The following is a 115343-nucleotide window of genomic DNA, read 5'->3' on the forward strand; positions in this document are numbered from 1 at the left end:
TGACTGTTTTGTGCTGCTTGTCCCGGGTGGCGCTAACCACGCCAGACGGTTTGTGAAGCATAACGTAACGTGCCTTATTGGCCTGCAAAACACGCGCATCGAGAGTCACCCGGGTAAAAGGGCCAACAGCCTGGTTGATTGAGTCAGCGGGTCGACCATCAATATGTATTCGTCCCTGCGCCAACAGCAAACGCACCTCTTTCCGATGCACTCCCCCACGTTCACTCACCAAACGATCCAATCTGGTCCGTTGAAGTTTCATCTTAATTTAAAGATGAGCACAGTCATCCCCTTTAGACATCAAACGCGCTACTGCGGCCGCGACAGAACGCAACAGTCGAGTTAATATTGTCTCATCTTTATCAGGCACAAACAGTATGAATACTATAAACGCAGACTTTCGCAGCGACACAGTCAGTCGGCCCTCCCCTGCCATGCGCGAGGTCATGGTAAAAGCCCCGGTCGGCGACGACGTTTTTGGCGACGATCCTACTGTTAATGCGCTGGAGACCTGGACCGCAGAGTTTGCGGGCAAGGAAGCAGCACTTTTTTGTACCTCTGGCACCCAGAGCAACCTGGTGGCCCTGCTGGCCCATTGCCAGAGGGGCGATGAGTACATCGTGGGTCAGGAAGCCCATACCTATAAATACGAAGGCGGTGGCGCTGCTGTATTCGGCGGCATCCAGCCTCAGCCCATAGAATACTCAAATGACTCAACACTGGACCTGAATAAGGTGCGCAGCAAAGTCAAACCAGATGACTTTCATTTTGCACGCTCGCGCCTCTTATGCCTGGAAAACACGCGTTCTGGCGATGTGCTACCGATGGACTATCACTCGCAGGCCGCGAGTCTCTGCAGCGAAACCGGCCTGGCACTGCACCTGGATGGCGCTCGCCTGTTCAACGCCTGCGTCAAGCAGCAGGTGAGCTTACAGGACATCGCACAGCACTATGACTCCATTTCCTTATGCATATCCAAGGGCCTTGGCGCGCCCGCAGGGTCAATTTTGGTGGGCAATGCTGAACTGATCGACCAGGCGCGCCGTTGGCGCAAAATGCTAGGCGGTGGTATGCGCCAAGCCGGCATCATGGCGGCTGCCTGCCAGTATGCGCTGGAGAACAATATTCCGCGGCTGGCGGAGGATCATAAAAACGCCCTGCATCTTGCCAAAGGCCTGGCGTCACTACCCGGAGTGAACTGCGATATTGCAAGAGCGCAAACCAACATGGTGTTCATGACACTTAATGATGCAGCCATCACTGATGGCCTTGTTGCTCGTTTGGCTGACGAAGGTATTGCCGTGCTGGGCGGCGACGTTATGCGACTTGTTACCCACATGGATATTGATCGCAGTGCCGTAGATCGACTAATTAGTGTCTGTGATGCATACCTGCAGGGCATCGGGCAACATTGAAGACCGCTGTGACCAAACATTATTTTGCATCACAGGGCTAGTGGATAAAATCGCCGATTAGCACCTGGTCATGTCCTCAGGAATAACGGTATTCGGATAACCCAAGATCACGTAACACAGCTTCAAGGTGCGCCTTGGCCTCAGGTGTCGGACCGGGATAATCCCCCTCGATTGGTGTATTGCCGATATAGCCCAGATCGTCCGTGCCCTCTGCAGAAGCAAAAAAGGCAATCGTTACCAGTGTTCGCAGGCCGTCAAACACCTTGGCAATGTAGATGTAGCGCAAATCGCTCTCTGCCTCTTCGTAGGCAATCACATCGATAATTTCTAACTGCTGTGCCGATGAGGCCTGGACAAATTTTTTGTCAAAGCGGCGCTGAGACTCCTCGTCTAGCCAGGCTAGACCCGACAGTATCTCTTTGCGGTCTGCCTGGTGGCTAGGATAGGGAGCGCTAACCCACTCATCGATTGCGTCAGGCACGCCCACCTCGGAAGCCGATGGCACGCTCCCCTCTCTGGGAATTAAAATATCGCAGAGCGTTGCGGTCAGGTTGCGCTGGTCCTGAGTCATGGTGAGCGGCCAGGGCGATTGTGGAGGCGATATCAGATTGGGATCTGTGCCATAGCCCTCACCGGTGACAGGCGCAAGTTCGAGGTCGGGCCAACGCCCAGCCACTTTTGCGGCGGAAATCGCCGCCGAATCGCAGCCGCTAATGACGGGTAAGGTAATACCAGCGGACATCACGCCCAGCCATTTCAGGGTTTGACGACGACTTAGCGCGCTTTTATAGGCTGGGGTTGGCTCGTTGATGTCAGGCACCTAAATAATCCCCTGATCGAGTTGGGTGGCCAGCCAGGTCGAATTGCGCATCGCCAGGGTCATGATAGTCAGCGTGCAATTTTTATGAGGATTGGACGCAAACACACCGCCGTCCATCACGAACAGGTTGTCACAATCCCAGGTCTGGCCCCATTGGTTAGTCACCGAGTCCTTTGCCGAATTGCCCATACGTGTCGCACCTACTTCATGGATAATTTCTCCCCCCTTTTTGATGGCGTCTTCGGGAGCAGGTAGCGCGGCGGAAACATCTGCACCCATAGCCTGAAAAATTGCCTGTGCCGTTTTTAAACCATGTGATATTTGGTTCAGTTCATGCTGCGACCATTTCCAGTGAAACTTGGCGACGGGTATGCCCCATTTATCCTTCAGCTGATTGTCTATTTCCATGTAGCAGTGTTCGTTGGGCAACATTTCACCACGCAGAGCCAGACCGATCTTGGCGCCGTAATCGTATTTGGCCTGGCGCTTTAACGCCGCACCGTAACCTTGCAATTTTTCCGGATAAAAAGCCCCCGGAGCCTGAAAACCAGTGCCCATTTCAAAGTGGTAACCGCGCGGAAAATTCAAGTCGCCTCTCGCCTGAGCGCTGTGCCCCCACCAGGGAATAAACAGGTGATTAGCAGTATGCCCGTCTTCGTTATAAATGGGGCGCCCCTTCAAAGCAGGAACCGAAGCACTGAAGCTCATACCCGTGGAATCCATGATATTACGCCCTAACTGCCCACTGGAATTAGCCAGACCGCGCGGGTGATGCTCACTCTTTGAATTCAACATGATGCGCGCCGATTCACAGGCACTGGCAGCTAAAATCGTGACCGGCGCTGGCAGTTCGTTCAGTTCACCTGTTTTCTTGTCAACATAACTAATGGCGTTAACCCGTCCCTTGTCGTCAACGTTTACCGATTTAACCATGGCGTCAGTAACAATCTTCAGCTTGCCTGTTGCGCGGGCCATGGGTAGCAATGACGTCGTGGTCTGGAAAGCGGCACCAATGGAACAACCACGGCCACAGGAGGTAGCATAAAAGCAGGCCGCACGGTCGTCCTTGGGACGCGTAAGCACCGCTCGACGCATGGGGGCTGCAGCGATACCCAGTTTTTTTGCTGCTGCCGCCACCAGTAACTCAGGCACCCTGGGTGTAGGCGGCGGTTGCAACACGCCGGGAGCTGAATCGGGCATATCGTCTAACCCGGTATTGGTTCCACAAACACCTACCAGTTCTTCTGTTTTGTCATACCAGGGAGCGATATCAGCGTATTCAAAAGGCCAGTCTGCGCCCAGACCATCGCGGCTGTAACCCTTAAAATCATGTTCACTAAATCGCAGCGAGTAACGTCCCCAATGGTTGGTTCTTCCTCCCAACATGCGCGCGCGCCACCATTTGAATTCTGAACCTTCACCCGTGGAATAGGGTTCGCCAGGCACCGACCAACCCCCGTCAACAGTGGCATCGTAGTAACCAAAATTTTTGTCGGGAGTGGGAGCACCCATCAGCGGCGCCTCCCTTGGGGTCTGGAACATCGGTGTTTCCTTCACCGGGTCATAGTCGCGACCTGCCTCCAGCATCAGCACTTTCTTGCCTGCCTTGGTCAGCGTATAAGCGGCCATTGCACCACCGGCACCGGAACCAACGACGACGACGTCATAGTCAAAATCAGTCGTCATTGCAGCTCCAGAATCTTGATATTCTTGAATGCGACCGGATCGCTATGATCCTGAAGACCAATATGACCTGACCTGGCTTCAGCAAAACCCTCGAAGTCTCCGAACATCGTACCAATGCTGCTGCTGAACTTGCTAGCCTCAAACAGCGTATTCCAGGTACTGTCAGCGATCGTGACATTCACTGTCTTTACGCCGTTTTGCCAAACTTGCAAAAAGCCATCACGAAACAAAATGCGCACCTGATTCCACTGCCCGGCGGGTTTATGTGAGGACGGATGAGATGCCACCATGTCGTAAAGAGAACCGGACCGATGCGAATCAACTTTTCTGTCAGAGTGTCTTTCATTATCGAGTATCTGTATTTCAGGAGCGTGTGAAAAAATAAACTTGCCCTCTTCATCTACCAGAATAAATATTCCGCTATTGCCACCCTCTGAAATCAGCCACTCAAGTCGCAAGTCGAAGTTACGATACGACTTGTGGGTAAGAATGTCGCCACCCCCGCTTCCCACTAGCTTCATTGTGCCGTTATCAACGACCCACTTTTCGTTCAAGCCATCTTTCTTGAAGTTACGCCAATGACGAATTTCATTGCCATCAAATAGCAGTTCCCAGCCCTCCTCAATCTCAGCTTGGCTAAGTTTGTTGTCGACCCCAAAAGCCCCCGCGCTCGACACTATCAGTAGCAGGGCTGCCAGCTGTGGCAGCAGATCCGAGACTGCGGTTCTCTTTATCCAACACATAGACATCTAACTGCTTCCCATTCTCGCTGGCGGCAATCGAGTCGCCAAGGTCTTTTATCTATTTAGCGGTGAGTCATTCACCTTATGTTATTGGCGGCTTAATGAATACTCTTAATAGTATGGTTAGCAGTGAGCCTGAATTCATCAACCTAGGCAGTTATAGTGCGACCTCAGGGTTACCGCTGACAGCAGTAATGAAAAGCATGCGTTGCTCAGAATTTTAGGTATCTATCGTGGACAAGGTTGGCTCAGAGCGACTCCTGACTAGAGTGCATATCCTCAAAGTAAGCGCGTAAGGTCATGGCTCCATGGGGCGGGCCAACGCCATCAATCTCTCCGGCAGTCACAATAAATTCAGCGAGGTCGCCAAACTGGGCAGACATCAGCGCAATGACTTTAACCAGCCACCTCGCAAGCCACATGGGAATAATGGTTAGCTTAACTGGCTTGCCAGCGACATCAAAAGCCAGCTCTGCGGCTTCCCGCTGGGTCATTGTTTCTGGACCACCGACTTCAACCTCCAACTCAGAACCTTCTGAGATTTGAACGCAGGCCTCGGCGAGATCCTGACCGTGAACGGGGCTCATTTGGTTAAGCCCATCACCGACAAGGTAGACGCGTCCTTTCCGAGCCATGTCGTAAAGCACACCCATATCTGAAAAATAGCCGCAGGGGCGCACCACACGGTACTCCATACTGGCGTGCTGTAGCGCTGCTACTACTTTTTCATGGGCCTGAACGATGGCCAGATCCATAATATTTTCCGCCCCCTGCATAGAAACGTAGGTAAAGCAGCTAACGCCCGCGGACTCACCCAGTTCGATCAGATTTTTATTACATTGATAGTCGACCTGCTCAAAAGTGAGACCATCCCGTTGGCGGGATATACCGACACAGGAAAAGACCAGATCGACCCCATCCATAAGCCCCGCGAGCGTCTCTGGTTGGGTGATCTCGCCAACGAATACTTCGTCCATATCGTCATCGGTAAGGGCGGGGGCAGTAAATGGCCCAACATCGTAGAGACGTTCTTTGCTGCGGGTTAAAACGCGTACCTGGTAACCGGCTTGTTTGAACGCCTTAACAGCGAACTTGCCCAGGTAGCCGGTTGCGCCAGCTACCATCACTCTTTTGCCCATGGTTTCACTCCTTGCTCTTGCCCGCTCCATCGCCGACCGATTAAGTTCATCTGTCATTAAGGTATTTTGCAGCCAGGACACTTCAATGTTATTTTAAACAGTATGTACGGTTTTTTATGTTGGGATTACACTCCAATGTCGCCTGCTTGGCAAGCCGAGCGCAAACTTGGGACAAGTCGGTTAACAAAGCATGACCTCCAAAGGGGCTATGGCCATGAAGAACTACCCTAACAGTCTATCGAACCCCGTCTCGGACTCCGGGTGCCCTTCGACTTTAGGGGAGGTAAACCTATTTGGAAACGGCTGCCAGGAACACTGGTACCAGGCCTACCCTATTCTCCATGAACAAGCTCCAGTAATGACACTGCCCGGAGAGGGCATGGGCGGTATCGGCGATGCTTTTGTGCTTAGCTGCTATGAAGATATCGAGCGGGTAGTCAAAAACCCGGAGCGCTTTACCCCGGTGATGAGCCTGATGGTAGAGGAAATGCAGGCTGCCGTGGACAAAGGCGATACCCCGCAGCAAGACACTTCTCGCTTCGATCTCGCCCTTGACTCTGTGCGCACCCTGCGACCGAACCAGAAGCTGTGGAGAGCACATCGGCAAGAACTCACCGACCCATGGGTCGGGCCCGGAGCCAGACGCCATCGACAGATGATTACCCAGATCGTAGATGAGCTCATCGATGACTGGATAAGCCGGAAGGACGGCGATGGCAAGGGTACGGTCGAATTCATTCAAGAATTCGCACGTCTCTTACCACAAAGGGTCACCGCGCGTATTCTGGGACTGCCGTTCACCGATATCACTCGCCTCGCTAACTGGGGCAGCGCCCAGGTCATGCAATACGTTTATGGTCAGGGCCATCTCAATATTCTTAACGACAGCCAAATGTCGCAGCAGGCAGAAGATTTAAGCGGCTTCGCAGATTATCTGTCTGATCAAGTCGCAAGCAAGCGAGCCAACCCACAAGACGATATGATCAGTGACCTCACCCGAATTCACTATAAAGCACTGGATCGGAAACTAACTGACGGTGAAGTCTATGGGATCGTGTATTTCATGGTGCTGGGCGGTCTTGAAACTACTCAATACGCGCTGGAACAGCAAGCGCAGTTGCTGTGTGACCAACCCGGGCTCTTTGCCACCCTGAAGGCCAATCCAGAAAAAATCAGAGCCTTTACCGAAGAAGCCATGCGACTGCGCGCACCTACCCAGGGCCTCTCTACAAGATTAACGACACAACAAGAGATATTCCAGGGCGTAGAAGTACCAGCAGGCTCAGTTCTTCATTTGCGCTTTGCGGCTGGTAATGTAGACCCGAAACATTACGAATGTCCCTATGAACTGAACCTCGAGCGCAAGTCCCTGGGTAATCACCTCACTTTCTCGCAGGGACCGCGGACCTGTCCCGGCGCCGGAATTTCAAGACAGGAACAGCTGATCGCCTGGGAACGACTGCTCGAACGACTGTCCAGTCTGGAATACGGCGAGGGTAATACTTTCGAGCACCAGCCGGGAATCATGCTGGGAACCCTGACACTCAATCTCAAGTTCCGTGCCGAACCGCGGTAGTCCGGCATCGGCCTCCAGTCCTTCACCCGTTAACCATTCGGAGCAACAATACAATGAGCACTTTGCTGGCAAAAATAAAAATCCACCCAGGCAAAGAGAACACATTTGAAGCTGTAATGCAGACAATGTATCAGGCAACTCATAGCACCGAGGACCAGGTGATTCGCTATGAATACTGGCGCGGTTGCGAACCTGGCTTTTATTACTGCCTACTTTCTTTTGCCACCACGGTCGATTTCTGGCGACACCAGGCCAGCGATCACCACGAAGGTGAGATGCAGCGATTTGTCGATTGTATCGCCGAGCTCGACCTGGAGACCGTCGATCCGGTGCAGGGGGCGTCTCCTCTCCCGGCAACCCAAGTGGGAACACTGGACCGTGGGGCATCGCTGCAACTCGCAGATCAAGCCGAGCAGTTTCCCGTCTCACTAGCCCAATGGTGGCTGGCCCATCGCAGTTAAATCGCAAGGCCAGCACAGACTCTGACTCTGACTCTGCAATGGCTTGTAATTACGCTGACAGGTAGTCACTATGCCTGAGAGGCATATTTTCAAATAATAAAAGACAAGGACCTAACCACGGTGCCAGAAAACACAAGTTCACTGCTGCATCATCGCACTGTCTTTGATGACTGGCGTTCCATAACAGTTGCGATATACATGGCCCTGGTAGGTTATGGTGTGATGGTTGGTATCCCTGTCATTAGCACTGCCTGGGTGTCACTACTTGGGTACTCAGAAGTTCAGGTTGGCCGCATAGCAGGCGCGGATCTTGGAGGGTTTTCACTGGGCGCAATTCTGGTGTCACTGGTCGTCGCGCGGGTAAACCGGCGCTTGATTGTTCTGGCCGCCGGGACCGTAGCTGTAGGCGCAAACGCATTTTGCATGGTGACGACCAGCTACGAAGATACCCTGTGGCTAAGAGCGATGGCGGGCATCGGCAGCGGAGCTTGCACCGCGGTGGCAATCGCAACCCTGGCGGGAACATCTAAACCCGCCCGGGCCTTCAACATTCTGCTGTTTGCCTTCGCTTTTTCACAGGGCGGAGAGCTCTACTTACTGCCCAAACTCAGTATGAATCAAATTTACCTGTTCTTTATTGGCACCACGGTGCTGAGTCTACTGCTACTGCCCTGGTTACCTCCGCGGCCGGTAGCAACAAGCCTCGATATCGAAATTGACGAACAAGCGCAAAGCGGCGCGCATTACACCGCTTACCTGCATGTTCCTTCTTACATACCCTGGCTAGTATTAGCGGCTGTGTTGTTTACCTATCTAAATATTGGCGCCTACTGGACTTACATTGAACTGGCCAGTCTAAACTCTGAGGCATCCCCGCAATGGGTGAGCCAGCTACTCGTTTACACCTCTGTATTCTCGGTCATTGGCTGCGCCTGCGCGACCGTCATCAGCAACCGTTTCGGCCTGGCAAAACCATTGCTGGTGACCCTGATTGTGCAGGCCATTATTGTCTTAATGTTGGCAAACGGAATTAATAACACCAATGTAATGATCAGCATGTTCACTTTTAATTTTTGCTGGATTTTCGTTGATGTTTACCAGCTTGCGACCATTGCAAATATCGATCACTCAGGACGATTTGCGGCCCTTATGCCCGGCGCTCAGGGCCTTGGCCAGATCATCGGCCCCAACATGGCGGCTTCCATCCTCGCCCTGGGACTGGGTTACGGGGGGATATTCGTTATGTGCGCCTGCGCATCCATTATCGCTTTCGCAATATACCTGCTCATGTATCTGAGATTGCGGAAACTTACTCCGGCGCTGGCGGATGCGTCCTGAGGCGCTAAGTTGCTTCGGTTAGGCTCAAGGCTCAAGGCTCCAGAGCTCGTTTTATCTTCAACAGCAGCACGGAGGTATGGCTACGCGTAGTCGGATCAACCGCAGAGCGACCTTTGAGCATTTCCTGAATATTAACAACCTGTCCCAGCGCTGAAGCCTGCGCCATATTGGAATGGCCAGTCTCACTAGACTCAGAAATAATAGCCAATAACTGATTGAGATACTCGCCCTGTAACTGCTGACGCAGTGAGTTGACCGATGTAGCGAGATCTGCATCAAAGATCGCCGCCGTTAAGTCACGCAGCATGTCAGCAAGGCCATACTCGTTACCATACATCTGAGAGTCGACAATACGGAGCATCACTTTAGGGTGCAAAAGATGATCCAAAGCCAGTTTTTGCTGCTGCAGGACCCGGCTGTGAAGTTGAGCCTCCTGAGGTTTTTTATAAAAGCCGCTACCGCGCCTCGTCTGTAACAGATGCTGATAGAACTCAGGACTGAACGAAAATGCTGTAGGCGAGAAAATGTCATCCTCTAGCAATGCCATCGCCTCCCTTTGACGCATCAGCGGCACCGGCCGAAGTGGCAGTTCAGACCCTATTTGACCTTGAAAAGACTTATCGACGAATATGCCGCCTATCCAACGCGAAGCGATCATGCCCTGATTTCCAATTTCTGCCGTCAGCCGGCCATAGGCGTCATACACCTCTTGCCAACTGGTATCTTCTTGAGCGAGTCGACCCATCAATTTGGCTTCAGTCGCATAGGCGAGCGCAATCATACCCCTACCTGCGGCCACTGGATCAGCACTGGAATCGTACCTGAGCACTCGCGGATCAATGCCCAGTGCCGAATCATTCATCGTTTCGGCATCCATTGAAAATGCATGACCAGGAAGCGTCGATCTCGATAAAATCGTAGCAAGACGGTTTGCTTCTTGTTCTGGGTTATCAAGAGGCTCACTGTAGCCGAACTCGATAGCCCAGCGATCATAGATACCAACATTATCAGAAAAATACCGACCCTGAGCTCGTCCGGGTGGTGCCAGGTTAGCCGGCGTATAGTCCATTACCGAGCTCGACACACCTCTCTCAGTAGTGAGTTGCTCATCTTGAAGTTGCTCCGGCGTCAAATAGGTGCTGGCGATAAAGTTGTGATTCAGCCCCAAGGTATGTCCGACTTCATGCATTACCAGGTCTACAACAGATTGCCGAATGAATTCAGAATCTTCATTGAACGTGTCATTGCTGGCTAGCGCGGCGAACGCCCCGTTTTGACCTCGCAGGGCACCCAAGTCGCAATGGTGCGATGTGTTTTTAGGCCGGCTTTCTCTATCGATATATATACGATCGCGCCGGTTGTATGCGTTCAACCAACCAAACTCGAGCATAATATCGCTTCCCAGCACTTCACCTGTGCGTGGGTTGGTAAATGCAGGGCCGTAACCTCCCCAAGGCGATTCACTAGAGGCAGTCCAGCGAAGCACGTTATAGCGAATGTCTTCGGCATCCCATTCGGCATCATCAGGTTGCACCTTTACTGCTATAGCATCTATGAAACCTGCAATTTCAAAGGCTTGATTCCAGGCCAGAACACCGGCGGCTACGGCGTCACGAAACGCTTTAGGCGTAGTGTTTTCAAGCCAGAATACGATGGGTTCTTCTGGCTCTGATAGCGCCGACCCGGCGTCTTTCTTGACCAAACGCCAACGCTGAATCGGATCGCGCCAGGGCGTAGCACTAAAGCTGGTCATGTCTGTAACCTGACTAGTAAAAAAGCCAACTCTCGGGTCAGCCAACCGAGGGGTGAAGTCGTCGTCCGGCATCGCCAGAAAATTGTGCTGAAGAACGAACGTTACGATTCGGGGATCGACCGAGCTTGAACCGGGAGCAACCAGTGGAGCGGGATCCTCAAATACGTAACTTGCAGTTACCAGACTGTTTTGCGGATAGGAACGGATGTCACGTATGCTACTTTTTTCAACTTTAAATTCACCAAGGACAAAGCCCGCTCCTGGTTGGTCCGTAGGGTTAAGCGCTGGTTTGATGGGCGTTAAGGCTTCACTGATAATGACCGGATCAATTTTGGCGAGAAGTCGCCCACTCTCTGCATCCTCTGCAACAATTTCCGCGACCGCCAACAGCGCCGGCTGAATATTTGCATTTGCCGACCTGAATAATTCAGAGTCGGGGTCATGATAGTAATTCACATTGACCTTTAAAAACTCGATATTTTTGAACTGCCTACGCAGCTTGAGTACGACCGCATCGAGATGAACCCCACGCGAGGCCCAGTTACTTGAAATACCGTCTAAAAACTTCGCTGCATAGATAAACTCGGTACCTAATTGATCAGGTTCCAACGCAAGATACGTTTCCCCGGTCGCACGATCGCGGTAAAAGTCGAAGAAGCCCTCGATATGTTCACTGCGCTCAATAATTTGGTCATAGGACAGCACTGCATCTGCACTGACCGGAGGACTCTTGCCACTACACGCGCTTAGCAGACACGCCAACAGCAGTAATATTGAAAATTTTCTGTTTAGTCCGTCCATGGTGTCCTCTGATGGGTGCCTGATATTGACATCGCCTAAGTCTTTGGGTTCTGGTCACTCTTTGCGACTGCTTTTCTAGGCAATCCTATTCATATTTGCAGAGATATGCGCTTTCTCGGGCCACTCGCAGTTCAAAGCGTTCGCCTGACTCGACCGTAAATGTCTCACCGTTCGTAACAACAAGCCAGTCCATCGATCCGGGGAGTTTGACCCGCAGTTTCCCTTCTACTACGGTCATGTACTCTCTTTGACTGGTCTCGAAAGTGTATTCACCCGGGGCCATCACGCCAATGGTGGCAGGTAGATCGCCGCCGTTTACCGCGATCGACTTCACTTTGCCATCAAAATACTCATTGACCATTAACACGCTGGCGCACCTCCGTTGAAAAACCGGGATTTTACACCAATCGAACGCCCAAAACCGCGATTGGAGGCAGATCACAAAGCTTTTTCAGCGCCCGCTAAAAAAACAACGGCAAGATAGAGCGGCATCGTCACAATTACTGTGGTAGAATCGCGCGCCCGCTGAGAAACCCTTTAGTTTTTAGCCTGTTACGAACTATCAACCCGCCTTCTTGCGCGCCCTTTCGGGACGTAAGGTTGGACACTCTCGTCTCAGGCAGGCCATTTCGAATGCGCTCTACAAAGATGTAGCCAGGTCTAGCCACCGACAGGGTCGGGGCTGCGGGTATTGAATATTACCGCCAACAGCGGATTAAGACAAAACACAGGAGAAACTGAATGCTCACCACCAAAAATCTTGAAAAACTGATCGAACTGGAAGACAAGCTCAGAACTGAGTACCAGAGCCAGCTGGACGCAAAAACAGCGGAAATCGATACGCTGACCAAAGAAAAAGAACAGCAAAAAGAACGTTTAGACACTCAGCTGAAAGAGATTTCCACGTTGTCGACAAGTGCCACAGCGAATAAGCACACCGAACAACTGAATCGCGAGCTAACCAGCCGTGGTGAAAACCTTCAGGAAGAAGTGACAACCCTAAAGAAGCGCGTCAAGTCACTGCAAAAGGATCTTGCTCAAGAGCGCGACGAGCTCAAGGCCCTGAAGCAGTTCGACCCGAAGAAAATGAAGAAGAACCTGGACGCAAACAAGAAAAAGCTGGCCGAGAAGACCAAGTCGGCAGACGCATTGCAGAAATCGCTCGCCAAAAGCAAATCTGAATGTGCCGAACAGAAGCGCGCCATCGAGGAACTCGAAGCCAAACTGGCTGAGCTGGAAACCGATCTGGATGACGACGAAAACAGCGAAGCCGAGGCAGCATAGGCTCAAAATGCGCGATGTCCTGATAAACCACGAACCGGTTGAACTCTACAAGATTCTCAAGTTTGAGGGTCTTGTAGCCAGTGGCGGTGCTGCCAAATCCGCCATTGACGGTCGCGAGGTCACGGTCAACGGCACAACTGAAACTCGCAGGCGAAGAAAAATATTGGCCGGTGATACGATTAGCTTCAATGGCGAATCTTTGCGGGTCTCACTCGCCTAGGCTGGACTTACAATAGGCCTGCAACGCCTATCAATCCGCTCTATACTGCGTCCTGTCTCTCATCAGGATGCCAGCATAATGAGCAACCCCCTTCTCATTCCAACACCGTCGCATGGCGTACCCAACTTTCCCGCAATCAAACCAGGGGACTTCGCCAGCGCCTTCGACGCCGCTTTTACGGCACATGACCTTGAAATAACTGCCATCATCGACCACCCGGAACCGGCGGACTTTAGCAATACCATTGAAGCCCTGGAACGAGCGGGCGCATTGCTCGACAGCGTCAGTTCGATATTTTTCAACCTTATTTCTGCGCATACCAATGATGCCCTGCAGGCCCTGGACCTCGATATCGCTCCACGCTGTGCTTTGCACGATAGCCGAATTTTCGCCAATCCCGTCCTCTTCGCAAAAGTCGAGAAAGTCAATTCGAGCGAACTGCAACTGACCGGTGAGCAAAGCCTGTTGCTGGAAAACACTTATCGACACTTCATACGCGCAGGTGCAGCCTTGGAAGAGGACGGGCGTCAACGCATGGAACAGATCAGCGAACATCTCGCGCTATTGACCACTCAGTTCAGCCAGAACGTATTGGCCGATACCAACGATTACCAGCTACTGCTGGAGGAGGAGCAACTGGACGGACTCCCACAATTTGTGCGATCAGCCGCTCGCAAAGAAGCTGAGTCCCGCGACTATCCAGGGCAATATCTGTTCACGCTGTCCCGGTCTTCGATTACGCCTTTCTTACAATATTGCGAGCGCCGCGAACTGCGCGAAGCAATCTATAAAGCCTATACAGAGTGTGGACAGAGTAAGACTGATAACCACGCTATCATCCAGAAAATTATTGCCCTGCGGTCAGAGCGTGCAAAGTTGCTTGGCTATGCCAGCCACGCGGATTTTATGCTGGATGACCGCATGGCAAAAACACCCTCGAACGTAATGGCGCTGTTGAATCAGGTATGGGAACCCTGTCACCGTAAGGTTGACGAGGAGTCTCAAGACCTGCAAACGCTTATCGACAAAGAAGATACCCCTTTCACGCTGGCGGGTTGGGACTGGTTCTATTACACCGAAAAACTCAGACAACAGCGTTACGACCTTGATGACAATGAACTCATGCCCTACTTTCAGCTGGAGAGAGTGCGCGATGGAGCGTTCGAGGTAGCGCGAAAACTCTACGGCATCAGCTTCCAGCCGCGCACCGACCTCCCTCTCTATCACCCGGATATGCAAGCCTTTGAAGCTCACGAAGCTGATGGTTCCAGCATTGGCATTTTCCTGTTTGACTTTTATATGCGCCCTTCCAAACGCAGCGGAGCCTGGATGTCCACCTACCGCAATCAGTCGAACCTGGATGCCCATGTAGCACCCGTTATCGTTAATTGCTGCAACTTCCCTCACGCTGATCCCTGTTTGTTAAGCCTGGATGAAGTCCGCACCTTGTTTCACGAGTTTGGGCACGGGCTGCATGGCTTACTTTCCAATGTGCGCTATGAGAGCCTCAGCGGTACTGAAGTGAAGCAGGATTTTGTTGAACTCCCATCACAAATCATGGAGCACTGGGCGATAGAACCAGACGTCTTACGCAGCTACGCGAGACACTTTGAAACGGACGAAGTTATCCCTGAAGAGCTCATCACGCGGCTGCGGGCTGCTTCGAAGTTCAATACCGGTTTCGCAACCACAGAATATCTAGCAGCCTGTTTCCTGGATATGGCGTGGCACGGAGAGAATGCGACAGACATTGAAGACGTTCCTGCTTTTGAGGAAGCGATTGCCCATCAAATTGGCAACACAACGGTGGTCGATCCTCGTTACAAGTCTTCCTATTTTCAGCACATTTTCTCGGACGACCACTACTCTGCAGGCTACTACGTTTACATATGGGCCGAAGTATTGGATGCGGATGCGTTTGAGGCATTTAAAGAAAATGGACTGTTCGATCCAGCAACAGCAAAGGCCTTTCGGCAAAATATTCTCGAGCGAGGCGGTTCTGCGGACCCCATGGCGCTTTACCGTGCATTTCGCGGCCGTGATCCTGAGGTGCAGGCACTATTGCGTAACAGAGGGCTTAACTGACACCGGCCCAGCTGCCCTTATCGGGCAACATCAGCCGTAATTGAGCACCCCGTCATCCAGGTCGCCTTCCTCAAAAAATGATTTTTCTACGCTCAGAATCTGAGGATTTGTCCAGGGAGCTTCAGGGCCCTGCTTCGGAAACAGGTGCTCGCTCCTGGTGATATAGCCCGCTGGGAAACCATCTATCCATGGGCGAGGCTCCATCCCAGAATCTTCAGGGCGCAGCGTAGGCGTTACGCTCTCTCTATGTTTGCTATCCATGTGGTTTAACAGGCGGCACACAAAACCAGCGATCAAGTCGGCGCGCAGTGTCCACGAGGCGTTAATATAGCCAAAGGTACTCACCAAATTGGGCACCCCGGAATACATTAGCCCACGGTAATACCAGGTATTGCTAAAGTCGACTGGTATTCCATCAACACTGAAGTCAACCTTGCCCAAGCGAGTCAGATTAAGGCCTGTTGCGGTCACAATAATGTCAGCTGGCAATTCCTCACCTGACTTCAGCACAATTCCACGGGGTGTAAAGTGGTCAATCTCATCGGTGGCAATACTTGCCTTACCTTCGCGCAAGGCAACGAAGAGATCACTATCAGGCACCAGGCAAACTCGCTGATCCCAAGGGTTGTAATTGGGGGTGAGATGAGTATCGACATCATAATCGGGCCCCACCTCCTTGCGGATCATCTTCAATAACTTTTTCTTGGTAAATTCGGGACGAGTTCTAGTCAGATGGTACAAACGCTGCTGGAATTGAACATTTTTCCAACGGGCAAACCGGTAAGCCCAGGCGGCAGGCAGGAATTTGCGAAGCGTTAGCGCGAGCCTGTCTTTAGCAGGCTTGGAGACTATCCAGGTAGGAGAGCGCTGCAGCATGGTCACCGATTTGGCCTTGTCCACCATGGCTGGCACCAGGGTTACTGCGGTTGCGCCAGAGCCAATAATTACGACTTGTTTACCGGTGTAGTCCAGATTCTCGGGCCAGTGCTGGGGGTGGACAATTTCACCATCGAAAGAAGATTCTTCAGTAAATTCCGGACGAAAACCGCGATCGTAGTCATAATATCCAGAGCACATATAGAGAAATTTGGCATGGCATTGAACCGTTTCTCCATCGTTCAATTGGGCGATCACCGTCCAGTGCGACTGCTCTTTGCACCAGTTCGCACTCAGTACCTTGTGGCCAAACTGAATGTGTTTATCGATGCCGTGCTCGGTGGCTGTTTCAGTGACGTAGGATCGAATAGCCGTCCCATCCGCCAAACTCTTGCCCCCTTCCCATGGCTTGAATTCATAGCCAAGAGTGTACATATCGCTATCAGAACGAATACCCGGGTAACGAAATAAATCCCAGGTACCGCCTATTGCATCACGCCCCTCAAAAATCGAGTAAGACTTTTCCGGACAACGCTCTTGCAAAAATACCGCGGCTCCGATGCCAGACAAACCAGCCCCGACTATGAGTACATCTACACTTTTAATTGGCATACATCAGTCACTTAGATATCAGTAGTTAGTCAGCAAGGCGCGCATTACGCTCGAACAGTTCTCCGCCATGGCTTATCTGCGCATCTGGTTTTGCTTGAATTCGCGCCGGATCGCCCTAAGCAGATAGTTTGGTCTGTTTCACTTGCGGGACCGGATTCGCTATATTTTCACCCAGGACAATAGCATATAGGTTACCGATTCGAGCTTCAATTGTGGCCCTGTTAGCGCCTGTAAGCTCAGCTGTTCTGTGCTCATTGGTACACCTCGCTAGCCTATTTGCTGCGCATTGCATCGGCATGGCAAACTGGCTGGACTCCTGAAACTGACAAACGAACATAAATAATGCAAAAAACAGCCTGTTTGATCGGTCTTTTTTCAACACTGATGCTCGCTTGCTCCAATGAACTGCGGTCCAACGAATCTGCCAACACAACCGAAGAGGCGCTGCTCATTCACTGTGGCAGCCTGATCAACGGACTGGACGAGCAAGTCAGAACAAGGCAGATAGTCACTATTAAAAGCGGTCGAATTACTGGCATCGAGCCGGCGAGCGACACCACGGGAACTGCGACGCTCGATCTGCAGGAATATACCTGTCTACCTGGAATGATCGACACCCACGTCCATTTGGACATGTACCCTGAGGACGCAGAAGACTACCGCATTTATCTGAAGCGCACGCCCGAAGACACTCGAGCAATTGCCCTGGACAACGCCCGTATTACGCTTGAAGCGGGCTTCACCAGCGTCCGTCACATTGGCAGTTACCTGGCCTGGGTAGATCGGGACACCAAGGCGAGCATTGAGTCCGGGCAAGCCATAGGTCCGCGAATACAGGTGGCGGGCTTTTATCTCACCATCCCCCACGGCGGTGGCGACCTCACCATACCGGGTGTTGATGATGATGACATACCAGACTATTACCGCATGGGAGTCGCCCGCGGCCCCGAGGCTTACCGTGAGAAGACCCAGGAGTTAATAGATGGTGGAGCAGAGGTCATTAAAGTCATAGCCTCCGGCGCTGTATTCGGGTTCGGTGGCAAGGTGACAGAACCAGAGATGAGCGAAGAAGAAATCCGGGCAGTAGTTGAAATAGCGCACGCAGCTGGACGCAGGGTGACAGCTCATGCCCACGGTGCGCGCTCCATTAAGCAAGCGATACGCGCCGGCGTCGATAGCATCGAGCATGCTTCTCTGGCAGACCCGGAAGCAATCGCTATGGCGGTGCAAGAGCAAGTGGCATTCTCAATGGATGTTTACAATGGTGATTATACGGCGGAGGTCGGTGCTATCAACAATTGGCCCCAGGAGTTCATGGAAAAGAACGAACAGACCACGGAAGCTCAGCGCCTGGTATTCGAAAAGGCGGTCATTGCAGGCGTATCTATTCTTTACGGCACTGATGCTGGTGTTGCACCTCACGGGGGTAACGGCCGACAGTTTCGCATCATGGTGGAGCGTGGCATGAATGCCATGCAAGCTATTCAATCAGCGACCTCCCTGGCCGCTGTCCACATGGGTTGGCAAGACGATATCGGAGCCCTGGAAGCTGGCCGCTACGGCGACCTGGTCGCGGTAAAGGGAAACCCCTTAAAGGATATCACCCTACTTGAATCCATTGACGTCGTGGTCAAAGGAGGAAAAATCATTCTTCCAAAGTGCGCTGCCCTGCTCCCACAGGAGTGCCTCGCTGCTCCAGGGCGCTAACCCCTGAATCTGGGCTGCTTGCGCTGTTCAAGGGCGCAGGGAGTGCTCGCAACCACATCGCACCCCATTGATGCTGGGGCATGGGCGTTAACAAATCACTAACGTCCACCACATCGATAAATCCAAGTGAGGGTTGCACGGCAGTGCCACCACCGGCACTTTCATCCCAGCGCGTAAAACTATAATCAGTGGCTTGATGCGATCGATCAAACCGCAACATCAAGAACTCGCCTGCCATGCGCGCTCCACCCCAATCAATAGAGAACAAGTCCACCCCCAGAGGGCCCAGGCTAACACCCAGACTTTTCTCAGAAATTCGCCAGTGCTCCCACGCCATTACATAACCATCGACGATACCGGCAACGCGCTGCGGTGGCCCGAGTTCATCAAGAACCTGCGCCAGTTCTACCTTGCCTGAGACGCGCTCAAGTTGCTGATCGCTCAACGGCGAGCCAAGCTGATAAGACATGCGACTGCAGCCCGCCAGAAGACAACACAGCAGAATTGCACAGCACCGCATATCAGGGATTGCCAGCGGTAACGAATTCGCTGGAGAAATCAGTCAGGCGGTCGTCAGCATCGAAGAAAAAGATCGCTCGATCGTACCGTGTATCAGTCTTGAACTCATTGTAAACAATCAAGATCAAGCCCTTTCCTTCAGTGCGCTCAAACAAGTAATACAAAACAGTTTCGTCCCCTAGGGCGATGACCTGCGATGGAGGACCCAGCGCCTCCAAAATATCCTGGCGACTCGACTCACCGCGCACGAATTCCTGCTGGCTGCCGCCCTGCCACTGCTCCAGCACGCCGCGCTTGTTCTCATATTGCGCGCAGCCACTGGCCAAGACTGTTAACGCTGCAAGTGCGCAACCCACAAAATATTTATTCATAATCGCTCCACACAAGCGTCATAGAAGATTGAAGAGCCGGTAGGCTAACAGGAACCCTGGCGAATTACCCGCCCAGCAGACGAAAAGCGTTATCCGACTCCCAGGGTAAGATCCTGTCAATCTCTGCAGGATATAGACCTGCTGGATTTACTCTCGTCAGCTTGTTTGATTCAGCCGTGGCCGCGGCCCAAAAGTTCATCAGAAAAAACTTCACCCGCAGGATCAACTGCCACCCATGGAAGCCCCAACCTGCTCAACCATTGCAGCGATTCTTCCTGAGGTTTCAGCATCGCCACAGTCGCTGCACTCCCTGCCACCAGACACTGGGGGGCACTCACGCTGACCGCAGCAAATCCCTGCACAGGCCAACCGGTGCGCGGGTTGAGTATATGTCCGTAGCGATTACCCTCAAACTCAATAGCACGCTCGTAATCCCCACTGCTGGCAAGCGCTTGTCCTGACAACTCCAGCGTGGCAGCCGCATGCGCAGGACTGTTGGGGTGGCGAATACCAATCACCCAGGGTTCGCCGTCACCGCGTCCGCCGACACTCGCCATATCTCCCGCGAGATCTACCAGTGCATGATCGATACCCCTATTTCGGAGAATGCCTGCCGCGCTGTCTGTGGCGTATTCCTTTACGCAACCACCGAAGTCCAACTCCATTCCAGCCTCCTGCAGAAAAGCGCTGGTTTTAGTCCACCGTAGTCTCTTCCAGCCAACCTTACGCAAGAGTGATTTAACCAGTTCTGGGTCAGGAATTTTCCCGGAACGGAAGTCCCAGGCTTGTCGTAGTAACCCAGAGGTCAGGTCGAACAGACCAGCACTCTCTCGCCATGCCGTATCAGCGTATGCAAGCAGACCTGCCGTTTCTTTGTCGATCTCCACTGCCTCAACGCCGGCCGCACTGTTAATTGCCGTAGTGACGGAGCCCTCGCGATAACGGCTGTACTTTGACTCCAACCGCCGTACCTCGGCCTCGCAGGCAGCGAGCGCGGCCACAGCAGTTTTCTCATGGGAGGAAATGACATGTATTTTGCAGGGGCCACCCATGGCCTTGAAACTGTGTTCAAAGCTCTGCACTACCCCGAACACCTAGCGGAATCGATAATCCAGGCCAATACTGGTTCGCCAGAAGTCCACTAATGCTGGCGATTCCTCACCACCGTAAATGCCCCACTCATTGTTAGATTGATAACGCTCGGCAGCAAGGTTCAGCCGCCAGTTGCCAATATCGTGACGCAACTTCAGACCCAGGCTGACGGCACCGTAAGCTGAAAGGCGGTAGTCATCTGCGTAGTAGCGCTCGCTGAAATCGACACTATTGGCAAAAAAATCCGCCTCGTCCTGTGTGTGGTAGCGCAAGAAAGGAATAATAGCCGTTCGCCCGCCCACATTTTGGTGCCAGGCGATATCGACAGTGTGGGCGTCTATGCCCCAGTCATCGTTGAAGTAACGATAGTCCACATGCAGCGCCGCATTAGGGGCCACCAGAAACTGGCGGTATCCACCCTGTATAACCCATTCGTTGCGACGGTCGGGGCGTTCATCATTCAGTTTATAGGGATCCGTCAAAAAGCCATCCCGGTAGGTATAGCTCAGGCCAAAGCGAAGTATCGCCCGCTTGCTCACTATTCTACTGACACCTACCCAGGCAGAGCGAATATCTTTTTCGTCTTTTAGGGTACCAGTAGGTGTTACACCCTGGGTTGGCTCAATCTCGTCTGCAGAAGCACTCACTGATGCGCTATAGGTGGACATGCCATCGTCGCTGTCATAAGAGGCATCCACAGCGACCGCATCAGATTCGTAATCGTCTTCATCAGAGCGAGAATAGTTAAACCCCGCGCTGCCTCGGTCGTAGTAGTAGCGGGTGGTCACACTGACTTCAGTGCGGGTATCTTCGATACTCGCTCCGCTCATGACAACCTTGGAATCTCCTTCGGCACTCTCACCAACAAACCAGGGAGAAGCGCCGCTCATATCCTCCCAGGAAACATCAAGTGCAACGGACCAATCGTCAGCCACCGGCGCCAACAGGTGAAACTGGGCAACGTCCACTTCCATGCGTTCGCTACTACCGCCAAAGGTTTTACTGCTTGCAGTGTCGTCTTCATCATAATTACTGTAGCGCAATCCAACCTCAGTAAACTCCGGCGGAGCTTCAGCATTTGCCGCCTGATAAGCCGGAAGCAATAAGGCGCTGGAAGTCAGTGCCAGCAGGGTACTGTTACTCTCGTTCTTATCGCCCGACATTAATTACACCCACATCCGCCACCAGCAGCGCCACCACCGCCACTCGCAGCTTCCTTGCTGTTGTAAAGCTGACCTTTGAGCCGGGCTTCCATCGTATCGGTTTGCCACTGCATCTCCGGTTTTGCCAGAGTGCCGCGCTCCCACGGTGCTACGGTTTCACATCCGCCAAGCATCAGTGCAAGGACTAACAAGCCTAAGAGTTTCATCACTCGGTACTCTCCAGCAGTTGCACAATTTCTTTCCTGAGTTTCTCGCCATCACTGCGCCGGTAACCCTGATGTACGCGTTTCACCACGCCTTCGCGATCCAACAAAAAGCCGGTTGGCATACCAAGAATGCCATAGCGCGCAGGACTGTCGGCATCCGCATCTCTAACCACCGGGTAAGTCACGGGAACTGCGTCGAGGAACGCCAGCGCATCGTCTTCAAACTCATCAACATTAACGGCCAGGACTTCGAAGCCCCGTGGCCCAAGTTCCTGTCGCAATCCCTCCAGTTGGGGGAAAGACAATCTGCAAGGCCCGCACCAGGATGCCCAAAAATCCAGGTAAACCACTTTTCCGCGCAGCGCCTCAAGACTCATGGATTCGTCCGCTTGCGCTCCCAGCAGCGGCAGATTCAGGGCGGGAGCCAACTGGCCCTCCTTCACCGATTCCGCCTGCACTGAAAAGCCCAGCAGTGATAACAGCAATGCTAGCCAATGGCGTTTAAAACTCATCGCTCTACCTCCACCCTGAGCAGCGGCCAGGTAATATAGTCATGATCGTGAAAATACCTCCTAACAGCGTTCGCTGCTGGCACGAAGTCCTGCTGGGGTAACTTCACAACAAAGATTTCAACCTCGGAAGAAATGTCGATTTTCCGCTTCCAGATCACCATGAGAAGTGTCAGCCCGCTGGCTTGACAAAAACCAGTGTCATGCGATCGCTTTCGCCGATTGCTCGATAAGGAGCCTTCTCTTCTTCGGACTCCAACTGATCCAGAGACGGAGGAAGACGCCACACACCAACATCATAGCGCTTATTGTCCAGCGGATTGCGGTTGAAGAAGCCTTCTGCCTCCAGCACAAAGCCGGCTTTCATCGCAGCCGACACGATAGCGTCACGCCCGACGTAACCAATATTTCCAGACGTCCAGTCCTGCTCTGGATCGGCACGATGCTGAACCAGCCCCAGCTTGCCTCCGGGCTTAAGAATATCGAAAAAGTGACTGAGAGCGGCGTCTGTTGTGCCTTTTGCATACCAGCCGTGTGCATTGCGGAAAGTCACAACCCGATCCACCGAATTGGATTTTGCCGCACCTTTGGCCAGGGTCCCCTCAGTTTCATCAAACATAAGCGAGGCAACCTGCACCTGTCCATACGCAGTACTATTAGCCGCCATTTTTTTCTCAAAGCTTGCGCGAGAACGCGGACGATAGCTCGCTTGCGTGTCTTCACTGTCATAGTGCGCTGCGATCAGTTGGCCGTTTTCCGCCAAATAGGGGGCGAGAATTTCGGTGTACCAACCACCGCCTGGCCATACTTCCACAACCGTGTGATTGGGCTGCACATCAAACAAGTTCAAGGTTTGTAGAGGGTGTCGATAAACATCGCGGTCGACATAAGCCGGCGTACGATGATCGCCGGCAATTGCGGTCGACAATTGTTCGACATCTGCCTGCACGAGTCCGGGGGCAGCTAAAGCCAGTAACAGGGCCATTCTTCCAAGCATAACGCTATCCTTTTTACACAGATTAATTGGCACGACAATCAGTTAGCCAAAGGCGCTACGCCTCTGGAGTTTTTGATTTTCCATCGGGACTACGATACCAGATCGGAGACGACCAGGCGCGTTCTTGTATTGTTCTGGGCAAGTCACTGCGGGGCGCTGCTCCTGCGCGAAGGGCGTCCCAGGTAGACCAGCGACAGCTGGGGTCTTCCAGCGCGCGGGAGTAGTAAAATGCCTCCTGATTGACATCGAATTGAGGGTCCTCCCACACTACCTTCAGCTCTGCTGCTCCGGTGCCTTCCTTCAAACTGCAGTCTTCGGCATAAACTTCTGCTCCATTGTCGGGACATCGATGCGTTGACGGATCAACTTCGGCACCGCCTGCGCAGGCGACGTCGAAGATTTGTTCATAAGTTTTACCGCCCTGCTCCCAGCCTTTGATCACCTGCAGACGCTGCAACGGAGCACTACTATCGTCAGCCATTGCCCATACCAGAAATGCAGGAGTGGCAGCAGGGTCGCCCTCAAGGTCCCCGCCCATGGCAACACCTCCCGCATATGCCTTGCTTACCGCCATCGGGTCGTTGACCAAGTCTGGCGAATAGTCCAGGCCGGCAAAAAACCGCATACGAATACGCGGCCCACTGGTAGCAAAGGTCTCCTTGCGCCGAAACGCCTCATAAATCGACTCTCTAGTGTTGTCCTCGGCCCACACCGCCGCCACCCCAGACGCACCCCAATATTCGAAGACATTGGCGGCCATATAGGCCTTGCCATCGACTTCCTTGACCAGATCAGGAACCAACCATTTAGCCGCGGTACCAATCACAAAACTGGCCGGCACCGACCCCCTGCTTTCTGCTGTCCCGTCCATCAATCCTGCTTTGGAGAAAAACTTTTCCTCGCGCAGTGCGCCCCCTCCTACGTGAGTATCAGTAGAGCCTATCAAACCGAATTTATAAGGATTACCTGCTCTCTTGCTCGCCAACTCAAGACCAACACGCAGAGCCTGACGCACATAGGAACCGTTGGCTTCACTGGGCAATTTGCTTGCCACCCGGTAGTCCATAATCTCAAATCCGGCCCACTCATCATTGTCTGACAGCAGAGGATGTGTTTCAGACGTACCTTTTATCTGGGTCACTTCCACCAGTGGCTCGTTGCGCAGTCGTTGATCACTGTAGCGAACGTCGACAGGATTTTCGGCCCAGTCCACCAGTTTAAACATTTGTCCATTAGAGCCATTGGAGTTGTGAGGTATAGCGAGGCTTTCCATGCCCTGGTCGCGGAGTTGATCCATCCAGTCCCAGAGACCCTCCGGGCTGCGAGAATTCAGCCTGGAAAACGGGACTGCTGGCAATTTATCTGAACGTTTAAATATGACGTTGCGATGGAGATTGCCACGGGTGGTGGTGGAGGACGTGTATTCATAGGCTGGAAAGGTTGTGAACTCACCAGGGCGATAAGCCTCATCGGCAGCATCGACACTGTCCTCCCAGGCTGAGCGGGTGATATCCATCACCATTTCAGTATCTATCTCGCCATCAGTAATCAACTGCACCATGGCAGGCGCAAATTGCCCGAATGCCTGACTTCTGGCCAACAAACTCAATACACCCCTGTTTTCGGGGACGTTCATATTATGCATGGGGTCCGATATTGGCTCCCTGGAGAGCACTGAAGACGTATCGGCTGCTTCGCGAGCCACACCCAGAAACATCGCATGATCCGTTACCGCGTAAAAATCCAGAGGGCGATCCAACTGAATAGAGAAACCTGACGGGTGAGGAATTGCCTCTCCCAACGCATAGCGATAAGCATCGCGAGGGGTAGCGAGAGAACCAAAGGCATAGGCGTCAAAGGAATATTCTGTGTGGACGTGCAAATCACCAAAATAGGCGTTTCGATCCGGGTTTCCGACCGAAGTTGAAATCGGTAAATATACCTCACGCTCGAGCACACCTGAATCCGTCTCCAGCACTTGATTGGATGTATCCTTGCCAGTCAGGGATGACTTCTCATCGGTGCTCACTGAAGAAATAGCATCCAGATCTACACCACAGGAAACCAACATCGGCATTACCACTGCCAGAAAGCCAAGCACCGACATCATTGGAGTTGAGTGGGTCATCGATTATTCACCTGTGTTTGATTTCACTGACATTTACCGTTGTTAATTATTCTCGGTTTGGGCGAAAAGCGCCAGCATTCGCCGTTATAGAGCCGTCGTTTCAACGTGGTCGACTGCTCCGGACTGTTGACCGAGCGCCAGCAAGCACCCCGCTACAATCAAAGCTGTTCCCAGCAAAGTCAGCACGGTCACCTCTTCAGCGTAAATCAACCAACCCAGCAAAGCGGCCCATACGAAGGCAGTGTACTCCACTGGAATCAATAGCCGCGCCTCCGCTCTCCCGTAAGCCCAGGAAACCAGCATTATAGAAACGATTGCCAGAATAGACGCGAACACCAGGTTCGGTAGTGCCGTCATGGGCGGCGGTACAGCAAGCAGCGGCGCTAACAGCAGATAAGTTACAAAGATGGCAATCGTTTGAAAAAAAACAACCTCTACTGGCTTCGCAATTAAAGCCTGGCGTCGCTGCAGAATAAGGTTATAGGCGTACAATATGGCAGAGACAAGAATGGCACCGATACCCTTCCCCACATCCTCATCATATTCGCCCGATAGTTTACCCGCTACCACAACCACCGCCCCACACAGGCCAATAATAGAGGCCAAGATGGCCTTGCCATCAACCCGCTCGCCCAGCAGAACCGCGGCGAGATACAGCGCTACCAAAGGAGCGATAAAGGTCAAACTGATAGCCTCAGCCAGCGGCACATAAATTAGCCCCCAAAAAAACAGGAACGCAGTAGCGGAAATCACCACTCCCCGCCAAAAGTGCAGCCTGATGGTTGCCCAGGGCGGCCACGCGGGACGCTTTAGAAGGTATAGAAAGGTCACGATCAAGACACCGCAGCTGGTGCGCCAGAGCATGGCATTATAGGCACCCAATTCAATAGCCAGCCCCTTCATCACCGCGTCCATGACGGCGAAACAAGCAATGCCCAAAGTGGCGACAAAGAAGGGAGCGGCAGTAGTATGAGTCGTCATGTAAAAATTCAGCCGAATCGGAACACCGATACTACGAAATTCATGCTCCGCATGCACCGGTCTTTTCTTATTTACTTCCTTCACTCCACTATCGCTAAACAGCACACTGGCCGCGCAACCCGATGGGCAAGCAAGCTGCTCCTGTGCGCTCGGGCGGTTTCAGCGCCGGACAAATGCAGGGTGTATATGCAGACCGGGTTGGCGGCGGTAGTATACGCAGCTGACCCACCCCCAAGTGACTCCAGGAAGTAACATGTCCGAAAAGCAAAGTTCCTCCGATGGAAAACTACCCGCCAGTGCCCGTGTCGTTGTCATCGGCGGTGGCATTATCGGCACTTCTATTGCGTATCACCTGGCCCACATGGGCTGCGATGAAGTGGTGTTACTGGAACGTGACGAAATCACGTCGGGGACCACCTGGCATGCAGCGGGACTCATGGTCACCTATGGCAGCCTTTCTGAGACAGCTACTGAGATACGCAAGTACTCGAAATCACTCTACAGCAGGCTCGAAACAGAGACTGGACAAGCCACCGGCATCAACAACTGTGGATTCATAGAGCTGGCAACCAGCAGTGACCGTCTGGAAGAGTATCGACGGGTATCGGCCTTTAACCGCTATTGCGGGGTAGACGTGCAGGAAATTTCTGCAAAGGAAGTTCAAGATCTTTTTCCTATCGCCAGAGTGGACGACGTACTCGCAGGCTTTTATGTCGAAGATGATGGCCGCGTGAACCCCGTTGACGTCACCATGGCTTTAGCCAAAGGGGCGAAAATGCAGGGCGCAAAGCTAATAACCGGGGTGACGGCTACCGGGGTGACTCGGCAACGCGGCAAAGTGACGGGGGTGACTACAGATCAGGGAACCATCGCCTGCGAGTTCGTTGTCAATTGTGCCGGCATGTGGGCCAGACAGTTTGGTGAAAATCACGGCATAGTCATTCCTAATCAGGCGGCCGAGCATTACTACCTTATTACCGAGGATGTCGACGGAATCAGCCGGGATTGGCCGGTCCTGGAAGACCCTTCAAATTACGGCTACTACCGCGAGGAAGTTGGCGGCCTGATGGTAGGTCTCTTCGAGCCTGTATCTGCTCCCTGGCGAGTGGAGGGCATACCTCACAATTTCTCATTTGGCGAACTGGAGCCCGATTGGGAGCGCATGACGCCGTTCCTGGAAAATGCGATGAGCCGCATACCAATCAGCATGGACAGCGGAATCAAAAAGTTCTTCTGTGGACCGGAGAGCTTTACCCCTGACCTTGCCCCAATTGTTGGTGAATCACCTGAACTGAAAAACTATTTCGTTGCCGCAGGACTCAATTCCATCGGCATTCTTTCTGCCGGCGGCCTGGGCAGAATAATGGCGCACTGGATACTCAAGGGCAGCCCTGACGTAGACGTGACTGGCTTCAATGTGGACCGCTTCCATGCCTACCAGTGCAACCCGGACTATCGGCGTGACAGGGCTGTGGAGTCACTGGGCACGGTTTACAAGTGTCATTACCCGACCAAGACTACGGAAACGGCTCGCAACGTTCGCCGCTCAGCCCTCCATGATCGACTGAAAGCTGCAGGCGCTTACTTCAGTGAAGTCAGCGGTTGGGAAGCACCCAATTGGTACGCCCCGGCTGGAGAAAAAGCCGAAGTGGAGCAGTACTCCTTCGGGCGAATGAACTGGTGGCCATATTGGGCAGAGGAGCATCGGGCCTGCCGCGAAGATGTGATTTTGATGGACATGAGCATCATGTCAAAGTTCCTGGTACAGGGTCGCGATGCGGGTGCTGTCCTGGAGCGCATTAGCGCTAACCGGGTCAACGGAGCAACCGGCGTTATCACCTACACCCAGTGGCTCAACAACGACGGCATGCTTGAAGCCGACCTCACCGTAACAAAACTCGCTGATGATAAGTTTCTGGTCGTAGTTACCGATACCATGCATCGCCACGCCGAAACCTGGATGCAACGCCATATCCAGGAAAATGAATTTGCTGTAGTTACCGACGTTACCGCCGGGATGACGCAAATTAATATACAGGGTCCTAAAAGTCGCGCGTTACTGCAGGCGGTAAGTTGTGCCGATCTCAGCAATGCAGCCTTTCCCTTTCGCGCTGCACGCGAGATCGACATAGGCTATGGCCGGGCCCTGTGCATTCGCATCACTTACGCCGGCGAACTGGGCTATGAACTTTATATCTCCAGTGACCAGGCCGTAAACGTTTATGACCGACTGGTTGAGGAAGGCCATCAGCACGGTTTAGTTCACGCCGGACTGAGAGCTCTGGGCAGCCTGCGTCTGGAAAAAGCCTATCGCGACTACGGGCATGATATAGACAATACTGATAACGCCTTTGAGACTGGTCTGGGTTTTGCTGTCGCGTTGGACAAACCGGAAGGGTTTATCGGTCGGGACGCCGCAATCGCCCAGAAAGCCGACGCACCCTATGACAGGCGGCTGGTGCAGGTGCTGGTGGAAGACCCCGAACCCATGTTGTGGCACGCTGAGGTCATTTATCGCAACGACAAAGCGGTGGGCTATGTCAGGGCAGGCAGCTACGGACACACTCTGGGTGGTGCCGTCGGCCTTGCAATGATTGAACCTGGCGAAACAGTTAACCCGGGGTACCTCAATGAAGGCACTTGGGAAATTGATATCGCCGGCACGCGCTATCCCTGCCGCTGTTCTTTACAGCCGCTTTATGACCCAGGCATGGAACGCATTAAATCCTAAGCGCCGATAAAGGTACCCAGCCGCTCCCCGTATCGAGCAGCTTGTAGACAAGCTTGCCAGTTCCGCCCTTGGGCGCGGCGTTAACGTCGCCCGATTGATAAAGCGGGAATCGCCTGATCAGGGAATTTCCTACGATAGAAAATTCTTCATGTCCCATGTAGCTAGCACTGATTACGGCATCGCTACCCAAAGCTTGTAATAAAATCGGGATCAATTGGAGATTGTCAGCAATCGCATAAGCAAACGCTTCCGGCCTACCATACCTATTCAGGTCGGCTATGAATAAATTGCTGCCAAAACTCGTCCTGTGATGGCAACAAGGCCAGCTCTTCTTCCAGAACGGCTCTTCTACTAGGGGGAGAGCAGGCCGAATGCAGCGTGATGAAAAGGGTCGCTACAAGCAATGCCACTTTCATTAAGCGCCCGCAGTGGACGACAAAAGAAGAAAAATGGATTCTTAAAAGGAGCCCTCACCAGCAATGGATTCGAGCTTTAATGTAACCGATGACCCACCGGGGCGCACACACTAAGGGCCTATTTTTAGTGAAGGCGCTCAGGCAGGAGGAGTGGACAAATCAAAGCAACTAGAAATGCGTATGCACAGCGATGGCCACACAAATCGCACAGAACGCGATCGCAACAGTGACTTCATCAATCTTAACGTGAAAGCTTTCAAACCTGGCCATTCGCACTCTCCATTGCACTTCGCCGAGCGTTAATAATAGCAAAATGTGACTAATGCCCTCAATTACAGTGAATTACACCAAGTTTCAGCGAGCCTGATTCGCGTAACCCAGGGTCTGAAGAGCACTACTAATTTCATCGAGAATGATCGGATCATCAATAGTGGCCGGCATTTTCCAACGCTCACCATCGGCAATGTTGCGCATGGTACCTCGCAGTATTTTGCCTGAGCGAGTCTTGGGCAAACGCTCCACTACCGCACATAGCTTAAACGCAGCCACTGGTCCGATTTTATCGCGCATAAGCTGAATACTTTCGGCCACTATGTCTTCCAAAGGCCGGTCAACGTCGGCATTCAGCACCAGCAGTCCCAGCGGCAACTGGCCCTTCATCGGATCGGCCACACCAACCACGGCACATTCCGCCACGTCAGGATGATCCGCCAACACTTCTTCCATTGCCCCAGTAGAAAAACGATGTCCCGCCACATTGATAACGTCATCCGTGCGTGCCATCACAAAAATATAGCCATTTTCGTCGATATAACCGGCATCACCGGTTTCGTAATAGCCCGGGTAGCGGCTGAAATATGCGCTGATGTACCTGTCTTCAGCATTCCATAAGGTGGTAAATGTACCGGGCGGCAGTGGCTGCTTAATCACCAGCGCGCCAATATCACCCGCAGCGACCTGCTCTCCCTGCTCATTGAGCACTTGCACGTCATAACCAGGGACCGCCCTCGCTGGAGATCCGGGCACGATAGGCAGCAACTCAATGCCCAGACAGTTTGAACATATAGGCCAGCCGGTCTCCGTTTGCCACCAGTGGTCAATTACCGGTACGCCCAGTTTATCCTCGGCCCACGCCAGGGTATTTGGGTCACAACGCTCCCCGGCAAGGAACAATGACTCCAGACAGGACGTATCGTATTGCTGCAGCAACTTTCCCTGAGGATCCTCTTTCTTGATCGCCCTGAACGCGGTGGGCGCAGTGAACATCACGTTTACCTTATGTTCAGCGATGACTCGCCAAAAAGCACCGGGGTCGGGCGTTCCCACCGGTTTGCCCTCATAGATAACCGTGGTACAGCCAGCGAACAATGGCCCATAAACAATATAGGAGTGGCCAACCACCCAGCCCACATCAGAAGCCGCCCAGTAGACGTCACCCGGCGCCACGTTATAGATATTTTTCATGCTCCACTTAAGCGCTACAATACTGCCTCCGGTGTCACGCACGACCCCTTTAGGTTGTCCAGTGGTACCGGAGGTATAAAGAATGTAAAGCGGGTCATTGGCCGCGACAGGAACACAGGGAACGGGTTGCGCATCAGCCATGGCCTCAGCCCAGTCCAGGTCCCTGCCAGAGATCATGCTGGCATCCTGCATGGGACGACGGAGGATAATGCAGGCACAGGGCTTGTGCTTCGCCAGGTCAATAGCGGCATCAAGCAGCGGCTTATAAGGAACTACTCGAGCAGGCTCGACACCACAAGTTGCCGACACAATCACTTTGGGTGAAGCATCATCAATGCGCACAGCCAGTTCGTTGCTGGCAAACCCGCCAAACACCACTGAGTGCACTGCGCCCAACCTGGCACAGGCGAGCATGGCGATAAGCGCTTCAGGCACCATGGGCATGTAAACGATGACACGATCACCCTTCTCAACCCCTTGCGCGGCCAATACACCAGCAAACTGCGAGACTTCGTCGAGTAATTCGTTGTAACTATACTGGCGTTTGGTCGCTGTAATGGGGCTATCGTAAATCAGCGCAGCCTGATCACCCCTTCCCTGCTCCACGTGCAGGTCCAGGGCGTTATAACAGGCGTTGGTTGAGCCATCCGAAAACCAGCGATAGAACGGCGGGTTCTCCTCATCCAGCACGGTGTCTGGCGCCTGGTACCAGTGAATATTTGCCGCGGCGTGTCGCCAGAATTCCCGATTATTCATTGAGCTATCCGATTAAAGCTGAGGCGAGAAATCAGCTCTTCAATTTGACTAACAGGTTATACATCCGAGTCGCAAAACTGCCATAGGGCGGACGCAGAAACTGCAGCGATGAGAAGCCCGCCTGATAGAACACCGGACGCAGTTTAGAGAACGTAATAAACCCCTCTTTGCCGTGATAGTGCCCCATGCCACTGGGGCCCACTCCTCCAAAGGGTATGTCGTGCTGGGCGACATGAAGCAAGGCATCATTCACTGTCACGCCGCCGGACATAATTCTTTCGATGTAGAGATCAGCCAGCTTGCGATCATTGGTGAACGGATACAGAGCAAGGGGTCTGTCCTTGCTGTTCACGTAGTCGATCACTTCCTGCGGTTCCTTATAACTTTGTACCATCAACAAGGGGCCAAACGTCTCCCGGTTGCGGATTGTCATCTCTTCGGTGGTGTCCAGGACCAGGTGCATAGGGAACTTGCGGGACTCATAATTAATCGGCTGATCACCGCACAGATTGACGATAGTCGCGCCTTTTTCCTGCGCGTCGGCAAGGGTATCGGCGAGGCGTTTCATGGAGCGATCATCGATAACTGAGGTGTAATCAGTGTGCTCAATATTCGGACAATGCTTAGCCACGTAAGCCCTGGTGTGCTCTATAAATTCCTCTCGCTGGCTCTCGTGGACGAACACGTAATCAACGTTGGTGCATATTTGGCCGGCGTTGAACTGCTTCACGAACATAATGCGTTCAGTCGCCTTCTTCAAATTGTAGTTGGGGTCTATTACTGCTGGGGCTTTACCGCCGAGTTCAAGTACGACAGGTGTCAGGTTTTGGGCGGCGGACGCCATAACGGACTTGCCGGTTTGGCCAGAGCCTGTGAACACAATCAGGTCGAAAGGTATTTTGGAAAATTCAACGCCTACGCCACCGGTTTCTTCGAAAAAGCGTAGCTTGTCCACCGGGAAGTATTTGGGCGAGAGTTCCATCAGCAGGCGAGTCAAATTAATAGAATTTTCCGACATTTTAACCATGGCGCGATTACCCGCAGCAAAGGCTGAAGCCAAAGGCATAAAGCTCAAATTGATCGGGAAATTCCACGGTACTATCATGCCTACCACGCCCAGCGGCTGGGGGATCACTCGGTTTTTAGCACCGGGAAACATCATGATATCGACATGGCGTTTCTGCACCTTCATCCAACCCTTGAGGTGCTTGATAGCGTCGTTAATGCCATCTGTGACCGCAATGATTTCCGCAAACTGGGTCTCATGCCGGGAGCGGTTACCATAGTCTGCGCTGATAGCATCGATGATTGCATCCATGTTTTCCGACAGCATTCTTTTGAGGTTTTGCAAATCCTGCTTACGCTGCTGGTAATCGGGATTAGGAGCCGCCAGGTATTTAGTGCGTTGCAGCTGAAAGTGGCTGTTTAGCATCGCAGCGTTATCAAGGGTTGGGGTTTCCTGTGCAACAGTCATGGCGATCTCACTTAGGTTGTTGTCGAAAATTCAGTGCCATCTAGTTTACTCTCCTTCATCGCTATTACCTGCACTTTATCTTCCGATGATCGGTCATATATGGCCAAACTTAAGGTGAGCCATAGCGACCGATGATGCGTACCTACAAACACCTGAATTCAACTGTTAAAAGAGATCGCCAATGACCATCCTGCGGGAAGTAATAACCGTCAAACGCCCTGTCGACGAGGCTTTTGCCTATGTGGCGGACTTCACTACGACTATCGAGTGGGATGCAACAGCGTTGAAGGCGGTTAAGGTAACCCCTGGCGCCATCGCAGTGGGTACCCGTTTCCTGGTGACCTGTGCCATGCCGGTGGGCTCAATAGACATTGAATACACCGTTGCAGAGTTGGAAATTCCAAACCGCATCGTGTTAAGCGGGAAAAGCAAACTGTTCGATATTGAGGACACTATTACCTTCGCCACGGTCTCTGGGGGAACCAAGATTAACTACCAGGCGGAATTTAAATTTGGCCCGCTTGTCGGCTCTCTCTCCGGCATGATGCAGTCGGGACTGGACAAGATGGGCCGAGAGTCACTGGCAGGGCTTAAAAAAGCCCTGAATAACCGTTTTCCGGCTCCCAAGTACGACGGCGCCGCGAATGTCGCAGATCGACTTATTATTCCGAAGCTGGCGCGATTTACCCGCCATGGCTACACCCGAGGTCGCAAGCACTGGAACCCAATTTCGGCTGACCTGCGTGGCAAGCACATGCTTATCACTGGTGCATCGACCGGACTTGGCCACGCATCTGCCTTGGAACTGGCAAGGCGCGGAGCCGAGCTAACCCTGGTAATGCGTAACCCGATCAAAGCTAAAGCAGTGAAGGCAGAGATTTTGCGCGAGACTGGTAATGAAAACGTCGCTATTGAAATCGCTGACCTCAGCTTATTAGCACACGTTGATGCCCTCGCGGAACGCTTGTTATCCGCAGGAAGACCGATAGACGTGCTAGTAAACAATGCGGGCGCGCTCTATAACGAGCGTCTGGAGACCAGCGAGGGACTGGAGGCCAGCTTTGCGCTGCTTCTGGCTAGCCCGTATCGCCTGACATTGGCGCTCAAACCACTACTGCAAGCGGCGGGCAGGGCGAGAGTGATTAACGTTGTTTCCGGCGGCATGTACAGCCAGAAACTATCAGTGAAAAATCTGGTGTCAGATACCTCTGACGGCTATTCCGGCTCTGTTGCCTATGCTAAAGCGAAGCGTGCACTCATGGTGGTGACCCGCCACTGGGCGAGCGCATGGCGAGGCGATGGTATTGCGGTTAATGCGATGCACCCTGGCTGGGCAGATACCCCGGGGGTACAGACATCACTCCCGTTGTTCCATGCCATTACCCGGTTTGCGCTGCGCAGCCCCGCTGAGGGCGCAGATACTATCGTCTGGATGGCAGCTGCCACTGAGGCCAGTAAATTAAGCGGTCAGCTGTTGCTGGATAGAGAGCCACAGACGCTGTATTTGCTGAGGGGAACGCAGGAGGCGCCCGCAGAGCGCAAAAAGCTGCTGCAGTTCATGGAAGATTTTGCACCCGTGGACGCGCCTAATGATGCAGCACAAAAGCAGGCACACGCAGGGTGAGCCTAACTGACCCGGTTATTTATTGGTTCCGCCGGGACCTGCGCCTTACCGACCTGCCTGGATTGCAAGCAGCACTCGCTTCCGGCAAACCCGTTATCCCCTGCTTTATTCTCGATGATGAGAGCACGGAGGAATGGGCGATGGGCGGGGCCAGTCGCTGGTGGCTACACCACAGTCTGCAAGCGCTCACCAAAAGCGTCGCTGAGCAAGGCGGCAACTTGCTTGTCCGTCGCGGAGATACTCAGGCCCAGTTAAACGCTTTAGTCAACGAAACGGGCGCCGCTGCCGTCTATTGCAGCGAATTATATGAGCCCGACGCTCGCGATTTGGAGAAAACGTTAGGCGAGGAATTGGCAAAGAGCGGCGCCGCTATCCACTGCCTCCCGGGAACGCTGTTTTTCAGACCTCATGAGGTGCGTAACGGTTCCGGTTTGCCATTCAAGGTGTTCACACCTTTCTGGCGACACTGCATGCAACGACTCCCTTCAATGCCGCTGCCGCAGAAGACGATATTTACGCCCAATAGCTTCTTACAACACTCTTTGACCGGACTGAGCTGTGAGCAGTGGCAACTGTTACCCGACTCTCCCAACTGGGCCGCAGACTGGCACAACTACTGGACTCCCGGGGAAGCGGGTGCAACCGAAACATTAAAGCAGTTCGTCACCAACACCCTGGCAGATTATGCTCAGGGGAGAGACTTTCCCGCAAGAGATGCCTCGTCGCGACTTTCAGCGCACTTTCACTGGGGTGAAATTTCTCCTCGGCAAGCGTGGGCGGCCGTCAACAAGGCGCCAGGCAGCAACGACAAAGATCAGCATAAGTTTTTATCTGAGCTTGGGTGGCGTGACTTCAATCACCACTTGCTGTTTCATTTCCCGCATATTGCCGACCGCCCTTTCAAGCCCAGCTTCTCGCAGATGCCGTGGCAAGGGTCTGATGAGACATTTAAGGCATGGTGCGAGGGTCGCACCGGTTACCCCATTGTCGATGCAGGTATGCGGGAACTCTGGCAAACCGGTTTTATGCACAACCGGGTGAGGATGATTTGTGCTTCCTTCTTGACCAAGCACTTACTGCTACCGTGGCAGTGGGGTGCTCGCTGGTTTTGGGATACTCTGGTTGACGCCGACCTGGCCAACAACAGTGGCGGCTGGCAATGGGTCGCCGGTTGTGGAGCGGATGCCTCCCCCTGGTTCCGCATTTTCAATCCTATGCTTCAGGGCAAAAAGTTTGATGGCGACGGAGAATACGTGCGTCGCTGGCTGCCCGAATTAGCCGGACTCAGTGATCGCGATTTACAGATTCCCTGGGAGGCACCTCCCCTGGTACTGGCAGACGCAGGTGTTACATTGGGAAGCGACTACCCGTTTCCGATTGTCGACCATAAGGACGCCCGCGCTGCTGCGCTAGCTGCTTATGACGCAGTGTCCAAAGCGTCTTCCTGATAACGGTACTGTATTGTCACCTGCTGCGATTTGCCATCATCGTCGCGAAGGTTACTAACGCCCCTAAACTGCAATAATCGTCTGCTGTCTTGGTCATACTGCAGTCGAATAGGGTCAATAAGGGCAGCAAATAACCAATTGTCCAGCGTGACCGACAAGCAGAGCCTACTCTCGGGGCACGCCATCGCTGATTCCATTTGCGCGCGCATATTCAGTGGTTTGTCGCGGCCGACAACCAGGAACGGAAATTGCACTGCGGCGCCGCTAGACAGTTCGTCCCAACGCATACGGACATAGTGGTCAAAACCGGCGTCTACCACCACGTCTTCACCAAACTCACTGTCGATGACCACTGTCTCACCGGCTCGCAAGTCCTCTATCTGCAGACCTGGAGCCTGCATAGACCCGCGATAGTCAATTCGCTTACGGGCAAACACATCGCCCTCGGGATATCGGTATTCCACCAGGCATTCTTCGCCGTTCGTGGCGCACTTGTGCACTTCCAGATAGCGCAAAGCGCCTCCGTCTTCAGCATAGGCTTCGCCTATTACTGATTGTGCGTGCGCTGAAGACACTCCCAGAATAAAGACCACCGTCAAGGAACTAGTAGCTCGCATGGCCGACCCCTATCTTGCGCAAATCGGTAAACTTTCGCGCAACCAACAGCAGTGTTGGAAACATCAAAGCCCAAAATAGTGCCAGGACCACCCCGCTCTGCTGCAATGTTCCGAACTCGATACTAGATAAAGACACTCCGAGTCGGTAACTGCCATAGCCGCCAAATGCACCTAATACAGCGGCTAGCCAGGGGCGATCTCCCAGTGTTGAAAACGCATGCATGGAGGTTGTTGCCAGAACAGGCCAAAGTGCAGAAAGCCAAAGCGGCGCGACCGGCGCCGCGCCAGGCGATTGCAGAACGCCGCTGACAAACAGTAGCTGATCAACCACGAGGCCTATTGCGGTAATGGTAAATACGAAATACCACTCCTCTCTGCCCCTGCCTAGCAGGGCCATATGAAGACCCACATGAACTGAGGCCACCAGCCAGGCGAGAGCAGCGTCCTGACTGAGTACAATAAGTAACCAGCTGACGTTAAACAGCACACCATTGAATAATTTCGCTTTCACACTAATGCTCCGGGAAGCGATATCCGGGTTTGGCGAAAGTCATTTGCACAGTGCCAATAATGCGTTCCCGGAACCCTCCCTCGCAGTAACAAAGGTAGAATTCCCACATGCGTTCAAAGATATCGTCAAAGCCCTGCGCCCTGACCTCCTCCCTGGCAGCCATGAAACGCCTGCGCCATTCCTCCAGCGTTCGCGCATAATCCAGGGTGATATCCTTGAGATGCACTATCTGCATATCGGTGTCCTTCGCAATATGCTTTGAGATGACTTCCACAGAAGGCAAACAACCGCCGGGGAAGATGTAACGCTTAATAAAATCGACAGAATCGCGAGCAGCTGCGTAGCGCTGGTCCTGCACAGTAATCGCTTGCAACGCAAACTTCCCGCCGGGGGCCAACAGATCACTGCAGCGCCGGAAGTACTCGGCATAGTATTCGTGGCCCACTGCTTCAATCATTTCGATCGATACGATCTTGTCGTATTGGCCCTCCAGTTTCCGGTAGTCTTCACACAGCAAGGTAATCTGGTCCTCTAACCCCAACTCCCGCACCTGATCGCTGGCGTGCCTGTATTGTTCCTGGGAAATCGTAGTTGTGGTGACCCTGCAGCCATACTTCTGCGCAGCGAAAATTGCCATACCGCCCCAACCTGTGCCGATTTCCAGCAAATGGTCCTCCGCTTTCAGCTCTAATTGTTGGCACAGCAAGTCGAGTTTGTGAATAGAAGCCTGCTCCAGACTGGCGTCCGCTGAGGGATATACCGCTGCGGAGTACATCATAGTTGGATCCAGGAACAGGTTGAAAAATTCGTTACCCAGGTCGTAATGGGCGCTGATATTCCGGCGCGAGCCACTCAAGCTATTGATATTGACGCGCTGGAAAATACGCAGCAACCACTGGCGAACACGAGAAGAGCCCGCATCCATGCTGTCCATAGTCGCCATATTGGCGGAGAAGAGGCGAATGACATCAACCAAATCCGGTGAGGTCCAGTAGCCCTGCATATAAGCTTCTCCTGACCCGATCACACCGCCGGTTAAGACAGCTTGGTAAATAGCGGCGTCATGAACACTGACGACCGCGTGAATTCCCTCTGAGCTATCGGGTTGGCCGAAATGCTCTGTGTGCTCACCCTCATGGATCGTAAGAGACCCAAACTGCAGCCCTGAAAGGACTCGGACCAACATTGAACGAGCGAACCCCTGCCCGCGCCAGTGGCTGCGAATACCAGGAAGACTAACTGCGCTTACACTTGCATCACTCATACGGAGTTCTCACTATTTATCGTTTTTGGATGGGGGACAAAAGGAATACGCTTGAGCCACAGTTTCAGTGCTTGCCAGTAAATTCCTATCACGACCTGCAAGGTCATCATGGGATACAGCGCAAGGTGGCGGGTGAAGCAGCCGGTCGATTCGCCCTGTTTTTCCAAGGTCAGAGTGGCATCGAATTGCTTAATCCCGCCATGGGAGTTGGCGAGGTGAACCACCAGCTTTTCATCTGGGGTGTTGCTGCGCCAGTGGTAGCGCATGTCCATAGGCATGAAGGGAGACACGTGCATGGCTTTTTGGAAGTCCGCGTCCACCCAGTCATTGCGAACATCACCACCTTTGGCAGGCAGCACGTAGGTACACCGCTGATTCCACGGAGTGTTAGTCACCTCCGCCACCACGTGAGTCACTTCGTCGTCAGCAGAGCAGCAGTAGTAGCAGGTGATCGGGTTAATGATAAAGCCGAAATAACGCAGATTCGCCAGCATTAGCACAGGCCCTTGAGGGCGAACGCCAGTTTCCAGTTCCACTTTGTCCAGAACCGCTTGTTTTAACGGTATCTCCGGGTTTCCCAGGAAATCGCTGCGGCGGTATCTCGCCAATGCAGGGTAACGTGCAGACCAGCCCCATGTTTTATCCAACAAAGCGGGCATGTCATCAAGATTAAATAAGGGCATGAACACCTTGTAGCGAAAGCTATGCCCCTTAGGCACCAACCTCCGGTGTTTTACCCAACCGCTGTAAACCGCACTTTTCAAGCAGCTGACCCTACCAGACTCAGGGGCACACCATTACTGCGCCTGCCGCCCACACCGATGCCATTAGCCACTTTGAGGGCTGAGTAGACACCGTCCTCGTGGAAGCCGTTGCGCCAGTAGGCGCCGCAAAACCAGGTGCTGCCTCCGTTTATCTCTCCCCAACGTTCCTGCGCTGCTATGCCAGGCAGCGTAAACACCGGGTGGGAATATTCAAATTGTCCCAGTATTTTGTGCGGATTTATCGATTCGCGATCATTAAGCGTGACGCAAAATGTTTCAGGGGCTGTTATGCCCTGGAGGATATTCATGTTGTAGGTAAGCGTGGCTCGCTGCGTGTCAGGCCTGCGCTGATAATTCCAGCTTGACCAGGCCAGCTCCCTATCAGGCAACAATTGCGTGTCGGTATGCAGCACTATGTCGTTGTTCTGGTAAGGGATAGCGCCAAGAATTTCCTGCTCCTTAGGCTTGGCATCATCCAGCATGGCCAGTGCCTGGTCGCTGTGGCAGGCGAAGACCACTGTGTCAAAATGCTCGACCGAGCCATCAATCATTCGTAACTCGGCGCCCTGCTCGCGGCGTTTCACCCCCGCGATGCAAGAATCGGTGTGTATATTGTGAGAGAAAGGATCGGATAGAGGCTTCAAATACTCCCGTGACCCCCCCTCTATTACGCGCCACTGCGGTCGGTTGCGGACACTGAGCAGGCCATGGTTGCGGAAAAATCGTACAAAGAACTGCAAGGGAAATTCCAGCATCACCGGGACGTCAGCAGACCAAATCGCAGATCCCATCGGCAGCAAATAGTAGTCGATGAAAGCCGCGCCGTATCGGCCGCGCTGCAGATACTCTCCAAGGCTCATGCCTGGGTCTAATCGGCCTGCCTCCAGGTCCTCGACCGATTCGCGATTAAATCTCATGATATCTCGCAGCATCCCCAAAAACTTGGGGGACACTATGTTTTTACGTTGCGCAAACAGTGTGTTGAGGTTAGAGCCCGCGTATTCAAGGCCGGATCCGACGTCAGAAAGGCTAAAACTCATCTCCGATGGCTTGCTGGCAACACCTAGCTCATCCATTAACGCAATGAAATTAGGATACGTCCAATCGTTGAATACAATAAACCCCGTGTCGATAGCAAATCGGCGGCCTCCCATCGCCACATCAACCGTGGCGGTGTGGCCCCCAATACGGCTCTCTCGCTCGAACACATGCACCTCGTGCTCCGGGTGCAAGTAGTGGGCGCAGGCCAAGCCGGAGATACCGGACCCTATTATTGCAATTTTCAATGTTGCGATACCCCCAAATGTGTGATTTCTCCGATAATTACGCCCCTCATGAAGGGCCGGATCAGTAGTCTCTCAAATATGAACAAAGTGTGATCTATTAAGTACATTACATCGTAATTATCCACAAGATGCTAAACTCTGGGCGACAAGAAGTGAATAAGATGGCAGCGAGGATGCAAATGGCGGATTCCGCAGGGCAAAATACCGGTGGTAGACGAGACGATGAGTGGAGTGTCTGTTTACAAACTGTGGCCCAAACACAAGACAAACAAGAGTTTGCGAAATTGTTCAAGCATTTCGCGCCTCTGATCAAAGCCTTCGCCCTTAACGGCTCCGCACTTGCCGCGGCGCATGCCGAGGAGCTCGTCCAGGAGGTCATGATCAAGGTGTGGCAGAAGGCCACTGCGTACAACCCTCACAAAGCAGCGGCCAGCACCTGGATCTACACAATAGCCCGAAACTGTCGCACGGACATGTACCGACGTCTACAAAAGTTCGACACACCCATCAGTGCGGACGATATCTGGCCTGAGGGGGAATCCGATGAGATGTTTGTTGCCGTACAACAAAAGAGAGATGCAACCCGAATTCGGGAAATGCTGCAGGATCTGCCCCACGAACAGTGCCAGATCTTGATGAAAGTATATATGGAAGGCAAGTCGCACAGCGAAGTAGCCGAGGAGCTCGATCTGCCACTGGGGACCGTTAAGTCTCGAGTGAGATTGGCAATGAAGAAATTACAACTTACCGCGGAAAGATAGGATTATGACTAAATATCATCCCGATACCAGATTACTCAACGAGTACTCGTCCGGCACTTTGGCCCTGGCGCAGTCAGTTTGCGTTTCACTACACTTGAATTACTGCGAGCAGTGTCGCCGAGCGCATCAGCAGCTGCAACAGCTCGGCTCGGTGCTATTTGAAGAACTAGCGCCACAGCAGGTAGATGACTCTTTGCTGCGCACCGTGATGGGGCGACTGGACGATGAACCAGAACCGTTAAGTTACAGCAGTACTGCTGTAGAAGACGATGATTGCCCGCCTTTGATTCAGCGCCTCATGAAAGGCGACTACCGGAACCTGGAGTGGAAAAAGCTAAGTTCACAGGTACGCGTCAGCCGACTTCGAACCGGTGACGCAGTCAACGAAGTTGCGTTGTACCACATCAACGCTGGGGCGAGCATTCCAAAGCATACTCACAACGGTACCGAGTTGACGCTCGTCCTTGAAGGCGCATTCTCTGACGAAGAAGGTCGTTATGAGGCAGGAGACTTTTTGATGCGCGATGCAAGCCAGCAACATACGCCCACCGCTACGCAGGAGCGCGATTGTATTTGCATCGGTGTGCTTGACGCTCCAATCAAGTTTACCGATTGGAAATACCGGATGGTCAACCCATTTTTGAAGCTCCAAGCTAGCTGATCTCAGCTACCGGAAAGTAATAGGGCCACTTACGTGGCCTTTTTTTTTGCCCGTAGACATTTATTCGACAACATCTCTCATCCAAATTTCTCAGCGCTCCGTAACAACTTTAAACCGCTTCGAACTAAAGGAAATCTCATGAATGCAATCGTTCCAGAGCACGCCCTAATAGCTTATTCTATTTCTCCGGAAGCCGAGAAGGTTCGCCGCGCACTCATCGCGGCTGGCCTGGAAACTCCGATGGTACCCAACGGTTTAGATGCTGAGGAGAAATATGATCGTCTGCGTCAATCGTTTACTGACGTGTTGAGCACGCTTGGGCTGGACCTTAGTGATGACAGCCTGTGTGAAACTCCGCACCGGATCGCCAAGATGTACCTCAACGAGATATTTTCTGGCCTGGATTACGAGGGCTTCCCGCGCATTTCCACCATCGACAATAAGATGCAGGTTGACGAGATGGTATGCATTGACGAAATCGAGTTGGTAAGCACCTGCGAACACCACTTCGTTACCATTGACGGCTTCGCCAGAGTCGCTTATGTGCCCGGTGAAAAGGTTATTGGTTTGTCAAAAATCAATCGTATCGTGCGTTTCTTCGCCCAACGCCCCCAGGTGCAAGAGCGGTTAAACCGACAGATACTTGTAGCATTGCAGACGCTGTTGGAAACCGACGATGTTGCGGTGGCGATCGAAGCAACACACTTTTGCGTGAAATCACGCGGCGTGATGGACGGCAATTCCAGCACCAGCACGCTTGCCCTCGGGGGTTGTTTCAAACACGATCCTCAGCAGCGCAGAGAATTCCTGAAGGCGTAAGATTGCTTTGCCACATACGGAGCCCTTGCCTCAGGTAAGGGCCCCAAAACCCCGCTGATTTATCACCGCTAACATCCCTCGCGAGCAGTTTCACGGCCTGAACCCCTGTAGTACCCTACTTAAAAAGACCGAGCCTTTGTTGATCTGGCTCAAGCACCAGACAGACACAACGCACATACTTGTAGCCGGTAACGAACTGTTCAGGGGTTTAATGCACAAGCAATCCCGAAAGTTGCAGCGCGAGTCACTCAGGCAATGCGAGCTCTGCCTCGCGACCATTTTATCGAAATGAGCAATCCCTCTTTGGTTCTGGGACGCAGTATCCCGCCAACCAATGCCGTCTCTGAAATATTGAACCACGCCAACATCCAGCCTGATCACAAAATGTCGCTGGTTGGCACGGGGGCCGGTTATGTGGCTGCCCTGGCCAGCAAACTTGCTGCCAAAGTTGTCGCACTGGAAATCAGTGACGCTATGGCATAGCAAGCGCAAACAAGATTCAACGGACCGCCGACGGTAGTGCTGGCGCACCGGAGTTAGGTCCTTATGATCGCATTTTTGTAGCCACCCCAAAGAGTAACCGACAAAGCCCCGATGATCGCCCAACTCGCGGATGGGGGCAACTGTTGGCCATTGAACAAGGCGAGAACGAAACTCTGATCCTTACACGCCACGAGGTCAATGAACCGGGCGCCGCTTTGCGTAAAGAATTGGCCATGGTAGATTTTTACCGCGATACCGGCCTGACCCTGCTGGACATGGGCATGACGGCGCCACTGATGAAGAGTTACCGCCGCCTGCTACAAAACCCATCGGGTCTGGTGCTGGTGGTAGGCCCAACCGGGTCCGGCAAATCCACCACCTTGTATGCCGGACTGTCGGAGTTGGCCCGCGACGGCCGCCGTAAAGTACTGACCATTGAAGGCCCGATCGAATACTCTATCGATGGTATTCAACAAACTTTCACCCGCTCAGATATAGGGTTCAATCTCGCCGATGGCATGCGCTCTTTTGTGCGCCTGGACCCGGACGTCATTCTGGTAGGAGAAATTCGTGATACTGAAACTGCCGTGGAGGCGATCAGGGCTTCGCAGATCGGACACGTGGCGTTGTCCACCCTGCACGCCAATGATGCGGTCGATGCCCTGCAACGTATGAACCATTACTTCGAAACCGAGATCGCACACAAACAAGGCGATGTATGGCAAATTATCTACCGGCGATGGCAGGAGTCGCTCAGATTTTGACCAGGCATCCGCAGCAGTGATGACCTCTCGCAGATCAGTCCTCTTCACGTAACTTGATCGGGCCAAACATTTCAGGGAACCGCCCTTCCATGCCCTTATAAAACTCACGAAAATAATTCATATCTTCGGTCACGTTGCCGGTTACCATGATCGCCGGACCAAAGCCCCCGCGTTTTTGGCCAAAGTCCAGAAATGAGGGGCAAATAGGTACATTCGCCTGTCTGGCGATGTGATAAAAACCAGACTTCCAGTGCTCCGCTTTTGCCCGGGTTCCTTCCGTGGGCACCACCAGAACCAGCTCCTTCTGTGCTGCAAAAGCGGCGATCATGCTGTCTACTGTGTTGGTGCTTTTATGGCGAACAATGGGCATCCCGCCCATGGCCCGCATCAACCAACTTAGCGGCGGCCAGAACAGCGAATGCTTAGCCATCCAGGTCAGTTTCATATCGAAAGCGGCGGCAAATAGCAGCATCAGCGGAAAATCCCAATTCGAGGTGTGAGGGGCGGCAATTAACACGTACTGCGGGTATTCAGGCTTGGCGCCTTCCAACTTCCAGCCAAACAGACCCAGCAGCTTGCGGGCCAGTGACTGTTTCATATTAGCGGTCCGAGATGGGCAGCGCAGAATAGCATAAGCAAACTCAAATAGCTCCGCTGTTGCGAGCCAGATAACGGTCAAGGGCGTTCGCAAATGCCTGCTTATCTCGAGGGCCCAGCGCCGCAGGACCGCCGCCTATATCACCGCTCGAACGCATCGTATCCATAAAGTCCCGCATGTTCAGGCGGGGTTTAATATTGTCTGCTGTCAATTGCTCTCCCCTTGGTGATATCACCCCGGCGCCCTTTTCAATTACTTCCGCAGACAGTGGAATATCGGATGTGATCACCAGATCTCTTGCACTTACCTGCGCCACGATATAGTCATCAGCGACATCAAAACCCTGAGGTACCTGGCGACAGCTAATCCAGGGTGAACTAGGGGCGGGGATGACATGGTTTGCGACCAGAACCAGAGGCTGTTTCAGGCGATTGGCAGCACGATACAAAATTTCCCGGATGACCTTGGGGCACGCATCGGCGTCTACCCATACCGTTATGGCCATTAATTCTCTCCAGCGGCTTTATTACCATACCGTATCCGAAGCCATAGCATATTGCGATACTGGCTCTTTCCTATCTCCATCATGCGAAAGCAAAACAGCCAAAGCACGACGCCTGCTATACTCCAGCTTTCAATCAGAGAGGGATGCAAATGAACGACGAGTTGTTTCGACACACCCAAACCGTCGATCGAAGCAGCGATGACTCGGCAATTAACGGACGGACACCGACTGACCCAACTCAGAATGAAGTGGCACCGCAGCAAGAAGGCGACGTCATCCTCGATCGATTTGAGGTGAAACGCTTCCTTGGCAGTGGTGCTTTCGGGTTTGTTTTTCTAGCTTATGACATGGACCTTGATCGTCTGGTCGCCATAAAAAAACCCTCCCAGAGAATGCTGTCCCAGTTGGGCAATATCGACCAACTCATCAGAGAAGCGCGCACTGTAGCCCAGCTCGACCATGAAAACATCGTTCCTGTCTACGATACCCTCAGCGCACCAGACGGTTCCTGCTACATCATTTCAAAATTTGTTCGCGGCCAGGATCTGCGCTCATTGCTGCTGCGAGGCCGCCCAGGAATGCCTAAAATTGTCAAAACGATAAAAGACGTTGCCTTCGCATTGCATCACGCCCACCTTAACGCGATTGTTCACTGCGACATCAAGCCAGCGAACATCATACTCGATGACAATGGCAAGGCTCACGTTACCGACTTTGGCATTGCATTCAACCTGAAAGCCTGTCTGCAAGACACAGCATCAGATGGTACACCCGCTTATATGAGCCCGGAACAAACCCAGGAGCAGAATAAATCGCTGGACGGTCGCTCCGATATTTACTCGCTGGGCATTGTGCTTTATGAGCTACTGTGTGGGCAGCTGCCGTTCTCTGGTGAAACTCGGACCGAGCTGTTCAACAACATACTTAGTGCCAATGCCAGACCACCTCGCCAAATAGACGATAGCATACCCAGGATTATTGAAACCATTTGCCTGAAGGCGATGGCTCGCGACCCTGCACAACGATACACAACAGCGCTGGATATGGCCCGTGATCTTGAACAATACGCCGGCTATGATCCCAAGCCCATTGATGTTTCGATGGTCGACGTACCGCCAGAACTCAATAAGCTCATTGAAGAGCTCTCCGAGAACACCCATGACATTTGGGCAGTTCAGCGGTACCAGGATGGCTGGAAGTTAGGAGACGTGCGCAACGACAGTCACAAGACTCACCCTTGCCTGATAGCTTATGACCAACTTCCTGAATCAGAAAAGCAATATGATCGTGCCACCGTATTAGGCACTATCAAGGGCATGCTGGCACTGGGCTACACTATTGAAAAGAAAAACTAGCCGGTAGCGTATCAAAGCCATGTTTAGGCATGCAGGCCAGAGTGCTCCAGTGGTCGCTCACGATGAATCAATATCCATTCTGAATGCTCTTCCAGACAAGCCTCTCCCAAAGCTCGCAATACTTTTTCCTGCATAAGCGGGTCCGATTTGGCGGCGAGCGATTGACGCTGTGCATTGCTGAACGTCTTGTGCATGAACTGATATTGCTTGGTCAACTCTTTATCAGCCTTCTTATACGCGTAAGCTTGCCGAATGCCCGCGGTCAGAGGCAGGAGACCCATCAGGATGAACAGAATGTTGGTTGCGGTATCGTCAAGAATGGATCCAATCGCAAGCAGTAACAAGGCGATAAAAATGCCCACCCACAGGGTGAACGTGCCATAGAACTCATTCCGCTTCAGTTTTTTTTCCCTGTGCAGGGAGGCCGAATCGTAATACCCGAGCTGCCCTGTTTCCGCTTCTGCATCGCCAATCCAGTTATCAATGGCCAGCTCCAGGCCATTGCTGGCACGGTCTGGATTGACTCTTCCTGAGCCACCTACGCTCCTCATCACATGTCGAATCCAGACTAACTCCATATCCTGCTTTTGCATCATATTGTCATAGGTAAAAGCGGCTCCGTTGTAATCTTCAATGCCTGCCAGAGTCCAGTAAAATTGGACGCGCAGCCCTTCGGCCAGGGCTCGGTTATCGAGGTACTTCCGGTGCCATTGAAAATGGCCCGCCATTTTGTTGAGAAACAAGGCCACAAAAAAGAAAAAGAGAAAGGCTGGCAGCAGGATGGAAAACTCAACGTACTCCGAATAGATGATAAAACTGGCACCCATCAACACCGCCAAAACGTGAGTAAAGAAAAGCTCCCGCTCGACAAATCCTCGATATCGAATAGCCAGCCAATCCGCGGTCTGGTGCGCGTTATCAATCTCCTTCAGATTAGGATCGGAACGCATATCCCGATGTTCAATCAGACTAATACCAGAAGACTTTATCGCCGATTGATACTTAAGGCCATCGAGACGGAAATCCTGCAGATGGAGAAACGGGGCTCGATACCTTTCCGGCATTTCGACACATTCAAACACGCTTTCGTTGCTAAGCCAGCGGCCACGGTCGCGAGTTTCTTCCTCGGCACGGGGGCAGTGAATATGATAAATCAGGTCGCTTTCTTTATCCGCCAGCAAGTGGTCAACACCGTGTTCACCGGTAATCCCGCTCATTTCGTCATGTAACTGGAAGTTGACTACACTGCCTGTGCCACCCGGCTTATAAACATCTTTCCCATCCCAGAGTGCCAGTACAATGTGTGAGTGACTGGCGACATAGGTTCCAAGCTGGGCATACTGCAAGTTTCTGGCGTCTCCTTGTGCTCTTATCGATTCGAGGGAATTGCCCTGAGCGAGCGGTAATTCAAATACTAAGGACTGTTGCAAAAGCGCCTGAAATACTTCCAAGGAGTGGGGGTCTACAAAGTCTTCTTGGTAATCTGTCAGTGGCATAGGTAAGGGCACTTCCAGAGAGAGCCCCATGTTGATCGCTACCTGGGCAACCAGGGTATCGCCACCTGTTGCGAGCGGATTGACAACAACCAGCGGCAAATCCGGAAACATGTGCTGCAAACTGGCAAAGAACTCGCGAGTTTGTCGGGTGATGCTTTCTTCATCAGCGTGGCTTAAGTCGCGATGCGCCGTTACTCCGATTTTCAGACAAATATTGCCATCTCTAAGACTTGTCAATCTGCGGTCCCTGCGGTCTGGAAGCTCGCGCTTCTATGGAATCATAATACCGCGACTTTTCTATTATTTGCACTAAGCCAGACGCAATACCGCGAGTCCCTTGGAGGCACTGCACGTTGCCAGTTTCCCAGGAAAAGCCCTGTCGGCTTTAACACTCATCAAAACCGTTAAAACCGTTAAAACCGTAAAAAAATGAAGTAAACTGTCGACAGGTTAATGGCAGGTAAAGCAGTGATAGAACAACTGGACATCAGAATCTCAGGACAGGGACTACACCCCTTCACCCCCGTCGTGAGCGAGCTGGTCAAAAGCAGCGGCCTCGATGAAGGTCTGTGCTCACTTTTTATCCGCCACACCTCTGCCAGCCTGTTAATTCAGGAAAACTATGATGATAGCGCCAGAGTCGACCTGGAAAACTGGCTCAACAGGCTAGTGCCGGAAAACGATTCGCTTTACACCCACACTCTGGAAGGCGCAGATGATATGCCAGCACATATTAAATCAGCCCTTACTGCGAGTCAGTTGGCTATCCCCTTTCAGCGGGGGCAACTGATGCTAGGCACATGGCAGGGTATTTATCTTTGGGAGCACCGGCATTACACCGGTGAGCGACAGGTCGTAGTGCACCTGTGAACCCCGACAAGCCCTTGACAAAAAACGCCTTACTAGCTGGCTTGCGCGCAATTTTGCCCGCCGACTGCCTGATTGAGGACCAAGAGTCTCAGCGTCCCTTCGAATGTGATGGGCTCTTACTGTATCGAGAATTGCCACTACTTGTCGCTCTGCCTGAGACGGTGGCGCAGATACAGTCAGTGCTCAAATGCTGCCACCAGCTGGGTGTGCCGGTTGTCGCCCGCGGCTCAGGCACTGGGCTTTGCGCGGGCGCCATGCCGCATCCTGAAGGCGTACTGCTTGGCCTGTCCAAACTCAACAATATTCTGGAAGTAGACCCAAAAGCGCGCACGGCGCGGCTACAACCGGGTGTCACCAACCTGGCGATCTCTGAGGCTGCCGCTGCTCATGGTCTTTACTACGGTCCCGACCCTTCCTCCCAGATCGCCTGCAGCATCGGCGGCAATGTGGCTGAAAATTCAGGTGGAGTTCATTGCCTGAAGTACGGCCTGACGGTACACAACCTGCTCTGCGTAGAAATGCTTACGGTGGAAGGTGAGCGCACAACCCTTGGCGGTGGTGGCTTGGACAGTCCGGGCTACGACTTGATGGCCCTGGTCACCGGCTCCGAGGGCCTGCTGGGCATTGTTACCGAAGTGACTGTAAAACTACTCCCCTGTCCGGAAGTCGCCCGCCTAGTGATGGCAGGTTTCGACAGCGTGCGTGCCGCCGGCGATGCGGTGGGCGCGGTGATCGCTGCGGGCATTATACCGGCGGGCCTGGAAATGATGGACGCACTCGCCATCCAAGCGGCAGAAGACTTTGCCCAGGCCGGATACCCAAAAGAGGCACAGGCATTATTATTGTGTGAACTGGATGGCACCGCCGAGGAAGTTGACCAGCATGTTGACGCAGTAACGAATATTTTTAACCAACACGGCGCCAGCTCACTGCGCGTCTCCAGTGATGATGCTGAGAGAGCACTGCTGTGGAAAGGTCGCAAATCTGCCTTCCCCGCTATCGGTAGACTAAGTGCCGACTACTACTGCATGGATGGCACCATACCGCGTAGTCAGGTCTCTCATGTACTGGAAGAAATCAGCAAACTATCAGCGAAATACCAACTGCGCTGTGCCAACGTATTTCATGCAGGAGACGGTAATTTGCACCCGCTGATCATGTTCGACAGCGGTGACCCTCAGCAGCTAGCGCGGGCCGAACGTTTCGGCGCAGACATACTCGAACTGTCAGTGGCCGTCGGCGGCTGCATTACCGGTGAACACGGCGTAGGACTGGAGAAATTGAACCAAATGCCCAGTCAGTTCAGTGAGGCCGAGCTACACCAGTTTGAAGACATCAAGCACGCCTTTGACCCGGCACTCACTCTCAACCCGGGCAAAGGCATCCCTATATTGAAGCGCTGCCAAGAATACCGTGCACTTCCCCGCAGGCACAGCCATGACTGATGCACTGCAGCAACTGGCCGCCAGAGTCTGCGCAGCAAAAGCGGACGCCACGCCACTTTATGTCCACGGTGGTAATACTAAAAAACACTTACTGGGAAGAACTTGCTCGGTCGAGCGCACACTTGATATCTCGAAGTATCGTGGGATAAGTCACTATCAGCCCCAAGAGTTGGTTATTAGTGCACGCGCAGGCACTCCGATCAGCGAACTGGAGAGCGCCCTGGCTGAACAGGGGCAAATGCTGCCCTTTGAGCCACCTCGCTTCGCTGGCCAGGCGACAATCGGTGGCACGCTGGCTGGCAACCTGTCAGGCCCGGGAAGGCCCTGGTTGGGCTCAATAAGGGATTCGGTTCTGGGGGTACAATTAATCAACGGCAGCGGCCAAATTCTGGAATTCGGTGGCAAGGTAATGAAAAACGTTGCTGGCTATGACGTTTCCAGACTACAAGCTGGAGCACTGGGAACCCTGGGCGTGATTTGCGAGGTACACCTCAAGATTTTGCCATTGCCGGAAGCTAGCGTCACCCTCACCCGGGACACCTCGCCGGATGAAGCGCTGGCTCTGATGACAAACTATGCTGGCCAGCCAAAACCTCTGACGGGCGCCTGCTGGGTGAACGGAAAGCTGTATCTGCGTTTGGCCGGGGCTGCCAGTGCCGTGGAGCACACTGCCCAAATCTGGGGTGGTGATCGGGTCGATGGCGCTATCTGGACACAACTGCAAGACATGACTCACTCCTTCTTTACGCCTTCCGCTGAGCTTTGGCGTCTTGCCACCACTCCAACGGCGCCCTGCTCGGATCAGGCTGACCAGTGCATTGACTGGGGTGGATCCCAGCGCTGGCTGCGAACACCACCAGCAAGCATTCCTCAGGGCGCGCACCTCAATCTGTTTTCGGGTGGAGATCGACAGACTGAAGTCAAAGGTAAGCTCGATCAAGTTCAACAAACATTGCAGCTTAGACTCAAAAAAGCCTTTGATCCGGCAGGAATCCTCAATCCTGGCCGCCTGTACAGTTGGATGTAAGGCCATGCATGTAGAACTACACCCGCGTTACAGCGATAACACCGAAGCCAAGCGCGCTGGCGAATTAATCAGCGCCTGTGTGCACTGCGGCCTTTGTCTGGCCACCTGCCCTACTTACCTGGACACAGGTGATGAACGAGACAGCCCTCGAGGCAGAATATACCTGCTCAAACAGTTGTTGGAAGAAGGCGAGGCCGGCGCTGTAACCCGCACCCACCTCGATCGCTGCCTGAGTTGTCGCAGTTGCGAGACCGCCTGCCCCTCCGGCATGCAGTATGGCAAATTGGCTGACATTGGCCGCGGCATGCTGAATATAGAGGCACCGCGCGGTCCCGTTGAACGCCTGTTTCGTTTCTCACTTAGACAGACACTTTCACGACCAGCCCTTGTCGCCGCACTGCTGCGCACAGGCCAGCTGTTTCGCCCCCTGTTGCCCCCCAGGCTAAAGCGCAAAATACCCTTGCGGCAAACACCCGGGGCAATGCCTGTATCAACGCAGCCTCGCACCATGTTGGCCTTATCAGGCTGCGTTCAGTCGGCAGCAACGCCATTAACTCATGCCGCCGCCGCACGGGTACTGGATCGGCTGGGAATCTCGCTGAAGATTGCATCCGAGGCAGGTTGCTGCGGGGCCGTGAACTACCACCTGGGAGCTCACTCCGATGGCCTGGATAATATGCGCCGCAATATTGATGCCTGGTGGCCAATGATTGAGGCGGGTGCTGAGGCAATCATCAGCAGTGCCACCGGCTGCGGCAGCATACTGGTCGAGTACGGTGACCTGCTGCAGCACGACTCAGTCTATGCTGCAAAAGCAAAACGGGTATCCGCTCTATGCCGAGATATTGCCGATGTGCTTGTGGATGAGGATTTGACCCTGCTCAATATTGAGCGAGACATTGGTCGCGTTGCTGTACACACACCCTGTAGCCAACAACACGCACTCAAGCAGCCCGATATTGTTAACACCATACTGCGCCGCGCCGGATTCACCCTGGCAAAAACGCGGGATGATCACCTTTGCTGCGGTTCAGCCGGCACCTATTCCATACTCCAGCGTTCACGCAGCGAGCGCTTGCGCCAGCGCAAACTGGAAGCTTTGCAAGTGGATAATCCAGCGCTGATCGTCTCAGCTAATGTGGGCTGTCAGTTGCATCTGGATGAAGAGAGCAAGATTCCTGTTAAGCATTGGATTGAGCTACTCGATCCCTTGACCAATCAGGGCCATTGATAACAAAAATCGACAGGTATTTGCCCACACGCCCGCTATACTGTAGCAATCCCATGACGACTAAGAACAGGACCGATACGCAATGATCCACACTACTGACAAGTTGGTACTCCAGGCTGCATTCGCACGAGAAAAGGCGCACCCGCAACGGGTGTTTATGACCCAGCCTATCCTGGGTGAAGCCACCGACTATACCTGGGGAGATACCATGGATCAGGCGCGGCGCATGGCCACCTACCTGAATACCCTGGATTTACCAGCCAACAGTAACATTGCCCTGATCTCAAAAAATTGTGCCCACTTCATTATCGCTGAGCTGGCAATCTGGATGGCAGGGCATTGTACCGTTGCTCTTTACCCTACACTTAATGCAGATACGGTTGAATACATACTCGATCACTCCGAGTCGAAGCTGGTGTTTGTCGGCAAACTGGACGACTGGGAGCATATGCAAGCGGGCGTGCCTGATGCACTACCAAAGATAGCGTTGCCGCTCGCACCCGCCAACGATTACGACCAATGGGACGACATTATCGCGGGCAGTGAGCCGCTTAATGAGGACCCTGTATGGCCCGCAGATCAGCGAGCACTGATTTGCTATACCTCGGGAAGCACCGGCCGTCCCAAAGGTGTCGCCCACTCTTTTGGATCGATCTCAGCACCCGCCTCTCTGCAGGGAGACACGCTGGGCATCACCGAAGACGATCGCATAATATCTTATCTGCCCCTGGCTCACGTCATGGAGCGGGCACTGGTAGAAGCCGGGTCGATTTATCAGGGGGTGCATGTGTTCTTCGCCGAAGAGCTCGATACGTTCCTGCAGGACCTGCGTCGGGCGCGGCCAACTCTTTTTATCAGCGTGCCCAGGCTTTGGCTGAAGTTCCAGTCCGGCGTATTCCAGAAATTTCCCGAGAAAAAGCTGAACCTGCTATTAAAGATTCCGATTGTGAACAACATGATCCGCAAGAAGCTGCTCGACGGACTGGGCCTTGGCGATGTGCGCATGGCAGCTAGCGGGTCGGCACCGATTCCGGCAGATCTGATTCGCTGGTACGACCGACTGGGTCTTAACATCATGGAAGGCTATGGAATGACAGAAGACTTCGCCTATTCCCACATGTCCACCCTGGAGCAGCGAGCCCCAGGGACTGTCGGCTTCCCTGCAACTGGCGTTGAATGTCGAATTTCCGACGCCGGTGAGATTGAAGTCAAATCACCCGGATTGATGATGGGCTACTACAAAGCCCCCGAGCTAACCGCTGAAGTAATGACCGAGGATGGCTACTTTAAAACAGGCGACCGCGGTGTTTATGACGATGGCCTTCTGCGCATTACCGGTCGGGTTAAGGAACTGTTTAAAACCAGCAAGGGCAAGTACGTCGCCCCTGTTCCACTGGAAAACCTGCTCAGTGCAGACAGCATGATTGAACAGTGTTGCGTGTCTGGCTCTGGCCGCCAGGCCTGTTATGCCAGCTTGCAACTGGCTGACGGGTTGCGCAGTAAGTTTGACGACCCCGAATTCAGGGGCCAGGCCAACGCTAATTTTGAAAAACTGCTGAACGAAGTTAACGCCCAGGTAGAGGGTTACGAAGCACTTCAATTTCTCGCTATCGTACGTGATTCCTGGCAGGTCGAAAACGACTTCCTGACCCCCACGCTCAAGATTAAGCGCAACAATATTGAGGCTGCCTACGAACCCTTCCTGGATGACTGGTACGACTCTCGTCAAAAGGTAATTTGGCAGGACTGAAATGAGCAAAATCACGGTCTACTACCTGGAGATGCTGTCCAGAGAGCAATTGGTTCCAGGAAAAACAGCCACAGACCTTATCGTCCACGAGGCTCGCGTGAAGCGCTGGCCCCTGAATCGTTTCCTTTACCAGTACGTGGGCGGGCCCTGGGAGTGGAGAGACAAGCTCAGCTGGTCGGACCCCCAGTGGCAGGAGTATGCCGAGTCCGATCAACTGCGCACCTGGGTAGGCTATGAACAGGGATCACCTGCCGGCTATTTTGAGCTGCAACGGCAAACCGACGATACTGTCGAAATTAAATACTTTGGCCTTGCGGAAGGCTTTATCGGCAAGGGCTTTGGCGGCCATCTGCTCAGTCGCGCTATTGATGAGGCCTGGCGTTGGGGTGATGTGCAGCGAGTTTGCGTAAACACCTGCTCACTGGATCATCCAGCTGCCCTTTCCAACTACCAGGCCAGAGGCATGCAGCTATACAAAACCGAACAGGAGAACGCTTAGTTTCGTGCCTCAAGCAGAAGCTCCAGGCGGCTTTCCGCTAACAGTACCGAACGTTTCACGGCAAACCCGTCTAACCACTCTTTCAACTTCCCTTGTGACTGCGGCGCATAACCCGGAACTTTGTGTTTTCTGGACCTGAGTGCTATTTCTGAAGTCGAAACAATGCCAAAACGACAATCGCGCTGTGGTGAGCGGAGGTTATGAACAACGAACGCATGTGCCATGGTGGTAGGTGCCAGGTAAGGTCTGAGGCATTCCATTAGAGCGATAATTCCGTCTTGATCCAGGTAGTTCAACAAGTCCCAAAAAAAACACATGTCAAAGCGAGTTCCCTCAGGAAAACTCACCAAATTGGACATACGCTCCTGCACAGTCAGTTCGTCCCCGGGTTGAAAACCCAGAGGTAGCTCTGCGAACAAGTCGTTAACGTGCAGTTTGCAGCGGAAACCGGAAAAGTACTCCATGGTTTCCGGCAACACCGGACCTAGATGCAAGACAGTGACGCACTGATCTTCTGCAATCGACTCGAAAAGACCGGGCAGCAGTTGACTACTCTGCCGCTCATTCATAGCGGTTGTAATCCGTGTTGCTTCAGCCGCTCTTCAAGTCCAGCTCGGGGGCTTTTTCTGACAGACTAGTTGAAGTTTTGGGGGCCAGGGAAACCTTGGCGGGCACTTCACCAGGATCCATATCGATAGAGCCCTTGAATATCGCTCCGTCCTCGAGCGTTACTCGAGGCGCGACAATATTGCCACGCACATTGCCCGACTTGGAAATCACCACTTTCTCGTTGCCCCGAATGTCACCGGCAACTTCACCGTCGACCCGAACCGTGCGAGCGGTAATATCAGCGTTGACCTTGCCGGACTCACCCACTGTCACCTGATGCGCGCTCAGTTCAACGGACCCCTCTACCTTACCCTGGATAACCAGGTCCTCGTCTCCAGTGACGGTGCCTTTAATTTCAATACTGGGTCCAATCATCGCGGTGCTCCTGTTGATTGCCGGGCTGGGGCTGGCCTGAGAGGCCGTCTTGGTGGGCGGGGTGTCTGGGCGAGAGCCCTGCTGCTCGGCAGTCACTGCCGTCTGCTTATTCTTATTACGTTCGAACATCGGGATGTCACCTTACTCATTCCGGGCGAAATATCCTACCAGTGCCCCTGAAAATCGACCAGTCAAAAACCGCAGATTTTGAAAAAAAACGATTTACAGCTTTTTCGTTATATGGATCGCTGCTTTCAGAACTATTCGTTGTTGGCGAAGCCCTCTGGCCTCTGGTTTGATGGATAGTGTGCCTATTGGCACCCTTCGATGTATTGCTGCGCGTTATTTTAGCCAAATACATGCCAAAATCTGAATCGACCGCCGTTCGCGGTGAGCGAGGGGGAACTCTCGCGGCTCTCGGACGGTACTGACGCCTGAAACGGAGACATCCTCTATGAGAAGACAGAAGCGCGATATGAACACCAGGGCATTTGATAAAGGTTACCAGGCCGGCGTTTCAGGACGCAGCCAGGACTTTTGCCCCCACGAGAACGACGCCCATCGTCAAAACTGGATTTCCGGTTGGCGAGAAGGCCGTTGTGATCAATGGGATGGCTTGACCGGAATCTCTGGCGTTCACAAGATTCGAGCGCTCTGACTTCTCAAACCTCTACCTGATCCACCGGCCGCTTGCTGCTCTGAGCAAGATCCAGTAGCTCCCTGTTTGCCACGGCGAACATGGCAAAGTCTGGCGCGTCGGTGGCATGCAGTTCAGCCAACATCGCTTGCCAACGGCTCAGCAGGCTTTCCTGTTCACCCTCCCAGCGCTGCATGCAGGTCAGTAGGTTGGCATCCTCGTCAAGGTGCTTTAACGCCCCCACGGCCAGCGTACGCTGCTGCCACTCCAGGTCTTCCATATAAGTATCGCGAGCCAGCGCTTGCCACTCGTTTTCGACTTTTGATGCCAGTATTTGTCCACTGAACCAATCCAGTTCAAGGCGTTCACCGATGAAAAAATAGAGATTGGCGACATCCAGCAAGGACGCCTCGCTCTCTTTCGCGGCCTGGATAATACCTAAACCCGTGTAAGCCAATTGCGTGCCGGCAATTCGCGAGGCCAGCTCCTCGCCCACCCCCTCTTCCACATAGCGATCATTGGCCGACTCATACAGTTCAGCTGAACTGCCGCGCAGCATTGCAGGATAGGCTTCCCGCAGCTGTTCCAGGCCTGCACTGAACTCCTCCACCAGTGGTGTGGGCGCCAGTTCGTGACGACGATTACGCAATAGCCAGCGAGTGGCACGTTTCACCAGCCGCAAGAGCTTGAGCATCATATCCATCTGCACGGCGGATGAGACTCGATGATCAAGCAGTTCGATCCACTCCCACAGTTCTCGTAAGCGAAACACTTCTGTCACCGTAATGAAGGCGCGGGCCACATCTGCCGCCGATGCACCCGTGGCCTTGGCTTGGCGTGAAACAAAGTTCAGCCCCATGCGGTTAACAATGTCGTTAGCCACCTGGGTGGACATGATTTCACGGTGCAGCCGGTGACTGAGAACCTCGTCAGAATACTGCTCAACCAAACGCTGGGGGAAGGCGGTATTCACTGCATTGGCCAGATAGGAGTCTTTGCCCAGGTCCGAATCGATCAATTGCTCCTTGAGCACCGCCTTGCTGTAAGAGATCAGCACCGACAACTCGGGCCGAGTCAGCGGTTGCCCCTGCGTTCGCCGCTCCAGCAGCTCCTCGTCACTGGGCAAAAATTCCAGCGCCCTGTCTATGCGCCCTGCCTCCTCCATGTTCTCAATGAAACGCCGATATTCGCCGAACCGTTCCTCAGCCTGCAACTCGACCATACTGATCGCCTGCACCTGATGGTAGTTGTTCTGAAGCACCAGTTCAGAGATGCTATCTGTCATTTCCTCCAGCAACTGATTACGCTGTTTTTCAGTGAGGTCGCCGCGGGCAACAACCGCATTGAGTAATATCTTGATATTCACTTCGTGGTCTGAGCAATCCACGCCGCCGGCGTTATCAATAAAGTCGGTATTGGAACGACCACCGGTCAGGCTATATTCAACTCTTGCGAGCTGTGTCATACCCAGGTTTCCACCCTCTCCAATCACTTTGCAGCGCAAGTCTTTACCATCGGCTCGCAATGAATCATTGGCTTTGTCACCAACTTCAAAATGAGTTTCGGTAGAAGCCTTCACGTAGGTCCCGATGCCGCCATTCCACAGCAAATCGACCCGCGCCTTGAGTAAGTGAGAAATTAATTCATTGGGTGTTAACTGCGTGGCCTCAATATCGAATCGATCCTGCATTTGCGGTGATATCAATATGGATTTGGCATTACGATCAAACACCCCGCCGCCTTCAGAGATGAGTTCCGACGCATAATCTCTCCAGCTGGAACGAGGCAGGTCAAACAAGCGCTTGCGTTCAATATAACTGGCAGCTGCCTCTGGCGCTGGATCAATAAAGATGTGCAGATGATTAAACGCCGCTAGCAGTTGAATATGCTCCGACAGCAGCATGCCGTTGCCGAATACGTCGCCGCCCATATCACCGACGCCAACAACGCTAAAGTCTGCAGACTGAATGTCGACACCCATTTCCCGGAAATGCCGCTGCACCGAGACCCAGGCACCTTTAGCGGTGATACCCATTTTCTTGTGGTCATAGCCGGCACTGCCACCGGAGGCAAAGGCATCGCCCAGCCAAAAACTGTACTCGTCAGAGAGGCTATTGGCTATGTCAGAGAATGTAGCTGTGCCCTTATCCGCAGCTACAACCAGGTACGGGTCGTCATCATCTTTGGCAACCACATGGGGCGGGCGCACCACTGAGACATCTCCCCGGTTGTCCGTAATATCCAGAAGTCCACGAATAAATAACTTGTAGCACTCTATTCCTTCTTTCTGAATCTCATCTCGTGACATTTCGGCATTCAACTGCCTTGCTACAAAACCTCCCTTGGCGCCAACAGGGACAATGACTGCATTTTTGACCTGCTGTGCCTTTACCAGGCCCAATACTTCGGTACGAAAATCTTCATGACGGTCTGACCAGCGCAACCCGCCCCTGGCGACCTTGCCACCGCGCAAGTGCACGCCCTCCACCCGAGGTGAGTACACATAGACCTCAAACATGGGTACCGGCTGAGGGATTCCCGGTATAGCAGAAGGTTTCAACTTAAATGACAGGTAGGGTTTGAGACCACCTCCCTCAGCTTGCTGGAAGAAATTAGTGCGCAGGGTGGCCTTAATCAACTTCACGTACTGCCGAATAATGCGATCCTGGCCCAGGTTTTGCACCTTCTCCAGCGAAAGCAAAATACGCTGTTCAACGTCGAGTTCGCGCTCTCCCCGCCATGATTCGTCACCGTCAAACACCGGCGAGAAACGAGTCAGGAATAATTCAACGATCAGCGCAGTAATTTGTAGATGGTCTGCCATAGTTTCGGCAATGTACTTCACACTGTAGGGAAAGTTGAGCTGCTGTAAGTAGCGGGCATAGGCGCGCAATGAAGAAATTTCTCGCCAACTAAGCCTCGTACCAATCAGCAGGCGATTAAAAGAATCGCTCTCTGCTTCGCCAAACCAGATGCGAGCGAAGGCATCCTCAAACTCCTCTTTGACCTGCTCGAGATCAAAGTCGTTGGACAGCCGATAAAACATGGAGAATTCCTGAATCCAGTATTTTTCTCCACTGCCTGTACGGATACCGTAAGGTCGCTCGGTGACCACCCTGAGACCCAGATTTTCCAGGATTGGCAATACATCGGACAGCGGCAAACTCTCGCCCTGATGGTAAAGCCGCAATCGCAACATATGCTCACCGTCTTCCATGGGACGATAAAGCGACATAGCCAGGCGTTCACCCTGGGCCAACCGAAGAATTTTTTGGATGTCGGCTACCGCCATGCGTGAATCAAAGTCATCGCGATAACCCGGAGGAAATCCTGCTCCAAATTGCTCTGCACACTCGCTGCCGTGCTCCTCACCGAATTCTTCTATCAACCGGTTGCGCAACCGGTCCTTCCAAGCGAGTGTCGCCTGGACGATCTGTTCTTCCAGCTCGGAATCATCGTAGTCCAGCTGCAAGCCGGGATTCACCCGTAACACAAAGTGGCATCGCACCAGGATAGACTCGGAGAACTGAGTGGTAAATTCCGACTGCTCAGCCTGAAAAACATCGCACAAAATATTCTGGATTTGCTCGCGTAGCTCAGTGGTGTAGCGATCTCTTGGGACGTACACAATGCAGCTGACAAATTTACCGTGTATGTCGCGACGGACGAAAAGGCGTGTTTGTCGACGCTCCTGAATACGGTTAATCGCATTGACGGTGGTGGACAGCTCGGCAATGCTGCTCTGGAACAACTCGTCTCGCGGGAAGAGTTCCAGCACCCTCGCCAGCTCCCTGGTCTCGTGCTCGGCCCAGTCCATATTCGACATTTCCATCACTGCCTGCACCTTGCGCCTGAGGATGGGAATGTATTTAGGATGCATGGTGTAAACCGAGGACGTATACAATCCGATGAATCGATGCTGTCCAATCAACACACCTTCCTCATCAAACACCCGCGCTTCTACATAGTCGGGGTAGGTAAGGCGATGCACTCGGGAGCGCTGCCTGGACTTGGAGAAGCTCAACTGCCTGCGCTGCATCTCTTCCTGGGAAAGATTGGCCAGGTCGGTCTCCAGATCCGCTACCCCACGAGTTTCCCGGTCACGCAATAATCCGAGGCGGCCCTTGCTCGACGCGGTCACCACCGGACTACCTCCGCTATAGTCCACTTCCAGATATTCATAGCCGAGCATGGTCATGTGATGTTGGCGTAGCCATGCCAGAAACGACTCGGCTTCCTCGCGCAGCCTCTTCTCCACGCAGGCACTGCCCTGCACCAGCCCGATCACTTGGCCAAGCTGCTCATTCATTGCCGGAAAATCGTCTACGACATCACCTACCTCACCAAGAATATCCAGTAAGGTTTGCCGCAACTCATCCAGGTCTTCGGGCTGCGAGTGTCTCGCTAACTCAAAATAAATAACCGCCTCACTGGCGCTGTTCTCATGCTCGCCATCGCTATGACCGAGAATACTCCCAAGGCTGCCATCATCACTACGCCGCACCGCCAGGTTCGAACTGGCAATGATATGAATGGGCATGTTGCGCCGGTTAATCTCCCCCCGCACCGACGCAGTTACAAAGGGAATGCCTCTACAGTGGATTGCCAGTACGGTGTTACCGCTCTCCCAGCCATGGGGTTGCAGCTGCGGGTTAAAAAATATGACTTGGGAGTCGGTACCATTCGAAGACCGCATAAAGCTCAAGAGATAGCAGAGACAACCATACAGGTTCTCTACCGAGCGCCCCCGCAAGTCCTCGGCTGCGAAACGCTGATAGAAATTATTCCCGAGGTTAATAAGGGATTCCCGGTCAGCCTCTTTAGCATGACTCTGAATTCGCGTGTTCAGGTCCTTCATCAAACTTTTCTTGAAGTTTTCCCAGATCATTCAACCCGTTCCCTATCAATTTGTTCGCTGCTCATTCCCAAACAGCTACCTGTGTACAATTCTAGACTAAACCAGCCGGTCTGGGCGCCGCCGGGAACTATTACATGGGTGAAAAGTCACATAATTGAGCCGCCAGATAAGGGGATGGACGCTACGGCAAGTTGCGATACAATGCGCCAGCCTTTTCAGGCTTCTACACAACACGATCAAAGATAGGAGAACGCGTGGCTAGCGCAGAAATCAGGGCCCTGCAAGAGTGGCTCAGCGGTCAGATCATCGGCCAAACCCATCTGGTACAGAGACTCATCATCGCATTGCTGGCTGACGGACACCTTCTGGTTGAAGGCGCACCCGGGCTTGCCAAGACTCGGGCCGTGAAGAGCCTGGCTGATGGACTGGAAGGCGATTTTCAACGTATTCAGTTCACTCCAGATTTACTGCCGGGCGATGTCACCGGCACCGAAATTTATCGCCCTCAGGAAGGCACGTTTCACTTCCAGCGTGGGCCAATATTCCACAACCTGGTGCTCGCCGACGAAATTAATAGAGCACCGGCGAAAGTGCAGTCAGCATTGCTTGAGGCCATGGCCGAGAGACAGGTAAGTGTTGGGTCAGAGACCTACGACCTGCCTCGGCTATTTCTGGTCATGGCGACGCAAAACCCGATCGAGCAAGAGGGAACCTATCCTCTACCTGAAGCACAGTTAGACCGTTTTTTATTGCATGTGAACGTAGACTACCCCGACGCAGCCGCCGAGGCAGAAATCCTGCGCCTAACCCGGACTGAAGCCAGCAGCCCGGCTGCAGCAGCACCTGAGCCGCTCCATCAGGACGCAATTTTCGCTGCACGCGAAGAAGTGTTGGGTTTGCATATGTCCAGCGCTGTGGAGGACTACATGGTGCAGTTGATAGTCGCGACGCGCTCACCGGCTCGCTACAGTGAGCAATTGGACCACTGGATTGAATTCGGTGGTAGTCCAAGGGCAACGATTGCCCTGGATCGCTGCGCCCGGGCGCACGCCTGGTTAGCGGATAGAGACTTCGTCGGTCCAGACGATGTTCAAGCTGTCGCCGCCGACGTTTTACGCCACCGCCTGCTATTGAGTTTCGAGGCCGAAGCCAGCGGCGTAACGCCAGACCAGGTCACTCGTGAACTATTGGCCCTGGTCCCCGTAGGCTGATGCAAAGGGCGGATATCGCAACCCCGGCCAGGGGCGCCTATGCGTCTCTGGATGAACTGATTAGCCTACGTTTCCCTGCCCGGCAGCTGAAACTCGCCCGTCGCAACCGCGCGCTTTCAGCTCTTACCGGTCCCAACAAGTCAAACTTTCGCGGCCGTGGCATCGACTTTGAAGAAGTCAGAAGCTATCAGCCCGGGGATGATATTCGCAGCATAGACTGGCGCGTGACCGCTCGCACTGGCGGTGCGCACACCAAGCTGTTTCGTGAAGAGCGAGAGCGACCAGTGCTGTTAGTGGTTGACCAGCGACCGGGCATGTTTTTTGGCTCCAGCCATTGCTTCAAGTCGGTACTGGCGGCCCACCTCACAAGCCTACTTTGCTGGAGTGCCCTGGACAGTGGTGACCGAGTTGGTGGTCTGGTATTTGACGGCAAGCATCACCGTGAAGTGCGACCTCGTCGCTCTCGGCGCACTGTACTGGCGCTGTTGTCTCAGCTGGAGTCATTTAATCATGCGCTACCGGTAGAGACTGCCCCCGACACGGAGAGCTTTGCCGACATGCTGGCCAACCTGCGGCGCATAGCCAAACCGGGTAGCAATATCTACCTGATCAGTGATTTTCAAGGCGCCGATAGCGAGAGCGCCCACAAACACCTGTTCCAACTCGCCCAGCACACCCAGGTTACGGCCCTTGCCTGCACCGATCCGCTGGAGGCTAAACTACCCCGGGGAGGGCGGTATGCGGTTACTGATGGACAGCAGCGCAGCGAGCTCAATACCGGGAGTCGTTTACTGCGCAAAGAATACAGCGACAGTTTCAATAGCGCACGGCAACAACTGCAGCAAAATATGGCCAGGTTGGGGATTCCAGTGCTGCAGGCGTCTACGGCAGAGCCGCCTTTTTCCCTGCTACAAACCTATTATGGTGACAGGCGCTGATGAACCCAGTCGACCCCCTCGCCCAGCTCAACCCTCTGCGCGAACCAGTGGCTATTGGTTGGTGGCCTCTGGCTCCGGGCTGGTGGCTATTGATCGCAATAATTGCTGTCGGCTGTGCCCTGGTGGCGTGGCGACTAATGCTGCGCTATCGCCGCAACGCCTATCGCAGGCAAGGCATTGCAACCCTGAATGAGATCCGCAACCGCTGGCAAAATGACGGGGATACAGGTGCCTGCCTTACTCGCACCAATGCTCTACTTAAAGCTGTCGCCCTGCGCGCTTACCCTCAACGCGACGTTGCCAGCATCACGGGCGAGAGTTGGCAGGCATTTCTTAACGACAGCGGCATGGCCGACGGCGAATTTTTGCTGCCGCCCTTGCAGGCACAGTATCAGGCCATTCCCGTCAGCACCGACATTGAGGGTCATCTGCACACCAGTGCCCTCTGGATCAACAAGCACAAGGTCAAGCCATGATTGAGTGGATTTGGCCCTTAATGATAGTAATGGCTCCGCTGCCATGGCTGGTCAGGCGTTTTACGCCCACGGCCCAGGGACAAGAGCCCGCCCTGCGCGCGCCCTTTTTTACGCAATGGCAACAGCTCAGTGCCAATCAGGGGCGCAGCAGTCAGGCTGCCGGCCGTCTGCCGGTATTGGCCCTTTGGAGTATCTGGCTTCTGCTCCTGGTGGCTGCCGCGCGACCAGTATGGGTCGGAGAGCCTATTGAATTACCCAATAGCGGGCGCGACCTGATGTTGGCGGTGGATATTTCTGGCTCCATGAAAATTGAGGACATGGAGGTCTCGGATGAGTTAGTGAGCCGCATCCGAGCGGTAAAACAAGTGGGCAGTCGCTTTATTGAACAACGCGAAGGTGACCGCCTGGGACTCATTCTGTTTGGCAGTAATGCCTATGTACAATCCCCTCTCAGCTTCGATACCGGGACCGTAAAGCGCTTCTTGCTAGAGGCCCAAATCGGTTTTGCCGGCCAGGATACCGCCATCGGTGACGCCATCGGTCTGGCGGTAAAACGACTCAAAGAACGACCGGCAGAGAATCGGGTGCTGATCCTGCTCAGCGATGGCAAGGACACTGCCAGTTCAGTGCAGCCCCTGAATGCGGCGAAACTCGCGGCAGACCTGGGCATTCGAATCTATACCATTGGCATTGGCGCCGACAGCCTGACCATGCCAGGCTTGTTTGGCTCAAGTTTTGGTGCACGCCAGGTTAACCCATCGGCAGAGCTGGATGAGGCAGGCTTGCAACAAATTGCAAAGATCACTGACGGCAAGTATTTTCGCGCCCGCAACCCTGAAGAACTTGCCAATATCTACCAGTTGCTAGACCAACTGGAGCCTATTGAAGTGGACAGCACCAGCTATCGACCGCGCCAGACGCTGGGCTACCTGCCACTGCTACTGGCTCTGGCGATCAGCTTTGGACTGGCAATTCATCGACTGTGGCAGGCCAGCCCTGCAATGGGTTCAGGCGCTCGTGAGGGGGCAGCGTGAGCTTTCATCTGATGCGTCCCGAATGGCTATGGGCGCTGATGCCCGCGATTGTTCTTGCTGGCCTTTTATGGCGGCTTCGCTACCGCAGCGGCAGTTGGAGTTCAGTCATCGCACCCGACTTGTTGCCCTACCTGATTGGCGATTCCAGCGGTCCCCGCAAACGCAATTTCACCCCCGCTCTTTTATTGATCTGGGCATTGGCAGCGCTCGGAGCGGCGGGGCCTAGCTTTAAAAAAATACCCCAACCGGTGCACCAAAAACAGGACGCCCTGGTATTGGTCCTGGATCTGAGCTACTCGATGATGGCAGCTGACCTCGCTCCGTCACGCAACGACCGGGCACGGCAAAAGCTGCTGGATTTACTGAGCCAGCGCAAAGAGGGCCAAACAGGCCTGATCGCCTATGCCGGGGACGCCCACATTGTGACACCCCTGACCGATGATAATCCCACCATTGCCAACCTGCTGCCGGCGCTGAATCCCGGCATGATGCCGTTGGCAGGCTCGGAACCAGCCGCCGCTCTTTCGCAGGCAGTCGAGCTGATGTACTCAGCGGGGGTCCAACGGGGGCGAATAATGCTGGTAACAGATGGCATTACCGAGCAAGACCGGGAGGAAATATCCGAGCTTCTGCAAGGCAGCGGTATGGGCCTGGTCATTATGGGCATAGGCACAGCGACTGGAGCACCGTTACCCTTGCCCAAGGGCGGTTTTCTTAAGGATGACTCCGGGACGATTGTCATGCCTGCGCTCGAAGAGGACTTACTGCGGCGCCTCGCCAGGGACACAGCCGGACGCTACATGCGCCTGCAAATTGACGACAGCGACCTCGATTATTTACTCGCAGATGATTTACTGGCCATTCCCGAACAAACCATGGTTCTGGATCGAGCGGCCGATGCCTGGGAGGACCAGGGGCACCTGCTAATCCTGCTATTGTTGCCGGTGGTGCTGAGTCTGTTCCGCAAAGGATGGATTGTGTGCCTGTTGCCGCTGATGTTTGCACCTCTGCCACAAACAGCACACGCCGATGTCTGGGATGATCTCTGGCTCACTCCCGATCAACAAGGCCAACGCGCCCTGCAACAAGGCAACAATGAGGCGGCCGCTAACCTGTTCGAGGATAATAATTGGGCCGGCACAGCAGCTTATCAATCCGGGGACTATGAGAGAGCTACCCAGAGCTTCACTGACAAAGACAGCGCAGATACGCTTTACAATCTAGGTAACGCGCTGGCCAAAGCCGGCCAGATAGATCAGGCAATAGAAACTTACCAAGAGTCGCTTAAAATCAAACCTGAGCAGCAAGACGCGATAGAGAACCTGGCTTTACTGGAAAAGTTACAGCAGGAGCAGGAGCAGCAACAAGAACAATCCGACCAGCAAGACAAGCAAGATCAGGAAAACCAGGAAAACCAGGATCAGAATCAGAATCAGGATCAACAGAAAGACGAGCAAAACCAGGATCAGCAACAGCAGGACAGTCAGTCAGACGACCAGCAGCCTTCCGACCAAAACTCAAAAGACAAGGAGGAACAGGCGTCGGAATCTCCACAGGATCAGCCGGAAGAACAGGAGAAAACGCCTGAGCAGGAAGAAGCATCCAGGCAGGAGAACGAGCAACAACAGGAAGCGTTGGACGAGGCCATCGCCCAGGCGCAACAGGAAGATCTGGAAAAAGATCAGGCCATGGAGCAGTGGTTACGACGGATACCAGACGACCCCTCCGGACTATTGCGGCAAAAATTCCGCTACGAAAGCCAGCAGCGACAGCAGCAGGGAAAGAAGAAGGATGATGAAACGTATTGGTAAATCGGCACGGTGGGCAGTCATTCTGCTCCTGTGCAAGGCCCCATTGATGGCAAACGCTGCCGTCGAAGCGACTGTAGATCGCCAGCAGGTTGCCATGGGCGATACCTTGCAACTGGTCATCAGTGCCACCGAGGACGATGAAGACCTGGGAACTGTCAGTCTCAATACCTTGCTGACAGACTGGGAAATCCTGTCGCGCAAAACGAGCAGTAATACCACCATCGTGAATGGCAAACGCAACCATAACCGCCAACTGCAAATTGAAATCACCCCACGGCGGCCAGGTGCCTTAATTATTTCCTCGTTCCAGGTGGGCGCTAGCAAAACAGCTCCGGTTTGGGTCAATGTCAGCAAAATGGCACGTGTGGATCCGGGCACAGAAGCTATTTTGTTTGAAGCCACCGTCGACAGTGACTCGGTCTATGTGCAGGGACAACTAATCCTGACACTGCGCCTGCAACAAGCGGTCAACCTCGATGGACGCAGTATCAGCGACTTGCAGTTGCCCGGCGCATTCGTCGTGCCCCTTGAACAAAAGTCATTCCAACGTACGGTCAGTGGCAGGCCCTGGCTAGTGCATGAAGTACGGTATGCCATTTTTCCGGAAAAAAGTGGTGTTCTGGAAATTCCAGCGCAAAGTTTTTCCGCGAGGGAGAGCGGGCCACGCCGCAGCGTATTCGACACATCCAGAGGCAAGCTGATACGCCTGCAAAGTAAAGCCTTGAAAATCGAGGTGCTACCCAGACCCGCGGCCTATTCCGGTAGTACCTGGTTGCCGGCACGCAATATTGTAGTTGAAGAAGAGTGGTCGACAGAACCCGAAAAACTACGCGCCGGTGAATCGGTTACCCGCACTATTCGTCTTCGCGGCGAGGGCTTGCAGGGGGCGCAACTGCCTCCCGTGCTCCTCACCACCACTGATGGCATAAAGCACTACCCGGACCAACCCACCATTGCCGATGCAGAAATATCGACCGGTTTACTGGGTTCACGTAGCGACAGCGTGGCCATTGTGCCAACGCGCGCAGGCAGTATCGAACTGCCGGCTGTTGAGATTCCCTGGTGGGACACTCAGACGCAGGCCATGCGCACCGCTGCAGTACCCGCTAGAACACTCCAAATAATGCCAGCTGCAAATGCAGTCTCGGCAAACCCGGTAGCAGGCAATGAGCAGCTCGCGCCCGGAAGCACCGCCGACACAGGGCAACAACCCCTGTGGCAATGGCAACTGGCCACACTTTTTTGTGCCATAGGCTGGGCATTCAGTCTGTTGCTGCTACGTAAGGGTGCCACCAAGAATTCAAGCCAGGCAGCGGACGACCCTAAAACGGTATCGCCCAAAGCAGCCTATAAATCACTAATAGCAGCCTGCGCGGCAGATCAACCATCACAGGCCAGAAAAACCCTTATCCAATGGGCCGCTGCGATTCAAGATAATCCGAGCATCACCTCACTGAATGCAGCCGGCAACGCAATGGCGGATTCCGAGCTGAAGCTCGAGCTGCTAAAACTCGAACAGGCGCTGTACAGCAGCGCGACTGATCTTTGGCACGGCGCACCATTACGAGCCGCTGTTGAAAGGCTGCAAAGACTACAACGCAGCCCGAACACTGGCGAAACTGATGACCTCAGCCTGTACCCCAGCGACTGAAGTTGCCCACCGTCAGAGGGACTTGGTTACCACCTCGTAAACATCTGGCGATAAGCCCGGTAACTCGGCCAACCGCTGCAGCTCGGCTCGCATCAATTCCGCACGACCACTGTAATAGCGCCACTTGGTCAACGGAGCGAGTAAGCGTGCGGCAGTCTGGGGATTGATGCTATTAAGCTCGGCGATAACGTCACCGAGCAGGCGATAGCCCTCGCCGTCGGAGCGATGAAAATTGACTGGATTCGCGCTGGCAAAGCCACCAATCAGAGAACGAACCTTGTTCGGATTACGGATATCGAAATCCGCATGCTGCATAAGACTCCGCACTCGATCAACAGCACCCAAATCAGGCATGGCTGCCTGCACCTGTAGCCACTGATTAACCACCAGAGTCTCGTGCCCCCAGTCGCTGTAAAACTGCGCCAGTGGTGACTCCGATGCTGAAGGTTCGCCATAAAACGCCAGTACTTTCAGAGCCGCGAGACGGTCGCTCAAATTACTCGCTGATTGCAACTGACTGGCTGCCAATGGCAGATGCTCGGGGCCACCGGCAGCAAGATAAACAAGACAACAGTTACGCAGCGCACGGGCCGCTATTTGTTCTCCGTTGGGAGCGTAAGCAGCATCGCTGGCCAGACTGTGATATCGCGCCAAAAGCTGATCTTTGACCGCAATACCAATGGCTTTTTGCACAGCCTGCCGTGCCCGGTGAATCAGCTCAACGTCCGCAGCACCCTCTCCCGCCAGTTCGGCAAGGTAGTTTTCGCTGGGCAGAGTCAGCATTTCGGCCACCATGGCAGGATCCAAAGACTCATCGGCAAGCAATTGCTGGCAGGCGTCAGTCAGCAAGCGGTCGACCTTAAGCGGTTGACTCTCAGCCAATTGTTCCTGAACCTGTTCAATCACTTGCAGGGCCAGCGACTGAGCACTATCCCAACGAACGAAGCCATCATCATCTCGGCTCATCAATTGGCACAAACCTTCGCGAGTGTATTGGTAATCCAGGCGCACAGGCGCGGAGAACCCTCGCAACAGCGACGGCACTGGCTGCTCCGCAACGCCCTCAAACACAAAGGTCTGGCTGGGTGCGTCCACCATCAGTACTTTATGAGTGTTGTCGCCAGTCTCAGGATCAGGTTCTTCTCCCGCCAGGCGCAGCGGCAAATTACCCGCCTCCCCCAACAAACCCAACGCAAGGGGAATCAAGAAGGGCTGCTTCTCCGATTGCCCGGGCGTGGCAGGGCAAGATTGACTGACCTCCAGAGTGTAAGTCTGATTAGCTGCGTCGTAGCTATCGCGCACAGATAACACAGGTGTACCCGCTTGGGAATACCAACGCCGGAACTGGACCAGATCGACGCCGCTGGCATCTTCCATCGCACAGACGAAATCTTCGCAGGTCACTGCCTGGCCATCATGTCGTGAAAAATAAAGGTCTGATCCCTTGCGGAACTTCTCTGCCCCCAACAGCGTATGAATCATACGCACCACTTCCGCACCTTTCTCATAAACCGTCAGCGTGTAGAAATTGTTAATTTCAATGTAGGACTCTGGACGCACCGGGTGAGCCATGGGACCAGCGTCCTCAGCAAACTGGGCGGTCCGAAGCATACTGACATCCTCTACCCGTTTTACGGTGCGTGAGCCCATATCAGAGGAAAACTCAGCATCCCGGAAAACCGTAAAACCTTCCTTCAGGCTAAGCTGGAACCAGTCCCTGCAAGTGACCCGATTGCCACTCCAGTTGTGGAAGTACTCATGCGCCACGATCGCTTCAACTCGCTGGTAGCCCTGGTCGGTAGTAACATCCGGGTGACACAATACGCAGGAAGTATTGAAGATGTTGAGGCTCTTGTTTTCCATCGCCCCCATGTTGAAATCATCCACGGCAACGATGTTAAAAATATCCAGGTCGTATTCTCGACCGAAGGCCTCCTCGTCCCAGCGCATGGATCGCTTGAGCGAATCCATGGCGTAGTCACACTTCTCCAGGTCCTTGGGCTCCACGTAAATACGAAGAGTGACATCGCGGCCGCTGGCCGTCAGAAACCGATCCTCAATGTGCTGTAAGTCACCCGCTACCAGGGCAAACAGGTAACTGGGTTTGGGTATCGGATCATGCCACAGTACCTGACGGCGGCCATTGGAGAGAATCTTGGTCTCTAACAGGTTGCCATTACTCAGTAAGACCGGGTAGCGCTGAGCATCCGCCTCAATAGTGCAGGTAAAAACAGACATCACGTCGGGTCGATCAAGGTAATAGCTTATTTTGCGAAAACCTTCAGCCTCGCATTGAGTGCAGAACATACTTTGAGACTTGTACAGGCCTTCCAGGGAAGTGTTGTCCTGAGGCAGTATTCGCGTTGTACAGGACAGCACACATTGCTCGGGCAGCTCATGGATAACCAGGCCATTCTCAGTGACGCTATAGGCGCTATCAGGAAGCACCTGATTGTCGATAGATACTTGTAACAGCTCCAGTTCCTGACCCTGCAACTCCAGGGCTGCAGGCTCCTGACTGGACCGCAACAGGTGTAGTCGAGAGGTTACAGTAGTTTCTTCCTCCCCAAGATCGAAGTGCAACTCGGTTCGATTGATTAAATAGGCAGGCGCCTGGTAGTCCTTTAGCAGGATGGTGCCGGGGTTTGCATCTCGCATGACAGTCCTCAGTTAATTTCAGCAACAGCCAGGTGATAGCCGCCATATTTACGCATGTTGATTACCCCCGTGTCGAAAATAAGGTATTGGCCCTTGATTCCCATCAGGGTGCCCTCAACGGTGGGGGTTTTGTCCAGATTAAATGACTTCACTTTCGTAGGGTGTTCGAGCACCGGATAGGCAATGCGCGTCTCCTCTGCGCTAACCAGCTCTGTCACGGACTGCAGACCGTACTGCTCTCTCACCTGCTCCAAACCCTGCTGGCATTCGTGCACCAATCGCTGGCGTTCACTCTCCAGGTCAACCGGGTCAGCGTCTCCTTTGAGCATGGCCTGCCAGCTGGTCTTATCTGCCACATGGTCCTTGAACAGGGTTTCAACAATGCCTGAGTACAGGCGTGTGTCCACTCTGAAGATGGGCTGGGCCTGGGTCGCACCCTGGTCCATCCAACGCGTAGGTACTTGGCCATGACGGGTGATGCCTACCTTGAGGCCGGAAGTGTTGGCCAAATAAACGATGTGATCGATCATGCAATGGGTTTCACCCCACTCAGGCTCGCGGCAGGTGCCCGCAGCGAAATGGCACTTCTCCGGTGACATAATACAGGTGTCGCACTGGGCGAGGCGTCGAAAGCAAGGGTAGCAGTAGCCTTGACTGAAGCTCTTGTTGGTCTTGCGATCGCAGGCGACACAGTTGATAAGGCCGTCATATTGCAGTTGCAGTGACTTTCCCAACAAGGCGTTCATCGGTATTTCGTTTTCCCCCAACGGCAGCGAGTAAGCCACCTGCGCACCGAGAGAAGTTTTCATTTTGCGCACCGCTCCGGCGGCAAGAATATCGACCACGGACAGCTCCTATTTCCAGTTCAAGGGGGTTTCTGATGGATCGTCGCAGCTATCACCTTCCTTACGACCCTTGTCGATGAAACCGATCTGATCCTGCTCAGAAAGGTGACTTTTGCCCCAGGCAATAATCGCCTGCATGGCGTTTTCGCGCTGCTGTGAATTCAGGGCCTGGCCATCGGGCCATTTTCCAAGCTCAACCGCACGCCGAAGATTCTCAAAAACCTCCGGCGTCATCGAGTCAATCATTTGTTGGTAGTCCATCGAGAGATCCGCCACCTTAAAAGGCGGGATTATACTCCCGATTAAGGAAAAAGTGGTGGCGCCGGTTAGCGACACCGGGATTAATCAGGGTGCGACCGTACTCCTGTCACCCTTGATCACGGCTCTGAACCAATCAAGGAGGTTTTCTTCCTTAAAGTCTGCGAATTCACCCGCGTCCATAAACATGCCATGGTCGTGACAAACCTCATACCAGATATGCTTTTGCTTGGCGTCTGAGGTTAATTCCATACGCTTGCTACAGCGTGGACAATCGATTTCTACCCGAGTGTCCCACTTCCAGCCGTCCTTGGGGTCACCGGTATCCAAGGCCTGACTCTCTGGCAGGCTCTTGAGTTGATGGGCCTCATCAGCGTCGAACCAGAGTCCATGACAGTTGCTGCAGCGATCAATTGTCACGCCTTCGTGATCAACCTCATTCATGCCGCGCTGACACTTGGGGCATTTAAGGCTGTGCTGCTCGGGGGTGTATTCCATGTTGCGGATCTCCATATCGGTGTTACACAACATTAGTATAGTGCGGAAGTTGGGGCTTACAAGTTCTCGCTGCGCGAGTTCCGCAAGCGCGATAGACCGCCCAGTAGACAACCCAAGGCAGCGCCACAAAGCAAACCACCTAAATGCGCAGCATTGGCAATCGCACCAAAGCCAAGGACCTCAACCACACCAAACAAACAAACGAACAGCCACCCGACCATAAACAACATAATCCCCTTAGGTGGTTGAATAGCCCATGCCGGCTGCAGCAAAGGAGCCACCCAGGAAAAACCTAACAGACCGTACACCACTCCGGACATACCACCAAACAAGCCGGGACCACCGAACTGATATTGACTGACATTTGACACCAGTGCGATCACCAATAGTAATCCCAGGGTATTGAAACTACCCGTCGCCCGTTCGACTCTGGAGCCAAGCTCCCACAGCCAAAGCGTATTGAAAGTGATGTGCAGCCAGCCAAAATGCAAAAACGCAGGTGTTATCAGGCGCCAGTACTGATCTCCCATGGGCAAGAACCTGATTTGGTCGCCCTGTACTTCGAAGGGCGTAAAGCTCAGTAAAGCTAACCACTGTTCAGGTGCACCCAGGAAAAAGGCCAGGAAAAAAACAATACTAAGCAGGGCGAAGACTGTCGTTACCGGGCACAAACGCCATTCTAGCAGGGGCACTGTGCTTGCCACAGGCTTACCTGCGCGCGCCTCAATTTGAACATCGCCAGAGCGCCATGCGCGATAGAGGTTTTCTACTGGTTGCACGTGGGAGGGATCGAATACACTCAGCACCTGTTGGCCCGATTCTTCATAAATCTGGTGCAGCACGCCTCGGGAACGCAACAATGCGGTCAGGGGCAAAAGATCTTCACCCAGGGGCACTTGCAGTGCGCGAAACGTTTTTCTCATTAATCTACCAGCGCGTCGCCCCAGCGCAGCTTATCGCGGCAACTGGCGTAGAAGCTGTGGCCAACCGGATGCAGCAGGCTTAGCACATGAGGTTTTTTGCGAATGACCACTGAATCGCCGGGCCGGGCAGTCATATTCACCTGCCCGTCACAGGTCACCGGAGGATGAATCCGATTGCGCTGCAGGATGTCCACCCGAATCTCGGAGTTGCCATCCACCACAATCGGACGACTACTGAGCGCATGGGGAAACATGGGGACCAGCACAATGGCGTCGAGCGAGGGGTGCATAATAGGCCCTCCCCCGGACAGCGAGTAAGCGGTCGAACCTGTAGGCGTAGAAACAATCAAGCCATCTGCTCGCTGACGATATACAAAGGCATTATCTACTGTCAGTTCGATTTCTATCATTTGCGCGGATGTGCCTGAGTTGACGACAACATCGTTAAGCGCGTCAGCTTTCGCTACAATTTCGCCGTCACGCTCCACATGTGCGTCCAGCAGAAAGCGGCTCTCAGTGACGTAGTCCCCATCCAACACCCTTGGAATCTGCTCGGCAATCTGGTCCGGGGTAATATCGGTAAGGAAGCCCAACCGGCCCCGGTTAACCCCCAGCACAGGGGTATCGTACTTGGCCATGGTGCGGGCTGCACTGAGCAGACTGCCATCACCACCTGCAACGATCACAAGGTCAGAGTGCTGCCCGATTTCGTCGCGACTACCCAGGAGCACGGCGGCGTCCGGCACCAACTCGCCCAGACAGTCCTCGAGTATGACTTCGTGCTCTCGTTGTTCGAGCAGGGCTAGCAATTCTTGTAGAACAACATCCAGACCATTTTGCTGGCTGCGCCCGACCAAACCGATCTTCTTGAAGGAACCAGGCATGATTGCGCCTATCCGTGAAAAGGACTGGTATTATAACCACGTGAACGCCTCAGCAGAAAACTCCTTCCTTTACCTTCATTCGCGAGAAGTTCGCGACCTGGCATGGTCATGCTTTGCTGCACCGCTGTTAGTCAGCTCCCAGCTGTCCAGCAGTGACCCGCTGCACAACGCAACTTTTGCCCTGAACAGTGAGCGAATGGACTGGTTACGCTCCCTCGACAGAGAGCCGCAACCTTTGCTGGACCACCTGGCCAAGACCAGCACCACCCGTCTGGGCTTGTACTTTGAACGTCTCTGGCATTTTTTTCTTATCCATGACCCTAAGGTGACACTGATCGCCCACAACCTCCCCGTCAGGAGTGCTTCGCGCACGTTAGGAGAGTTCGACTGTATTTACTTTTGCCACCAGCGCCAACGCAGTGTTCACCTTGAACTGGCAGTGAAGTTTTATTTGTCGGCCCCGCAAGCGAGTAGCAGCGACCAGCGCCTCTGGCTGGGGCCGGCCTCAGTGGACCGGCTGGATTTAAAACTTCAACGTATGCTTAGCCACCAAATTCGTCTAGCGGATACCCCGGAGGGCTCAGCAACTCTTGCTAAATTGGGGGTCAGTGAACCCTTGCATGAAATTGAAGTTAAAGGACGCCTGTTCACCCATTGGCAGCAATCGGCGCCGCCCCCACCTGCATACAATCAAACACTGACCCTGTCACATTGGTGTCGATTCAGTGAACTGGCAAACTTGGAAGAGGACGCAGCAACGCTGTTTCTCCCACTAGAACGATCACAATGGCTGTCTCCCGTTCATGATCCTGACACTGCCGCAATAATCAACAGCAGTCAGCTGGTAAGACAGATGGCCGCTGCACTGGCAACTGACAGCCGCCCTTTGCAGGTCGCAGTCATTGATTGTGACAAGCGAGAGAGACGACGCTTTTTCGTGGTTGCCGATCATTGGCCTATCAACAATAGATAACCTGGCTTTTCTCACAACACGACGTGCTGCGCTGTTTTCGCTGGCACTTCTAGTCAAGCCAGGAGTAACCTCTTCGGCCTTGCAATCCCCCCGTATGAATCGCCAGTATCGGCTCAGTTGCAGACCACTGTCCGGATGCGATTCGGGCATGGATAGCCAATAACATTTTTCCCGTGTAGACCGGCTCAAGTCGCACCTTATAGACACGCTCGAACTCCGTCATGAATGTTCGCAGCGTGTCGTTAGTGCGGGCAAAGCCTCCGCAGTGGTAATCGTAAAGTACATTCCAGGGCAACCTGGCCGTCAGCTCTGACATTGATAAAATTTCTTTCACCCGGTGTTCCATGTCATTGACGCCCTTCAACGCAGATATCCCCACCAATTCTTCAGCGCTTTTTAGGCCTGCGGCAAGGCCTGCCAGTGTCGTGCCCGTGCCTACCGGGAGCACCACCCGCTGCCATTGTCTGCCTTGTTGATTAATCAGGTTGGCGATAGCCAAACAACCACGCACGCCCGCTGGATTTGCGCCACCCTCCGGGACAACCAGGCAGGGACCGTAGCTCTGCTCAATACGCTGCTGGTACTGCGGGTCATTGCGTTGACGATATTCTTGCCTGGAAACCATGATCAGTTTCATACCCAGGCGCTGAACGTCCTGCAGCATGGCCGTCTCCTGCTCCCCTCCCCGGATAATCCCAATCGTTTGAAGCTCCAGTTCAGCCCCCGCCGCCGCCAGTGCATGCAGATGATTTGACCAGGCACCGCCGAAGCTTACTATGCGAGAAATACCCTGCTGCCGGGCTTTTTCGAGATTGGCTCTCAACTTGAATGCTTTATTCCCGGGAGCCTTACCGCCCATCAAGTCCAGCCGCAGCAAATGCACGTTGTCGAGAAATTGCCCAAGTATCGGGGACTCCACCGATGCTGAAAGTGATATTGTGGAATTCTGTGCCATAGGTCATATTGTGTCACGAATATTCGCAAAACCTCTAAACAAGGAAAACAGAGATGATTAAAAAATACCTTGCCAGCGTTGCGATGCTTTTTCTCGTAGCGGCTTGTAGCAGCACACCACAAGTGCAGACAGGTGACGGTGCCGAAGTCATCGGTGACAACCTGCACCGGGTAGATAACAGTAAAGCCGATGTCGCGTACATTGATCCGGATGCAGATTTCAGCAAGTACACCAAGGTGATGATTCGACCTCTGGGCGTCAATAAAATAGAAGTAATTCAACCCAGCAAAACAGGCACCTCGATGAGTCGGCGCGACTGGGAGCTCACTGACGCAGACAAGCAGATGCTACAGGACACCTTTCACAGCGCCATGCTGAAGAATTTGCAGGATAAGGGTGACTTTCTCCTGGTCGATGAGCCGGGAGACGATGTTCTTGAGATAGGAGCGATGATTACCGCAATAGCCCCATCTGCCGCCAAGGACGATGGCCGCTCGCGCGCCATGGGCCGCAGCTACGTGATCACTGATGGGTCAGGCGCCATTGCAGTTGCCGTGGCCTTTGGCGATTCAGAAACAGGTGAAGTCCTGGCGCTGATTAAAGACAGCCGGTCCAGCAGCAGCCACTGGGGGCTAAACAATAGCGTCACCAATAAAGCTGACGTACAGCGTATGTTCAACAGCTGGGCAATGCAGATTAATTCCAGCTTGGTCGAGGTTTCGGGCAAACAATAGCCGGCCGCAACACCGGGGTTTGAAGTTCACGGCTAACGCCCGCTTCATGCCCTGCAGACCAGCTAAGTCAGGCCGACGTTGTTCTTTTTGAGGACTTGCTCGGCCCTGTAACTTGAGCGAACGAATACTCCCGAGACAACCTCAAGAAATCCCTTCTCCAGACCCCACTGACGATACTTTTCGAACTCATCAGGCGATACGTAACGATCAATAGGGAAATGGTTCGCTGTGGGCTGTAAATACTGCCCGAAAGTGACGATATCAACGCCAGCTTCCCGCAAATCATCCATACACTGGAGGATTTCCTCTTCAGTTTCCCCCAGACCCAGCATCAAACTGGTCTTGGTTAAAACATCAGGTCGGTAACGTTTGGCATGTGCCAATACTTCCAGCGTTTGCTCGTAACTCGCGCGAGGATCGCGCACGGGATGAGTGAGGCGTTTCACTGTTTCGACATTCTGGGCGAAGACCTCAATGCCTGAATCCACCACTGTCTCTACATCTGCCAGTACACCCAGAAAGTCGGGCGTGAGGGCTTCAACGGCAGTCTCAGGGTTTTCTTCTTTAACCTTACGCACACAGGCCGCGTATTGCGCCGCTCCGCCATCCGCCAAATCATCACGATTTACTGACGTTAGTACAACATACTTAAGATTCATCAACTGCACAGAGCGTGCGGTATTAAGAGGTTCATCCGGGTCCAGCCAACCCTGAGGGTTGCCCGTGTTAACAGCACAAAAACGACACGCTCGCGTACACACATCGCCCAACAGCATGATTGTGGCGGTGCCCGAGCTCCAGCACTCGCTCATATTTGGACATTTGGCTTCTTCGCAAACAGTCGCCAAACGGTGTTCGCGCACGATGCTATTGATTCTCTCAAAAGTTTTGCCGCCCTGAACCTTGATTCGCAGCCAGTCTGGTTTGCGCAGGCGCTCACCGGGAGACGATGTTGACTTGATGCCATCTTTAATTGCGGTGATGCCCCGGTCGTTGACGAACTTCTCGCCACTACTCACTTGTACCGCAGAAATAAGGTCCTTGTCGGACATGAAACTCTACCTGACTGTCATTGAGTTAACATTATACCCAAGCCAGCGACGACCGGCGATTATCGTTTTCTTCTGCTTTGATGTTTCGAGCACACCGAATTAGGCCTGCCGAGACCTTTGCCACTAAAACCTGCACCTGGCCATAAAACATTCATTTTTTGGGAGAAGATGATGGCCCTGTCATAAAATGATGGGACAGCCAGCTGCCGGCAACGTAAACTTTGTCGATGAAACACTTTAGCCAAGAAACTGACCCCACCGCCAAAACCAACTGGCGCCTGATCAAGCACCTTATCCCCTATTTACTGGAATCTCGCTACCGGGTGTTGCTCGCGTTGGTCTGCCTGATACTTGCAAAAGGGGCTATAATTTTTATCCCCTTCCTGCTCAAACAGTTGGTGGATTCGCTTGACGGTGTGCAGACAGAGCAACTGGTCCCAGGTTTACTTATAGGGCTGGTACTTGCCTACGGTGCAGCGCGCTTCGCCAATGTGTTCTTCGGTGAACTTCGAGACACCATCTTCGGTCGTGTAACCGAACGGGCAATGCGCCGAATCGGGCTTCAGGTATTTCGTCACGTGCATGCTCTGGACCTCGATTACCACCTTAATCGGCGCACGGGAGGGCTTGCCAGAGACATAGAGCGAGGTACTTCTGGTGTCAGCTTCCTGATGCGCTTCTTTGTCTTCAATATTGCACCTACCCTGTTTGAAATCAGTGTGGTGGTTGGAATACTTCTGTTCAACTACGGCCCTGGCTTTGCCTTGATCACTGTCGTAGCAGTCATTCTTTACGGCATCTTTTCCCTGTATGCCACCCAATGGCGCACGCAGTTTGTCCGTGAAATGAATGATGCAGATTCTGCGAGCAATACCCGGGCGGTAGACAGCCTGCTGAACTTTGAAACAGTAAAATACTTTACGAACGAAGAGTTTGAGGCCAGACGCTATGATCGAGAACTCCAGCGCTGGGAAATGGCAAGACGCAAGAACAGGCTTTCCCTGTTCGGGCTGAACGGTGGACAAGCTCTGATCATCGCTGTTTCCCAGACTGCCATGGTTGGGCTGGCGGCCTGGCAGGTGCACCAGGGTCTGCTCAGCCTGGGTGACTTCATTCTGATAAACCAATTCATGATTCAGCTGTTTCTGCCTCTGGGCTTCCTCGGCTTTGTGTTCCGGGAGATCAAGGGCTCCATGGCCAACATAGAGAAACTGTTTGAGTTAATGGCGGTCAACCCAAAGGTAGTCGATAGCCCCGAAGCCAAAGACCTGCTAATTGACAGGGGCAGTATTCGATTTCGCGATGTGAATTTCGGCTACGATTCTCAACGGCAAGTCCTTGAGGGCGTAAATCTGGACATAGGACCCCGAGAAAAAGTAGCGGTTGTGGGCGCTAGCGGCTCAGGAAAATCGACGCTGGTAAAACTGTTGTTCCGCTTCTACGATCCGGATAAAGGAAGCATTGAGATTGACGGCCAGGATGTGCGTAAACTCACCCAGGCCAGTCTTCGTCGCGCAATCGGTATTGTTCCTCAAGACACTGTTCTGTTTAACGATAGCATTGTCGAAAATGTGCGCTACGGCAACCCCCAGGCCAGCGACGATGAAGTATCTGAGGCCATTCGACTAGCCCACCTTGACACCTTTATTGCGGCATTACCCCAGGGCGGTGAAACCTTGGTAGGTGAGAGAGGGCTTAAGTTATCCGGCGGCGAAAAACAACGAGTATCCATCGCCCGTACTATTCTAAAGCGCCCCCCTATCATGGTCTTTGACGAGGCCACCTCCTCGTTGGACAGTCACTCAGAACGCGCCATTGTCGGTGCTTTACAGGAAATTTCTGAGGGTCATACCTCTCTGGTAATCGCCCACCGCCTTTCTACGGTGGTAGATGCTGACCGAATTATCGTACTCGACAAGGGTTGTGTAAAAGAGAGCGGCAGTCATGAAGAGCTACTGCTGGCCAAGGGCGCCTATGCTGAGCTGTGGCAGGCGCAGCAGAAGCGAGAGAACCAGAATAACAGCTCTGTCTGAGACAAACTGTAGCCATCTTGCGACAAACTGCATTAGTGAGGCGTTCGGAATCCGTATACTAGGCCCATGAATATGCAAGTGTTACTCAAAGATAAACGCCACCTTTTCTGGATGCTGCAGTTTGCGGGCTGGAGCGGCTGGGCCATGTCTTTTTACCTGGGCATCATCGTCTGGGGAAAACCGCCCGAACATTATTATCTTTACCTGCCCTTTATCGCCACTGTCGGCATGTTGCTGACCTTAGTTTTGCGCGCGCTTTATCGGCACATGTGGGAAATGGAAATTACCCGGCGGATTGTCGCCATCGCCGCGGGCTCTTATGCCGCGGGTCTGGTGTGGATGGCGGTCAGGGGCACCGTTTTTTACAACATGTACCCGGAAGAACGGAAAGTCACTGAAGAACGCGGGATGGAACTGCTCTCCTATTTTGACGGTGCAGTTTCCGCATTCTGGGTCATGCTGGTATGGAGCGCTCTCTATTTTGGCATCAAGAACTATATGGCCACTCAGGAGTTACGAGAACGCAGTTTGAAGGCGATTTCAATGGCCCATGAAGCGCAACTAAAAATGCTGCGCTACCAGCTTAATCCGCATTTCCTGTTCAACACGCTCAATGCCATTTCTACTCTGGTGCTGGACCGGGACAATGAACTTGCCAACGTCATGGTGACCCGCCTGAGTCGGTTTTTACGCTATACCCTGGATAACGATCCCATGCTCAGGGTCACGGTCACAGAAGAAGTGGAGGCCTTGCGACTTTACCTGGATATTGAAAAGGTTCGCTTTGATGAGCGCCTGCAATTGCACTTTCAAGTTGAAGAGCAAGCCAGCCAGGCATTAATGCCCAGCCTTTTGCTGCAGCCGCTGGTAGAGAACTCTATCAAGTATGCCGTTTCCCAGGCCATCCATGGCGGCTCTATCACCGTCAGCGCTCGGGTAGACGGCGAAAGTCTCTGTTTGCAGGTCATTGACGACGGTCCCGGCGTAGACCTCAACAAGAAAGAACCATCAAAAGGCGGTGGTGTTGGACTTTCCAACTGTCGGGAACGGCTCAAGGAAATGTACAACAGTCGCCAGTCCTTCGAGTTATCAACAACAAACCCTCACGGATTGACTATATCTATATGCATACCACTGGAATTCGGCAGCCGAGCGTTATGAACAACCTTAAAGCGATCATCGTAGATGACGAATCGCTCGCTCGTCGCGGGCTGGCATTGCGCTTACAGCAAATCCCAATGGTGGACGTCATCACCGAATGTGCCAACGGACAGCAGGCCCTGGAAGCAATTGCAGAGCACTCTCCAGACCTGGTTTTCCTCGATATTCAGATGCCCGGCATCGACGGATTTGAAGTCATCAGACAGCTGCAGACTGACAATCTACCGATGGTGATTTTTGTGACCGCCTTCGACCATTACGCCGTAGAAGCCTTCAAGGTTCACGCCGTAGATTATGTACTCAAACCTATTGACGATGACCGCTTGCATGAAGCCATTGATCGGGCCGTTGCACACTACAGCCAGGAGGAATCAGAGCGTTCCAAGCAGCGTCTGGTAGACCTGATGATGGGCATGACAGGTGCGAGCGCCGCCTCTATAGAAGAGATGGCACAGAGTCAGAACGCGCCAAATCATTGGCCAGAGAAGCTAGTAGTCAAAGATGGCAGTGATATTCATTTCATCAAGGTTGCTGACATCCAATGGGTCGATGCAGCAGGCGACTATATGTGTATTCACGCCGGCGGCGAAACCCACATTATGCGCATCACCATGAAAGAGTTGGAAGCTCTGCTCAACCCCGCTCGATTCTTACGCATTCATCGATCCACTATCATCAACAGCGATTACATTAGCGGCGCCCAAGCGCTAGGTAATGGGGAGTATATGCTGTCGTTGGAGGGAGGTGCCCAACTCAAGGTGAGCCGGGGCTATCGTGACAAAGTCAAACAATTACTGGGGAGCTGACAACTGCCCCGGTGCATACTGATGCAGCACTAAACGAGTCCCAGCCTCGCCGGTGACGTCAATTTTACACTGTGACCAACCGGTAGGAATTGCCCATGGCTCTCTGGACGGGTAACGCAGGGAGCGCTCGCCGGCGGCACAAACCAGGAACACTGCCCCCACCCGACCGCGCACATCGGAAATAGAAAAGTCCCGACGGCTCAAACCTGCCTTCCATGACCCTGGGCCCTCCCGGTACAAGGGCACCAATTCTCCAGCAATAACTACATCCGGTAAGGCCTGAATTTCCTGCTCGGCCTGACTGTACTGGGAGGCTGCTTCAGCCACCACCTCAGAACCACGACCCAATGACTGCATGCGGTCCAGTGTATTGCCTGCATCAGCTAACATCCGGTTATTAAGTTGCAGCGTCTGCATGCGCTTGAGAATCTGCAAATACTGCTGCGTAGAGACGTAGCTATTATTAAAGTTATTGTTGAGTGCCAGGGACTGAAATTCAACAACGCGACTCAAATGCTGCAGTTCCGCAGCTTCATCGTTCCAACGACTGGCCAGGGATGCCGCCAGCACCTGGAATTTGACTTCTTCCTTGGCATTACGACCCGGATAGGCCTTGAGCTTTATCGCAATATCAAACGCAGCATCATAATTTTCTGCCGCGTACAAATCCCAGGCCTGCTGGTATAGCTCGGCAAAGCGCGGCGACATTTCACGGGGCTTGTCCAGAATCCAGGTGTAAACAACCGGATCTGCGGAGACTTTCACCGGCTTGCCACTGCGTTGGGCGGGGCGAAATTGCATAGCGTTTACCTGCTGTAAAACTGCCTGCTCCACCTCCAAAACGCCGTTTGTGCTTTGAATAGTGGCATTGACAACATTGCCAGTCTCATCGATATCGTAGGTGTACACCAACCATGCATCACTTTGAAAGCTACTGCCGAGACTAATACTTGCCGAGGCGGGGTCGAGATTCTGGGGAGACGAAAACTGAGCCCACGCCACACTGGTGGAGAACAGATACATTAGCAACACGGTAATCAAACCCGGCAAGAGGCCACGAGCACTGCTGACAACGCGAGCAATCATATCAACTCCATTTTTATTGATGGCCTTTAAGTCTAGCAGAGAAGGCGAGTCAATGACTCGATTCTAGTAGGCACCCAAACGTCTGCGAGAACTGGTGCGCGCCGTTTCAATCTCTTCTTCCAAAAGCTTCCAGGCAGGGTCATCCGGAAAATGACTGGCACCCTGAACGACGTATTCCTGCGCTGCGTCGAATTCCTTCAAATCAATTTCACCGCGAGCAGCATCGCCGTAAGCCCTGCGCAAGTTGCTTTCCAACTCCTTTACTGCAGGCAGATCAGGATGCGTTTGAACAACTTCATCATAGGACTGTTGCGCAACATTCAGTGCACCGCTGCGAATGGCACGCTCGGCAACGGAAACGACTTCCTCGGCCCTGGATCGTGCAGCCTTTGCCTCTTCTTTACGTTGCGCTATCGCCGCCTGTTGGTCGACCCACGTTTGTTCAAGGGCGGGCAGCTGTGCATGCAGTGTTGCAAGCAGTTCAGAATCAGGCAACAGCTCCTGCCCCGCCGCCAAAGCTTGCCGCGCACTCTCAAAGTCACCGGCCTTTACGGCGTTTTCGGCCATGCCCAGATAAAAGCCTGCGATTGAGGCCAAACCTTTTGTTACCCTGGGATTATCTGGAGACTGGACAGCGACTTCCTGATAGATTGCCATTGCTATCGCCGCATTTGCGGGGTCTGCAGCGATCGCGCTGGTCGCCCCTTCCGCCTCGTCCAGCATCGAATTTAAACGGGCCAGTTCTTCTGCCTGAGCTTCGGCCAGTTTGATCTGCGCTGCCTCAATTCGACCAATACGAGATGCTAGCTCCGGTGAGTCAGAGGCAATGTTTTGCGCCTCATTTACTGCGATCGTAGCTGCCCCCAGGTCATTTTCATCCAGCGCTCGGTCAGCCGCTGCGATCATTGAGTTAAATTCCTCACGCTGGGCTGGTGTGTGGTTAGCCCAGAGTTCCTCGTAGGCCGCAGACTGAGCCTGGTAAGTTTCAACGGCATCGCGTCTTCCTTCCAGCTCTGGATGATCCGGATCGATAGCCGCAGCCTGCGCTATTAATCGATTTGCCTGCTCAAAATCACCCGCTTCAACACTGGCATCAACCTGTGACAAAAGCTTCTGCGCTCGCTGCGACTGAATATTCGCCAAATTTTTCTGCTCGGCGAGTAGCTCTATCTCCGCTTGCAAGCGCTCCAGGTTATTGCTAGCAGCGAAATAACCGCCATAGTCCAGCAACATTTTCCTCGCCTTGTCTTCGTCTTCTGCAGCGATGGCTTCTTCAATTTGCGCCGTATATAGGGCGCCGACTTCAGCCATGCCTTGCTGGGCAGCATCATTACCGCCATCCATGGAAAGTACTTTGTAAAAAGACGAAGCTGCAACAGGCAGATTTTCTTCGTTCATCGCGCTAAAAGCTTTTGCCAACTCAGCGGTAACGGCTCGCTGGTCTTTGCTCACGCTGCCTTGCTGCCCCTGCCACCAGGTATAACCACCAAAGCCGGCGCCGCCAAGTACCACAACGATGATGAGCATGCGCAGCACCGAGCCACCAAACTTGTTCTGGCCCCGGTCATTATTAGCGAAAGTGCCGCTAACCAGTCTCTCCCGCTGGGTACTGCCTTCAAGGCGATACGGGCGAGAGGGGGAGGACACGGCAGGAGAAGAGGAATGGCTTAGCCGGGTAGATTCGACACCCGCTACAGAGGTCTTAGCAGACTCGTCAATCGGCGCATCGGTCGCAGCCATCTTGGGAGCCTCAATTCCCTCAGTAAGCACCTGATCATCAGTAAAACCGGAACTGGCCTGCATAAAAGACTGGTAGAGCTCTTCGCCTGTTTGAAAACGAGCAGCGGCAGCTTTGGCAAGCCCCTTATTAAGAAACTCTTGATAGGCGCTGAGGTGCTCTGGCAGCGTGGGAATATCTTCGGTGAGGTGCTTCACCGCGGTAGTTACCGCTGAGTCGGATTCATAGGGCAAAGTCTTGGTAAGCATTTCATAAGCCAATACCGCCAAAGCGTACAAATCGGACCTGCCATCGACTTCCTGTCCCTTGGCCTGCTCCGGGCTCATGTAACTGGGTGTGCCAACCATTAACCCGGTCTGGGTCATCTGGGTGCCGGAATTTGCAGCCCTCGCGATCCCAAAATCTGCCAACACAAAATCGTCTGCGTCACGCATCATTATATTGCTGGGCTTTATATCCCGGTGCACGTATCCCCGGCCCGAGGCGTAATCCAATGCCTCGGTCATATGCCGCATAATTAAGTAAAGTTGTTTCTGGGGCATTCCAGAATGGATGAAATCGGAAAGCTCTCCGGCGCCCAACAATTCCATAGCGATATAGTTATAGCCATCGAATGTGTTGACGTCGTATATCTGGAGAATGTGGGGGTGAGTCAGGCGAGCGGAAATGCGCGCTTCGCGAATAAAGCGCTCGGAAAAGTTTTCGTCCGAGTTCATACCAGGGTCCATCACCTTGATCGCAACCTCACGATCAAGGTTCAAGTGCAGGGCGCGATAGACTGTGGCCATGCCACCACGGCCCAGGCGCTCGTACAATTCGTACCCCGGTAATTCGAAATCTGCCATTACTCTACTTTACGCAGCTGGTTCATCAGAGGCCCCTAGAATAAACACATAGTACGTTACATACAATTACACCAAAGACGTCAAAAAGTCGGGCGGAATTCTTTATTCATGGTATACACTGATCCCAAACAAGACTGAACACAAGTCATGCTTACAGGCGAAAAGAAGAAGAATCCTGAATGAGAGCATTTTCGGCAGATAGTCACCCCGGGCACAAGCGCGGGCACAATGAAGACTGCTACAAAGCAAACCCGGAACAACAGCTGTGGTTGGTGGCTGATGGCGTGGGAGGCCACTCCAATGGTGAAGTGGCCGCGGCGATAGTACGGGACACGTTAGACCAGGATTTGGCTGATGGTGCCAGCCTCATTGATGCGATACACCACTCACATGCCGCAATCCTTGCGGAAATCGCATCCCGCGAAGGCAGCAACATGGGGTCGACTGTCGTTGCCCTGCGTCTTACCGACAGTGATTATGAAATCGCCTGGGTTGGAGATAGTCGCGCCTATTTATTCGATGGCAATACAGTAAAACAGATCACCAGGGATCATAATCCCGTCAGCGAAATGCTGGCACGCGGGGCAATCACTCCCCAGCAGGCCGCCAACCACCCGGAACGCAATGTGCTCAGCCAGTCTCTCGGAGTGTCCGATACAATCACTGTGTCGCCCGATCGCATTCGCGGTGAACTCCACAAAGGCCAACAGATACTGTTGTGTAGTGATGGCCTCACTGATGAACTCACCGACGTCCAGATAGAGCAAATAATGTCTGCGCGAAAAAACCCAGACGAACAAGTCCAGGCACTTATTCAAGCGGCACTCGACTCGGGGGGGCGCGATAACGTAACGGTGGTGATCGTCGGCGACAAGGCGGAACCTGGGGCTGTCACACCACCAGTACCTCCGCGTAAACGCGACACACTCAGCAACGAACAGGCCGCAAGGTCCGCAGACAGTGCGGGTCATGACAAAGTGGTTTGGCTACTATTGGGTGTAATGGTCACCCTGGCAATCTCATGGATGCTTTGGTGAGTACCCGTCATTTACTTCAGCCCGGCCTCACTCCCGCTCAGATCTAATTATGCTTCTCAAGCTCTGCGGCCTGAATAAAGGTTGTTTGATCAGATGCCTGACGTTCACTATGCGGCCTGGACAAGTTCTCTGTTACCCGGAAGATAATATCGTGAAAACGCAGTTCGTCATCGTGGCGCAGCTGATGCTGACCACTGGCGCGTTTGCCGTTAATCATTGTGCCATTGGATGAACCAAGGTCTTCGATATGAAGATGACCGTCAATCACTTCCAGCTTGGCATGCTGCCTCGAAATATGCGGGCTCACCACAGCCAGGTCACACTCCAGTGCGCGGCCCAATAAAATAGGCTCCTGTATCGCGTAACTAAGACCGCTAAGCGGCCCGGTTTCTGCCGACACCACCCAGTGCACTTCATTCCCTTCCTCGCCTTTACGCAGGAAAGTAGAGACCCCATGACGACGTTTGTCAGTGACAGGTGCAATATTATCGAGCACGCGACGTTCGACAAAAGACTGCGTTCGAACGATCCCACTTGTCGAGATCTGATAAAACCAGGCGAGTGCGAAGTTAACCGGAAACCCTAGCACAGCGATGTAGAGAAAGTACCTTGAAAGCAAATCCGCATCATAGCCCAGAGCTGGCGCCACGATGTCCAAAACCTGCAAACCACCCCAACAAACCAGGATATAGAGAAGGCAGGTACGTATGACCTTGCGTCTGCGTAATTCGCTGAAAAATGAGCCGGTTGATTTCGTGTCGTCCATGATTCACCCGTACGTCTTTAAATTATGGCCATAACTATAGCGCAGAAACTCAGCTCAAGTGAATCCGTCTGCCCGCTGTTTCAGATTTGCCTTTATCGAAGTAGCGCAAAAATGCCGCATGCTTCTCTTCACTAGTCACAGACAGCGCGGCAGCCACTTGATCAAGGGCCTCAAGTTCATCACCACCTTGCCGACCATCGGCTGCTATCACCTGCAACAACATGACCAAGACTTCCTCGCGCTCCGCTGCGCTGAGGATCTCTGATAACAAAGCGCCAACGGCCGCAAGATCGAGCGAGCTGGAATACAGCGCCAGTGCATGATTGAATTTGTGCTGGGCCGCAGACGTGTCCAGACCGAAATGGTTGGCAACAAGGCTTATCATTGCCTTTGCCTCTGCATCGCATACAGAGCCGTCACCGCGTGCAACGTGATCCAATAAAGCTGCAACCAAAAAACGGGGGTCAAAAAATGAACCGCGCGGCGCGACACTGACCACAAGCTTGTCACCCTCGAGGATTAAACCGAAACCCGGTGCTGCCATTGACGGAATGCCCTCTAATTATTCAGGGCAAGTATAGATGAGGATGTGTGCTTGTCGAAAGAGAAAACACCCAATAACGCCCATATTCCATATACGAAAAAGGCCACCCAAATGGGTAGCCTTCTTTGAATATGGCGGACCGGACGGGACTCGAACCCGCGACCTCCGGCGTGACAGGCCGGCATTCTAACCAACTGAACTACCGGTCCAAAACGGTAGAATTCTTTGCTCGGTATTGGTGGGTGATGACGGGATCGAACCGCCGACCCTCTGCTTGTAAGGCAGATGCTCTCCCAGCTGAGCTAATCACCCCGGAACCGAGAACGCGCATTATAGAGATTTGTCTTGGGCTGTCAAACGTTCCAGGGAAAATAAATTCAAATTTGTTAAATTATTAAAAGCCGTTGATTTTAGTAGTAAAATTGATGGTCAGCTGCTCTTTTAAGCGGCGCTTAAAGACAGGCCGAAAAGGCCTAAACTGCCAGGTATAAACTATGGAAATCTACAAAGAATTTCACTTCGAGGCAGCGCATCGCCTGCCCAATGTTCCCGCTGGCCACAAGTGTGCTCGACTGCACGGCCATTCCTTTCAGGTGCGTTTGTCAGTGCGCGGCGACGCCCCCGAACCCAGTGGCTGGGTAATGGACTTTGGCGAAATCAAAAGTGCGTTCAAGCCTATTTACGAGCAACTGGACCACTACTACCTGAACGATATCAGCGGGCTAGAAAACCCTACCAGCGAGAATATTGCCCGATGGATATGGCAACACCTTAAGCCTGCACTCCCCGCGCTAAGCCGGGTAGAAATCCGCGAAACCTGCACTAGCGGTTGTATTTACGAAGGAGACTGGGAAACAGGAAAATAAATCGGTAACACATGGAATAATGCTTGACGAATACGGGGGATCTACAAATAGAGCACTCAAGTTAATCCCTCAATTCTCTTAATGTCGCTTGGTGGTAGCAATTGTTTCCAAAAATCGCTTTAAGTTACCTGCGGTAGCACCCGGAACAATGTTATACACATACCATCAGTCGCCACAACACTATCACGCAGTTACCCGACACTTTAACTTCTAGACTTTAAAAATCAGTCACAACCTATTGAATATATTGAATAAATTGTCTTTGTTCGTTTTTTGATCAATTGAAGAAGAGCGCTGTGAATAAAGACCCACAAGACTGGCTTAACAATATATCCACTGTTTTATCCACAGAATCTGTGGAAAACTATCCAGACTGCTGTTACTGAACATCCCGTCAGATAATCCGCTAAAGAGCCATTCTCAGTGTCCTTTGCCCAGCCCACAAAGCAACATTCGCTCAAGGTAAGTCCTGACCTGTGCACTGGATGTCAACTTCAGACCCATATGCGGAAATAAGGTCATAGAAACCGCCAGACGCATCACAAAGTCTGTTGCTGCCGAGACGTCCAGATCTCCAGCTATTTCCCCATGTGCCTGCGCTTGCTCGACGTGTGGCGGCCAAAACGCCACACTTCTGTTATAAAAAGCCGGATCGAGATACATGCTGGCTACCGTTTCTGGCTCTGTCTGAGCGAGACTGGCAAATATGCCTTCCTTGATATCTTTACGTCCGGCAACGACCGTGTGAGTAACCTTGTCAACAAGGGTAGGTAACTTTTCCAGGGCCGCCTCGGTACGATTCAGAAACAGCGCCTGACGACGTCTGAATATGCCCTGAATAAGACTATCCTTATCTCCGAAATGACGGTAGATCGAGCCCCTGGACAATTTACCTACTCTCGCCACCTCGCCCATCGATGTGCGCCTAATACCGAAGCGATGAATACACTGTTCCCCGGCATCCAGAATGCGGATAACCATAGGGTCAGCGTAGTCTGCTGTGTTGAACTGGGCATCGTGCATGTCAAAAGCCTGTCTTGATTCGAGATAGCAAATGAACAATAATCATATTCTGTTCATTTGTCTATGCGCGCCTCCCGCGGGCCAGGAAAAAATATGTCAAATACAACCGTCAAGTACGATTACATTATCGTTGGCGCGGGGTCCGCCGGCTGCGCACTGGCCTACCGACTTTCCCGGGAGGCGAGCCGCAAAGTGCTGCTACTGGAGGCAGGTGGAAAAGACAGCTTCCCGATGATCCATATTCCGCTCGGCTTTGCCTTCATGATGAAGAACCCCAAGATCAATTGGTGCTACGAGACCGAGCCCGAACCAAACATGCATCACCGAAAAATTTCATGGCCTCGCGGCAAGGTCCTGGGCGGCACCAGCTGCATCAACGGTATGGTTTACATACGCGGACAGAAAGAAGACTACGACGCCTGGGCGGAAGCAGGCAACGATGGTTGGTCTTATGATGAAGTGCTGCCTTATTTTAAACGCTCCGAACACAAGGCCGAGGGCCCGAACGCGTTTCATGGCTACGGTGGCCCTTTGTGGGTAGAGGGTGGCGCCGTAGAGGATAAACTCGAATTAGCAGATGTTTTTGTCCAGGCTGCTGTACAGACGGGCCTGCCCTTTAATGAAGATTTCAACGGTGCGAGCCAGGAAGGTGCCGGAGATTATCAGCACAACATTTGTAAGGGCAAGCGACAGAGTGCTGCTCGCACATTTTTAAAAGCCTGCGAAAAAAGGCCCAACCTCACCATACTCACTGGCGCATTAACCGAAAAAATCCTGTTTGAGGATCAACAGGCAGTCGGTGTTCAATACAGCCGTAATGGCGTCACCGATAGGGCTTTTACGAGCGGCGAGGTCATTCTCAGTAGCGGCGTGATTAACTCTCCGCAACTACTGGAGCTATCGGGCATTGGCCAGAGGCAACGCCTTGAAGACCTTGGAATTGACGTCTTGGCGGACCTCCCAGGTGTTGGTGAAAATCTTCAGGACCACCTGACGATTAATATTCAGCAGGGAATCAATGGCATCCGTACTTTTTACGAGGAAACCCGACCCCTGGCACTGGTCAAAAATTTATTGAAATACTTTACCAAAGGCAACGGCTTGTTAGCGCACCCCGCCGCCCAGGTCGGAGTTTTCTTTCGCTCAAACGAGAGCCTGAAAACACCCGATGCACAGATTCATTTTGCGCCCGCCGCCAGTGAGCCGGACAAAAATGGTAATCTGAAAGCTAAACCGGGTACCACTGCAACGGTCTGTCATTTAAACCCCAAAAGTCGAGGCAGTGTTCATATCACCAGCAGTCAGCCCGGAGATTATCCCAGCATCAAGGCAAACTACCTCGACGCTGAATATGACCAGAGCGCCATGATTGCGGCCGTCCGCAAGGTGCGAGAAATATTCCAGGCGCCGGCCCTGAACAAACACCTGGGCAAAGAATTCCTGCCCGGCGACCAGGTTCAAAGCGACGATGAAATTCTTTCTTACATCAGGTCAGATGCTGAATCAGTTTATCACCCGGTAGGGACCTGCAAGATGGGAATTGACAGCGATGCTGTTGTTGATTCCCGCCTGCGTGTGCATGGAGTGCAGGGGCTGCGTGTTGCGGATGCATCGATAATGCCTAGCATTACCTCGGGAAACACTCACGCTCCGTCTGTCATGATCGCTGAAAGATGTGCGGACATGTTATTGCAGGATGCTGGACTTAAAGTCGTCCTCCCCGAGGGGCTTGAAGCGAATGAAGATAACACCCAGACAAAGGCGCGTCTAAAAGCCGTAGCCACTAACGGATAAGCCAGGAGTTACCGGATCATGAACGCACCCACACAACAGCACAGCGCAGAGATTGAATTGAACCGCATTTTGGAAGCCCAACGCAGCGCCTTCAAAGCGGAAGGACCGGTAGCACTTGAAACCCGCGTCGATCGCATTGATCGGTGTATTGCCATGCTGGTCGACAACCAGGAAGCTATTTGCGCGGCGGTGGACAAAGATTTTGGCAGCCGATCAAAACACGTCACTTTAATGACAGATATCATGACCTCCGTTGGCAGTCTGAAATTCGTCAAGAAAAATCTGAAAAAATGGATCAAGCCCGAGAAACGCACCCCTTTTATCCCAATGAACTTTCTCGGCGGCAAGGCTTATGTCAAACACCAACCCAAGGGTGTTGTGGGCGTTATGACGCCCTGGAATGTCCCGGTGAATATGATCTTCAGTCCGCTGGCTGACATTCTAGGCGCAGGAAACCGCGCCATGATTAAGCCGTCCGAGTTCACCCCTCATACAGCAGAATTAATGAAGCACCTATTCGCACAATATTTCGAGGAAACCGAAATCTGCGTGGTTACCGGTGGTCCTGAAACAGGCGCAGCCTTCAGTTCACTTCGCTTTGATCACATCATATTCACTGGCGCCACCACCATAGGACGCCTGGTCATGAAGGCCGCTGCAGAAAACATGGTGCCCGTCACCCTGGAATTGGGCGGAAAATCCCCTGTGATTATCTCGGAACAGGTTGATATCAATAAAGCTGCAGAATCCATTATCACCGGCAAAGCGATGAATGGTGGTCAACTGTGCATCAGCCCCGATTACTGCTTCGTGCCGCAGGGGAAGTTGGAGGCCTTCGTTAAGCAGTGCCGCTCGGTCATTGCCCAGCAATACCCCACGGTGCAAGGCAACGCCGACTTCACTGCCTGTATCAACACCAGACACTTCGACAGGGTGAAAAGCTACATAGATGAAGCCCGCGACAAGGGTGCCCGAATCGTCCCTCTTTGCCCCCAGGGCGAAGAGTTCTCAAGCCCTGAGGAGCATAAAATCGCGCTGCACCTTGTTATTGATCCCGACGACAGCCTAGCCTGTATGCAAGATGAGATCTTTGGCGCGGTAATGAACATCAAAACCTATTCTGAAATCGAGGATGCTATAGACTTTGTCAACGAACGCGAGCGCCCGCTGGCACTTTACTATTTCGGCAATGACAAACTCGAACAAGCCAAGGTGTTGGACAACACAATTTCAGGGGGTGTGACAGTAAACAACGTAACCATGCACGTAGCTTGTGACGACCTGCCTTTCGGCGGAATAGGGCATAGCGGCATCGGCAGCTACCGCGGCCGAGATGGCTTCCGTACCTTCAGCCACGCTCGCTCTGTCTATCAGGAAGGATGGGTAAACCTGTCAAAACTGGCAGGCACCTTGCCACCTTTCGGCCAAAAAGTAGAAAAAATGCTGGAGTCACAAATTAAGAAATAAACGAGTTTACGAGGAGTACTAGCACTAGCATTGCAAGTAAGCGTGGCTTGCTAGTGTAAGACCCTTGGCTGTTCACTGACTATCACCGACTGCAGCTTCTTGCCCAGCATGATGACATGGCCCTGGCGACGTTCCACACCGTCCATGCTGTAGTCGAAACGAAATTGGCGCCAAACTCGCCAACGTCCCTGCGAATCCCGACTCAATGAAAAACGTTGTATGTGAACCGATTGATCCAGCAGTTGGAAATCATCCCGCTTCCCCGCAACAGCGACGTGCTGCAATGCCAACTCACGGATACGAGTTGCAGCAAGAAAATGTACGCACAGAGCACCAAATACCAGCAGGGCAAGCACTTCTCCAAGACTAAAGTACAACGTTTGTTCCTTCATTAGGGTTAACAGCCAAGCCCTAGCTTACTGGTAGCGAGGCTCGGCGTATACAATTTCACTGTCCGGGTGTATTGTGAATGAACATGCCAGCTCAATTATCTTCTGTTACGCCAACCTCACGCCAGCGCCAACGCGAGCAAACCCCAATGGCTCTGGTTTATGTTTCATGAGGCGGCAGCTGGTGGCGAACGTCAGGCCTGGCTATTGGAAAACTGCATGGGTGCGGACTACGAGATGGGCGCTATTTTTGTCGAAGAATATCAACGGCAGGGACTCATACGCCAAGGTTCACCACAGCACCTGTTGCATCTAATCTCGGGTGCCCTCACCTACAATTTATTGGTAGCACCGATGACGCTACGCGCCACCGGACTGGACCTCGCATCCGCTGAAGCTATCGACGAACAAGTGAGCCTGCTGCAGGATCTGCTAAGACCCTAGGTCAAATACTGACGTTCGAGAAAGCGACCTACAATACTATTGAAAAGAGCGGGTTGCTGCGCATGGAGCCAGTGACCACAATCGAGCATGACCTTAACCTGCGCGGCTGGAAACAACTGTAGCACCCGCTCTGTGTGTTCAGGCAGGATATAGTCTGAGTCCCCTCCTTTTATAAATAATACCGGACGTTCAAAAGGCCGTTCCACATCGGGCCCTGCCCTCACCGCCTGATAGTCATCTTTTATGCCCTGAAGATTAAAACGCCAACCGTAGCTCCCATCCGGAGCACGTTGCAAGCTCATCAGCAAAAACTGAATGACTCCCTCTTCCTTCAGGTACTCGGACATAATTTGCGCCGCTTCGCCCCGAGATTTAACCCCGCCGGAGACCACTGCATCCAGCGCGGCAAAAACACTATCGTGGTGCGGCGAGTAACTGACCGGGGCGATGTCTGCGATTACTGCAGTCGCGCAGCGCTGCGGGGATGACAATGCAATTTCCATGGCCACCTTGCCGCCCAGGGAGTGCCCGACAAATGCTGTAGATATCAGTTTTTCCTGATCCATCCATTTCAGCACTGCACCGGCCAAACGCGCAAGGGTGGCCTCCTCCAACCATTCAGAACGCCCATGGTTAGGGAGATCCAGGCTGAATACCGTATACGTTTCCGCAAGCGACCGGGCCAATGCGCCCAGGTTGCCACCGGAGCCAAACAGGCCGTGTAACAAAACCACTGGTGGTCCTGCGCCGGTAATGCTGTGTCTGATTGGAGATTTTGCTACCATGCGTTCCACTATAACGGATTGGATTCCAGCATGCGTGTATTTGCCCTTCTCAACAACAGAACCTGCTACCTGCTTGCCGCGGCACTATTGCTCGCGAGCTGCGCCGGCACCCCCAGCTATAACCCGACCACATTCCCCTTTGAAATAAACGAGGAAAAGCTCGCTGCTGATGAAATCAAGACTGTGGTGATACCTCACGTTAACCTGGGTGCTCCATCGCGCAAGTATTTGCAGAAGGAATCCCCAAGAATCGACGCTTTTGTCAGCACCTACCTCAAGGACAACGGCTATAAGGTCATCGATCAGCGTGAATTCAAGCAGTTATGGAATACTGCAGAGCGCGCCTTTGGCAACCCTGTGGACCCGACTACCGGCCGCGTAAACATGAAGACCTTCGCTCAGATCATGACCAGTGTGCGCGATGAAATGATCAAAAAATTCAAGCTGGACGCTTTTGTGTTCACCGACCTGGTAGAACTGGAAGTCTCCTTTTCCGGTGGTCTGAAGCACCTTGCTCGCTGGGACGGCGTTAGCCGTAAGCCCTCTCTGCAGGGTCCAGGCTCGGGCGTATCCTCTGACTTCGACTGGAATAAGCCCGCGGCAGTTGCCTCCCTGCAGATCAGTGTTTTCGATATGAACCTGCAGCGCGTATTTGTCAGTCGAGGCGGCATAGATGCCACTGAAGCCATCGACACACGTTCTTCAACAGGCCGTTTTACCCGGCGCCGTAACATGCTTGAGAATGAAGATTTCATTATGGAGGGAGTGCAGTTGGCCTTTCACCCGCTGATTGAAATGGAGAGATGGCCAGGCAACCCATAAGGTCTCCCGGCGTTCGGGGCTGTCAGGCTAGCGCCTCCAGGCCCCGTTCCATGCACCACATGGCAGAGAGGCTGCCCAGCACATAGATTGGCACCCAGCGCAGTTGATCCGCCCATGGTGTCAGTGGCTTACGCACTAACCACCACAGCGCCAGCGCTGCGAAAATGAATGTTATCTGGCCTATTTCAATACCGACATTAAAGAACAGCAGTGACAACGGAACGTTGTCCTGTGGCAAACCCGTCTCTGCCAGTGCGCCAGCAAAACCCATTCCATGCAGCAGCCCGAACCCGCCAGCCAGCCACCAGGGGTTGCGCCATAGGACATCATTGCGTTCTTTGCGGGTCAGTTCCACCGCCAGAACGAAAATACTGACAGCGATAGTGAACTCCACCAGCGCCACCGGATAATCGAAAAAGCCGAGAGTCACCAATGACAGGGTGATGCTGTGCCCAAACGTAAAAGCGGTGATGGTCCACAATAACCGAGAGCCACCGCCCACCAGCAACAACAAACCAAACACGAATAAGAGGTGATCAATGCCTCCCCAAATATGTTCCATTCCAAGGTAAGTGTAATCGCTCATCACCTCACCGGAGCTGGATTCGGCGGGGACCAAAAACGCTGGCTGCTCTGCATTGAGTACTTGCTGATACTGACGTCCGTCTAATAATCTGATCATGACCATCGCTGACGCTTGATTGGCACCCAGTCCATCCACCCCCAGAGTTTCCCCGACCAGACCATCCTCTCCCAGACCTGAACAGGTCAACTGGAAGCTGCTTACCTTACCTGTACCCTCCATTTGAGGTGCATTAGCCTGGGTCACTTCACAAGAATCAGGCCAGACGGGACGCATGGGCACACTACTGGTGGCCTGCGCGGGTGTTTTCCACACCAGGTGATACTGCCCCGCTGCAATCTCATTTAGCTTCAGCAATGAGGGCGCAAAACGGTGGGCCTGCGCCGACAAACTCAGCCCGAGACCCAGCAGCAGGACCGCAACAATTCTCAAGATATTCATAGCATCATCTCGTAATCTTCACGCATTCGCTGGGTGCTTTTGAGCAGGGCTGTACTTCGCGCCCTGGAATCTATGTCCCGAACCAACACGGCCCTGACCTCATCCAGAGTGGCATCGCGGCTGGGCTCCAACTCGCCGACGTAAACATAGTGCAGGCCATAGGTGGAGCGAACCGGGCCGACCCATTGGCCGGCAGAAGGCTTGGTCTGCTCAAGGTTAACCACGAAAGCCGCACCGAAATGGCGGGCTAATTGTTCAGGCGTCTGATACTTAAAACGGTAACCCGGCAGGAAGGGAGAGCTCAGCTCTCGGGCCTGCTCAGGACCCAAGTTTTTCTCACCAATCGTTGCAATAGCAGCAGCTATCTCACCTTCTCGCTCGCGATTAAAGTAGATGTGCTCGATCGAAAAACGGGGCGGGCGACGAAGCTCTTCCCGGCGTTTTTCAAATTCAGCGAGAATCTCTGCTTCCGTAGCTGCCCCCGGGGGATTACTCGCCAGCATGAGCTGTTCAATAATCTGGATCAGCCGCCTTTTAACCACTTCATCACCCAGGTGCAGGCGCATCTCAAGGGCCTGCTTATAAAGCGCTTCGTCACTCCGACCATCGGCCAGACCCAAAAAATGCATGTTGCGCAGCAGTCGCTGATACACAACCGAATCATAAAGGTGCAGGTCTAGTTCGAGTGCTCGCTGGAACATCATATCCCGATCCAGTTCTGCCATAATCATTCGTTGTAACTGATCCTCGCCCGGAGGCCGACCAACGGTCGATGTCCACTGCTGCTGTAAAGACTCGACGCGCACGTCAGCCAGAGGACCTATTACTACGGGTGGCTGAGGAAAGAGCTTCCCCTGGGCCCAGAACAGGCCCGCTCCAAGCACCAGGAAGTGCATCCAGGGCCGGTTAAGCCTGGCGAGAAACTTCATTGATTAACTCCTGTCACTAAATTGGGTAAACACCAGCAGACGCTGTCACCATTGACTGACAAAGTCAGTAGTAGCCAGTGATGGCAGCGGCTTAGGGTCACCCTCTCTGGTACCCAGATACAAAAAGCCGGTGATCTCTTCATTATTGGCCAGGCCAAGCCCATCCATGACATTGCGGTCAAAGGCCGCATCACCGGTTCGCCAGACGCCCGCATAACCGAGCGCTTGCGCAGCCAGCAACACGCCGTGGGCGGCGCATCCAGCAGATAGTTTCTGTTCGATAGGCGGCACCTTGGGATGCGCACTGACACTGGCGACTACCACTACAATGAGGGGTGCTCTAAGCGGCGATTTTTCCGCTTTCTCCAGAGCCGATTCATCGGCCTGCGGATTGCGCGCGAGCAAAGCATCGCGGAACAATACACCGAGGGCCTGGCGACGGTCTTCATCCACCGAAATAAAGCGCCAGGGCCGCAGCCGTGCATGATCCGGTGCTCGCATGGCTGCACTGAAAATACTTTCCCGCTCAGCGAGAGAAGGTGCCGGAGCCGTCAACTTGGGAGCAGAATTCCTCTGCTGGAGAAACTGAATTATGTCGTTCATAACCGATATCGCAAAAAATCGAACGGCAATAATAGCAGCAAACTGCGAGTTTGTGCCCGTTAAGGCAGTGCCGGTCCTACCATAATATTCATAAAACCCTCGTCCCCCGGCACCGCGTCTACATTGTCACACCAGACACACAGTTCATCGGCTGAAGACTGCACCATGCGGTGTTCGATATGATCAATAATCCACAGCGGTTGCCCAAGTTCAGCCAACAGCGTAATCAAGGCCCGACCGCTGCTACCGCATTGCCGCAACGACAGAGGGGTCAATTCAATGATTATGCGCGTGGGCTCTTTCTGCTCCTGAAGCAAGGGCATCAAACCTTTCATCACCCCAAACTCCGAACCCTGGGTGTCCACTTTCAACAAATCCAGACGCTGTGTTCGCGGGCCAAGAAAGTCGCTACCGCGCAGCAAGCTGATGGGCTTGCTGTCTCTTGCTGTTCCCGTCGCAAAAATCTGGTGATCACCAAAGTTATCTTCACTCAGGTAGAGTTTTGCTTCACCCGCCGTCTCCGCCAGTCCGGCCTGCTCCGCACAGATAATGTGTGCCAGATGATTGTGATTAGCACTCGCCGCGAGAAGTGCGTAATTGCCCGGATCAGGTTCAAAGGCGAAGACCGCGCCGGAGCCACCTACCCGGGTGGCTGCCAACAACGAAAAGTAACCAATATTGGCACCCACATCGACAAACACATGCCCGGGCTGCAACAACTGCAGCACAAGTGATGTCTCGTAAGGCTCCCAGATCCCCTCCTCTCGTATCCTGCGGGAAACATGCTTGTCCTGCTCTGGATGAATGTACAGGGCGAGCTCTGCTTCAAGACCCGGGGCTAACAGGGGAACACATTGCTGCTCGATGGCCATTAATGTGCTTTTACTTTGCGCTTGTCGCAGCGAACGCATCGGTAACTGGTAATCAACTTGCCCTGCTTGACATCAAATTGCTTTGCCGTATCCACCACCCATTTATGGTGACCGTGCTTGCACAGGACTTTGCCTTTATGCCGCTCTTTAAGCGAAGGCTGACGAAAGGGAATAACATCAGCCATGGATTACAACAGTGTGCGTTGCACAGCACAGTTCCAGGAATCCATTCTTTTGCGGCGAGTTGAAGAGTTCATTTGAACGGCATATTCCCGTTCCGCCTGCCATATACGCCGAACTTCAGCCGGGCTTTGCCAGAGACCAATGCCCAGTCCTGCCAGATAACAAGCGCCCGCAACAGTAGTCTCAATAACCTGGGGCCGAATCAGTTTTCGGCCAAGCACATCAGCCTGTATTTGCATTAGCAGGTTGTTGGCCGCAGCACCTCCATCGACTCGCAGCGGCTTCATCCGCTTCCCCAAATCTGCTTCCATGGCCCGCAGGATATCTGCATTCTGCAATGCCATAGCATCCAACGTCGCTCTCGCAATGTGCCCCCTCTCGGTGCCGCGTGTCAGGCCGGTCAGCGTGCCCCTGGCCTCCGGCGCCCAATGGGGCGCACCCAGTCCTGTCAGGGCCGGAACAAATTCGACGCCCGCATGATCAGTCACGCTGCCTGCAAGGGACTCAATTTCAGGTGCACGTTTAATCAGCTGCAACCCGTCACGCAGCCACTGGACAGCAGCACCACAAACAAATGCGCCGCCCTCAAGCGCATACACTGGTTCGGCTTTCTCTCCCAGTTGCCAGGCCACAGTACTCAACAAACCAGACCGAGATTGCAGCAAGTCTGACCCGGTGTTCATCAAAATAAATGAGCCTGTACCGAAAGTGCACTTGGCCTCACCCTGAGAAAAACAGGCTTGACCAAACAGCGCTGCCTGTTGATCGCCTGCCACGCCGGCAATCGGAATACCATCGGGCAGACCCGGCACATTGCGGGTATGACCCAGCACTGCACTGGACGCTGAAATTTGCGGCAGAATATCTTCCGGAACCTGAAACAAGTCCAGTAACTGTCTGTCCCAGCGCCTGGCTTTCAAGTTCATTAGTGAGGTGCGTGACGCGTTAGACACATCGGTAACGTGAGTTTCACCCGCGGTGAGCTGCCAGATCAGGTAGCTGTCCACAGTTCCTGCCGCCACCCTGCCCGCTCGACGCAGACGCGACAGACCAGAGGTATTGTTCAGTAGCCATCGATATTTGCTGGCAGAGAAATAAGGATCAAGCACAAGCCCTGTCTTGCGGCGCACGACTTTCTCATGACCTTCAGATTTCAGCTGTTCACAAAAATCTGTAGTGCGTCGACACTGCCATACCACTGCGTTGTTTAATGGCTCCCCACTATGACGATCCCACAACAGCGCAGTCTCACGCTGGTTAGTAATGCCGATTGCAGCGATATCGGTAGGCTTACAAACGCCTTTGCGCATGATGCCGCGAACACCCTTGAGCACAGATTTCCAGATGTCCGCAGGCCGATGCTCAACCCAACCTGGTTTGGGATATAACTGTGGAAACTCATGATTAACACTAGCACATAGCTTGCCGGATGAGTCCATCAGAGCCACAGTACTGCCCGTTGTTCCCTGATCAATTGCCAGTATGAAATTTGCCATATCAGGCTCTACTCCTCGTTTCAGTCCACCGTTTCAAGCTCAACAAAAAGCGATGAGTCGATGTTTGCCACCTTCACAGCCGCTGCCGGACGGCGTGGTTTTAGTAAAGGGTACGCCATAGCCTTCAGTGGTGCTAATAATTTTGACAATGTCACTGCCGTGATGCCGGGCGCCACACAAAGCGTTCAGTTAAGTCGTCTGTTCTGGTTTGGGTATGACCACATTGGGGTGTACAATCCGCGCGCATTTTAGTCAATTCATCGGAGTAGTTTCATGGATAACGAAGAACTTACCCTGTTTCGCGATATGGCCCGACGCGCCTTTGAGCAACTGATCTCTCCCCACTACGAAGCATGGGAAGAGAAGCACCTGGTACCCCGAGAGCTTTGGAATCAACTGGGCGAGGCCGGACTGCTTTGTCCTGACATGCCAGAAGCCTTCGGCGGGGCTGGCACTTCCTCTCAGGTCTGCTTCGCTATGATCGAAGAGCTATCACACATGGGTTTCGGCGGCCTTGCCAGCGGCTATGGAATCCACTCCAATATTGTCGCGCCCTATATTGAGCACTTCGGGACAGAGGAGCAAAAGCAGCAGTGGCTGCCCAAGATGGTCACGGGTGAAGCCGTGGGCGCACTGGCAATGACTGAACCCGGTGCCGGTTCTGACGTTCAGGGCATTCGTACCAGCGCGGTTCAGGATGGCGACGAGTGGGTGCTCAACGGATCCAAAATTTTTATCACCAATGGCATCCATGCAGACCTTGTGATCGTCGCCGCAATCACCGACCCCGGCAAAGGCGCGAAAGGCACATCCCTGTTTCTGGTGGACGCCTCGCTTCCAGGCTTCGACAAAGGCAAAAAAATCGAAAAAATTGGTCAACACGCTTCCGATACCGCGGAGCTTTTTTTCCAGGACGTTCGTCTACCAGCCAATGCACTGCTGGGAGAACTCAATAAAGGTTTCATCATCATGATGAAGGAACTTCCCAGGGAACGACTGGGAATTGCAGCTCAGGCCGTCGCCGCTGCTGAGGGCGCGTTGCAGATCACAGTGGACTACGTACAGGAGCGCAAGGCCTTTGGGCAAACGGTGGGGTCATTCCAAAACACTCGCTTTACCCTGGCTGACGTCAAGACTGAGATCGCCTTGAACCGGGCCTTTTACGACCAATGTGCGAACCAATACGCGAGCAGCGAACTTTCAGCCGATGACGCTGCGATGCTCAAATACGCAGCAACCGAAATGCAATGCAAAACGGTTGATCAGTGTCTGCAACTGTTCGGCGGTTATGGCTATACTGCCGAATACCCTATTTCTCGTTATTACACTGACGCGCGCATTCAACGGATCTATGGCGGAACTTCTGAGATTATGCGTGAACTTGTCGCGCGCTCAATTCTGGGACGATGATGCTTACACTTGTCGGGGTAGTGGAGGGTCATTATTGCGCTGCTATCGTGGCTGACACTTGCCAAAATGCCGCGGCCTGGTAAAGGGCCACAGCTTGTTAAAGGGGCGCGGCTTGGCTAGGGATATCTTCACAGTTGCGAAGATATCTCGACATTCACACCCCCAATTCGCCTACCACGGAGAACAGAGAAAGCAGGAACAGGCCTATCGTCAGGGAAATAGCGGATAACACCGTCGTGAGCACAATGATGTTGGCTGCGAGCACACCATTTCCCCGGGCCGCCACTACCATGATATAGCCTGAGGCTGCGGTCGGAGTTGCAACCAACAAAAAAAGCACACCCAGGGGTTCGCCACGAACCCCCAGCACAAGCGCCAGTGCAACCGTTATGACAGGGGCAACTACAAGCCGCCAGAAAGTGGATTCCCAAGCGAGTGGCCCGGAGTAGCGCAGTTCTGACAGTTTCATTGCACCCCCTATACAAATGAGCATCAGCGGCAAGAATAAGGCGCTAAGCCAGATACTGGCAGGTTGAACAATAGCGGGAACAGGAAGGCCCGACAGGGAAAGAGCAGCACCCGCAGCGATTCCAATAATCAATGGATTACGCACTACACCCAAAAGCGCATCGCTCATTGCGGCACTGGCGCCCAGGGTGCGATTGAGCACTAATACCGCGAGCACATTGTACAGGCTAGTCATCACCGCTACGGCCAGCGCGGCTAGTTGCGCACCTTGCTCGCCATAGGCGGAAATACACAAAGCAAGGCCCATGATAGCCAGGTTGGAGCGAAATGCTCCCTGAACGAAAATCCCCCGCTCGCGAGCAGGGTGACGTCTCCACGCGCTATAAGCCCAACTCGCCAGCGTCACCAGCAGTGTCGCCAGCACACCGGCGAGTAAATAGGTGGCGGTGATGGCATCACTGTAGTCAACACCGGCGGCACCGGCGAACAGCATCAACGGCAAGCCAAATTTGAAAGACAAGCGGGAAATTTGGTCGTTGAGCTGTGGCGACAACCAGCCCGTTTTGGCGACAAAAGCACCCACCACCACCCACCCAAAGGTGGGCAGAGATACCATCAGACAGGTATAAAAGAGTGCCGTCGCGTCAGTAAGAGTCAAGCGTGCTCATCAATAAGCAAAAAACCAATCATGCCAGCTATTCAAGACACTCTCCAAGAGCCCCGACCAGGCTATCGATCTCATTCTTTTCGATGATAAACGGCAAACCCAGTTGAATAGTGTCAGCGCCATAGCGCACGTAAAAGCCCTTCCCCCACATCCGCATGGCAACTTCGTAGGGCCTGCGCGCCGGCTCGCCTGGATAGCTGGCGAGCGTCAGTGCCCCAGCGAAACCGTAATTTCGGATATCGGTAATATGGGCTCCACCCTTCAATTGATGCAGCGCTTCTTCAAAGTAAGGCGACAGTTCGGCAACACGCTGCGGCAGCTTCTCTTGCTCCAACACATCAAGGGCGGCAAGACCCGCAGCACAGGCCACCGGGTGAGCAGAGTAGGTGTAACCATGTGGAAACTCCAGCATGTACTCAGGACCGCCCTGAGCCATAAATGTCTGGTAGATTTCGTTGGACGCAATTACCGCCCCCATGGGAATGGCGCCGTTGGTCAACTGCTTGGCAATATTCATAATATCCGGCTTTACACCAAAAGCCTCGGCGCCAGTCATCGCGCCCATGCGCCCAAACGCGGTTATCACTTCGTCGAAAATAAGCAGTATGTCATTGGCATCACAGATATCTCGCAGTCGCTGCAGATAACCCGCGGGAGGCGGGATAACACCAGCAGAGCCTGCCATCGGTTCCACGATAACCGCCGCGATATTGGAAGCGTCATGTAACGCGATCAACTCTACCAACTCGTCTGCCAGGTGCCAGCCATTCGTTGGCATGCCGCGTGTGTAAACGTTCTCTTTGATCATGGTATGAGAAAGGTGGTCCGCATCTACCGCAGTACCAAACATTTTACGATTTGCGCCGATACCGCCCACTGAAATTCCACCAAAGTTGACGCCGTGATAACCCTTCACGCGGCCAATCAGCTTGGTCTTGGTAGGTTGGCCTTTGAGACGCCAATAGGCTCGCGCCATTTTCAAAGAGGTGTCTGCAGACTCAGACCCGGAATTGGTAAAAAATACGTAGTCGAGTCCATCAGGGGTCAGGGATTTGATTTTGTTCGCCAGTTGGAAGGAGCGAGGCTGTCCGAACTGAAAAGCGGGCGAGTAATCCAGGGTTTGCAACTGCTGGGTAACCGCATCGGTAATTTCCTGGCGGTTATGGCCCAGGCCACAGCACCAGAGGCCTGAGAGGCCATCGAGGATACGACGGCCCTTGTCGTCAATGTAATAGGCGCCCTCTGCACCCACGATCATCCGCGGATCGTCTTTGAATTGACGATTGCCCGTATAAGCCATCCAGTGAGCTTCCAACTCATCACGGCTCAGGGAGGGCTGAATATTCTGCATGCTGGTCATTTGGACATACCTACAATGTTGACTGAGGGCCCGATTGTAGCGCTTGTTTTTAGTTGCATAAATCAATACCTATCGACCTAAAGTTTCACTATTATTAAACTATATAGTTTGCGAGGTAACACCATGGCCGGTAAAGCCCTGCTGGGGAATGTGACTGACAATGACCTGCGTCTGCTGCGGGTGTTCAAAGCTGTTGTTCACTGTGGCGGCTTCTCTGCCGCAGAATTGGAACTCAACATCAATCGTTCCACTATTTCCAGGCATATCAAGGACTTGGAAACCCGGCTGGGTGTCATATTATGCCGCAGGGGCCGCGCCGGTTTCGCCCTGACTACTGAGGGAGAGCAGGTATTCGACAGCGCCAAGAAAATCATGGCCGCCATGGAAGAGTTCCAGCACGATGTCGGCGAGCTGCATCAGCGACTCACCGGCCCCATGTCAATCGCCATCTTTGACAAAACAGCGTCCAATCCAGCCTGCCATATTCACCAAGCCTTCCGCCGGTTCGATGAGGCAGCGCCTGAAGTTGCTCCGGAAATTCATGTTGAGTCTATTAACGCCATTGAACAAGGCGTGATGGAGGGACGCTTTCAGCTAGGCGTCATTCCTGACCATCGACCATCCGCCAGCCTCGACTACTACCCCTTGTTCAGCGAGCAGATGTATCTGTACTGCGCTATCGGCCACCCCCTGTTCGACAGCACGAGCAACAATACCGATGCCGCGCAGGTCAGGAAATGTCGTTATGTAGGCATCGGCTACCACTCACCCAATATGGAGGCAACCCACAAGCTGGGACTTAAACGCCACGCTACCGCACATGATCAGGAGGCTGTCGCCCATCTGGTTTTATCAGGCCGCTATCTGGGCTACCTGCCGGAGCACTATGCTGAAGGATTCGAGGCAAACGGACAAATGCGCCGCTTACTGCCTGAAGTTTTCCAGTATGTCTGCCAATTCAGCGCAATTACCCGCCACTCCCCTCCGCCATCTAGGGTTGCCCAGACCCTGCTGAACGCTCTCATAGACGCACATTCGTAGCCCTTAAGCCTGCCACTTAAAGGCAACGATGTTGCGAAACAGTCAGAAAACTCGCCCTCACTCCATACTCAATTGCTAGACTGAACTTATGTTTTCCCAAGGAGACTCGTCATGCGTTGGATCATAGTGTTTGCGGTGGTGGGCGCAGGCTACTGGTACCTGTTTGGTATGGATAGCCAGAGTGGCAGCCCCAGCTACCAACAGAAACTGCTGAGCAACAAAAGTGCAATGAGCCAGTGCATCAGAGAGGCCGAATACGCCGCCAGCCGCATGGCCAAAAGTGCTGATAGCGCCGAGCAAGATTGCGCCACTAAACTCAAGCTCTACCGTGAAGACGGCGGCTGGCACAGTTACCAAGACTCACGCAGATAATGACTACAGGCCGTTTGCAAATCACAGGCGACCTCTTGCCTGTAACGGACTCCTCAGTCCTTGTACCCCGTTATGGACTTGGCGGCCTGATAAGCGAAGGTCATTGACGGCCCCAGCGTAGAGCCCGGACCAGGGTAGCAGGGCAAGGTGGGAGCACTGCAATTGCCACAGGCATAAAGCCCTCCGATCAAGGAACCATCCTCTCGAACCACCTGGGCGTCGGCATTGATCACCATTCCGCCCTGGGTGCCAAAATCACCCGGATCGAGGCGCACTGCATAAAAGGGCGGTTTGATAACCGGACCAAGGCAGGGGTTTGGAGTAACCCGAGGATCGCCATAGTATCGGTCATATGCAGATTCACCACGGTTGCACTCCGGATCCACTCCCGTCTTTGCATATTCGTTCATATTCGCCACAGTCGCTTCCAGGCCGGCGACATCGACGTCGATTTTAACCGCTAATTCAGCAACGCTATCGGCTTTTGCGTAAAAGCCTCCTTCCTCGTAATTAAAGCTTTTGGGCACCTGCCAGTCAGGACGGAACTTACTATTAAACAAAGGTCCGACGAAATAATTAGCACGAAAGTCCGCATCGAAAATTTGCCAAGTGGGGTAAGTGGGGCTTTCCTCGGTATGCTTGGCAAAAGTTTCCAGCTGGAATGCCATATAGTTCTGGGACTCGTTACTAAAACGTTTGCCTGCCGGATTAACAATCACCGATCCCGGGTAGGATCGCTCCATGACCGACAGCCGGGGAATGTCTTCTCCGGGCACGGTGATGGTATTGCACCACCAGGCCTCGCCAAGGCGATGCATTTTCGCCCCTAACCGCATCGCTTCGTGGTGTGCATCACCGGTATTATCGAAGGTGCCAGCGCTCCACTTGTGATCAGTCGGCTGGGGCAGGTACTGCTCGCGCATCTCCTGGTTGTGCTCAAACCCTCCTGCCGCCAGCACCACGGCTTTACGGGCCTGAATGCGCAGGGGCTTGCCGTCTCGGATTACCTCAAGACCTATCACCGTACCGCCCTCTTCCACCAGATTGGTCATTCGGGTGTTTAGCCACAGGGGCATATCACGGTCCAGCATTGATGCGCGCAACCTTGCAACCCCGGCGCAACCTGTGGCAAGGCGCCGATGAAACTTACTTTTGAGGCGCCAGGGAATATCCAGCATGTAGTCCAGGAACAATTTGAAAATAGACTTCCACCAGCCGGGCTGCTGGCCAACCATAACGGCGGCTTCTACCTGGGTTATTCCAATGACTCCAGCCAGATGCATCATCTGGTGTGTTCGGCGAAGTTGCTTCCACTCTTGGCCCAACTCACTGGCGTCGAAGGTTTCGGGCTCCATGGAACGATGCCCCTCCATTCCGCCCTCAAGGTTGGTGTAATAATCGGGATAATGCTCGAGAGTAACGTAGCGTACTTGTGTTCGCTCATGGAGAAAGTCCACCATTTTGGGACCATTTTCCAAGAATGCATCTAACTGGTACTCCGGTACCTCTTCCTCAGAAATCAGTTGCCGCAGGTATGTCTTGGCCTTGTCAAAGGAATCCTCCGCTCCGGCTTCCCTGGCATAACGATTACCAGGAATCCACACTCCCCCACCGGAGATAGAGCTGGTGCCTCCGTAAAGGTCTGACTTTTCGATGACCAACACATTTTTGCTGCCCATTTCATAAGTGCACACGGCGGCTGTCATACCGCCGTTGCCGGAACCGACCACCACTACATCGTAACTGTCGTCCCACTGCTGTTCTGCGCTCATTGCTCGCCCCTGCTGATTGATACCCGCAATGTTAGCCTACAAAGACAACAACAGAAGTAGTGGTCGCACCTTAACAGGGCGCAGGTTTAACAATTTGGCCGCGCCGCCCCAATGAGGGACACGATAGTTTAACAATGAGACTCTTGCGCATGTGCACAGGGCTTGCATACACTCACTAATCCAAGTCAATAAACCCAACAGGGATCAACCTATGAAGCTTCATTCTCGAAAAACCCTTGCGTCCATCGCTGCTGCAGTCGGACTGGCCACATCGATTCAGGTCCTTGCACACCTTGATGATAAAGAGCCCATGCAATCCTACCGGCAATCCTACTTCACTCTCCTGGCGATGAATTTCGGCCCCATTGGAGCCATGGTCAAGGGCGAAATGCCCTGGGATGACGCTAAACTGAAGGTGTTTGCCAATGAGCTTGGCGCCCTGGCCAGCATGGATGTCTCTCGCGCATTCGGACCCGGCACTGACAAAGGCACCACCCGGGCCAAACCTGAAATCTGGCAAAACCAGGAAGACTTCAAGGTCAAGCTCACCAATATGAGGGAAGCGCTTGCAGGTCTGCAAGTGGCGGCCGGTTCAGGAGACAAAAAAATAGTTGCCCAAGCGGTAGGCGATGCTGGCAAGTCCTGTAAGGCTTGCCACGATGAGTATAAGGCGAAAAACTACCTCTATTGATCGGCTACCAGAGCGGTTGGGGTTGCGGCGCTAGCTCCAACCCCTGCCAAAGTAACAACGCTATCACGATGGCGACCAGGACTGCCTTTAAGGCTGACACCGGCGCCTTGTGCCCTTCCCGATCTGTTGCAGTACCGACCAACATGGGCTGAATCAACTGTTTTTTAAGCCTGAACTGATAGTACATAATGGTCAATATATGCAGCGCTATCAGGCCCAACAGGATATCGAAAGTCCACTGATGAACCACTCCCATCAGGTCTCGCAGTTGCGGCTCGGCTGCATAATATAAGGGGCCAGAAAACAATATATCGTCACTATTAATCAAGCCACTGATCGCCTGTAGCAGCAACAGGCAAAGTAATGCGAGTACCGACCAACCGCCCAGTGGATTGTGTCCCGGGGTGGGGCTTGGCTGTCCCCGAAGGTAGGCTAATACTGAAGCAGGGCCCACTACGAAATCACTAAAGCGGCTGTGCACGCTACCCAGAAAACCCCAAAAAAAACGTGTTACAAGAAGCACAATCATGACTTGGCCGGTGACCTCATGTATGTCATAACGTTCGAATTTAGCACTCCACCAGGCGAGTGCGAAGCACACCACTAGAGACCAGTGGAAAAGCCGTGTGGCTAGGTCCCAGACAGGGTGAGCAGAAGCCATGCTTAATTCAGTCCAGCGGCATCAAGGCTTGAAACTCCGGGTCGACATCCTGGTAATAGTAAGACCAGACCCCGTCAATCAGCAATGCGCGATGCCTGGCTCCGGGAAGGGAAGGATCAGCAGAATCATAGCCAGCGTCGCCGCGATAAAGTGCTACCAATTGGCCGTCAAAGCGCGCCAAAACCGGCAACACCTGCGGCACAGGGGTATTGCGTTCCCCGTCAATTGCCTCTTTCACCGTGTCATATCGGCAGAGCGTGACAAGCGTTATCCAGGTGGGAGGCAAAATAGCCAGCTCGCCCAAGCGGTGCTCGGACAACGCTTGCTCCACCGTCACCCAGCGGGAGTCGTGTATTTCGCCGCCATCGATGACAACCTGCTCCTCAAGATGCAATGGCGCGGCGTATATCCAGGTAGAAAACCGTCTGGTTTCCGCCTCTGGCGTAGTCCAATGGCTCAATAACACCATGTCATCAGGGCGAGGCTGCTGACCACATTCTTCCATCGCCTCTCGAGCAGCCGCAAAACGGGCGGCAGCTTCTTCGTTGCCCTCGCCCGCCGCCATATCTTCAGGGTCAAGACTGCCACCGGGAAAGACCCAAAAACCCCCGGCAAAGGCCAGGGCTTTGTTCCGCTTCAAAAGTAGAGTTTCCAGTCCTTCTTTGCCATCACGCAAGAGAACTACGGTGCTGGCAGGACGAATAGCGACGGTGTCGGGCATGAGTAAACCTCAAAAAAATCCGCCTCAGTGTAACAGCAGTACCGGGCTTTTCCAGAGTTCCACATTTGGTCGGCAGGCATGGCGTGTTAACCTGCCGTTCGGCCAGCAACTAATAACATATGAAGCGATTCACCCGCAAAACAATCACCGTAGGTCTATGCACACTATGCCTGGCAGCGAGTGCAGCAATGGCTCAGCGTGCCTTGGAAGAAGTCGTAGTTACCGCCCAAAAAGTAGAGCAATCGGCCCAGCAAACCCCGATTTCCCTTGTCGCTTTTCAGGCCGACGAACTGGAGACTTTAGGTATTACCAATGTCGGTGACATTCGTGCCCAAGTGCCCAACTTCGTCATAGACCAATTTCCCTCCAGTAACCAGACACTGCGTTTATTTATTCGGGGCATTGGAATAACGGATGTACAAGTCACTCAAGACCCCGCAGTAGGCGTTTACCTTGATGGCGTCTACCTCGCTCGCTCTACGGGGCTTGCTGCCGATGTGGCTGATCTCGAACGCGTGGAGGTATTGCGCGGTCCTCAGGGTACGCTTTACGGACGAAACACCACTGGTGGCGCATTAAACCTCGTCACAGAACGACCCAACCCCGAGAAAATTGCATTCGCCCAGGTTATTGGCACAGGCAAGCGTGACCGCCTGCTTTTGCGCTCCAGTCTCAATCTACCGCTTAATGCCCGACATGCGGTAAAAATAGCAGCACTGGGCAAGCGAGAAGATGGTTTCGTAGGCAACGACGGCCCCGGAGGTAATTACGGCGACATCAAGTCCGAGGGCTACCGCATTGACTGGCGCTGGCTCACGACTGAAACCCTCAGCCTGAATTACAGTTGGGACAAATCGCGTATCGAAAGTTACAACTACACGCCCCAGGCAGTCAGCCCCGGCATTCCTGCCGGAACGCCGGTGGACGCCGCAATCATCAGTTCCCAGCGCTTCGTCCCGTATGGGGAGCGCTTGTTTGAAAGGCTTGCGACCAATGCCCCACTGTTACCCACTGATACTGTCATCGAAGGCCATGCCCTGACCCTTGCGTGGACAGCACAGTCATGGACTCTCAAGTCGATTAGTGCCTATCGTGAAATGGAAGACCTGAGCTATATCGACTTTTCCAGTGGTGCCAGCGCCGAATATCGGGTCGATTTTTCCGGCATTAGCCTGGGTGAAAACAGTGCCGCTCCCCTGGATTACGAGACGGTGCGCACCCAACTCGACCAGGATCAATTCTCTCAGGAACTGCAGTTAATTGCCGATTGGCGCAATTTTGACCTGGTTGCCGGGCTTTACTATTTTAGCGAAGAGGCCAGAGAAAACTGGTTCCCCATGCATCACATATTCAGTTTCCCGTTGATAGAGACAGGAGACTCGGCGCGAGCCGTCAACATTCGCGCCGAAAACAACGTCATTGATAACACAGCAATCGCAGCCTACGGACACTTTGGCTGGAGCCCCCGGGATGCCTGGAAAGTCACCCTGGGCTGGCGCCACTCGCGAGATGAACGAAAAGTGAATCGTTTATTTCAACAAGACAATTTCGTGGATTATGGTTCCAACATCATCGGCCCATTTGAAAGCATTGATTTTAAAGCTGCTGCTGCCAAAAATTTCAGCGACAACTCTTTCAGCTTCATGATTGAGCATGACCTAGCCGAGGACACTCGTCTCTATGGCAAGCTCGCTGAAGCTTATAAAAGCGGTGGGTTTAATACCCGCGATCCCGATCCTGACTATTTTTCGCAGGGTTTCGATGAAGAAAAGAATCGCACGCTGGAGCTCGGACTAAAAGCAGAATGGCTGCAGCGAGCGCTGCGACTGAACGCCGCAATTTTCTATTCCGATGTTAAAGACATGCAACTGAACTTCTTACTACCGAACAGCATTTCCGATACCCGGGTGTTCAATACAGGCTCCGCAAAGCTATCGGGTATCGAACTGGAAGCCGTCAGCTTTCTCGGCCAAAACACGCTATTGCGCGTCAACTATGCCTATCTGCACAGTGAAATTGAAGACGTCAACGACCCTTTCACAGGTGACCCTCGTTCTTTTGGCTTTGACAACGCACCTCGCAACAGTGCCAGCGTCAACCTTGATTATCAATTACCCAGGGTGAGCTACGGCAACTGGAGCGCTAACCTCAACGCCAACTTCGTTGATGAGCGCAACACCAGCAACACGTTGCTCGCCATCGATGCATACAGCTTACTCAATGGAAGGCTCAGTTTATCGGGGGTCACTCTGCCTGTGGGAGAACTGGCATTGTCAGCATGGGTCAAAAATGCGCTTGACGAAGAATACGTCAATTTCACCATCGGCAACCTGCCTCATGCATCCAGAGCAGTACTGTGGGGTGAGCCTCGGACCTGGGGTTTCGACCTTAAATACAGCTTCTGAAATATTGACTGCGATAGCCCAACCTGTAATACCGCTAACGTTGTCAAAGTCTGGACAAAATTAGACACTACGTCTCTTTATCTGCAGATCAAAAACTTCCTATGCGTATTGCCCCCGTATTATTGCTGATCGCCATCACTATCACCTCGCCCTCCTTTGCGAAAAACAAAGCTGAAGGAGCTGCAATAACGGCTTCCCCGCCTTCGCTGAGTGCGACTCGACCCTATAAGGTGTCCGAAGACCGTGAGGATTGCACCAACTTTGATGCGCTGCGACGTCCACATTTTGGTGATACCCATGTACATACAGCATGGTCTTTTGACGCCAACTCTCAGGACACTCGCAATAAACCGGAGGATGCCTACCGTTTTGCCAAAGGCGGACGAATGGGTATCCAACCCTATGATGACAACGACCAACCGATGCGAAGTGTTCAGTTGGACCGACCACTGGATTTCACCGCAGTAACGGATCACTCAGAGTTTATGGGTGAGATGCGAATGTGCAATATCGAGGGATCACCCGGCTACTGGCACCCCATATGCATTGCACACAGACATCTTCCCCAACTTTCGTTTGGCACATTTGCCGCCTATGGTCTCGCCGGGAAGCAGCGGTGGGGGTTTTGCGGCGATGACAATGAAGAGTGCTTCGCAGCAGCGGCAGACACCTGGAAAGACGTGCAATTTGCAGCCGAGCAAGCCTACGATCGCAGCAGCGAGTGTGTTTTCACCAGTTTTGTCGGCTATGAGTGGACTGCTTCTGTAGGCAGTGGCCAAAACCTCCACCACAACGTGGTATTCAAAAACGAAACAGTCCCTGATCGGGCACTGTCATGGATAGAATCTCCGTCACAAGTCGACTTGTGGGACTATCTCGACAAGGAGTGTCTCGAGGATAACCCCGGTTGCGATGCAGTCGTTATCCCTCACAACTCGAACCTCAGTGGTGGCTTGATGTTTGAAAGTGCGCGAATTGAAGACGGCCAGATTCCCGAAAGTCCGGTCACTGCCGAGGAAGCCCGCCGTCGCGCTCGCTGGAACGCTCTGTTTGAAGTGATGCAGCATAAAGGCTCTTCTGAGTGTGATAATCGCATACCGACATGGTCTGAGGACGAATACTGTAACTTCGAAAAAATGGGTTACGACAGCTTTGGCGGCAAGAACACCGGGATTGCGGAAGGCGGTGCCATGGACTGGCTAACCTACTTTGTGGACGAAGAGCGGCTGCCGGAAACCAAGCTTCCCGATCAGACCAACTTTTTGCGCTACGCGCTGAAAAAAGGACTGCAGCAGCAGGCTGAGCTCGGCGTTAACAGTTTTAAATATGGACTTATCTCCAGCACTGATACCCATATTGCAGCGCCTGGTCTGGCAATGGAGAAAAATCACCCAGGCCACGGAGGCGCGGGTATGGGCGCCGCTGATGGAGTGCCAAAGGGGTTACCCGATGAGTTGGAATACGGTCCCGGCGGTCTCGCTGTACTCTACGCTGAAGAAAACACCCGTGACTCATTGTTCGCCGCGATGCAGCGGCGCGAGGCTTATGCCACTAGTGGTACTCGTCCGATAGTGCGGTTTTTCGGTGGCTGGGATTACCACAAAGACGCCTGTTCTGCAGCCGACATGGTGGCCCAGGGGTACGCTCACGGGGTGCCAATGGGAGCTGATCTGGCTACACCTTCCAAAGGACACACAGCGCCTCGCTTTATTGTTTCAGCCCTCGCCGACACCGGCACCGCAGACTACCCAGGAAACCCTCTACAGCGCATTCAGCTAATCAAGGGCTGGTATCAGGATGGCGAGTTGCAAGAAACCGTGTTCGATGTCGCCGGTGGTGACAACAATGCTTCAGTGGATATCAATACCTGTGAAACCAGCGGCAGCGGCCACGCCCAGCTCTGTAGCGTCTGGCAAGACAATGACTTCAATCCCGGTGCACCTGCTTTCTACTATACGCGTGTGCTGGAAAACCCCAGTTGCCGCTGGAGCCAGAGGATTTGCGCCGATGCCGGCGTCCGTTGTGAGAACCCTGCCTCCATCCCCGAGGGTATGGAGAACTGTTGCTCTGCAGACCACAACAAAGTGATTCAGGAAAGAGCCTGGAGTTCTCCGATTTGGTATATACCGCAAGCCTGAAAGCTACTGCGCCTCAGTCAGTTGGACGTCAATTACCCCCAGACTGATCAACCTCAGGATAAAGCGCGCGCCGCCATGGATAAATCAAAACCAATCCCTCGAGCGTGACCTGCCGCCTGCTCTCGCTGCTCTGGCTCTTGCGACAATACCCAGAGATTGGCACAACGAGTACCGGTGCGACAAAAAGCAAATACTGGTCGCTCTGCATCGTCAAATAAATCGGCCATTTCTTTCAGGTGTTCGCCGGGAAAGTTGATCGCCGTCACCGGAATATGATGGTACTCAAGTCCGGCCGCCACCGCCGCCTCCGCAATCTCAGCGCTACTGGGCTGCCCGCCCTCTTCCCCGTCCGGGCGATTATTGAGCAACACCTTGTATCCCGCTGCAGCAATATCAGCAACCAATTCGGCGCTTATCTGGCCGGATACGGCAAGTGTTTCTGT

The 115343-nt window shown here is 53.3% G+C and carries 104 protein-coding genes and 2 tRNA genes (2 of these 106 cut by a window edge); 47 read left to right on the forward strand and 59 right to left on the reverse strand.

The genetic code is table 11. The annotated features are described in order from the left end of the window. Window positions 1-262: the 5' portion of a pseudouridine synthase gene (locus EYC87_RS11880; RefSeq protein ID WP_279253071.1), read on the reverse strand. 476 nt of this gene lie to the left of the window's left edge; 262 of the gene's 738 nt are visible here — the first part of the coding sequence; the start codon lies at window positions 260-262; its stop codon lies off the left edge, out of view. Between the two features lie 115 nt (window positions 263-377). Between EYC87_RS11880 and ltaE the strand changes: the two genes are divergently transcribed. Next, on the forward strand, window positions 378-1415 hold the full coding sequence (gene ltaE, locus EYC87_RS11885; protein ID WP_279253072.1) for a low-specificity L-threonine aldolase: 1038 nt from the start codon (window positions 378-380) through the stop codon (window positions 1413-1415). A 76-nt stretch (window positions 1416-1491) separates the two neighbouring features. Here ltaE and EYC87_RS11890 read toward each other — a convergent pair whose 3' ends face one another. The 4 genes from EYC87_RS11890 to EYC87_RS11905 form a co-directional block, all read right to left on the reverse strand. Beyond that, a complete protein-coding gene (locus tag EYC87_RS11890; RefSeq protein ID WP_279253073.1) occupies window positions 1492-2235 on the reverse strand; it encodes a gluconate 2-dehydrogenase subunit 3 family protein in 744 nt (247 codons plus the stop codon). Next, window positions 2236-3921, reverse strand: coding sequence for a GMC oxidoreductase (locus EYC87_RS11895; protein ID WP_279253074.1), 1686 nt, complete (start codon window positions 3919-3921; stop codon window positions 2236-2238). Then, window positions 3918-4670 carry a 3-keto-disaccharide hydrolase gene (locus EYC87_RS11900; protein ID WP_279253075.1) on the reverse strand — a complete coding sequence of 251 codons (753 nt, stop codon included), beginning with the start codon at window positions 4668-4670 and terminating at the stop codon, window positions 3918-3920. Before EYC87_RS11900 ends, EYC87_RS11895 begins: the two co-directional genes overlap by 4 nt. A gap of 242 nt (window positions 4671-4912) precedes the next feature. Further along, a complete protein-coding gene (locus tag EYC87_RS11905) occupies window positions 4913-5860 on the reverse strand; it encodes an SDR family oxidoreductase (RefSeq protein ID WP_279253076.1) in 948 nt (315 codons plus the stop codon). A 157-nt stretch (window positions 5861-6017) separates the two neighbouring features. On the opposite strand from EYC87_RS11905, the gene EYC87_RS11910 reads away from it, so the two are divergent. The 3 genes from EYC87_RS11910 (at window position 6018) to EYC87_RS11920 (ending at window position 9178) form a co-directional block, all read left to right on the forward strand. Beyond that, on the forward strand, window positions 6018-7379 hold the full coding sequence (locus EYC87_RS11910; RefSeq protein ID WP_279253077.1) for a cytochrome P450: 1362 nt from the start codon (window positions 6018-6020) through the stop codon (window positions 7377-7379). A 53-nt stretch (window positions 7380-7432) separates the two neighbouring features. After that, window positions 7433-7840 (forward strand): putative quinol monooxygenase, encoded by a 408-nt coding sequence (locus EYC87_RS11915; RefSeq protein WP_007228912.1) that lies wholly within the window; start codon window positions 7433-7435, stop codon window positions 7838-7840. A 120-nt stretch (window positions 7841-7960) separates the two neighbouring features. Then, window positions 7961-9178 carry an MFS transporter gene (locus tag EYC87_RS11920; protein ID WP_279253078.1) on the forward strand — a complete coding sequence of 406 codons (1218 nt, stop codon included), beginning with the start codon at window positions 7961-7963 and terminating at the stop codon, window positions 9176-9178. Window positions 9179-9209: 31 nt separating this feature from the next. Here EYC87_RS11920 and EYC87_RS11925 read toward each other — a convergent pair whose 3' ends face one another. Next, complete coding sequence (locus EYC87_RS11925; protein ID WP_279253079.1) at window positions 9210-11732, reverse strand: zinc-dependent metalloprotease; 2523 nt, start codon at window positions 11730-11732, stop codon at window positions 9210-9212. Window positions 11733-11817: 85 nt separating this feature from the next. Further along, entirely contained in the window at window positions 11818-12099 is a 282-nt protein-coding gene (gene ppnP, locus EYC87_RS11930) for a pyrimidine/purine nucleoside phosphorylase (protein ID WP_279253080.1), read from the reverse strand. 374 nt (window positions 12100-12473) lie between these two features. On the opposite strand from ppnP, the gene EYC87_RS11935 reads away from it, so the two are divergent. The 3 genes from EYC87_RS11935 (at window position 12474) to EYC87_RS11945 (ending at window position 15321) form a co-directional block, all read left to right on the forward strand. Next, window positions 12474-13016 carry a hypothetical protein gene (locus tag EYC87_RS11935; RefSeq protein WP_007228735.1) on the forward strand — a complete coding sequence of 181 codons (543 nt, stop codon included), beginning with the start codon at window positions 12474-12476 and terminating at the stop codon, window positions 13014-13016. Between the two features lie 7 nt (window positions 13017-13023). Beyond that, entirely contained in the window at window positions 13024-13236 is a 213-nt protein-coding gene (locus EYC87_RS11940; RefSeq protein WP_007228843.1) for an RNA-binding S4 domain-containing protein, read from the forward strand. A gap of 78 nt (window positions 13237-13314) precedes the next feature. Beyond that, complete coding sequence (locus EYC87_RS11945; protein WP_279253081.1) at window positions 13315-15321, forward strand: M3 family metallopeptidase; 2007 nt, start codon at window positions 13315-13317, stop codon at window positions 15319-15321. A 30-nt stretch (window positions 15322-15351) separates the two neighbouring features. On the opposite strand, the gene EYC87_RS11950 is transcribed toward EYC87_RS11945, so the two are convergent. Continuing rightward, a complete protein-coding gene (locus EYC87_RS11950; protein WP_279253082.1) occupies window positions 15352-16809 on the reverse strand; it encodes a flavin-containing monooxygenase in 1458 nt (485 codons plus the stop codon). A 342-nt stretch (window positions 16810-17151) separates the two neighbouring features. Here EYC87_RS11950 and EYC87_RS11955 point away from each other — a divergent pair, with 342 nt between their 5' ends. Further along, window positions 17152-18516: a metal-dependent hydrolase family protein gene (locus EYC87_RS11955; protein WP_279253083.1), complete on the forward strand. Its 1365-nt coding sequence runs from the start codon at window positions 17152-17154 to the stop codon at window positions 18514-18516. Here EYC87_RS11955 and EYC87_RS11960 read toward each other — a convergent pair. From EYC87_RS11960 to EYC87_RS12000, 9 genes are all read right to left on the reverse strand, one after another. Beyond that, window positions 18455-18985: a hypothetical protein gene (locus tag EYC87_RS11960; protein ID WP_157045072.1), complete on the reverse strand. Its 531-nt coding sequence runs from the start codon at window positions 18983-18985 to the stop codon at window positions 18455-18457. The two genes, EYC87_RS11955 and EYC87_RS11960, sit on opposite strands and share 62 nt — an antisense overlap. Before the next feature lie 52 nt (window positions 18986-19037). Further along, window positions 19038-19406, reverse strand: coding sequence for a hypothetical protein (locus EYC87_RS11965; protein WP_279253084.1), 369 nt, complete (start codon window positions 19404-19406; stop codon window positions 19038-19040). A 170-nt stretch (window positions 19407-19576) separates the two neighbouring features. Continuing rightward, window positions 19577-20488: an FAD:protein FMN transferase gene (locus tag EYC87_RS11970; protein WP_279253085.1), complete on the reverse strand. Its 912-nt coding sequence runs from the start codon at window positions 20486-20488 to the stop codon at window positions 19577-19579. 12 nt (window positions 20489-20500) lie between these two features. After that, entirely contained in the window at window positions 20501-21661 is a 1161-nt protein-coding gene (locus EYC87_RS11975; RefSeq protein WP_279253086.1) for a DUF3570 domain-containing protein, read from the reverse strand. Next, the gene (locus EYC87_RS11980; protein ID WP_279253372.1) at window positions 21661-21867 is read right to left on the reverse strand and encodes a DUF4266 domain-containing protein; all 207 of its coding nucleotides are present in this window, start codon (window positions 21865-21867) and stop codon (window positions 21661-21663) included. The genes EYC87_RS11975 and EYC87_RS11980 overlap by 1 nt, the downstream gene beginning before the upstream one ends. Then, a complete protein-coding gene (locus tag EYC87_RS11985) occupies window positions 21867-22379 on the reverse strand; it encodes a TlpA family protein disulfide reductase (RefSeq protein WP_279253087.1) in 513 nt (170 codons plus the stop codon). The genes EYC87_RS11980 and EYC87_RS11985 overlap by 1 nt, the downstream gene beginning before the upstream one ends. Window positions 22380-22548: 169 nt before the next feature. Beyond that, the gene (locus tag EYC87_RS11990) at window positions 22549-23373 is read right to left on the reverse strand and encodes a class I SAM-dependent methyltransferase (RefSeq protein WP_279253088.1); all 825 of its coding nucleotides are present in this window, start codon (window positions 23371-23373) and stop codon (window positions 22549-22551) included. 55 nt (window positions 23374-23428) lie between these two features. After that, the gene (locus tag EYC87_RS11995) at window positions 23429-25501 is read right to left on the reverse strand and encodes a DUF3604 domain-containing protein (RefSeq protein ID WP_279253089.1); all 2073 of its coding nucleotides are present in this window, start codon (window positions 25499-25501) and stop codon (window positions 23429-23431) included. A gap of 84 nt (window positions 25502-25585) precedes the next feature. Then, window positions 25586-26566: a DMT family transporter gene (locus EYC87_RS12000; protein ID WP_279253090.1), complete on the reverse strand. Its 981-nt coding sequence runs from the start codon at window positions 26564-26566 to the stop codon at window positions 25586-25588. A 169-nt stretch (window positions 26567-26735) separates the two neighbouring features. On the opposite strand from EYC87_RS12000, the gene EYC87_RS12005 reads away from it, so the two are divergent. After that, window positions 26736-29213 (forward strand): GcvT family protein, encoded by a 2478-nt coding sequence (locus EYC87_RS12005; protein WP_279253091.1) that lies wholly within the window; start codon window positions 26736-26738, stop codon window positions 29211-29213. A 770-nt stretch (window positions 29214-29983) separates the two neighbouring features. On the opposite strand, the gene EYC87_RS12010 is transcribed toward EYC87_RS12005, so the two are convergent. Continuing rightward, a complete protein-coding gene (locus EYC87_RS12010; RefSeq protein ID WP_279253092.1) occupies window positions 29984-31849 on the reverse strand; it encodes a propionyl-CoA synthetase in 1866 nt (621 codons plus the stop codon). A 31-nt stretch (window positions 31850-31880) separates the two neighbouring features. Then, window positions 31881-33323, reverse strand: coding sequence for a coniferyl aldehyde dehydrogenase (locus tag EYC87_RS12015; protein ID WP_279253093.1), 1443 nt, complete (start codon window positions 33321-33323; stop codon window positions 31881-31883). A gap of 181 nt (window positions 33324-33504) precedes the next feature. On the opposite strand from EYC87_RS12015, the gene EYC87_RS12020 reads away from it, so the two are divergent. Further along, the gene (locus EYC87_RS12020; RefSeq protein ID WP_279253094.1) at window positions 33505-34947 is read left to right on the forward strand and encodes an SDR family NAD(P)-dependent oxidoreductase; all 1443 of its coding nucleotides are present in this window, start codon (window positions 33505-33507) and stop codon (window positions 34945-34947) included. Next, entirely contained in the window at window positions 34944-36395 is a 1452-nt protein-coding gene (locus EYC87_RS12025) for a cryptochrome/photolyase family protein (protein ID WP_279253095.1), read from the forward strand. Before EYC87_RS12020 ends, EYC87_RS12025 begins: the two co-directional genes overlap by 4 nt. Here EYC87_RS12025 and EYC87_RS12030 read toward each other — a convergent pair. The 5 genes from EYC87_RS12030 to EYC87_RS12050 are packed head-to-tail and all read right to left on the reverse strand — an operon-like array spanning window position 36365 to window position 40837. Beyond that, window positions 36365-37012 carry a hypothetical protein gene (locus EYC87_RS12030; protein WP_279253096.1) on the reverse strand — a complete coding sequence of 216 codons (648 nt, stop codon included), beginning with the start codon at window positions 37010-37012 and terminating at the stop codon, window positions 36365-36367. The two genes, EYC87_RS12025 and EYC87_RS12030, sit on opposite strands and share 31 nt — an antisense overlap. Then, window positions 36999-37523, reverse strand: coding sequence for a DUF2878 domain-containing protein (locus EYC87_RS12035; protein ID WP_279253097.1), 525 nt, complete (start codon window positions 37521-37523; stop codon window positions 36999-37001). Before EYC87_RS12035 ends, EYC87_RS12030 begins: the two co-directional genes overlap by 14 nt. 1 nt (window position 37524) lies before the next feature. Further along, on the reverse strand, window positions 37525-38787 hold the full coding sequence (locus tag EYC87_RS12040) for a class I SAM-dependent methyltransferase (RefSeq protein ID WP_279253098.1): 1263 nt from the start codon (window positions 38785-38787) through the stop codon (window positions 37525-37527). Beyond that, on the reverse strand, window positions 38784-39551 hold the full coding sequence (locus tag EYC87_RS12045) for a DUF1365 domain-containing protein (protein ID WP_279253099.1): 768 nt from the start codon (window positions 39549-39551) through the stop codon (window positions 38784-38786). Before EYC87_RS12045 ends, EYC87_RS12040 begins: the two co-directional genes overlap by 4 nt. After that, entirely contained in the window at window positions 39548-40837 is a 1290-nt protein-coding gene (locus tag EYC87_RS12050) for an NAD(P)/FAD-dependent oxidoreductase (protein ID WP_279253100.1), read from the reverse strand. Before EYC87_RS12050 ends, EYC87_RS12045 begins: the two co-directional genes overlap by 4 nt. A 179-nt stretch (window positions 40838-41016) precedes the next feature. Between EYC87_RS12050 and EYC87_RS12055 the strand changes: the two genes are divergently transcribed. From EYC87_RS12055 to EYC87_RS12075, 5 genes are all read left to right on the forward strand, one after another. After that, complete coding sequence (locus EYC87_RS12055) at window positions 41017-41598, forward strand: sigma-70 family RNA polymerase sigma factor (protein ID WP_279253101.1); 582 nt, start codon at window positions 41017-41019, stop codon at window positions 41596-41598. Window positions 41599-41602: 4 nt separating this feature from the next. Further along, window positions 41603-42259, forward strand: coding sequence for a ChrR family anti-sigma-E factor (locus EYC87_RS12060; protein WP_279253102.1), 657 nt, complete (start codon window positions 41603-41605; stop codon window positions 42257-42259). 138 nt (window positions 42260-42397) lie between these two features. Beyond that, window positions 42398-43078 (forward strand): GTP cyclohydrolase I FolE, encoded by a 681-nt coding sequence (gene folE / locus EYC87_RS12065; protein WP_279253103.1) that lies wholly within the window; start codon window positions 42398-42400, stop codon window positions 43076-43078. A gap of 255 nt (window positions 43079-43333) precedes the next feature. Further along, window positions 43334-43561: a hypothetical protein gene (locus EYC87_RS12070; RefSeq protein ID WP_279253104.1), complete on the forward strand. Its 228-nt coding sequence runs from the start codon at window positions 43334-43336 to the stop codon at window positions 43559-43561. Between the two features lie 143 nt (window positions 43562-43704). Then, window positions 43705-44325, forward strand: coding sequence for a GspE/PulE family protein (locus EYC87_RS12075; RefSeq protein WP_279253105.1), 621 nt, complete (start codon window positions 43705-43707; stop codon window positions 44323-44325). Window positions 44326-44359: 34 nt separating this feature from the next. Here EYC87_RS12075 and EYC87_RS12080 read toward each other — a convergent pair whose 3' ends face one another. Both EYC87_RS12080 and EYC87_RS12085 read right to left on the reverse strand, forming a co-directional pair. Continuing rightward, on the reverse strand, window positions 44360-44923 hold the full coding sequence (locus tag EYC87_RS12080) for a lysophospholipid acyltransferase family protein (RefSeq protein WP_279253106.1): 564 nt from the start codon (window positions 44921-44923) through the stop codon (window positions 44360-44362). A gap of 43 nt (window positions 44924-44966) precedes the next feature. Continuing rightward, window positions 44967-45422 (reverse strand): YaiI/YqxD family protein, encoded by a 456-nt coding sequence (locus EYC87_RS12085; RefSeq protein WP_279253373.1) that lies wholly within the window; start codon window positions 45420-45422, stop codon window positions 44967-44969. A gap of 155 nt (window positions 45423-45577) precedes the next feature. Between EYC87_RS12085 and EYC87_RS12090 the strand changes: the two genes are divergently transcribed. After that, window positions 45578-46783, forward strand: coding sequence for a protein kinase domain-containing protein (locus EYC87_RS12090; protein ID WP_279253107.1), 1206 nt, complete (start codon window positions 45578-45580; stop codon window positions 46781-46783). A 23-nt stretch (window positions 46784-46806) separates the two neighbouring features. Here the strand turns inward: EYC87_RS12090 and EYC87_RS12095 are convergent, their stop codons facing one another. Further along, on the reverse strand, window positions 46807-48516 hold the full coding sequence (locus tag EYC87_RS12095; protein WP_279253108.1) for a hypothetical protein: 1710 nt from the start codon (window positions 48514-48516) through the stop codon (window positions 46807-46809). A gap of 216 nt (window positions 48517-48732) precedes the next feature. Between EYC87_RS12095 and EYC87_RS12100 the strand changes: the two genes are divergently transcribed. The 6 genes from EYC87_RS12100 to EYC87_RS12125 all read left to right on the forward strand — a co-directional run bounded on the left by EYC87_RS12100 (window position 48733) and on the right by EYC87_RS12125 (window position 55101). After that, window positions 48733-49149, forward strand: a complete 417-nt coding sequence (locus EYC87_RS12100; RefSeq protein WP_007228854.1) for a secondary thiamine-phosphate synthase enzyme YjbQ — start codon at window positions 48733-48735, stop codon at window positions 49147-49149. 14 nt (window positions 49150-49163) lie between these two features. Beyond that, on the forward strand, window positions 49164-50594 hold the full coding sequence (locus tag EYC87_RS12105) for an FAD-linked oxidase C-terminal domain-containing protein (RefSeq protein WP_279253109.1): 1431 nt from the start codon (window positions 49164-49166) through the stop codon (window positions 50592-50594). Further along, window positions 50587-51621 carry a glycolate oxidase subunit GlcE gene (glcE, locus tag EYC87_RS12110; protein WP_279253110.1) on the forward strand — a complete coding sequence of 345 codons (1035 nt, stop codon included), beginning with the start codon at window positions 50587-50589 and terminating at the stop codon, window positions 51619-51621. Before EYC87_RS12105 ends, glcE begins: the two co-directional genes overlap by 8 nt. A gap of 4 nt (window positions 51622-51625) precedes the next feature. Beyond that, window positions 51626-52852: a glycolate oxidase subunit GlcF gene (gene glcF / locus EYC87_RS12115; RefSeq protein WP_279253111.1), complete on the forward strand. Its 1227-nt coding sequence runs from the start codon at window positions 51626-51628 to the stop codon at window positions 52850-52852. Window positions 52853-52934: 82 nt separating this feature from the next. Continuing rightward, window positions 52935-54602, forward strand: coding sequence for an AMP-binding protein (locus EYC87_RS12120; RefSeq protein ID WP_279253112.1), 1668 nt, complete (start codon window positions 52935-52937; stop codon window positions 54600-54602). 1 nt (window position 54603) lies between these two features. Further along, window positions 54604-55101 (forward strand): GNAT family N-acetyltransferase, encoded by a 498-nt coding sequence (locus EYC87_RS12125; RefSeq protein ID WP_279253113.1) that lies wholly within the window; start codon window positions 54604-54606, stop codon window positions 55099-55101. Here the strand turns inward: EYC87_RS12125 and EYC87_RS12130 are convergent. Together EYC87_RS12130 and EYC87_RS12135 are read right to left on the reverse strand one after the other, a co-directional pair. Further along, window positions 55098-55670, reverse strand: a complete 573-nt coding sequence (locus EYC87_RS12130; protein ID WP_279253114.1) for a hypothetical protein — start codon at window positions 55668-55670, stop codon at window positions 55098-55100. The genes EYC87_RS12125 and EYC87_RS12130 overlap by 4 nt on opposite strands. Before the next feature lie 22 nt (window positions 55671-55692). After that, window positions 55693-56214 carry a bactofilin family protein gene (locus EYC87_RS12135; RefSeq protein ID WP_007228719.1) on the reverse strand — a complete coding sequence of 174 codons (522 nt, stop codon included), beginning with the start codon at window positions 56212-56214 and terminating at the stop codon, window positions 55693-55695. A gap of 325 nt (window positions 56215-56539) precedes the next feature. Between EYC87_RS12135 and rmf the strand changes: the two genes are divergently transcribed. Continuing rightward, window positions 56540-56743, forward strand: a complete 204-nt coding sequence (rmf, locus tag EYC87_RS12140; protein ID WP_040541061.1) for a ribosome modulation factor — start codon at window positions 56540-56542, stop codon at window positions 56741-56743. Window positions 56744-56747: 4 nt separating this feature from the next. Here rmf and EYC87_RS12145 read toward each other — a convergent pair whose 3' ends face one another. Continuing rightward, window positions 56748-61610 (reverse strand): NAD-glutamate dehydrogenase, encoded by a 4863-nt coding sequence (locus tag EYC87_RS12145; protein ID WP_279253115.1) that lies wholly within the window; start codon window positions 61608-61610, stop codon window positions 56748-56750. A gap of 224 nt (window positions 61611-61834) precedes the next feature. Between EYC87_RS12145 and EYC87_RS12150 the strand changes: the two genes are divergently transcribed. The 6 genes from EYC87_RS12150 to EYC87_RS12175 are packed head-to-tail and all read left to right on the forward strand — an operon-like array spanning window position 61835 to window position 68701. Continuing rightward, window positions 61835-62791, forward strand: coding sequence for an AAA family ATPase (locus EYC87_RS12150; RefSeq protein WP_279253116.1), 957 nt, complete (start codon window positions 61835-61837; stop codon window positions 62789-62791). Then, window positions 62791-63729, forward strand: coding sequence for a DUF58 domain-containing protein (locus EYC87_RS12155; RefSeq protein ID WP_279253117.1), 939 nt, complete (start codon window positions 62791-62793; stop codon window positions 63727-63729). Before EYC87_RS12150 ends, EYC87_RS12155 begins: the two co-directional genes overlap by 1 nt. Further along, window positions 63729-64205 (forward strand): DUF4381 domain-containing protein, encoded by a 477-nt coding sequence (locus tag EYC87_RS12160; protein WP_279253118.1) that lies wholly within the window; start codon window positions 63729-63731, stop codon window positions 64203-64205. Before EYC87_RS12155 ends, EYC87_RS12160 begins: the two co-directional genes overlap by 1 nt. After that, the gene (locus tag EYC87_RS12165) at window positions 64202-65239 is read left to right on the forward strand and encodes a vWA domain-containing protein (RefSeq protein WP_279253119.1); all 1038 of its coding nucleotides are present in this window, start codon (window positions 64202-64204) and stop codon (window positions 65237-65239) included. The genes EYC87_RS12160 and EYC87_RS12165 overlap by 4 nt, the downstream gene beginning before the upstream one ends. After that, on the forward strand, window positions 65236-67050 hold the full coding sequence (locus tag EYC87_RS12170; protein WP_279253120.1) for a vWA domain-containing protein: 1815 nt from the start codon (window positions 65236-65238) through the stop codon (window positions 67048-67050). Before EYC87_RS12165 ends, EYC87_RS12170 begins: the two co-directional genes overlap by 4 nt. Next, window positions 67031-68701, forward strand: a complete 1671-nt coding sequence (locus tag EYC87_RS12175; protein ID WP_279253121.1) for a BatD family protein — start codon at window positions 67031-67033, stop codon at window positions 68699-68701. Before EYC87_RS12170 ends, EYC87_RS12175 begins: the two co-directional genes overlap by 20 nt. A 12-nt stretch (window positions 68702-68713) precedes the next feature. On the opposite strand, the gene pepN is transcribed toward EYC87_RS12175, so the two are convergent. From pepN to EYC87_RS12205, 6 genes are all read right to left on the reverse strand, one after another. Further along, window positions 68714-71359: an aminopeptidase N gene (gene pepN / locus EYC87_RS12180; RefSeq protein WP_279253122.1), complete on the reverse strand. Its 2646-nt coding sequence runs from the start codon at window positions 71357-71359 to the stop codon at window positions 68714-68716. An 8-nt stretch (window positions 71360-71367) separates the two neighbouring features. After that, on the reverse strand, window positions 71368-72204 hold the full coding sequence (locus EYC87_RS12185) for a DUF2797 domain-containing protein (protein WP_279253123.1): 837 nt from the start codon (window positions 72202-72204) through the stop codon (window positions 71368-71370). Between the two features lie 9 nt (window positions 72205-72213). Further along, window positions 72214-72465, reverse strand: a complete 252-nt coding sequence (locus EYC87_RS12190) for a YeaC family protein (RefSeq protein ID WP_279253124.1) — start codon at window positions 72463-72465, stop codon at window positions 72214-72216. 84 nt (window positions 72466-72549) lie between these two features. After that, entirely contained in the window at window positions 72550-72960 is a 411-nt protein-coding gene (locus EYC87_RS12195; RefSeq protein WP_279253125.1) for a TFIIB-type zinc ribbon-containing protein, read from the reverse strand. Between the two features lie 56 nt (window positions 72961-73016). After that, window positions 73017-73883, reverse strand: a complete 867-nt coding sequence (locus EYC87_RS12200) for a rhomboid family intramembrane serine protease (protein ID WP_279253126.1) — start codon at window positions 73881-73883, stop codon at window positions 73017-73019. Continuing rightward, on the reverse strand, window positions 73883-74767 hold the full coding sequence (locus EYC87_RS12205; protein ID WP_279253127.1) for an NAD(+) kinase: 885 nt from the start codon (window positions 74765-74767) through the stop codon (window positions 73883-73885). The genes EYC87_RS12200 and EYC87_RS12205 overlap by 1 nt, the downstream gene beginning before the upstream one ends. Between EYC87_RS12205 and EYC87_RS12210 the strand changes: the two genes are divergently transcribed. Further along, window positions 74766-75740, forward strand: coding sequence for a DUF1853 family protein (locus EYC87_RS12210; RefSeq protein ID WP_279253128.1), 975 nt, complete (start codon window positions 74766-74768; stop codon window positions 75738-75740). The two genes, EYC87_RS12205 and EYC87_RS12210, sit on opposite strands and share 2 nt — an antisense overlap. Before the next feature lie 49 nt (window positions 75741-75789). Here the strand turns inward: EYC87_RS12210 and EYC87_RS12215 are convergent, their stop codons facing one another. Continuing rightward, window positions 75790-76695, reverse strand: coding sequence for a 1-aminocyclopropane-1-carboxylate deaminase/D-cysteine desulfhydrase (locus tag EYC87_RS12215; protein ID WP_279253129.1), 906 nt, complete (start codon window positions 76693-76695; stop codon window positions 75790-75792). A 53-nt stretch (window positions 76696-76748) separates the two neighbouring features. Between EYC87_RS12215 and EYC87_RS12220 the strand changes: the two genes are divergently transcribed. Further along, complete coding sequence (locus EYC87_RS12220) at window positions 76749-77429, forward strand: DUF3313 family protein (RefSeq protein WP_279253130.1); 681 nt, start codon at window positions 76749-76751, stop codon at window positions 77427-77429. Between the two features lie 62 nt (window positions 77430-77491). On the opposite strand, the gene lipA is transcribed toward EYC87_RS12220, so the two are convergent. Further along, entirely contained in the window at window positions 77492-78481 is a 990-nt protein-coding gene (gene lipA / locus EYC87_RS12225; protein WP_279253131.1) for a lipoyl synthase, read from the reverse strand. 227 nt (window positions 78482-78708) lie between these two features. Here lipA and EYC87_RS12230 point away from each other — a divergent pair, with 227 nt between their 5' ends. The 3 genes from EYC87_RS12230 to EYC87_RS12240 all read left to right on the forward strand — a co-directional run bounded on the left by EYC87_RS12230 (window position 78709) and on the right by EYC87_RS12240 (window position 82481). Beyond that, window positions 78709-80514, forward strand: a complete 1806-nt coding sequence (locus EYC87_RS12230) for an ABCB family ABC transporter ATP-binding protein/permease (protein WP_279253132.1) — start codon at window positions 78709-78711, stop codon at window positions 80512-80514. A 66-nt stretch (window positions 80515-80580) separates the two neighbouring features. After that, window positions 80581-81675, forward strand: coding sequence for a sensor histidine kinase (locus EYC87_RS12235; RefSeq protein ID WP_279253133.1), 1095 nt, complete (start codon window positions 80581-80583; stop codon window positions 81673-81675). Next, window positions 81672-82481, forward strand: a complete 810-nt coding sequence (locus tag EYC87_RS12240; protein WP_279253134.1) for a LytR/AlgR family response regulator transcription factor — start codon at window positions 81672-81674, stop codon at window positions 82479-82481. Before EYC87_RS12235 ends, EYC87_RS12240 begins: the two co-directional genes overlap by 4 nt. Here EYC87_RS12240 and EYC87_RS12245 read toward each other — a convergent pair. Both EYC87_RS12245 and EYC87_RS12250 read right to left on the reverse strand, forming a co-directional pair. Then, a complete protein-coding gene (locus tag EYC87_RS12245; protein WP_279253135.1) occupies window positions 82467-83567 on the reverse strand; it encodes an energy transducer TonB in 1101 nt (366 codons plus the stop codon). The genes EYC87_RS12240 and EYC87_RS12245 overlap by 15 nt on opposite strands. A gap of 63 nt (window positions 83568-83630) precedes the next feature. Then, window positions 83631-86150, reverse strand: coding sequence for a serine/threonine protein kinase (locus tag EYC87_RS12250; RefSeq protein ID WP_279253136.1), 2520 nt, complete (start codon window positions 86148-86150; stop codon window positions 83631-83633). A gap of 179 nt (window positions 86151-86329) precedes the next feature. Between EYC87_RS12250 and EYC87_RS12255 the strand changes: the two genes are divergently transcribed. Next, a complete protein-coding gene (locus EYC87_RS12255) occupies window positions 86330-87187 on the forward strand; it encodes a PP2C family protein-serine/threonine phosphatase (protein ID WP_279253137.1) in 858 nt (285 codons plus the stop codon). A 43-nt stretch (window positions 87188-87230) separates the two neighbouring features. Here EYC87_RS12255 and EYC87_RS12260 read toward each other — a convergent pair whose 3' ends face one another. From EYC87_RS12260 to EYC87_RS12275, 4 genes are all read right to left on the reverse strand, one after another. Then, a complete protein-coding gene (locus tag EYC87_RS12260; protein ID WP_007228724.1) occupies window positions 87231-87953 on the reverse strand; it encodes an FHA domain-containing protein in 723 nt (240 codons plus the stop codon). 49 nt (window positions 87954-88002) lie between these two features. After that, window positions 88003-88497, reverse strand: a complete 495-nt coding sequence (locus tag EYC87_RS12265; RefSeq protein ID WP_279253138.1) for a tellurite resistance TerB family protein — start codon at window positions 88495-88497, stop codon at window positions 88003-88005. A 132-nt stretch (window positions 88498-88629) separates the two neighbouring features. After that, a tRNA-Asp gene (locus tag EYC87_RS12270) sits at window positions 88630-88706 on the reverse strand. 27 nt (window positions 88707-88733) lie between these two features. Next, a tRNA-Val gene (locus EYC87_RS12275) sits at window positions 88734-88809 on the reverse strand. Between the two features lie 182 nt (window positions 88810-88991). Between EYC87_RS12275 and queD the strand changes: the two genes are divergently transcribed. Continuing rightward, window positions 88992-89363 carry a 6-carboxytetrahydropterin synthase QueD gene (queD, locus tag EYC87_RS12280; protein WP_279253139.1) on the forward strand — a complete coding sequence of 124 codons (372 nt, stop codon included), beginning with the start codon at window positions 88992-88994 and terminating at the stop codon, window positions 89361-89363. Window positions 89364-89783: 420 nt separating this feature from the next. On the opposite strand, the gene EYC87_RS12285 is transcribed toward queD, so the two are convergent. Next, window positions 89784-90386: a TetR/AcrR family transcriptional regulator gene (locus EYC87_RS12285; RefSeq protein WP_279253140.1), complete on the reverse strand. Its 603-nt coding sequence runs from the start codon at window positions 90384-90386 to the stop codon at window positions 89784-89786. Window positions 90387-90479: 93 nt separating this feature from the next. Between EYC87_RS12285 and EYC87_RS12290 the strand changes: the two genes are divergently transcribed. Then, the gene (locus tag EYC87_RS12290) at window positions 90480-92180 is read left to right on the forward strand and encodes a GMC family oxidoreductase (protein ID WP_279253141.1); all 1701 of its coding nucleotides are present in this window, start codon (window positions 90480-90482) and stop codon (window positions 92178-92180) included. An 18-nt stretch (window positions 92181-92198) separates the two neighbouring features. Beyond that, entirely contained in the window at window positions 92199-93647 is a 1449-nt protein-coding gene (locus tag EYC87_RS12295) for a coniferyl aldehyde dehydrogenase (protein WP_279253142.1), read from the forward strand. 50 nt (window positions 93648-93697) lie between these two features. Here EYC87_RS12295 and EYC87_RS12300 read toward each other — a convergent pair whose 3' ends face one another. Further along, window positions 93698-94039 (reverse strand): DUF3301 domain-containing protein, encoded by a 342-nt coding sequence (locus EYC87_RS12300; protein ID WP_007228513.1) that lies wholly within the window; start codon window positions 94037-94039, stop codon window positions 93698-93700. 159 nt (window positions 94040-94198) lie between these two features. On the opposite strand from EYC87_RS12300, the gene EYC87_RS12305 reads away from it, so the two are divergent. Beyond that, the gene (locus tag EYC87_RS12305; protein WP_279253143.1) at window positions 94199-94480 is read left to right on the forward strand and encodes a hypothetical protein; all 282 of its coding nucleotides are present in this window, start codon (window positions 94199-94201) and stop codon (window positions 94478-94480) included. Here the strand turns inward: EYC87_RS12305 and EYC87_RS12310 are convergent. Next, complete coding sequence (locus EYC87_RS12310; RefSeq protein ID WP_279253144.1) at window positions 94477-95265, reverse strand: alpha/beta fold hydrolase; 789 nt, start codon at window positions 95263-95265, stop codon at window positions 94477-94479. The two genes, EYC87_RS12305 and EYC87_RS12310, sit on opposite strands and share 4 nt — an antisense overlap. Window positions 95266-95295: 30 nt before the next feature. On the opposite strand from EYC87_RS12310, the gene EYC87_RS12315 reads away from it, so the two are divergent. Continuing rightward, window positions 95296-96087 carry a hypothetical protein gene (locus EYC87_RS12315; RefSeq protein ID WP_279253145.1) on the forward strand — a complete coding sequence of 264 codons (792 nt, stop codon included), beginning with the start codon at window positions 95296-95298 and terminating at the stop codon, window positions 96085-96087. 22 nt (window positions 96088-96109) lie between these two features. Here the strand turns inward: EYC87_RS12315 and EYC87_RS12320 are convergent, their stop codons facing one another. Genes EYC87_RS12320 through glpK form a run of 6 tightly spaced genes read right to left on the reverse strand, consistent with a single transcriptional unit; the run spans window position 96110 to window position 101194 of the window. After that, window positions 96110-97111 carry a HupE/UreJ family protein gene (locus EYC87_RS12320; protein WP_279253146.1) on the reverse strand — a complete coding sequence of 334 codons (1002 nt, stop codon included), beginning with the start codon at window positions 97109-97111 and terminating at the stop codon, window positions 96110-96112. Further along, complete coding sequence (locus EYC87_RS12325) at window positions 97108-98040, reverse strand: peptidyl-prolyl cis-trans isomerase (RefSeq protein ID WP_279253147.1); 933 nt, start codon at window positions 98038-98040, stop codon at window positions 97108-97110. Before EYC87_RS12325 ends, EYC87_RS12320 begins: the two co-directional genes overlap by 4 nt. 45 nt (window positions 98041-98085) lie before the next feature. Then, a complete protein-coding gene (locus EYC87_RS12330; protein ID WP_279253148.1) occupies window positions 98086-98643 on the reverse strand; it encodes a nitroreductase family protein in 558 nt (185 codons plus the stop codon). Window positions 98644-98702: 59 nt separating this feature from the next. Continuing rightward, window positions 98703-99515 (reverse strand): FkbM family methyltransferase, encoded by an 813-nt coding sequence (locus EYC87_RS12335; RefSeq protein WP_279253149.1) that lies wholly within the window; start codon window positions 99513-99515, stop codon window positions 98703-98705. Beyond that, on the reverse strand, window positions 99515-99700 hold the full coding sequence (locus tag EYC87_RS19500; protein WP_007228593.1) for a hypothetical protein: 186 nt from the start codon (window positions 99698-99700) through the stop codon (window positions 99515-99517). Before EYC87_RS19500 ends, EYC87_RS12335 begins: the two co-directional genes overlap by 1 nt. Window positions 99701-99703: 3 nt before the next feature. Beyond that, complete coding sequence (glpK, locus tag EYC87_RS12345; protein ID WP_279253150.1) at window positions 99704-101194, reverse strand: glycerol kinase GlpK; 1491 nt, start codon at window positions 101192-101194, stop codon at window positions 99704-99706. Window positions 101195-101467: 273 nt separating this feature from the next. On the opposite strand from glpK, the gene EYC87_RS12350 reads away from it, so the two are divergent. Then, window positions 101468-102604: an acyl-CoA dehydrogenase family protein gene (locus tag EYC87_RS12350; protein WP_279253151.1), complete on the forward strand. Its 1137-nt coding sequence runs from the start codon at window positions 101468-101470 to the stop codon at window positions 102602-102604. 154 nt (window positions 102605-102758) lie between these two features. Here the strand turns inward: EYC87_RS12350 and EYC87_RS12355 are convergent, their stop codons facing one another. Both EYC87_RS12355 and aptA read right to left on the reverse strand, forming a co-directional pair. Further along, window positions 102759-103730, reverse strand: a complete 972-nt coding sequence (locus EYC87_RS12355; RefSeq protein WP_279253152.1) for an AEC family transporter — start codon at window positions 103728-103730, stop codon at window positions 102759-102761. A 37-nt stretch (window positions 103731-103767) separates the two neighbouring features. Further along, window positions 103768-105099, reverse strand: a complete 1332-nt coding sequence (gene aptA / locus EYC87_RS12360; RefSeq protein WP_279253153.1) for an omega-aminotransferase AptA — start codon at window positions 105097-105099, stop codon at window positions 103768-103770. 123 nt (window positions 105100-105222) lie between these two features. Between aptA and EYC87_RS12365 the strand changes: the two genes are divergently transcribed. Both EYC87_RS12365 and EYC87_RS12370 read left to right on the forward strand, forming a co-directional pair. Further along, window positions 105223-106140, forward strand: coding sequence for a LysR family transcriptional regulator (locus EYC87_RS12365; protein ID WP_279253154.1), 918 nt, complete (start codon window positions 105223-105225; stop codon window positions 106138-106140). 111 nt (window positions 106141-106251) lie between these two features. Beyond that, on the forward strand, window positions 106252-106512 hold the full coding sequence (locus tag EYC87_RS12370) for a hypothetical protein (RefSeq protein WP_279253155.1): 261 nt from the start codon (window positions 106252-106254) through the stop codon (window positions 106510-106512). A gap of 53 nt (window positions 106513-106565) precedes the next feature. On the opposite strand, the gene EYC87_RS12375 is transcribed toward EYC87_RS12370, so the two are convergent. After that, window positions 106566-108284 (reverse strand): FAD-binding protein, encoded by a 1719-nt coding sequence (locus EYC87_RS12375; RefSeq protein WP_279253156.1) that lies wholly within the window; start codon window positions 108282-108284, stop codon window positions 106566-106568. Between the two features lie 211 nt (window positions 108285-108495). Between EYC87_RS12375 and EYC87_RS12380 the strand changes: the two genes are divergently transcribed. Beyond that, window positions 108496-108975: a c-type cytochrome gene (locus tag EYC87_RS12380; RefSeq protein WP_007228576.1), complete on the forward strand. Its 480-nt coding sequence runs from the start codon at window positions 108496-108498 to the stop codon at window positions 108973-108975. 4 nt (window positions 108976-108979) lie between these two features. Here the strand turns inward: EYC87_RS12380 and EYC87_RS12385 are convergent, their stop codons facing one another. Next, window positions 108980-109636 carry a cytochrome b/b6 domain-containing protein gene (locus EYC87_RS12385; protein ID WP_279253157.1) on the reverse strand — a complete coding sequence of 219 codons (657 nt, stop codon included), beginning with the start codon at window positions 109634-109636 and terminating at the stop codon, window positions 108980-108982. Window positions 109637-109643: 7 nt separating this feature from the next. After that, a complete protein-coding gene (locus tag EYC87_RS12390) occupies window positions 109644-110357 on the reverse strand; it encodes an NUDIX hydrolase (RefSeq protein ID WP_279253158.1) in 714 nt (237 codons plus the stop codon). Window positions 110358-110476: 119 nt separating this feature from the next. Here EYC87_RS12390 and EYC87_RS12395 point away from each other — a divergent pair, with 119 nt between their 5' ends. Next, complete coding sequence (locus EYC87_RS12395; protein WP_279253159.1) at window positions 110477-112762, forward strand: TonB-dependent receptor; 2286 nt, start codon at window positions 110477-110479, stop codon at window positions 112760-112762. Between the two features lie 101 nt (window positions 112763-112863). Beyond that, window positions 112864-114900: a DUF3604 domain-containing protein gene (locus EYC87_RS12400; protein ID WP_279253160.1), complete on the forward strand. Its 2037-nt coding sequence runs from the start codon at window positions 112864-112866 to the stop codon at window positions 114898-114900. 53 nt (window positions 114901-114953) lie between these two features. Here EYC87_RS12400 and EYC87_RS12405 read toward each other — a convergent pair whose 3' ends face one another. Next, window positions 114954-115343: the 3' portion of a protein tyrosine phosphatase family protein gene (locus EYC87_RS12405; protein ID WP_279253161.1), read on the reverse strand. It continues 18 nt past the right edge of the window; the window shows 390 of its 408 coding nt (coding positions 19-408); its start codon lies beyond the right edge, outside the window — the gene reads right to left on this strand; it ends in the stop codon at window positions 114954-114956.

The sequence above is a fragment of the Candidatus Seongchinamella marina genome (genome assembly GCF_026262685.1).
In the GTDB taxonomy this organism is placed as follows: Bacteria; Pseudomonadota; Gammaproteobacteria; order Pseudomonadales; family Halieaceae; genus Halioglobus; species Halioglobus marinus.

What these genes read in the sequence shown, in the direction of transcription:
- EYC87_RS11940 (WP_007228843.1), top strand. Translation starts at nt 13,024, where the DNA reads ATGCGCGATGTCCTGATAAACCACGAACCGGTTGAACTCTACAAGATT.
- EYC87_RS12165 (WP_279253119.1), top strand. Translation starts at nt 64,202, where the DNA reads ATGATTGAGTGGATTTGGCCCTTAATGATAGTAATGGCTCCGCTGCCA.
- EYC87_RS12330 (WP_279253148.1), bottom strand. Translation starts at nt 98,643, where the DNA reads ATGAACGACATAATTCAGTTTCTCCAGCAGAGGAATTCTGCTCCCAAG.
- EYC87_RS12400 (WP_279253160.1), top strand. Translation starts at nt 112,864, where the DNA reads ATGCGTATTGCCCCCGTATTATTGCTGATCGCCATCACTATCACCTCG.
- pepN (WP_279253122.1), bottom strand. Translation starts at nt 71,359, where the DNA reads ATGCGAGATGCAAACCCCGGCACCATCCTGCTAAAGGACTACCAGGCG.
- EYC87_RS12090 (WP_279253107.1), top strand. Translation starts at nt 45,578, where the DNA reads ATGAACGACGAGTTGTTTCGACACACCCAAACCGTCGATCGAAGCAGC.
- EYC87_RS12215 (WP_279253129.1), bottom strand. Translation starts at nt 76,695, where the DNA reads ATGGCACAGAATTCCACAATATCACTTTCAGCATCGGTGGAGTCCCCG.
- EYC87_RS12070 (WP_279253104.1), top strand. Translation starts at nt 43,334, where the DNA reads ATGCGAGCTCTGCCTCGCGACCATTTTATCGAAATGAGCAATCCCTCT.
- EYC87_RS12325 (WP_279253147.1), bottom strand. Translation starts at nt 98,040, where the DNA reads ATGAAGTTTCTCGCCAGGCTTAACCGGCCCTGGATGCACTTCCTGGTG.
- queD (WP_279253139.1), top strand. Translation starts at nt 88,992, where the DNA reads ATGGAAATCTACAAAGAATTTCACTTCGAGGCAGCGCATCGCCTGCCC.
- EYC87_RS12155 (WP_279253117.1), top strand. Translation starts at nt 62,791, where the DNA reads ATGCAAAGGGCGGATATCGCAACCCCGGCCAGGGGCGCCTATGCGTCT.
- EYC87_RS11945 (WP_279253081.1), top strand. Translation starts at nt 13,315, where the DNA reads ATGAGCAACCCCCTTCTCATTCCAACACCGTCGCATGGCGTACCCAAC.
- EYC87_RS11950 (WP_279253082.1), bottom strand. Translation starts at nt 16,809, where the DNA reads ATGCCAATTAAAAGTGTAGATGTACTCATAGTCGGGGCTGGTTTGTCT.
- EYC87_RS11995 (WP_279253089.1), bottom strand. Translation starts at nt 25,501, where the DNA reads ATGACCCACTCAACTCCAATGATGTCGGTGCTTGGCTTTCTGGCAGTG.
- EYC87_RS12200 (WP_279253126.1), bottom strand. Translation starts at nt 73,883, where the DNA reads ATGAGAAAAACGTTTCGCGCACTGCAAGTGCCCCTGGGTGAAGATCTT.
- aptA (WP_279253153.1), bottom strand. Translation starts at nt 105,099, where the DNA reads ATGACCAGCATGCAGAATATTCAGCCCTCCCTGAGCCGTGATGAGTTG.
- EYC87_RS12300 (WP_007228513.1), bottom strand. Translation starts at nt 94,039, where the DNA reads ATGAAGGAACAAACGTTGTACTTTAGTCTTGGAGAAGTGCTTGCCCTG.
- EYC87_RS12005 (WP_279253091.1), top strand. Translation starts at nt 26,736, where the DNA reads ATGTCCGAAAAGCAAAGTTCCTCCGATGGAAAACTACCCGCCAGTGCC.
- EYC87_RS12205 (WP_279253127.1), bottom strand. Translation starts at nt 74,767, where the DNA reads ATGCCTGGTTCCTTCAAGAAGATCGGTTTGGTCGGGCGCAGCCAGCAA.
- EYC87_RS11980 (WP_279253372.1), bottom strand. Translation starts at nt 21,867, where the DNA reads ATGAAACTCTTAGGCTTGTTAGTCCTTGCACTGATGCTTGGCGGATGT.
- EYC87_RS11975 (WP_279253086.1), bottom strand. Translation starts at nt 21,661, where the DNA reads ATGTCGGGCGATAAGAACGAGAGTAACAGTACCCTGCTGGCACTGACT.
- EYC87_RS12260 (WP_007228724.1), bottom strand. Translation starts at nt 87,953, where the DNA reads ATGGACGACACGAAATCAACCGGCTCATTTTTCAGCGAATTACGCAGA.
- EYC87_RS11925 (WP_279253079.1), bottom strand. Translation starts at nt 11,732, where the DNA reads ATGGACGGACTAAACAGAAAATTTTCAATATTACTGCTGTTGGCGTGT.
- EYC87_RS12380 (WP_007228576.1), top strand. Translation starts at nt 108,496, where the DNA reads ATGAAGCTTCATTCTCGAAAAACCCTTGCGTCCATCGCTGCTGCAGTC.
- EYC87_RS11985 (WP_279253087.1), bottom strand. Translation starts at nt 22,379, where the DNA reads ATGAGTTTTAAACGCCATTGGCTAGCATTGCTGTTATCACTGCTGGGC.
- EYC87_RS11895 (WP_279253074.1), bottom strand. Translation starts at nt 3,921, where the DNA reads ATGACGACTGATTTTGACTATGACGTCGTCGTCGTTGGTTCCGGTGCC.
- EYC87_RS11935 (WP_007228735.1), top strand. Translation starts at nt 12,474, where the DNA reads ATGCTCACCACCAAAAATCTTGAAAAACTGATCGAACTGGAAGACAAG.
- rmf (WP_040541061.1), top strand. Translation starts at nt 56,540, where the DNA reads ATGAGAAGACAGAAGCGCGATATGAACACCAGGGCATTTGATAAAGGT.
- EYC87_RS12285 (WP_279253140.1), bottom strand. Translation starts at nt 90,386, where the DNA reads ATGCACGATGCCCAGTTCAACACAGCAGACTACGCTGACCCTATGGTT.
- EYC87_RS12250 (WP_279253136.1), bottom strand. Translation starts at nt 86,150, where the DNA reads ATGGCAGATTTCGAATTACCGGGGTACGAATTGTACGAGCGCCTGGGC.
- EYC87_RS12265 (WP_279253138.1), bottom strand. Translation starts at nt 88,497, where the DNA reads ATGGCAGCACCGGGTTTCGGTTTAATCCTCGAGGGTGACAAGCTTGTG.
- EYC87_RS11965 (WP_279253084.1), bottom strand. Translation starts at nt 19,406, where the DNA reads ATGAATAAATATTTTGTGGGTTGCGCACTTGCAGCGTTAACAGTCTTG.
- EYC87_RS12145 (WP_279253115.1), bottom strand. Translation starts at nt 61,610, where the DNA reads ATGATCTGGGAAAACTTCAAGAAAAGTTTGATGAAGGACCTGAACACG.
- EYC87_RS12190 (WP_279253124.1), bottom strand. Translation starts at nt 72,465, where the DNA reads ATGGACTACCAACAAATGATTGACTCGATGACGCCGGAGGTTTTTGAG.
- EYC87_RS12370 (WP_279253155.1), top strand. Translation starts at nt 106,252, where the DNA reads ATGCGTTGGATCATAGTGTTTGCGGTGGTGGGCGCAGGCTACTGGTAC.
- EYC87_RS12195 (WP_279253125.1), bottom strand. Translation starts at nt 72,960, where the DNA reads ATGGAATACACCCCCGAGCAGCACAGCCTTAAATGCCCCAAGTGTCAG.
- EYC87_RS11910 (WP_279253077.1), top strand. Translation starts at nt 6,018, where the DNA reads ATGAAGAACTACCCTAACAGTCTATCGAACCCCGTCTCGGACTCCGGG.
- EYC87_RS12020 (WP_279253094.1), top strand. Translation starts at nt 33,505, where the DNA reads ATGACCATCCTGCGGGAAGTAATAACCGTCAAACGCCCTGTCGACGAG.
- lipA (WP_279253131.1), bottom strand. Translation starts at nt 78,481, where the DNA reads ATGTCCGACAAGGACCTTATTTCTGCGGTACAAGTGAGTAGTGGCGAG.
- EYC87_RS12320 (WP_279253146.1), bottom strand. Translation starts at nt 97,111, where the DNA reads ATGAATATCTTGAGAATTGTTGCGGTCCTGCTGCTGGGTCTCGGGCTG.
- glcF (WP_279253111.1), top strand. Translation starts at nt 51,626, where the DNA reads ATGCATGTAGAACTACACCCGCGTTACAGCGATAACACCGAAGCCAAG.
- EYC87_RS12135 (WP_007228719.1), bottom strand. Translation starts at nt 56,214, where the DNA reads ATGTTCGAACGTAATAAGAATAAGCAGACGGCAGTGACTGCCGAGCAG.
- EYC87_RS12125 (WP_279253113.1), top strand. Translation starts at nt 54,604, where the DNA reads ATGAGCAAAATCACGGTCTACTACCTGGAGATGCTGTCCAGAGAGCAA.
- EYC87_RS11900 (WP_279253075.1), bottom strand. Translation starts at nt 4,670, where the DNA reads ATGTCTATGTGTTGGATAAAGAGAACCGCAGTCTCGGATCTGCTGCCA.
- EYC87_RS12240 (WP_279253134.1), top strand. Translation starts at nt 81,672, where the DNA reads ATGAACAACCTTAAAGCGATCATCGTAGATGACGAATCGCTCGCTCGT.
- EYC87_RS12305 (WP_279253143.1), top strand. Translation starts at nt 94,199, where the DNA reads ATGTTTCATGAGGCGGCAGCTGGTGGCGAACGTCAGGCCTGGCTATTG.
- EYC87_RS19500 (WP_007228593.1), bottom strand. Translation starts at nt 99,700, where the DNA reads ATGGCTGATGTTATTCCCTTTCGTCAGCCTTCGCTTAAAGAGCGGCAT.
- EYC87_RS12335 (WP_279253149.1), bottom strand. Translation starts at nt 99,515, where the DNA reads ATGGCCATCGAGCAGCAATGTGTTCCCCTGTTAGCCCCGGGTCTTGAA.
- EYC87_RS12030 (WP_279253096.1), bottom strand. Translation starts at nt 37,012, where the DNA reads ATGCGAGCTACTAGTTCCTTGACGGTGGTCTTTATTCTGGGAGTGTCT.
- EYC87_RS12015 (WP_279253093.1), bottom strand. Translation starts at nt 33,323, where the DNA reads ATGACTGTTGCACAGGAAACCCCAACCCTTGATAACGCTGCGATGCTA.
- EYC87_RS12080 (WP_279253106.1), bottom strand. Translation starts at nt 44,923, where the DNA reads ATGAAACAGTCACTGGCCCGCAAGCTGCTGGGTCTGTTTGGCTGGAAG.
- EYC87_RS12010 (WP_279253092.1), bottom strand. Translation starts at nt 31,849, where the DNA reads ATGAATAATCGGGAATTCTGGCGACACGCCGCGGCAAATATTCACTGG.
- EYC87_RS12315 (WP_279253145.1), top strand. Translation starts at nt 95,296, where the DNA reads ATGCGTGTATTTGCCCTTCTCAACAACAGAACCTGCTACCTGCTTGCC.
- EYC87_RS12175 (WP_279253121.1), top strand. Translation starts at nt 67,031, where the DNA reads ATGATGAAACGTATTGGTAAATCGGCACGGTGGGCAGTCATTCTGCTC.
- EYC87_RS12245 (WP_279253135.1), bottom strand. Translation starts at nt 83,567, where the DNA reads ATGATTGCTCGCGTTGTCAGCAGTGCTCGTGGCCTCTTGCCGGGTTTG.
- EYC87_RS12230 (WP_279253132.1), top strand. Translation starts at nt 78,709, where the DNA reads ATGAAACACTTTAGCCAAGAAACTGACCCCACCGCCAAAACCAACTGG.
- glcE (WP_279253110.1), top strand. Translation starts at nt 50,587, where the DNA reads ATGACTGATGCACTGCAGCAACTGGCCGCCAGAGTCTGCGCAGCAAAA.
- EYC87_RS12290 (WP_279253141.1), top strand. Translation starts at nt 90,480, where the DNA reads ATGTCAAATACAACCGTCAAGTACGATTACATTATCGTTGGCGCGGGG.
- EYC87_RS12060 (WP_279253102.1), top strand. Translation starts at nt 41,603, where the DNA reads ATGACTAAATATCATCCCGATACCAGATTACTCAACGAGTACTCGTCC.
- EYC87_RS11955 (WP_279253083.1), top strand. Translation starts at nt 17,152, where the DNA reads ATGCAAAAAACAGCCTGTTTGATCGGTCTTTTTTCAACACTGATGCTC.
- EYC87_RS12160 (WP_279253118.1), top strand. Translation starts at nt 63,729, where the DNA reads ATGAACCCAGTCGACCCCCTCGCCCAGCTCAACCCTCTGCGCGAACCA.
- EYC87_RS12365 (WP_279253154.1), top strand. Translation starts at nt 105,223, where the DNA reads ATGGCCGGTAAAGCCCTGCTGGGGAATGTGACTGACAATGACCTGCGT.
- EYC87_RS11990 (WP_279253088.1), bottom strand. Translation starts at nt 23,373, where the DNA reads ATGCTTGGAAGAATGGCCCTGTTACTGGCTTTAGCTGCCCCCGGACTC.
- EYC87_RS12120 (WP_279253112.1), top strand. Translation starts at nt 52,935, where the DNA reads ATGATCCACACTACTGACAAGTTGGTACTCCAGGCTGCATTCGCACGA.
- EYC87_RS12130 (WP_279253114.1), bottom strand. Translation starts at nt 55,670, where the DNA reads ATGAATGAGCGGCAGAGTAGTCAACTGCTGCCCGGTCTTTTCGAGTCG.
- EYC87_RS12390 (WP_279253158.1), bottom strand. Translation starts at nt 110,357, where the DNA reads ATGCCCGACACCGTCGCTATTCGTCCTGCCAGCACCGTAGTTCTCTTG.
- EYC87_RS12235 (WP_279253133.1), top strand. Translation starts at nt 80,581, where the DNA reads ATGAATATGCAAGTGTTACTCAAAGATAAACGCCACCTTTTCTGGATG.
- EYC87_RS12310 (WP_279253144.1), bottom strand. Translation starts at nt 95,265, where the DNA reads ATGGTAGCAAAATCTCCAATCAGACACAGCATTACCGGCGCAGGACCA.
- ltaE (WP_279253072.1), top strand. Translation starts at nt 378, where the DNA reads ATGAATACTATAAACGCAGACTTTCGCAGCGACACAGTCAGTCGGCCC.
- EYC87_RS12375 (WP_279253156.1), bottom strand. Translation starts at nt 108,284, where the DNA reads ATGAGCGCAGAACAGCAGTGGGACGACAGTTACGATGTAGTGGTGGTC.
- glpK (WP_279253150.1), bottom strand. Translation starts at nt 101,194, where the DNA reads ATGGCAAATTTCATACTGGCAATTGATCAGGGAACAACGGGCAGTACT.
- folE (WP_279253103.1), top strand. Translation starts at nt 42,398, where the DNA reads ATGAATGCAATCGTTCCAGAGCACGCCCTAATAGCTTATTCTATTTCT.
- EYC87_RS12210 (WP_279253128.1), top strand. Translation starts at nt 74,766, where the DNA reads ATGATTGCGCCTATCCGTGAAAAGGACTGGTATTATAACCACGTGAAC.
- EYC87_RS12040 (WP_279253098.1), bottom strand. Translation starts at nt 38,787, where the DNA reads ATGAGTGATGCAAGTGTAAGCGCAGTTAGTCTTCCTGGTATTCGCAGC.
- EYC87_RS11960 (WP_157045072.1), bottom strand. Translation starts at nt 18,985, where the DNA reads ATGTCTTATCAGCTTGGCTCGCCGTTGAGCGATCAGCAACTTGAGCGC.
- EYC87_RS12385 (WP_279253157.1), bottom strand. Translation starts at nt 109,636, where the DNA reads ATGGCTTCTGCTCACCCTGTCTGGGACCTAGCCACACGGCTTTTCCAC.
- EYC87_RS12350 (WP_279253151.1), top strand. Translation starts at nt 101,468, where the DNA reads ATGGATAACGAAGAACTTACCCTGTTTCGCGATATGGCCCGACGCGCC.
- EYC87_RS12255 (WP_279253137.1), top strand. Translation starts at nt 86,330, where the DNA reads ATGAGAGCATTTTCGGCAGATAGTCACCCCGGGCACAAGCGCGGGCAC.
- EYC87_RS12395 (WP_279253159.1), top strand. Translation starts at nt 110,477, where the DNA reads ATGAAGCGATTCACCCGCAAAACAATCACCGTAGGTCTATGCACACTA.
- EYC87_RS11915 (WP_007228912.1), top strand. Translation starts at nt 7,433, where the DNA reads ATGAGCACTTTGCTGGCAAAAATAAAAATCCACCCAGGCAAAGAGAAC.
- EYC87_RS11905 (WP_279253076.1), bottom strand. Translation starts at nt 5,860, where the DNA reads ATGACAGATGAACTTAATCGGTCGGCGATGGAGCGGGCAAGAGCAAGG.
- EYC87_RS12100 (WP_007228854.1), top strand. Translation starts at nt 48,733, where the DNA reads ATGGCAGGTAAAGCAGTGATAGAACAACTGGACATCAGAATCTCAGGA.
- EYC87_RS12220 (WP_279253130.1), top strand. Translation starts at nt 76,749, where the DNA reads ATGATTAAAAAATACCTTGCCAGCGTTGCGATGCTTTTTCTCGTAGCG.
- EYC87_RS12295 (WP_279253142.1), top strand. Translation starts at nt 92,199, where the DNA reads ATGAACGCACCCACACAACAGCACAGCGCAGAGATTGAATTGAACCGC.
- EYC87_RS12055 (WP_279253101.1), top strand. Translation starts at nt 41,017, where the DNA reads ATGGCGGATTCCGCAGGGCAAAATACCGGTGGTAGACGAGACGATGAG.